Here is a 115,343-nt window from a genome sequence, read left to right as displayed (position 1 = left end):
CCATTTGGCTACACAGCGACGGTGAACGCTGAAGAATGCAGCGCTGTCGCATTCAGGCTGGGGTGAAGCGGAGCAGGGCAGGGCCGTCGGGGGTGGGGTCGAACACGGCCTGCACGGATTGGCCGATGTGGACTGTTTCGGGATCGCAGCCGACGATGTTGGTAACCACCCGGGGGCCTTCGTCGAGTTCGACGTATGCCAGCACGAACGGTGCAGCCTTGCGCCACGAGCCAGGAATGCGCCGGGTCACCGTGCAGCTGTAGACGGTGCCGCGCCCTGACGCCTCGAACCAGGTCACCGAGGTGCTGCCGCACTGATCGCAGCGTTCGCGCGGGTACCACACGACGTGATCGCAGTTGTCGCAACGGGGCAGCTCCAGCCGGTCTTCGGCGGTCGCATCCCAGAACCGCTGCGTCTCGAGATTCGGGTTCGGCGACGGGACAGGCAGCCCCGACGGGCCCAACTCGCTCATGACGATCTCCCCATGACGAGCGTGGCGCTGCCCATGCGCGTGGCGAGGCTGCCGCCCGTGCCGTGTGCGAGTGCCAGCTCGCAGTCGGGCACTTGCACGGCTGCGTGGGCCTCGCCCCGTAGCTGCCGCACGGCTTCGATCACCTTGGTCATGCCGCCGCGGTTGGCCGGGTGGTTGTTGCACAGGCCGCCGCCGTCGGTGTTGAACGGCAGCACGCCGCCGGGCGCCTGCAGACCGCCGTCGGACACGAAGCGCCCGCCGTCGCCCTTTTTGCAGAAACCGAGGTCTTCCAGCGTCATCAGGACTGTGATGGTGAAGCTGTCGTAGATCGACACGTAGTCGATGTCGGCGGGCGTCACGCCGGCTTCGGCAAACGCCAGCGGGCCCGAGCGTGTCGCGCCGGTGTGGGTGAGATCGATGCGCCCGCCCGAGGTGTGCTTGATCGACGTGCCCGTGCCCAGCACCGGAATGCAGTGACGGTCGAGTGACGCCGCGACGGCCTCGCTGACCAGCACCAGCGCTCCCCCGCCGTCGGTGATCACACAGCAGTCCAGCCGGTGCAGCGGGTCCGAGATCATCGGCGAGGACACCACCTCGTCCACCGTGACGACATCTTGGAGAAACGCGTTTGGGTTGTGCTGTGCGTGCGTCGAAGCAGCCACCTTGACTTCGGCGAGTTGCTCCGATGTCGTGCCGAACTCGTGCATATGACGCGCCGCGGCCAGCGCGTAGCCGCCGGGCACCGACATGCCGAACTGGTTCTCGAACGAGGCCTCCGGCGCCGAGCTGAAGCGGGCGCTGCCGCCCGGACCGGCGCCGCCGGTGCGGGGCTTGCCGGCCAAGGTGATCAGCGCCACATTCACCTGGCCGGCGGCGATGGCTGCCGCGGCGTGCTGCACATGCACGAGGTACGCCGAGCCGCCAGTCTCAGTGTCGTCGATGTAGGTGCAATCGAGCCCCAAGTACTCCACCATCGACAGGGCACCGAATCCTGGAGCGTCGCCTGCCGAGTAGTAGGCATCGACGTCGCTGAGCGACAGACCCGCATCGGCCAGCGCTCCCGCGGCTACGTCGGCATGGATCTGCGGCAGCGTGCGGTCGGGCAGCTCGCGGCCCGGATGCTCGTACGCCCCGGCGATGAGTGCCTTGCCTCGAATCGTCACCGGCGGCACGCTAGCCGCCGCCTCGGGGCGGGCGCATTTCCAGCTTCCCTCCCCGCGATCGCGGCCAGAAACGGCAAGTCCGCGCAGCGAATGCTGACGGCGGTTCCGCGCACAGCAGCAGCGAGCAACACCACATGACAACGCGCTGGAGGGCCGAACCGCGCTGGGGGAAACCGAGAGTGCAGGCCAAGCACTGCCGCTGGGAGCGTTAGCTTCGCGGCGATGCTGAAGCCATATCGAGTGCTGGACCTCACCGATCACCGGGGCGCGATGTGCACCTCGATCCTCGGCTCACTGGGCGCCGAGGTGATCCTCGTCGAAGGACCCGACGGGCGGGGCCGAGACCACCGCCAACAGGGGCCCGACGGGACGTCGCTTGGCTGGTGGAACCTGCGGCGCGGCGCACAGAGCTGCGTCATCGGCGACCGGAACGAGCTGCTGGAGCTGGCCGCCGGCGCCGATGCCCTGATCGAATCGCCCGACCCCGGACTCGGCCTCGACTACGACGAATTGCGTGCCGTCAATCCGGGGCTGGTGCACACGACGGTCACCCCATTCGGCAGCACGGGGCCCAAGGCCGACTGGGCAGCATCAGATCTCACCATCGCGGCGGCTGCGTGCAGCGCCGCCATCACCGGCGACGCCGATCGCGCGCCGCTGCGCATCACCGCGCCGCAGAGCTGGCTGCACGCCGGTTCGCACGCTGCGGTCGGCACGGCCCTCGCGCTGCGCCAGCGCGACCGCAGCGGCTATGGCCAGCACGTCGACATCTCGGCGCAGCAGGCGATGATGCAGACGGCATTCCCCGGAATCATCCACGCTCCCAACGAGTACCCGTCGGCCCGGCGAACCTCGGGCGGGATACTCTTTCTCAACTTCCACCTGCAGTTCGTGTATCCGGCATCTGACGGCTATGTCTCCGTCACACTGCTGTTCGGCGACACCATCGGTCGATTCACCAAGCGGCTCATGGACTGGGTGCATGAGAGCGGCTGCTGTGACGACGAGCTCGCGGCACTCGATTGGGTCGACTTCGGAATGCGCCTGTTCACCGATCCTGAAGTTGCACCCGGCCAGCTTGAGCAGACCAAGGCTGCAATCACCCGCTTGACGAGCACGCGGACCCGCGCCGAATTGTTCGCAGAAGCGCAGCGTCGCGAACTGCTGCTCGCACCCGTCTACACCCCAGCTGAGCTGACCGAGGTGGAGCATTTCGCCGAGCGCGGCTATTGGGATGCCGTTGCCGATCCTGCTTGGGGCAGCGTGATCACCCCCGGCGCTTGGTGCAAGCCCAGCAGCACTCCGCTTCGTTCCCTCGGCGCCCCGCCAGTGCTCGGCGCGGACACAGCAGCCGTGAAGGCGAAGCCGCGTTCGGCGCTGCTGGACGCCGCGGAACAGCTGCGAGACGGCGGCGGCGATCCTTCGAGCCCAAGGCCGCTCGAGGGAATCAAGGTGCTCGACACGTCCTGGGTGTACGCCGGGCCGTTCACGACTCGGGTGCTCGCCGACTTCGGCGCGACCGTCATCAAGGTGGAGGGACCGGCACGATTCGACGCCGCGCGCGGCAGCGGAGGCGGCTTGAAGGGCGACATGGGGCCTGACGCATCGATCCAGTACGGCACGCTCAACGCGGGCAAGCTCGGCGTGACCATCGATCTCAACACCGCCGAGGGCCGCGAGGTGCTGTGCGACCTGGCGGAGTGGGCCGATGTCTACGTCGAGTCGTACACCCCTGGCACGCTCGAAGACTGGGGCATCGGCTATGAGACGCTGTCGGCCCGCAACCCGGGCCTCATTGTGTTGAGCACCAGCCTGATGGGTCAGACCGGACCGCTCGCCACCTTTGCCGGCTTCGGCAATCTGGCCGGCGCCATCACCGGCTACTACGAGATGACCGGCTGGCCGGATCGGGCACCGGCGGGACCGTTCCTCGCCTACACCGACTACGTCACACCGCAGTACATGGTGCCGCTGCTGCTGGCCGCGCTCGACGCCCGCGACGCCGATCCGCAGGGCAGGGGCCAGCATCTCGATTTCGCGCAGGCCGAGGCAGCAGTTCACTTCCTTGCGACCGAGGTGCTCGAACACACGGTCAATGGCACAGCGGCCACCCGGATGGGCAATGCGGACCGGTTCATGTGTCCCCATGCGATGTACCCATGCGACCCCGGCGACGCCGACCCGGACAATCCCATTGAGACTCCAGACCCGTGGATCGCAGTGGTGTGCGAGACCGAGCACCAGTGGGAAGCGCTGTGCCGCCTGCTGGAGCACGACGGCCAGCCCGTGCCGTCGGATCTCGCCGGCCTCGACACAGCGGGACGCCTCGCGCGCAGCACAGAAGTCGACGCCGCCGTCGCGGCGTGGGCCGCCGTGCGCACGCCGGCTCAGGCCCAAGCCGCGCTGCAGGCCGCAGGCGTCCCCGCACACGCCAGCCAGAACAGTCTCGGCTGCTTCGCCGATCCGCAGCTGAGCCATCGCGGCCATTGGATCGACGTCGAGCACCCAACCCACGACCGCATGATCGTCGAGGCGCCCCGCATGCAGCTCAGCGCGTCACCTCACGAGGTCACCAGATCGGGGCCAAGCCTGGGCGAACACAACGACCTGATCCTGCGAGACATCCTCGGCTACGACGACGACCGCATCGTCGAGCTCGCCGTCGCCGGCGCGATCGGCTGAGCACGGACAACCCAGCTCAACATCGAAGCGAGCGGCGACGCCAACCCTCAACTCAATCGCGTGGGCCACCAAGCGACATGCTCGGGCTTTCATTTCTCTTATTGAGACAACAAATAACACAAGGTGTATGTTATTTGCCAGATAGCTGACACAGCATCGGACTCGTGATGGCTACATGGTCACCAAGGCAAGACGATTTTCGCAGGGTCTACCGTGAACAGAACCCGTGGCATGCCTCCGGCGGCCTACCCGCCGCCCTTGCCCCGAGGACAGAACGAACACTGGCAACGGTGCTTTGGCGGAAGCTCGTCGGCAACAAATCGCCGCACCAACAGGTCGTACTGGGACCTCGCCGCGTGGGCAAGACCACGGTGCTGTACCAGACAGTTCGGCATCTGCTCGACAGCGGAGTCACCGCGGGGAAGATCTGGTGGCTCCGAATGGACCACCCGTTGCTTCTTCAATCCAGTCTCGGTGACTTGGCGAGCGCCATCGTCGAAGGGTCTCAAGCAACGACCGCGAATCCGCTCTACCTCATGCTCGACGAGATCGTGTACGCCGATAAGTGGGACCTGTGGCTCAAGACGTTCCACGACGATCATTGGCCCATTCGGGTCGCCGCCACGTCGAGCGGCAGCGCTGCGCTGCGAAAGCAGCGACACGAGAGCGGGATCGGCCGGTGGGAAGAGCACCACCTGATGCCCTGCCTGATCGACGAGGCCCACATGCTGCTGTCACGCGCCGGGCCGGCCAGCCTGCCACGAGCGCAAGCAGAAGGAACACTTGCCGACACACTCGCGTCCTGGCCGACCACTCCATCCCTCACCTCGCGGACGGCTGAGATTCGAGAAATTCTGATGATGATCGGTGGCTATCCACAACTCTTGATGCTTCGCGAACTCTCCGAGGAATCCGTACCGCTGCACGATGTCGAGGGCTGGGTACTTGAGTCCCAGCGAGTGCTTCGCGGCGATGCCGTCGAACGAGCGGTCTACAAGGACATCCCTCAGGCGACCGGCATTGACAGCCCTGCGGCTCTCGAGCGCTTGCTGTACATGCTCGCCGCAGCTGTCACCGGGATCATGTCACCCAAGAACCTCAGCCAGGACCTCGGGATCTCGCAGCCGACCCTGGACCGCTACCTGACTCACCTGGAGCAGGCCTATCTGGTCTTCGCCCTGACAAACTACTCGGGCTCTGAACCCGCAATTCAAAGGCGTGGCCGCAAGCTGTATTTCTGGGACGGCGCAATTCGAAACGCCGCGCTGCAACGCGGACTCGCTCCGCTCTCCGATCCGGTCGAGCGGGGCACGCTGCTCGAGAACCTGGTGACCGCGTCGGTCAAGTCGCTGGCGATCCACGCCGGCATACGTCTGCACTACTGGCGGGAGGGCAACAGCGAAGTGGATTTGATCTACGACGACCCCCGCCAACCCTTGGCGTTCGAGGTTGCATCTTCACCCGATCACCATCGTCGGGGACTCGCCGCGCTGGTCGAGCGCCATCCGCGCTTTCACGGCCACAGCTACCTCGTTGCACCGCAAGCCGAATTCATCCACGCCGACCGCGAAGGGTCCGGTCTTGGCACGGTGCCAGTCGATGCGTTCCTGCTCGCAGTCGGAGCTCAAGCCCGCCACGCCATGCTCAACCGCCTCGGCCTCTCGTAGCGGGCTTCCCCGGGACTTTCCGAATTGGATATGCCGGTCAGTGTCAGTCGGGTGTGAAGCCGGTGCCTTCGTCGAAATTGAGTTCGCGCGTGTTCTCGTCGACGTTGCGAATCACGTCTGTATCGAATCCGGCTGGGTTGCGTACTTCGATCTCGACTCGAATGTCAACCGTTGCGTCAGGGTGGCCGAGCACTCGTGTCAGCACGCCGTCACTGAGCCTGGTGAAGGACTGCGTCGGTCGAGAATCGTCCAGCTTGACCGAGCCCCGGAACACCCGAAGCTCGCGCTGTGTGTCTTCACCCCTGCCTCGCGACCCGCCCGATTGATCGTCCTCAGCCGCACCTCCGTCGGAATCGCCGCCACCAATCGGCACCGTCGGCTCGGCATCGGCGTCGTCGGACCCGGCATCGGCCTCCCTCAGGTCACGCTCGTATTGCGCTTCGAGGAGGTCTGCCCGAACCACGAGCGTCGAAGGCGAGATCGCGCTTGCCGGCTCGCCCGGCGTGCTCAGGCCGACATACCGATCTGCCGCATCGTCGTAGGCCACCGCAACGCCGAAGCCCTCGGTGCGCCACATGATGCCCTCTGGCCCGGATGAGACCGTGGCCAGCAGCACGTCTTGGTCCCGCAGCCGCGGCAGATAGACGTATCGCGCCATGTCCTCCCAAAGCACAGACACCGGAACGTGTCCGTCGGCCGAGCGCGACGCCAGCACGCTATCGAGCTGCTGTCGCAGGATTACCGCCGGGAACTGAACGGCCAGCGTGCCGTCGTTCAGCAGCCGTCGGCCTGCCCGCTCGGCAATGCTCGCTGCGGGCGCCGCTGGACTGCCGAAATCGCCCGCCCGAACAGACCCGCTGCCCGCCCCACGATCGGCGCGGTCGGCATCGATCTTCACCGTCTCGAACTCGACGGCGTCCCGCGGTTCTCGCTGCTGCGGCACCAGCACATAGCGGTATGCCTCGACCACGCGCAGATCCGCCGCGTGATCGGCTCGGTCACGCTGCGTCTTAGCCAAGTTCTTCTGCTGTGCGTCGAGATTGAGTACCTCGTCTCGATCGCAGATGCCGTCCCACGCCAAGAACTCGGCCGCCGCTTGCTCCAATCCCTCCACCGCCCGCTGTTCCGCTGCCGCAAACACCAGCATGTTGCGGTACTGCCGCGGACCCGCTCCCCGCAGGTCGAGGATCTCCCGAGCAGACGCCAGCGCGGGAGAGTCCTCCGAGTTCACCGTCAAGGGAGCACTCGGCTCCAAGATCACCAGCCGCGCACGAGGTTCGTCGGCCACGTCTGCGGGACCAGCAGGCGCGATGTGCAGACCTGCGAATGGACTGTTGCGCGCTCCGCGTGCGGCACCGTCGCGCAGTCGGCGGACGATCTCGGCCTGAATCTCGTGTCGTTCGCCGTCCAACAGGTTCTGAATCTCGTCTCGTGCGGTGCGCGTGACGTTCTGCTGCCGATCGAACCAATACCGGTCGCGGTCGACGTAGAGGTACGGCGCCTCCGAGGCAATGCGGCTCAGCGCGTCCGAGAAGGGCCCCGACGGATCGCCCGCGAACGTGGAACCAAGACGTACTCGCCGCACGTCGAGTCCTTGGTTGGCGCTGCCCACCCGAGGCGTCGCTCCTACGAAGATCGTGCGGGCGACCCTGCGGGTGGCATGCAACGCACCGAGGTGAGGCGTGCCGCGGTCAATCTGTGTCGCATGCGAATCGTGCCCGTCGACGTCGGAGGAGATGACGGGGTGCCAGTAGTCGGTCAACCGGCCTGCAAGTTCGTTGACCACACGGTCGTCGCCGAGCGGGATGGAGCACGGAAGAATCAGGGGCGACTTGTCGTCGCTGGCCCAGAGCGAATCGATGGTCGCCGCCATCAGTCGCAGCACACCGCGGGTTCGCTGGAACCGGTCGATTGCCGACCAGTCCTGATACAGCCGATCGAAGACCTCCGGATGAATCGGGTAGGCCGCCTTGATCCGCTCGACATAGGCGATCTCGGAGCACTCCGCGGGAAAGTCACTGCGGCGCGACCGGTACAACTGCCCGAAGGCTTCCGCTGTTGCATCGCGGTGCTCGAGGGCCTCTTCGCTGAGCGGCTCGAACAGCCGGCGTCGCACGATCTCGTAGCTTTCGTCCCCGCTTGCCGGCTGCCATGTCTCCGCAAGCCGGTTCGTGACGTTCGTCAGCCGTCGCAGTGCTTCCCGACCGGCAGTGCCGCCGATCTCCAAGCTGGACACGCCGAAGTTCTCGTCGTCGGCGTCCGCTTCCTCGGAGGCGGGAATGGACACCACCACCAGCACGCCGTCGGTCGCCTTGGCCGCTTCGGAGAGCGTCTGAGCGAAGCTGAACTGCGAGTCGAAGCTGCCGCCGGGCAAGTCGGTGCGCTCGTAGAGCTCGCGGGCATGCGCAACCCACTCGTCGATGAGGACCAGACAGGGAGAGCACACCGTGAGCACATCGCGAATGGCGTCGCCGGGGTTGACCCGGTTGCGGTCGCTGTCGGCAAGCAAGTCGTAGGCCGCCCGGCCGCCGAGCTGCCAGGCAATCTCGCCCCAGATGGTGTTGACCTCGGTGCCATCCGGCTTGCGATGCACTTCGCCGGCACCGAATTGGTTGCCCACCACGACGGCGCGATTCACCTGCGGCATCTCGTCGACGCCTGCCTCGCGGACGAGTTCGGCGAGCTCGGGCGACATCTGGGCAGGATGGATGCCCGACATCAGGTGGTACAAGGCGATGAGGCTGTGCGTCTTGCCGCCGCCGAAGTTGGTCTGACAGCTGATCACCGGCTGCCCGCCCCGACCCGTGACGCGCTTGATCGCCAACGTCAGCAGCTCGCGCAGTCCGACCGTCAGGTACGTGCGCTCGAAGAAGCGGCGTGCGTCGGAATACTCGTCGCTGCCCAGCCCCAGGCGGACCATTTCAAGGTCGGCCGCGAACTCTGCAACGGTGAACTGCCCGGAATGGATGTCGTCGTGCGGGTGGATGACCTCGCGCCACGGCGCCAGACCCCGCGGCGCCGCGTCCACAACGTTGAACACGGCGCTGGGTGCCCGGCCGGGCTCGGAGTCTTGGGCGCGCTCGTACTCGACTCGGTTGAGTTCTTGCAACGATGCCTCCACCGCCGCTGCTTCCTGAGGTGCCACCGCCTCGATGAGGGTCACCATCGCGCTCAGCGTGTACTGCGTGTCGTGCATGCGAAATCGCTTGTTGTGCGCCCAGTCGTTCCGCTTGTCCCGCAGTGCGAACACGATGTTGCGTGCGCTCCGCGGCAACTGTCGCTCGAACGTGCCTCGCCAGCAGTCGGCTATGACCCGCAGCAGAAACGCCGGATCCTCAGTCGAGAACTCCGAGATCGCTGGCCGCGCCGTCGCCGCGAACCGAGCCGCCCAGTCCGCACCGCCGCCTTGCCCTTGCGACATGTGCCGCTCGACGAATGGCCCGAGGCATCGCGCGAGAGTCTCGAACGCCTCCCCCACTCGCGCCCGATTGCTCATCTCTGCCATTCGCGAAGCTCCTTAGTCGAACCGGAAACCAAACAGACCACCGGTATCGATAGCATCGGTCAGGCTGACATCGTTGACGTATGAACCGAAATCAAAACCGCTCGGAAAGTCGGGAATCATATCGCTATTTAGCGTCACAATGTACTGAAATTCATATTCCTCCGCCAATCGCGCACCCAGATGCAGAGAAGCGGCAATTTGACGCTCGTCAACGCCGTCAAAAATGTGGCTGTCGTGTACCAAGAACCCCGGCCCGACTTCACGCTCTCGGAGCAATGTTGCCACAACGAAATCAAAGCAGAGTATCTGCATATTATGGATACCAGCGCTTTCCTTCCCCGCGATCTTGACCTCAAATGTCGGACCATTTGATGTAGCATCAACTACGAGATAGCCGTGTCGTTCTTCATATAGCTCACTCGAAAACGCTTCAAACCGAGTAATCGCTCGATCCAATCGTTCGCGGCGATCGTTATAGTCACCGTTTAGCCGGACCGCTAACTCGGCGCGACGGTTGGCAAGCCGCGCCTTACCTCCTTCAATATTTTGAGCGAGCTCATACCGCTCTTGTAGTTGCTTGACTTGTGCTTGCGCGTTAGAAACTTCGGCCTGAAGCGCGGCATATTCCTCAAGAGCTCCGCCCGAATCAAGAATGCGCATGAGTTCAGACCTACGGTTCTCCAGATCTGCCGTTTCAACTTGCCGAGTCGCAATCCGTTCACGAGCAAGTTCGGTTTCGCGCTGCAAATAGAGCCGGCGGTTCCGCAGCACTGAGTTGTGGAACTCATATACCGATTCGTAAGTCTCGTATACGAGTTTGGGAAGTACCACTTTGACTTGTTTCCAGAGGCGTCCGAGCTGTTCAACATCGGGAGGCTGTTCTTCAAGTAATAGCTCTTCCATTTGGCGAATGAGATCACGGTCGATTGTGTCTTCACCCCGAATATCGCGGAGCCGGGTGGTGAGTTGGTCCGCTTCGGCTACTAGACTCGCATATTCGTCGAGAACTTGGTATTGTGTAACTGCCGCGTGCATGCGCTGAACGCGGTCCCGTGCGACTATAAGTTCAGAACGCAGGTCCGCGGAGCGGCCGAGGACACTTCCGAATTCCGCGCTGCTTGCTGCCCTTTGGAGCGCCTTTAGTTCCTGCTCCTGTTTACGAACTAGCTGTATCTCACGGGAGATTGACCAATCGAGATCCAAGAAATACGATATGCAAACTTGGCGATCCCACGGCTGCTGCATTCTCGAGTGATCAAAAGCTCGCTGAAATCCATCATCATGCTCCCGCCGAATAAGATAAGACAGCAGTGAACGCATTGTTGGCGAATATGTCGGTGCATCGCAGTCGATCCGGAACCATGAACGACTGAGGCGCTGTTTCCATTGCTCGAGACTTAGCTCTTCACAGTCTGATCCCAGGACCGATTTATAGTCATCTCTATCTAACCCTTCGGAGTGAGCAATATCAGGTTCGCTCGGGGACACATACAGCTTGTTTGGTCTCGCGCCTGTGCGAGACACCCAAACTGTATCGTTGTCGACTTCTAGCTCTGCAGAGAACATGCTTGAACGCAACGACTCACGCCGGAACACAGATGTGCCTGGCGCATTGCCACCCAAAATAAAATGTAACAGGCGGATGAGACTCGATTTACCTGATCCGTTGCGCGTTTGATGCTCTGTAGCTTCAAGAGTACGTTCGGCACGTATCACATTAAGGCCGGCCTCAAATTTCAAATGCTTGAAGCGCTCATCGCTGCTCACAACGGAACGAATCATCGAGACCTCCTCGACAAGAAGTTGTAGCTGTCGAGCGTTATCGCGCCGAGCGCATACAGCAAATCAAGCGTCAAGATAAACCAATCAAAGCCGACCTCCCTTGTGCTACCAACAGCTCGTCGTTCTTGGAGATTCGACCACAGGGCCGAAACAGTCATCGGTTCTTGTAGTATGTCGATAATCTCGCTGCCAATCGTGATCATCGCACGGTCAGGATGAATTCCCTTGGTCGGAACTATCAAAGGTCTGTCTCCTCGGGGTTCTCGAAAATGTCGCATTGCTCAAAGAAGAAGGCAATCACGACCATAGCCGCTGCATGTAGCGTAGTTTGATACGTGGAAGGCAGGATCCATGCGACGAATGAGTCGATAATGGCATCGGATTCATAGCCTTCTTCTACAAGTCTTCGGTACTTGGAGGTGAATTGTAGAGCGAGGTTATCTCGGTACGTGGGGCGAGCCTTCTGGCTATCGAAGTAGCGTTGGACCTGATCAGTGCGACGCATTGCATATCGAATCCCGTCCTGAAGCGCGATACTCAGTCCGTTTCGTTCAAGCTTGTTTTCTGCCACCGGTTGTATCTCTCGCACGTCAGACAGGTCCACAGATTCAACTTCACGTAACAGCGGAACGATGTCCTTGACTTCGACTTCCAAGAAATCCTCAAGCTTGAGCGGCGGTCCCAGAAGATGCGTCAAGTCATCGTCTGACAAGTCCATCGTCAAACTAACGAGTTTGCTGAATCCCCATTCCTCACACATGTGCTTCGACAGTTCAGACTGTGTCCTATCGTGCAGGAAATCATGCACATAGGTGGGCAGCCCGTCGCGGACGTTATGGACCAGCGTCCAAGTCGAGAAACGATTGCCCCAGTGACTTACAGCCCCATCGAAGTCACCTGTCAACTTGCGCATAGCGTCGCGCTTGTCGAATCGCGCCGGAGCGTAAATCTGAAACAGGCGGTCTTGTGATGGCAAGAGGCCATCGCACTTCCGGTCGCCTAGAGCGCCCGCAGGAGCTACTTGCGTGTAATCACCTGGAAATGCCAGTTCAAATAGCTGTTGAATGAAGCTTTCGAATGCGGAGCCTCGCTGGCGAACGAACTTAAGTTCGAACTTCTGGCGCCACCAGACCCGCTCCGCGTTCACGGCACCGACCTCGAGAAGACAGGAGTGGTCACCTTAGAGGACACGAGGGCGGTCCATGGGGAGAGCGATTTGGCCGCCGTTGGCATGCCACTTGCCGGCTCGCCAAGGCTCACCCCTCCGAGGTCGACGTTCGTCGAACTCCTTCTCGAGGTTGCGCTTGCGGATGCGCTCCGCAGCGCCCTCACGGGCCGTGCGGGCGCGTGCGATGCGGTCATGCAGGGAAGCCTCGCCACGGCGGGACGCGGGAATGAAAGGTGGTTCGTAGCTCATCGCGGTGGCTCCTTGTGGTGGATCTCGATGGCGTACCGGGCCTCGTGAGCGAGTCCCAGCAGCGTCTGGTGTCCATCGTAGGGGGAGGCTGTTACAGGCTCCGCCGATAGGCGAATCCGTGGCCCGAGCAATCCGTGCGGGGTCAGCGCAGGGCGAGGGTGAGATCGGAAGACTGGGCTTGGCGGGCGAGGTCGGGCCAGGAGGTGACGAGGGCGTTGTAGGCGAGCGCTTCGGACCCGGTGCCGGTGCGCTCGCAGATGTGGAAGAGGCGGTAGGCCAGATCGCGGGGTGCGTCGTCGCTGGCGCCAGCTGCTTGCAGCAGTGCGGCGGCGGCCTGCTCGCCGCCGCTCATCAGGGCACGGCGCAAGTGCAGCGTGGTTTCCCACACGGTTCGGCGTTTGTCGGTCACCGGGTGCCACTGCTCGTCAAGCTCGTCCGCTTCCAGCAGACGGCATTCGTTGCCCTGCTGCCACAAGATGCCTGCCTCCACCAGCCCGCCGATGGACGTGTTCTTGGCTTTGCACAGCGTGTCGGCCTCGCCCGCCGGGCCGATGCTGTGGCCGTGCTGCGCGTACCAGGCGAGCGCCCAGCGAGTGTCGGCGTCGAGGTCGCCCTCGTGTTCTTCGAGCACGGCGTCGAGCGCCCGGTTGATCTCAGCGAGCGCGTCACGCACCGTCATCGAGCTGCCGTCGGGCTCCACCACCCGGCTGTAGCGAGAGAACACCGCCATGCCGGGCCCGATCGACGACTGCGCGAGATCGACGGGGGCAATGTTTCCCGCTTGCAGTTCGCGCAGCGCTTCGGGCAGTTCCCGGCGCAGCGTCATCAGGAAATCACGGCGGCTCACCACTGGCGCATCGGCTGGGCGGCGGCGGCAAACCAAGATGATCGACGAGGCCAGCGCCGCCCGGCCCACTTCGCGCAGGCCATATGACTGTTCGGTGCGGATCGGCCAAGTCCGCACAATCGTGGCACCGCTCTCAAGCAGCCCTTCGAGCATGGTTTCCCAGCCCGTCGACGCGGTGCCCGACGCATCGGTCTCCGACTGCTTGAAGGCGTAGAAGATCGTCCACGGGAAGCGGTCGTCGTGCGCGTCCGCCATCGAGCCGAATGCATCCCGCAGACCGCGTTCGAAGAAAGCCGCTGCTGCGTCCCAACCGTCGTGACGGGCCGGCTCGGCAATCAGTTCAGGTTCCTTGGGCACCTTGAGCGTGCCGAACAGGCCCGGCCAGACATCAGCGAGGCAGCGACGAAGCCAGATGTAGAAGAAGTCGGACAGGTCGGCGTAGGGGATGTTGTCGTAGTACGGCGGATCGGTGCAGACCATTACGGCTGTCTCGTCTGCGACGGCCGTGCGGGCGTCTTGTTGGGTGCCAGTGCCGGCGCGTGAGGCCGGCAACCGGCGCATCACCTCGACCAAGTAGTCGAGCTGGCCCAAGAAGTTGCCCGATGACGTCGAAAAGGGGTTGCCTTCGGCGTAAACCCAGATCATGGGCAACGCGGGCCGCGCGAAAACTTGCTGGATTTTCTGGCCGCCAGGGTCCCAGAAGCACTGCGAGGACGTGCGGTTGGCAAGACGGCCGATGGACAGCGCCAGGTAGTGAGTGACCGCATCGGCGTATGCGACCGCACCAAGGCCGCCCTCGTTCAATCGCCGCGGGTCGTCTCCGAATCCCGCTGCTGCTGCCTCACCCGCCACTTGCTCGCGCACCTGGGGAAGCGCTTCGGTGAAGGCGCACAGCGTGGTCAGCTGGCGTGCCGTGAACAGGTCAGCCCATTCAGTCAGCCCATATTGTTGGATGCGGAACCCGAGCGCCTTGGCCGGAAGGCTGCCCAAGGGCGCATCGTCGGGAACTGGCACCTGCGACGCTTTGACCTGAGCGTCGGTGGCCGCCACGTACGCACGGCCGCGCTCGCCTTCGGCCACCACGCACACGAGCTGTGAGCCGAGCCCGCCTGCCTGAGCCTGGGCTCTCACTTCGCTGAGCGGCACTGTCGTGTCGCAGACCAAGCAGGTCGCCCCGCGGCGGGTCACGGTTCCCTGCTTCGGACAGCCGGCGCCATGACGGACTACGAATCGCACTTGCCCGGTGGCGTTGGTCACCTCTGGCGCCAGCCACGCCTCGCGGTTGCGGCGCCTCGACAGCGCGAACGAGTTGAGCAGCGGCATCGTGGCACCGCAGGCGGGGTTGGGGCACGGCACCGTGCGTGCCCACAGCCAAGCGATGACGGTCGCCGACTCGTCGCCCGGAATGCCCACAGCCGGATACAGGCCGCCGACGCGCTCGTGCGCGATGTCGCGCAGCACCCCGCCGTAGTAGCGCACGTCTGCGGCCAGGCCTGTCGCCCCCGGCCAGTCGCGTTCGAACCCGAGCGTCGGGCGGGTTTGCGCCGCAGACCGGGCTGTTGAATGGGTCGCGGCGGTCGGGCCGGCTTCGGCCAACACGCGGAAGTGCTCAGAAGTCGCCGTGTCGGCTGGGTCGCCATCCGCTCCCCGCTCTGGGCCGACCGGCCCGCGTGGCGTCGGGGCTGCTGCATCGCCCGTCGAATTTGGCGATGACGACACCAGCCGTTCGCTGATCGGGACGCGTCCGGCAAAGACAGGCGGTATCTCCACGAGCGCTTTGTTGATGAGGACCGCGACGGGGTTCAGGTCGCTCGCATGCGCTGTCAAGCCAAGGCGCTGCGCTTCAAGCGGGATGCTGCCTCCGCCGGCGAATGGGTCCATCACTGCGGGCAGTGCTCCGCCGCACGACGCAGCGATCTCTGCCCGGGCCCGGTCCAGCACCGTCTCGTTGTTCGTGTTCTTCCACTGCACGAGGTCGTCGATGATCTTGAACAGTTCCCGACGTCGCTCGTCCTGGGCTTCCGCGGTGGGGTACCGGTCGGGATGCGCGGAGGGGTCATCGACCAGCTGCGCGAACAGCACGGCCCGGCACGCCGCCAACGGTCGCCGGGCCCACCACAGGTGCAGCGTGGAAGGATGACCATGACGGATCGACTTCTCGCGGGCCGAAGCCGTGTTGATCTCGTCGAGCGGCAACGCGACCTCGATGAGCTTCTTGGTCATCTGCATTGATTCATCTCGTTGAGTCATCGGCTGTTCCGCGCAGCGGCGTGGCTCCCGGCGGCACCGGACTTCGCTGCATCCTCGGCCTCGGTGGCGACCTCCGCGGTTTCCCCAGTCCCGGCTGCTGCCTCGCCTGCCTCTGCATCACCCACCACCGGCCGGAATTCGCTTGGCGTCACGCCGCGTGCCCATAGCGAGGCCCAGTTGAAGTTGACGCTGGTGACCTCAAAGAGGTGGTCTTCGGAGCCCACTTCGAGCGGACCCGGCACGTAGCGCACCCGGTCGTTGTCTGCGTTGCCATCTGGCGCCACCTCGACGAGCGCGAGAACCCAGCGGTCGGGTTCGTTGAGACTGGTGAGGATCTCATTGCGGCTGACAGTGACCGTGGCTGCGCCGGCCACCCTGCCCTTCACTTCCAAGTAGCGGAAGCTGGTCACCGTGCCTTCGGCACAGCTCGACCGGATGTCGAAGCCGGGATGGTTGGGACGCTCGTCGTTCATGTCGACGGCTTCCCATCCTGCAGCCTGTTCGGCAGCCAGCACTGCCTCGATGGCTCGGCGTTCGGTCTCTCGTTTCGACAGCACATCGCCGACCGCCTGCGGCGCTGCCACACCCGCCGCAGACAGGAGTTCCGCGAGCAGGCCGGCGGGCACCACGAACGCTCCCCCCGCCACCCGCGGCGGCAACGCGCTGACGGCTCGTTCCTGCTCCAACGCAGCCAGCCGTTCCTTGAGGCGGGCTGCGTACTCATCGGCCCGCCTTCGGGCGGAGTCGGCGTTCATCTTGGGTACCCGGCCGGCATCCACATCAAGCTGCAGCTGCGCGGCCCGGTTGTCCCAATGATTGATCTCCTTCGTCAACCGGCGGTAGACCGCCTCGCGGGTGCGCTGCACTCTGGCGTCTGTTCGAGCGCGCACCGCCGCGAGATGCTCTGGCGCCGAAACGTTGATGGCGTGGTCCATGCCGAGTGTCTCTGCGGCGCGTCCGTCGGCTTGCTGCTGGGCCAACAGATGGCCGACGGCGTCCTTCTCTGCGTCGAGCGCCGGGCGATAGTCGAGGTAGCGGGCGTGCGAGCTCACCGACGGCTCGCCGACGGCGGGCAGTTCCACGAACTCGAAGCGTCGGCTCACCACCGTGTGCGGGGCTGCGGCGCTGGGGCGGGCATCGGCCACTTCGTGCTCGAGCATCACCATCACCCGGGGCTCGGTGCCGAGGTCTGCGTCATCGACGAGCACTGCTCCGCGTCGGATCTGGTCGCGGTGTCGTTCGAGCGTCAGGTCGACCACGGCGTCGAGCAGCGGATGGCCGGGCGCCAGCAGGTCGGCGTCGGGCGCGCCCCGACGCTCAGTCAGGTCCTTGTCGAAGGTGACGCGCGTGTAGCGCTCGAGCACTGCGGGGGCACCGGGAGCGGCCACCGCACGGCTCCTTTGCCGCACAGCCAACGGCACGCGTGCGATCCGGAACCTGCCCGGCTCGACCTCGCGCATCGTGCCGCCCAGGTCGCCCAGCGCGGCTTCGAAGAAGGCTTGGACGTAGTGCGGCTGGATTCGGCGCAACGCCGCCTCGTCCATGTCTTGGCGCATGCGGTCCACCTCGGAATAGCCGATGACGTCCGATGCGAGCACTGGGTCGGAGATGGCTGCGGCCATGCGGGCCGGCACTTCGGCGTCGATCACGTCGTCGAGACGACGGCGGACCTCGGGCCGGTCGCCGTAGCGGATGGCTTCCAGCAGCAGTCCGCGCAGCTCGCGGCCTGAGAGCACTTCGCCCAGCACGTCGTACACCTGACCGTCGAAGGTCTCACGCATCTGCTCGATTTTCTCCAGCAGGCGGACGTACACCTGTGCCTCGCGTGTCTCGTCGGCGACGAGGTTCCACATGTGGCACACCTCGGTCTGGCCGATGCGATGAACGCGTCCGAATCGCTGCTCGATGCGGTTCGGGTTCCACGGCAGGTCGTAGTTGACCACCAGGTGCGCTTGTTGCAGGTTGATTCCCTCGCCGGCCGCATCGGTGGCCACCAGCACCTCGACTGCGGGGTCCTGGGTGAAGCTGTGCTGGATGCGGCGACGCTCGTCGCGCCCGGTGCTCCCCGAGATGAACACCACCGCCTTGTCGGAGCCCAGGAAGGTGCGCAGCCGATCGACGAGATAGTTGAGCGTGTCGCGGTGCTCGGTGAACACGATCAGCTTGCGGCGGTCTCCCGATCGAGTGTGCATCTCCGGGGCGTCGCTGAGCGTGCTGGACAGTTGCGTCCACTTCGTGTCGGTGCCGTCGGCACGCAACGCGAAGGCGAGCTGCTCCAAGCTCGTGAGCGTTTCGATCTCTGACTCGAGCTCGGCGATCGTGGCGGCGGCAGTGGCTGCATCGACCACTTCGGCGTCAATCTCGGACTGCTCGTCTTCGTCGAGTTCGTCGTACGCGTCGTAGTCGACGGCCGTGCTGTCGTCGCCGTCGGCCGCAAGCAATCGTGACAGCCGCATCTGGCGGCCCGACATCCCCAGGCGAGCAGCCCGAGCGGCTTGGCGCTCTTCCGCGACGCGGTTCTGCAACCGAAGGCGCCGCCGTCGCAGCGACTGGTAGATGGCCTCGGGCGAGGATGCCAGCCGCCGCTGGAGCACGGTCAATGCGAAGCCGACCGTGTTGCCGCGGCGACCGTCGCCGTCGTCGCGGATTCTGTCGGCGGCGTTCATCTGCTCGCGCACGTACGAGGTCACCTCGTCGTACAGCGCCATCTCAGAATCGGACAGGTGGTACCGCACCGTCGACGAGCGGCGCTCGGGGAACAACGGGCGCCCCTCGAAGGTGAGCAGCCGCTCCTTGGTCATGCGGCGCATGAAGGCGGACGGGTCTGACGCATGAACGCCGTCGCGGAAGCGGCCCGCGAACTGGTCGCTGTCGAGCAGCGCGCAGAACAGCTGGAAGTCTTCTTCCTTGCCGTTGTGCGGTGTGGCGGTCATCAGCAGCAGGTGCTGGGTGGTCGCGCCCAGCAGTTCGCCGAGCTGGTAGCGCAGCGTCTTGCGGACTTCGTCGCCCCAGAAATGGGCAGCCATGCGGTGCGCTTCGTCGACGACCACCAAGTCCCATTCGGCCCGGCGCAGGTGCGGTTCGAGTTCCTCGCGGCGACGCGCGATCTGATCGACGCGAGCGATCAGCAGCCGCTTGCGCTCGAAGACGTCGACGCTGCCAATGGCGTCGAGATCATCCTTGGTAACGATGTCGAAGTGCAAGTCGAACTTGTCGCGCAGTTCCTCCTGCCACTGTGCCGTCAGGTTGCCGGGCACCACCACCAGCGCTCGCTCAAGCGCCCCGCGCAGCATCAGTTCCTTCATGTAGAGGCCGGCCATGACGGTCTTGCCCGCGCCGGGGTCGTCGGCGAGCAGAAAACGCAGCGGCTGGCGAGGCAGCATGTGGCCGTACACGGCTTCGATCTGATGCGGCAAGGGCCGCACCCGGCTGGCGTCCAACGCTAGGTACGGGTCGAACAGATGCGCCAAGCGAATACGCCGAGCCTCGGCCGCCAGCCGAAACAGCCGACCGTCGCCGTCGAAGGTGAACGAGCCGGCGGCGTCATCGCCCTGGAGACGTAGCCCCGCTTCGTCAGAGCGGAACAGCACCCGCTCGCCCAACGACCCATCCGCCCGCCGATACGTCAGCGTGATCGCCTGGCTGCCATGCCACTGCACCGCCACCGCCGTGACAGCACCGCCCGGCTCCACCCCAAGCACCCGCGCACCCGCGCCAATGTCCTCCAGTTGCACGACCATGGACTCGGATGCGGCATTCCCGTCAACCGACATCGAAGTGCCGCGGTCTACCGATGAATGACCGCTATCCGGGATGAGGCCGCTCATTCAGATAGGGCATCGGCGTCGGCATCGAGCGAGAGCAGCAGCTTCTCCAAACGATTGGCTTCATCACTCTTGTCGAGATACGCGCGGTACTGGTCACGAGCGTTGGCAATGAGTTCTTCGTACAGAACAAACCGCCCGTTAAATGACCTGAACTCGTTCTCAACATAGCTTGAGTCATCTTGGAAGGTGTGACTGTTGACCACTCGCGGCGGCGACCCCAGTACGAATACGACATCGATCTTCTCCTCGTCGCGACGCTGACCGCTAAGGATTGACTTCAGGCCGTTGTAGTACTTCTGGCCCTGCACCTTGAGTTCTTCAACTGTGGGGCTCCGCTTGCTGCGCTTGAGTTCGACAATGACATGAGATGAACCGGAAGACTTCCGGTAATAGATATCCATGCGCCCCTTGATTTCGTTGCCATCAGCGTCGGTTGCCAAGATATCGGGATCGATTCTTCGCAGATCTTTCTCCATATCTGAATCCTCAGTCGCACGTTCCCACGCAGGATCGAGCAGATAGAGATTTTCGAATAGGTGCAGCTCCACAGCTCTCTCGAGTCCATTGCTGTCGATAAGCCGCTCAAGCTGTTGAATCGACTCGATGCGGCCTTTGAGGATGTCCACCCATAGGCTCGCTTCATATTCGCCTTGAGCGCCTAAGAGTCTGAGCAATTCTTCGGCATCAACCGTAGCCAGTTTGTCGAGTTGCTGAATGTTCTCGCGTACGCCGATTCGCGCAAATGCGAGCACACCGTGCCTGTACAGCGAGGCTCGTCGCGTCTGTTCGTGCTCTGCATCCATCGGCAGCGCCGCGACGGTCGAAATGATCTTGTGTGCCGCAGGCCGTTGCCACGGGGGCAACTCATCGTGCCATTCCTTCAGCAAGGGATATTCTTCGAAAGCGTCATGCGCTTTGCGTCTGGGCCTCTCTTCATTCCATTGGCTCGACGCTTTCTTGAACGCCTCTCGCAGGAACTTATGTAGGCCTTGTACACGCGGGTCGTCTTCGATCAAGCGCTGACGATCGCTGGTGGCGATGTCGTCTTCGTCATCGTCGTCGAGAAAGTCAGCCTCGATCTGGCCCGTGACATAGTTGCCGAACACTCGCGAGAAATCGAGTTTGTCGATGATTCCTTCGTGGATCGGGCGCTTGCGGGCGAGCACCATGATGTTCTTGAGCGATCCTCCTTCGCCGTCGTCGGCCAAGTCCGACGGCGTTCGGGCGGTGCCGATCCAGCCGCGCACTTCCCAGTCGTCGCGAGCTCCGACCTTGTATTCGTCAAGAACGTACCTCTTGACTCCAGCTGGCAAGGCCTCGGCGGGCAAACGCTCCTCGCCAAATTCCCACAGAAACTCAAGCCGCCTCAAGTCTTGTCGGTCTTCGAATGTCAGCGGCTCCCCATCGATCTCGATTCTGAAGCCACCTTGTTCCAGCGGTGTCTGGTCGAGGACGTCGAACCGTCGGGCAAGCCGTTTGCGAAGGGCAGCCGCAGTCAGCGACACACGCTTGCTGGTGAGACGATTCAAGATAATCGTTGTGCCCGCGCCAGAATAGTCTTCGGGAACTTCAACCTTGTCTGGGTGGTAGTCTCGACGTGATGCGATTCGCTGCTTTAGGTCGGCAGCTACGATCCTGCAGCCAGTGCTCTCGCCATTCTTGGTCGTATAGATGAATACTTCATCCGCAATAGAGAACACGCTCAGCTTGCCGATGCCCTTGCGGCCCATAAACGGACGCTTCCACCTCTTGGAGTGCGGACCTTCGACAACCCGCTTCTGATAGCCGGTAACTAGGAATCGCTTGTCGAGTTCTTGTTGAGTCATCCCTGTGCCGTTGTCCGACACAACGACGCTGGATTCGTTCACATTCCAACTGATCTGTACGAGCGTCGCGTCAGCGTCATAGGCGTTTGCAACCAATTCGGTCAGAACCGCGGCTGCATTGCTGTACAGCTTGATTCCGAGTGCCTCAAGGGCGCCCATGTCGATGGTCATGGTGAACGGCGATTGTTCTGTCATGGAGCGTCTACTCCGGTCAGTGTGCTGAGCAGGCTGTGGCCGATCGCCTTCCCGAGTGGCGGGGGGACGGCGTTGCCGATGTGTCGGCCTAGTGTCGCCAGGGGCGCGGGATCGCCCTCCGGCGCGAATTGGTAGTCCTCGGGGAATCCTTGAAGAATGGCGGCCTCTCGCAGGGAGATGGTGCGATGCTGTTCGGGGTGACCAAAGCGGCCGGCTCCGAAGTTGTGAAAGTAGGTCGTGATTGTCGGCGACGGCTGGTCCCAGCGCATCCGGGCGTAGACGTTCTTGAACGCGGCCCCGCTGGCACGCTGGTGGCACGGCGCCCGCAGTTCCTTCGGCCAGTCGTGCCACGTGCCACCCGGCTTGGACGCGGCCATTCGCTGCCGGTTGAGTGCCGACAGGCCGCGGCTGCGATGCACCGGGTCGGCTTCATGGGCACCGCCAGCCTCGATTGGCGGCAGCCCCCCGATCGCCTGCCTGACGGTCTTGGGGGGGCAACCGCTCAGGTCCCCCGCTGGGACCGTGGCAGTGCCGAACCGGGAAGCGACGAGCACTAGGCGGCGGCGGTTCTGAGCGAGGCCGTAGTCGGTACACCTGCACACTTCACTGTCCACCGAGTAACCGAGGCGCTCAAGCATTCGCACGAAGTCTGCGAGCACTGCCTTGCCTTCGATGCGAGGGACGTTCTCGGTGGTGACGAAGTCCGGCTGCGTCTCTTCGACCAATCGGCCCAGCTCACGCAAAAGCACCCAGCGGTCGTCGCTCGATGGGCTGACGCCCTTGCGATACGACGAGAACGGCTGGCACGGCGCGCACCCGGCCAAGAGCCTCGTTGCGCCCTCGGGCCACAGGCCGGACAGTTCCTCAGCCGTGACATCGCGAACGTCGCGCTCGATGAACCGAGCACCGATCACGTTGGCCTCATACGGGAATCGACAAGACCCGTCTACATCGATGCCCGCCACGACATCCACGCCCGCCGCAGCCAAGCCATAGGAGAGGCCACCGACGCCGCAGAAGACGTCGACCGCGGAAATGCGACGGTCGGAAGACGCTGCGGCTACCTCGCAGCTTGGCACCATCACCACCGAGCCGGCCCGGTTCGCCTGCCGGTCGATCGCGTTCATCAGGAGCCCCCTCGTGCCGCGGCTCGGCCACCTACGACGTCTTCGCTCGGCACCAAGGATGCCAGCGGCTCGTCCGATTCGAGCCAGGACGGAGGCGGAACCATGATCTGCTCCATCTCCTTGGGCTCGAACTTGGCGAGGCCGCCAGCGTAGGTGCGGCCCCCGGTCAGGCTGGCCCGAGCGCGCAGCACACTCGCGAGCCGGCACAGCGCTGCGGGAGACATCGGCTCGACTGGGTGGAGGCCGTGAACCGCATTGAGGTTGCAGGCCTCGGCCAAGTTGTGCACGAACGTCGGCGGGCGCCGGGCCATGTAGGTGGCCAGGATCGGCGCCGGGTCACGCAGCTTCACCGACCACCACGGGCGGCGGTGCCGCGCGATGTAGCCGTCGGCGACGCCGGCACGTCGAGCGGCTTCCAAGAATCGATTCACGAGCGCTCGGCTCTCGTCGTCGAGAGCGTCGAGGTCGGTCGGCAAGTCGATCACGGCTCGCAGCGCGCTGGGGTCGCTGAGAGCGGCTGAATCCAAGGCAAAGAGCTCCGAGGCCTTCGTCACAGCAGCACGCAACACTGAGGCCGGCAGCAACGGATCGTCTTGGTCGGTCACCCACGTTGCGTTGGCACCGGTGGCAGTTCCGCGGTGGACTCGGCATACCTCCCCCAACGACACGAACTCTCGCGGCACGACAACTCGCGGCTCAAGCAACGAAGACCAGCGCTGCGTCGAACGCAGCACGGCACGGCCGAATGGCGTGCCGCCGCGCAGGCCCCGCAGACCGTCGGCCGAGGCGACCTTGCGCACCCGGACCGGGCGCTCCTGCTGGCCGACTTCGAACGCAGTCACGGTCGCCGTGGTCATTGCATCTGCGAAGGCGGAAGTTCGGGCATCCAAGATGTGCACAGACAGACCGCCCAGCGGGCCAGCCACGAGCTCACGAGCCAGCCGGCCGTAGCCGACGTCGAGCCATTCCGACGACGTGACGAACACGCCGTAGTCGCCGGCACGGGCGAGATGCGCCGTTGCGAGCAAGAAGTACACATGCATTCCTGCAAGCGCCGACGCCTTCAGGTCAAGATCGGCGGCGCGGCGGCGAAGCCAGTCCTTCCATTCCGACGCGATGGCGTGATGTCGCACATACGGCGGGTTGCCGATGAACGCCGTCGGGCCGCGCGCCGACGGCAGCCGCAGCGAGCGGTAATCGCAAACATGCACCTGCGATCGCCTGTCGAGACCGAGAGCCGTCAAGTTCGCGCGGGTGCTCAGCGCAGCGAGCGGATCGAGTTCGACGGCCACCAGCTCCGCCTCGGGCAGCAGCGGGCCGACCGCACACAGAAAGCGTCCGGAGCCAGCACCGGGGTCCACGACGCGCCCCGGTTGCCCGAAGCTCGCCAGCCACTCCGACATCGGCTGCACCAGCGTCGCCGGGGTGTACGTCGCGCCCTGGCTGCGTCGGCGTTCGGCAGAGCGCAGCCGCAAGAGGGCAGTGCCCAGCGGATCACCCCCCGCCCGAATCGCCGTTTCCAAACGCTCCAGCGCTCCCGACGGCAGCGCCTCTGACGATGCACGCACCAGTGACGCTTCGGCTCGGCTCAGTTCGGCAAGCGCGCCACCGCGAACGAACATCCACGCAGCCGCGCACAGCGTCCGCTCATCGTCAACGCCAGCCTCGCCCTCGTTGGCGAACCCAGCCCCGCCCATGGTCCCGGCCATCCCTCCGAATGCTCGCATACCACTCCTCCGACACCGAGACAGGCAAGCGCCCCGTCGATCGCCCTGCATCCTCGCTCAGGGCTGTGACAACGGCCGTTCGCTAGCGTGACGCCCGCCAACCAGCCTCTGGTGCGTATCCCGGACCTCGGCTCGATTCCTCGTCCGCAAGTCCGGCTCTGCTGACCTGATGGCGCGAAGGGCGGTGGCCGCACCTCGCCGCCGTTCAAGGCGCAGCTGAAACGGACTCGAAGATGAGCCGCCGACGGACTCGTCTGTAACGTGATCAGCCGCAGCTCTGGCGGACGTTGCTGCCAGGCCGACGGAAGGGGCTCTATGCGCGTCATCATCTTCGGGGCGACCGGCAAGACTGGGCAGCACGCCGTCCGCAGCGCGCTCGACGGAGGCCATGAAACGACGGCATTCGGGCGTTCGGTGGACAGGCTCGATGCGGCGTCCGGGCTGACGCTGTCACGGGGCGATGTCTTCGACGCCGAGGTCGTCGCCAGCGCTGTCGCAGGTCACGACGCCGCCATCGTGTGCCTCGGCAGCACGAGTCTCAAGGATCGCACGACGCTGCGGCGCGGCACTGAGCACATCGTCGGCGCTGCCGACGGTCAGGGCGTCGACCGCCTCGTCGTGGTGTCCGCAGCCGGCGTCGGCGAGAGCTGGGCTCAGATTCCGATGAGCTCGAAGCTGATGTTCAAGACCATGCTGCGAAACGTCTTCGCCGACCATCAGGCTCAAGAGGCAGTCGTGCGTGCCAGCGCGGCGAACTGGACCGTCGTCCGGCCCGCAGTGCTGTCCGACAAGCTCGAACGCCGTGCCGTCACCGCGTCCAACACCTCCAAGACGAGTCGCATCCATCGTGCTGCGCTGGCCGGATTCCTCGTCGATCAACTCGACGACAGCACGCACAGCCGCCAAGCCATCACGGTGACGTCATGACACCTGACGAGCGTTTGGCAACCATCAGGGCCATTCACGACTCGCCGCTGCGGATCGTGTTGTCGGTGACCGGGGGCGGGATGCTGGCCCTCAGCGACCTGCTGACAGTGCCGGGCGGCTCCCGCACGATCCTCGAGGCCACTGTGCCGTATTCGGTGAAGTCGCTCTACGAGCTGATGGGCTCGGAACTGGAGCCGCACGTCTCCGACGAGGCGGCGTTGGCCATGGCCGACGGCGGTCTGGCCCGAGCGCAGCACCTGGTATCGACGCCCAAGCCGGGCACCGAGCCGTGGCCGCTCGCCGGCATCTCGTGCACGGCTGCGCTGGTGACCGACCCGCCGCGGCGGGGCGAAGACCGCGCGCACATCGCCGCCGTCTCCGATGCGGGCAAACGCATCGCTCGCAAGATCACCTACGAAACCGACGACCGCATCGCACAGGACCGCGAGACCTCCGACGCCCTGCTTGCTCTCATTACCGAGATCGCCACTGACTGAGACCGCGGAATAGCGCGCTCGGCTGATCTTGCCAGCCAATGAGCCCGCCATCGCCGCCTGGCGGACGCCAAGTCGTCCCACGCCGTGATTGTGCACAAGAATCAACCTGTGAATGTGGGCAACAATGGCCCGTTATTCTGTACATGAATTGTGGTGACTCCGCGCTAGCATTTGCTGCATCGCCGACTACATCCCCCGTATCGCCGACGGTGTCCTGCGCCGCCATCTCGCAGCGTGGCCCGCCGAATTCGTCACCGGACCGCGCGCCGTGGGCAAGACGACGACGGCGCTGCGTCACGCCGCTTCCACGCTGCGGCTCGATCAGGCGCCCGACCGCAGGCTGGTCCTCGACGACCCTGATATCGCCTTACGCGAAGGGCCGTTCCCGTTGCTCATCGACGAGTGGCAGCACGCGCCTGACGTTCTGAGCGCCGTCAAGCGCGCAGTGGACACGAGATTCCCCGCGGGAGGGCAGTTCATCCTGACCGGTTCGTCGCGCAATGACCTGCACAGCGGGCAATGGCCCCTCGTCGGTCGCTCGCTCGCCACGCACATGTGGCCGCTGACGGGCCGGGAGCGGTTCGGCGACGCCACTGCCGATTCGCTCTTCGACCGTTGGGACTCCGGTTTGCGCTTCACCGTGCCTGCCGCTCCACCCGACCTGCTCCACTATCTCCACATCGCTCTCGACGGCGGCTTCCCCGGTGCTCTCGCCGCTGCGGCAGCAGGCGCCCGAAATGACTGGATGCGCACCTACGTCGACACCACCGCAGTGCGCGACCTGCCCGAACTTGCTGCAGCCCACGGACGGCGGCGGCACCCCGATGCGCTGAGGCGCTACATGGGCGTCTGCGCACTGCACACCGCGGGCGCGGTTCCCGACACAGCCCTGGCGCACGCTGCGGGGATGGACCGGCGCACGGCGGCGGGCTACCACGACACGCTCAACGTCCTCCGTCTCGTCGACGACGTGCCCGCCTGGCACTCGAACCGGCTCAAGCGCTTGACGTCGATGCCGAAGCGCCTGCTCGCAGATTCCGGACTCGCAGCTTGGCTCATCGGTGCCGATGGCGACGTCATCAGACGGGATCCCGCGGTACGCGGACGGATCATCGAGACGTACGTTGCTGCGCAACTCCGAGTCGAAGTCGAGTCGGCACAGCGTCGCACCACGATGTTCCACCTGCGCACACAAGGAGGGGAACACGAGATCGATCTCGTCGTCGAGTTCGGCACGCGGCTCGCGGCGTTCGAGGTGAAGACATCAAGCAGTCCTTCCGCCGGCGACGCCCGTCACTTGGCATGGCTGCGAGACAACCTGCCACCCGAACAGTTCGCCGGGGGCGTCGTCTTCCACACCGGCGCGCGGCGCTACGGCCTCGGAGACCGAATCGAGGCCGTGCCGATCGCCGGTCTGTGGGGCTGAGCGAATGCGCGAGCTAGCGGAACAGGCCGCCGCCGATCCCTTCGGCGATCTCGTCGGGCGCGTAGCCGGCATCGGCCCAGACGTCGAAGTTGTGCTCCCCCAAGTAGGCGGGGCTTATTGCGACGGTTCGCCGGTGACTGGATCTGCTGCGGCGAGCGTGGCCTCCGCATTGCGCATCTGTTGCTGGCAGCGAGCGAACCTCTCGTCATGCGGGTCGGCACCGTCGTCGAGGAGGCGTCGCAAGGCGACATCGGCGGATGTGACGGCCGCGGCGACGAGAAGCCTGGCGAGTTCTTCGGTCTTTTCCGGCTCTCCAAGCGGAAGAGCGCCCGGGTAGGTGCCCCCGATCCGCCAGCAGGACACGTCGTCGTAGGCTTCGCGGCTCGGACGCAGCGTGTTCGCTTGCAGCGGAGCGAGAGCGTCCTCCAGACGCACCTGCAGCGGCGATGCCTGCTGTACCAGTGCGGCGACGCTGTGAGTGCGCTCAGACGCCACCCCGTTCGCTGCGCACATTGTCTTGAGCGCAGTCTCGATCGTCATCGACGCGTCTGCGCAAAGATCGCGAAGACGCATTTCCCGAACCCAGGAAACGATCCCCGCTTGGCCGTCGACCGTCTGGATCTCGTCGTCGCGCTGTCGGCAAGCGGCATTCATGGACGCGAGCGCTTGCTGAACTCCGGCGAGTCGTTCAAGCGCCTCGTCGAGGTTGCTGTCAGGCATGCCGATCTCCTTGCCCCACCGGACCGCGCCCGGACGAGGCTCACGCTCGAAGAGTGTCTGCTGACCGGCCGCGACCGCTGCCTCATACGACGACGGCACTTGCTCGGTACGGTGCTTCCATTCAGGCCAGTCGGTGACATGCACCTCGACGGGCACACCTGCCGCTGCGCTGCACTTCGCTTCGAGCCGCCACCGGTACAGGTACCGCTCGTCGTAGTCAATGTCGTCGAACACAGCCACAAGGTCGACGTCGCTGCCTTCGCGGGCGGTGCCGCGGGCGACTGAGCCGTGCAGCAGCACCACGGACACGCCCTCCTCAGCGAGCAATTCCGCGGCTGCCTGCGCATGCTCGACGGCCGGGACGAGCAGTGCGTCGTCGCGCAGAGCCATCCCCACAGGCTAGACCCAGCGCTTCGACCCGCATAGCGCCCAGATCATGGCGCACAGCACACAGCGCCAGCATCAGATTCAATTGCCGTGGAGCGCCGTTGTGGCGACGTCACGATAGTCAGCGCTGGAAAGCACCACGAGATGTCCGGCGTGCAAGCGCATCAGCTTGTCCAATGGCTCAGCGCCCACCTACACCGAGCCGCTACCGGAACAGGCCGTCGCCGATGCCTTCGGCGATCTCGTCGGGCGAGTAGCCGGCATCGGCCCAGACGTCGAAGTTGTGCTCCCCCAAATAGGCGGGGCTGAGATGGCGGGGGTGCCAGCGCCGGCCGTTCCACAGGCCCGCGAACGCATCGACCGTGCGTTCGCCGAATACCGCATGGTCGACCGGCTGCCAGAAGCCACGAGCCGCGTGCTGGGGGTCGTCGGCGAACAATTGGTGTGAGCTCTGCACCGGTCCCGCAGGGACGCCTGCAGCCTGCAGCGCCTCGGCTGCTGCCGTAGCCGTGCGAGCGGCGGCCCACTCTCCCAGCACAGCGTCGATCATGGATCTGCGGTCTCGGCGGCCCGCTTCGGTAGCGAGCGTCGGATCATCGAGCCGCGGGTCGCCGAGCAGCCCTAGGAGTCCCAGCCACTGCGCCGGCTCGGTCACCGTCACGGCCACGAAGCCGTCGGCGCACGCATAGACCTCATTGGGCACATGGTCGGCGATGCCGTCGCGGTTGCCCCCGGGGCGCGGCGGCGACACGCCGGCGGATTGGCGGATCACCGCGGCACCGATGGCGTAGGTGCCGACTTCGAGTTGCGCCATGTCGATGCGCTGCCCCTCACCGGTTCGCTCGCGGGCATACAGTGCGCCGACAGTTGAGACCGCCGCCGCGAACCCCGCCAAGTGGTCGTTGAGCGAGAAGCCCGGACCCACGTCGCCGCGGTCGGCGAAGTCGGTCAGGTGGGTGATGCCGCACACCGCGTGCACCGTCGGCGCGTAGGAGATGACGTGGCGCCAAGGTCCGTCGTGACCGCAGCCCGACATCGTCACGTAGACGAGCCGCGGGTTCCACTCGTGCACGGTCTCCCAGTCGAGGCCCCACGAATCGAGCACCCCGGCACTGAAGTTCTCGATGAGCACATCGCACGTCTCGATCAGCCGCCGCGCCGCAGCCAGCGCCTCGGGATGCTTCATGTCGAGCGTGGCGCTGCGCTTGGAGCGGTTCCACACGAAGTAGTAGGGGAAGTCCGGCGAATTGACGAGCGTGGAGCGTTCCTCGCTCTGGATGCGGATCACGTCGGCACCGAGGTCGCCGAGCAGTCGCGTGGCAGAGGGTCCGGCGAGCACCCAGGTGAAGTCCGCCACGCGGATGCCGTCGAGCGGGCGGCGCTCGCCGTCGTTCATGTGTGGCGCTGCGCCGACGGGGCCGGCGACATCGGCATCACCCGCGCCGCGAGCCCTGCTGACACCGGCGCCTGATTCAGTACCGCCAACGGCATTCGTGTCGGTGCCGTCATTGGAGTCGCTGGCAGCGTCGCGGCCGGTGTCGCCATTGCGAGCCTCGGTAGGCGGCGCCGCCCATGATGCGAGCACCTCGTCGAGGCGCGTGTCGACGCCGGCGGGTGGGCTTGGCGGGACCGCCCCTGACCGGCCGGCGTCGCTCCAGCGAACCAGCCGAGCGGGCACGCGCACCGAGCCTTGCGGACCCGACGCTGCGTGGTCGGGCACGCGCGACCCGTTCGCGCCAGCCGCTCCCGGTGCCAGGACGTCGGCAAAGAACCCCCGGTGGCCGAACTGCGGGTTCGCGCCGACCTCGGCGATGTCCAGCACCCCGCCGAAGGCCACATGGCGTTCCTGCGCCTCCCACCACACCTCGCGCGCATCCTGGGGGGCGATCCAGCGCCGGACGGCGTCCATCACCTCGGCCACATCCAGCAGCACATCGGCCGGATCTGCGCCGAGCCACCGCGCCACCTCGTCGGAACCGGTTTCGACCATCCACTCGAACAGCAGGTCGGGCGTCGGCGTCGGCGTGATCATGACGTAGCCGCCCTCGCCGCCCCGACACTCGGCCAGGTCGTACGCGCCCAGCCAGTGCAGTGCGCCCTGCCGCGGCGCCACCTTGGGCAACGGCAGCACGTCGTCGAAGAAGTACTGCATGAACAGGTTCTCGATCGAACCGGTGACGGTCTCGTGGATTGACAGGTCGACGTGCGCTCCCCGGCCGGTCGAGCGCGCCGACAGTGCCGCCGCTACTCCCGACGTCGCCGCCACGAAGCCTGCGTAGTTGTAGGCCTGCCTGCCCCACACGTTGAGCGGGCGATCGGCGAGGCCTGTCAGCGCCATCATCCCGCCCATCGCGGCGGCCACGAGATCCGAGCCGAGCCAGTGCGCCCTCGGGCCCGTGCGCCCGAACGGCGTGATCGACACCTGCACCAGCGCCGGATTCCCAGCGCTCACATCGGCGTAATCGATGCCCAATTCGGCCAGCCGGCCTGGACGCTCGGTCTCCACGATCAGGTCGGCGGCCGCGGCCAGCCGGCGGTAGGCGTCTCGACCCTCACCGGTGCCGAGGTCTACCGAGCAGCGACGCTTCCCGCCGTCGTACCACCAGTCGGCGACGCCGCCGAGTGCAGCTGCTGCGGGGTCTGCCAGCGGCAGCCCCGGCGAGCCGGCGCCTACCCTCACCACATCGGCGCCCAGCTCGCTCAGCAGCTTCGTCGCGAATCGGCCCGCATCACCGGTCAGGTCGACCACGCGCAGGCCCGACAGCGCCCCGTGCACCACCGAGGAGTCCCGGCTCTGAGGGCTAAGGGGCTGGTTCATGACGGCCCGAAGCTAGTGGCGTAACCGTTCTATCTTCCCGGCGCAACCGAAATTGCGAATCTCTCGGCCGATCAGCCACCACACCTGCGACAATCCCAGCTGATTGCGCTGTCGGCTTGGCTGGTCGGCAGCAAACACCGGCTGAAGGCGCGAGAGGTGTCAGGGTGGCGGTTGACGATGGTGAAGCACGCGAAGCGTACGACGACGTTTTCGAGGCGGTGATCCGACGGGCTTGGCTGTCTGTGCCCGAGGCGCTCCAGAACGAAGCAGGCCAGCGAATGCGCGAAGGCCGTCAGGCCCAGCTCTCCCTTGACGAGCCTGCGGAGTGGGCCCTGCACGACACCTTCAGGTACCAGCGCGGCCACGCAGACGTCTTTCGCGAGGTCTACAGGACGTCTCACCACCATCCGCCGAGCAAGGGCGAACGCCTGCGCGTCATCGACATCGGGGCCGGCGCAGCGACGGTCGCCGTCGCCCTTGGCGAAGCCCGCGGGCGAGGGCTCCCCGAGCGCATCGACTACTTGGCATTCGACCCACATCCCGGCATGATCAGCCTTGGCGAGCAGGTCCTCGAACACCTCGCTGCCGATTTCAGATCGGCCAGATATGCGGAATCCCTCGAGGCCGTCGAATTCGGCAACCGTGACCGATTGCTCTTCACGTTCAGCTACGTGTCCCACCAAGAGGCCGTGCGACCAGAAGACGTCGAGCAGTGGGCATCACTGATCGAGCGAGCCGTCGCTCGATCAGATCGCGCAGTTGAGCTGATCTATACGACCGCTGACAACATCCACAGCATCGAGCCGAAAATCCCGATGCTCGGTCGAAGGCTCGAACAAGTCGGGATCGTGCCAAGGGTCGAGAACATCGTTGTTCGTGTTCCGTACCGATGGCCGGGACCAGTCAGCCACGATGGGCGCGTACAGTGGGAGCCAGGTCATGGCCTGTGGAAGGTGCAGGCAGAACGCTGGGTCTTGCGGGCATGAATACGGAGCTATTGCTATTCGCAGACGACGCAGCGGTAACCCCCGACGGTCTCGAGTACCACCAGGGCTTCTTGACCCCAGTGGAGGAAGATGTCCTGCTCGCGCAGATTGACGCCTCAGAGTGGCTCACCGACCTCTCCAGGCGAGTGCTGCACTTCGGCTTCAAGTATGACTACTCAAACCGCAGGCTTGACGAGACGGCTCGTATCGGGCCGCTCCCAGAGTGGCTGACCTGCCTCGCGCGCAAAGTTCGCGAAGCCGCATCTGCAGATATGAAACTGTTTCTGGACCAGCAGCGGCCCTTCGAGCAGGCGATCATCAACGAGTACGAGCCCGGGCAAGGCATCGCGCCTCACATCGACAGAGATTGCTTTGGCCCTGTCGTCGCAACGGTGAGCTTGGGTTCGGGGATCAACATGGACTTCGTCCAGAGCGCGACGGGCGAGAATCACGTCGAGCGGCTGGCGCCCCGCAGCTTGCTCCTTCTCTATGGCGATGCGCGCATCGCTTGGCGCCACGGCATCGCCAAGCGACGCAAGGACAAGTGGCAAGGTCAGACTCTGGAGCGGAAGCGGCGCGTCTCGATCACATTTCGCACGATCACCGATCTGAGATCTGCGCAGGATTGATCCGGCCGACGCCGGCCACTCATCACGCATAGTCCTCGATGTCGCAGTGGCACGCGACAAGCCTCTCGCAGCGTCGAGTTCCCAACGCGAGCAGAGCGTGAGCAACGAATCCGCTCAACGGCATCCGCCGCCGGACTTCACCACGAGTGCCCCTCCCGGATGAGTACGACAGCGTTCGCTGCCAAGTTCGTTAGTCGAACGCGGCCGTCATGAAGTTGCGGTACAGCTGCTCGGCATCGGCAACAAAGCCGTCCATGCAGCGGTCGGCGTCAGCCGCCAGCGCGTCCAGCGAGCCGGGACCGAGGGTGGACTCCAAGGCGTCGCGGTACGCGTCGATGGCACCCCAGTTGCGCACCGTGTCGTCCTCCACTTCGACGTGGTACTGCATCGACCACGCCCGCTGGCCCACCCGCATCGCCTGGACGCGGCATTCGGGCGAGCTTGCGAGCACGACGGCGGCGTCGGGCGGCTGCGCGACCTGCACCGAATGCCACTGCAGCGCGTACTGGCGGTCGCCCATCTGCTCGAAGATTGCGTCGTCCCGGCCGTCGGACGTGAGGTCCACCGACAAGACCCCGATCTCAGGCGGGCGTTGCGGCCCGCAGGTCCCCCCGAGGGCGTCGGCCAGCAACTGGTGCCCCAAGCACAGACCGAGGAAGGGTCGCTGCAGTTCACGCACCCAGTGGCGTATGGCTCGCTTCTCCGGCACCAGCCAGGGGCACTCCTCCACATCCCACACGTCCATCGGGCCGCCCATGACCCACATCGCGTCGAAGTCGTCCAGCGGCGGGATGGACTCGCCCTCGTCGAGCTCCACCGCGGTCCACTCGACGCCGTCGTCCCGCAGGAAGTCGCGCAAGCGGCCGGGATGCTCGCAGTCGATGTGCTGAAGAACAAGGAGTCGCATCGCCCCTGTTGCTACCACGCCCCGAACGACCATCGTGAAGCCAGCCGTATTCCAAATCGGCCAAATTAGCCTACGAATACGTTTGTACCTCGACAACCAAGCAGAATCACATCACCCGATTCGTCGTCGCCAAAGGCGATGCGCAAACGTCCAACTTGCGATTTAGCTACTGGTCAATTTCGGACCTAGGTAGACTACATATAGCGGTGAATCATGTGCGAACGGGGCCGAAAAATGTAGCCTCCACGTCAGCCGTCGAATCTTGCCATGCCAAGAACAAAACAACACGCCACCTGAGTCGTCCGGATTAGCGAACGTTAAACGGCTCGCGAAGCGATTCTTTTCAGATTCCGAGGAGTCTGAGAACAAACTTCCGCTATTGCGAAAATGAAGCGCAATGTGATCAAGCGTTTTCGCATCGGATCGCCCATGCTCATCAATCAGCAATCTCAGTTCATTCAAGATCGAGAGAAGACGAAGAGAAGCCGACATCACCGCCTTGTCGAAGGGCTTGCTGTTCGCTCTCTCTAACCAGTCTGGCGCGAAGCGAAGGTGGCTGAATTGGAGCATGGCTAGCTGTGCGAACTCTTGCCAACTTGTAGGGCTTTTGGTTGCTTCCTTGAGGCTCAGTGCCACCTCATCTGGGTGCCAGAAATTCGGGGTTCGCACCGAATATGATGTGACTCCCTGGTCGTCAAGCAAAGAGACTACTACCGGATCGAAACACCATTTCGATGGACTAGCGCTAATAAGTGAACTCGGTATCGCAACCGAATTGAGGTAAGCCGTTTCGGCAACGCTACTTTCGGTTACGACTTCTTCACGCCCGTCGATGTAGCAGGCGAAGTACGAATTCGGTGAATGGTTCGGCTCGGTGTCCCAATGGGGCCCCTCCCTATCGAGCCAGAGCAATAGCGCTCGTTGCTTATCAGTATCAAATCGTTTAGCCACGTCGCGGAAACCGTGGCTACTCGTCACACGGGCGCTTATCATTCGCCGGTCCACATAGAGCTTTTGACCGTGGTCACACAGGCGTTGTCGGCAACGCATTATCGTACTGAGCGCAGCAATAGCATCCGAAATAGTGGTGAATTGGCCATGTAGTGATAATCCGTTGAAATAGTAGTCCAAGTTAGATGTCCCAGCCGGCAAAGAACTCGAGGTCTCTTTCCAGTTGGTCAAAGAAGCCCACTGGCCAAGCATCGACCATGCCATTTTCATCAACTTCCAGCGTGTCTATCCTTGGTGCTCCGTCCTCCGATATGTTGAGAAAATGGACGATAGTCTCTCCACTATCGATCGTCCGTTCCTTTACAGCCCTCCTAATGCCATTCAATACATGATCGCTATGCGACTCGACTAGGACCTGTACACCACACGCAGCGATGCGGCACAAGAATTCTCCAACCAGCGCCTGGCCCCTAGGGTGTAGATCGTTCTCAGGATTCTCCACGGCAAGGATTTCACCAGGCCGCGAAACCAAGGCGGCAATAACTACAGGCAAGACTTGGGTAAGTCCGTACCCAGTCTGGGCCGGACTATGAAAATTGGTAGCGTCTGACAGCCGAATTCCGAGGGTTACGACGTTACTGTCCGGAAAGTGCACAACCTGCATTCGAAAACCCGGGAACAGGTGCCGCATCCAACCTTCAACCTGTGCAATCAGCCGAGGATTCTTTACGTCAGGGTGCCTCGCGCCCTGTTCGACAGCCTCATCTCGTAACATGTGCAAGAGAGCAACTGCGACGCTTCCATCCCTGCCCACGGATTTCGGAGCCTGCGGTAGCTCCAGTCGATGAATCGCTTGCGGCGTCGGACGTTCAGATGTCAAGTGAGTTACGCTGGCAATAGACTTCATGATGTTGATTCGATTCTCAGTTGCTGCGCTCGTAGGCAGTAGAAAATGGAATTCGCCAACATCTTGGCATCGATCACCACCGATAGCAACCTGAGCCACTTGGGCAGCTAGGTCATGGCGCTCCCCTTCAAAGGTCCACAACAAACGTTCTTCACCGCTGGAGACACCAATCGCAAAATGCGTACCGTCGGTAAGATCGTGGACTACTCTATTGAAACTACCGAGGGTGACTTCCGGACCGTTGAGCATCAGCTGCGAAGCACGCAAATCACTTTGCAGCGTCTGCTTGAGCACAGCGAGAGCTTGAATTAAGGTCGACTTGCCCGCACCGTTCAGGCCAGTCAAGAGTGTTAACCCGCGTAAGGGCAGATCCACCGACTCAAAACATCTGAATGAGTCAAGTCTGAGTGAATCCAGCAATGCTCACCTCCGGGAACAGTTCTGACAGCATCAGATGAGCTGTATCGAAACGGTGTCTGACTTGTTTTGGTGTGTTAGGGCCATATGTTATTGATCGTTCAAATTCAGGGTCACCGAGCAGGTCATAAAAGGTGTCTTGGAAATCTGTTAAGCGCTCCTTGAGAAGCAATTGAGGGACATGCGCAAGACCAGTCGACATCACATCCCAGAGCGATGCATTTAGAACGCTGCGCCGCTCGGCACCGGGCTGATGCTTGCGAAACGCATGAACACCGAAAGCGTGCTGGTTGTTCTTCAGCGATGTGCAAAGTCCCAATTCGAGTTGACTGCAAATGCCAGGATCAGCATTTATGGTTTCCAATGCGCGGGCGAGAAACTCGTCCATGTCCCTGTATTCGTTGTATGATGTTAGACTGAATGCACAATACCGATTCACAAACTCTCGATCAAACATTTTCTTTCTATTGAGACTCTTACCTGTGACGGTCTCGAAGAGGCCGTGTTGGGCCTGCCTCTTGAGGAAATCAGTCGCAGGACCTTGGTATAGCGCATTTCGCATTTGCTGCCTCGTCAGTGGTTCTCCGGAATTCACCCGATCAAATATGTCAAGCCGCGCTTTTTCCGGAACTTGACTGTCGATGACATACAGCGTTAGCTGGCAATCTTCTACCCGATTTCGTAGTTTAGGTGAAAGCTCTTCAAATCTCTTCTTGTCGAGTTCAGGTTGGTCCGGCAATTTCAGTCGAAATTGTTTTTCCGTAACAAAGCGCCGAAACGTAGCAAGCCGCTGTAAACCATCGACTACAATCAAGTTGCCGTCGCGGTCTTCTGCCAGATAGAAGACTGGCAACGGTATCCGCATCAAGACAGACTCGATCAACTTACTTTGCTTCTCATCATTCCACACAAAATCGCGCTGGAATTCGGGATCCATGATCACGGCCCCTTGAATAATACGCCTTAAGATATCGTGGACAGTACGACTCTCAGTGCGTATCAGAAGCGTGTCGATCGGGTAATTTGACCAAGGCTCGTCGGATGGCTGGTTAATTCCGCCTTCGGGCTCGTCGGATTCTTCTTGGCGCTTGTACTGATCGTCTGCCGATTGTTTGGCATCTTTCATTGTCAGTCTCCGTTGACAGATTCAATTCTGGCCCGCTATTGAATCGTCACTCAATGATGCATCATACATAGACTTCGTTGGCTATTGATTGACGTGGCAACGGTCGCTGACGGTGCCGTGGCGAACGCTGGTGGCAGCCATGGGCATCAGGGCGTGGTGCAGAGCCCTGCCATGCTGCTGATTGCTGTGTCGCGGCGAGGCTGGCGGACCTCGTGCTCGTCGTAGCCGTTGGTGGTGTATCCGAGCGACAGACCGGTGGCCGGATCGGCCCAGGCGAGCTGGCCGCCGGCACCGTTGTGACCGAAGGCCATCGGCGACACCGTGCGGCCCAGCCCTCGCATGTTGGACATGCCGTCGTCGCCTGCCAGGAAGAGCCCGATCGAGCGGTTGGCCGGCATGCCCATCGGGTCGGGCATCGTGTTGCGCACCTCGCCGGTGCCGACGGCCAACATCTCGGGGTCCCACAGTTCGTCGGGGTTGCCGAGCAGGCCTTGGTAGAAGAGCGCCAGGTCGACCGCAGTGCCGAACCCTCCGCCACCGGGCACGCCCACCTCGCGCACCGATGGCTCGTTGAAGCGCAGGATCGCCTCGTTGGTGACCTCGGTCATGGGCAGCTCGCGCACGCCGAACGTCGCCTCGAGCTCGTCGGGAGTTGCCGGCTCGCCCACGAGGATTAGCTCCGCGATGCCGTCCTGATCCTCTGGTGCCAAGCCCAGTATGCGCGGCAGTCCCAGCGGCCCGGTGACCCTGTCGTGCACCTCGTCGCGGAAGTCGTTGCCGGTGACCACGTTGATGATCTCGGCGAGCACCCAGTGCGCAGAGGTGGGGTGGTATTCGTACCGGGTGCCGGGTTCCCAATTCAGCCGCCAGTTCGCCATGGCGACCAGCCGCGACTCCGAGGTGTCCCACTCCGGCGGCTTCAGCGGAGCGTGCGGGAAGCCTGACGTGTGCAGCATCACCTGGGAGACCGTGATCTGATCCTTGCCGTTCTCGCCGAATGCCGGCACGTAGCTGGCCGCTGTGGCGCCGAGATCCACCAGGCCTTCGCTGATGAGCTGCCACATCGTCGATGCCACGAATGGCTTGGTGGCCGAGAAGATGCAGTAGCGGGTCTCATCGGTGGCGTCGCCGTAGGTGGCCTGCGCAACGATCTCGCCCTCGAAGCCGACGGCCACCTGGCAGCTCGGCAGCAGCCCCGATTCGACCTCGCGCTTGCAGCGGTCGAGCAGCGCGTCGAGGCGGGATGGTTGGACAGTGGATGGGACGTCAGTTGTAGTGCTCACGGCCTTGGCCTAGCACCCGCGGCTACCGTCTCGCTTCACATCCGGCCCGCAGATGCACATGAGGCTGAGCCGAATGGCGAAGCCGTGGCCCGAACGGCCCGTGAGCGCAATCGCATGAGACAGGGAACATGAGCGGGAAGCAGCAGGGGGACGCAATGAGCGACAGCACACCGGCGGACGGCAACATCGAATTCGGGCTGGCGATACGCCGCAGCGACGACATCGCCGGACAGGCCCGCGAGATCGAAGCACTCGGCTACGACTACGCCACCACCGGTGAGCACGTCTTCTTCCATGTGCCCACCTCGAACGGCTTCATCTCGCTGGCGGTCGCGGCGGGCGCCACCACCACGCTGAAGCTGATGACGTCCATCACGCTGATCCCGCTGTACCCGGCGGCGCTGTGCGCAAAGCTCGCGGCCGCGCTCGACGTGGCATCGGACGGGCGGTTCCACCTCGGCGTCGGTGTCGGCGGCGAGTATCCGTCGGAGTTCGAGGCGTGCGGAGTGCCGGTGCGTGAACGCGGCGCCCGCACGAACGAGGCGCTCGAGATCATGCAGCGCCTGTGGACCGAGGACGACGTCACCTTCGAAGGCCGCTTCAACACGCTGTCGGGCGTCACGCTCGCGCCCAAGCCCGCCTCGCCGCCGCCGATCTGGGTGTCGGGCCGCCAAGACGCCGCGTGGAAGCGAGCAGCTCGTTATGGCGACGGCTGGCTGCCGTACATGTACACGCCTGAACGCCTAGCGCAATCGATCGAGGCCATTGCGGGATACCGCGAAGAAGCTGGCAATCCGACACCTGTCGAGTCCGGCATGTTCGTGTTCTTCTGCTGCCACGAAGACAACGACACCGCCGTCGAATACGCAGCGGAGCGCCTGTCGAAGCAGTACGCCCAGGACTTCTCCCAGCTCGTTCACAAGTTCGCCATTGCGGGTGACCCCGACCGGTGCGTTGCACGCCTGCGCGAGTACATCGACGCCGGGGCCCGCACCGTCGTGCTCAGCGCAGCCTCGCCGATGCACTACATAGAGGAGAGCGAGCGATTCATGGCAGCCGAGGTGCTTCCACGAATCCGCGGCCAATAGGCGGCCTCGCTGGGACGCGGGGGTGAATATCAAGTGACGGCAAAGCGATTCTTCGAGACGACGCTCCAAGCAGAGCGCATCGACGAACTCGGCGGGTCGGGCGCGTGGCCGAACCGGCTGCTCGACGATCAGATCACCAAGTGGTCCGCTGAGCGGTCCAGCGAACCGGTCATCACCGACCGCTTCGGCACGATGACTTGGGGCGAGTTCGGTGCCGAGGTGGACGCAGCCAGCAAGGGTCTGCTGGAGATCGGCGTCCGCCCCGGCGTGATCGTGCAACTCCAACTGCCGAATTGGCGCCACTTTGTCGTGGCTGCGATGGCTTGCGACCGGATCGGTGCCGTGGTCAATCCAGTGGCCCCGATCTTCCGGCACAACGAAGTCACTGTCATGAGCGAGCTCGGCCGGCCGCTGGTCGTCATCACCGCCGACAGCTATCGCGGATTCGGCCTGGCGCAGATGCACGCCGAGCTGCGCGAGCGCTGTGAATGGGTGTCGGAGCTGGTGGTCGTGCCAGGTCCCTCGGTGAATACGACCGACTCACTGGAGGACGAGTCGTGGCTGCCCGCCGATGCGATGACCTGGGAAGACCTGATCGAGGAGGGCCGCTTCTCGTCCTACGACCGCTCCGCTGTCAACCTGTGCCGGCCGGGCCCCAACGACGTCTGCGAGATGATGTTCACCTCGGGTACCACCGGGATGCCCAAGGGTGTCATGCACACGCACAACATCCTGTCGGTGGCCGTCGACGCCTTCGTGAACACCGTCTGCGAGGGACTTGAGCCCCATCCGGGTTCGGGTGCGCCTCAGGCGTATGTCTGCCATATGGCATCCACCCTCGGCCACCAGACCGGGTACCTCTACGGCATGCGATTGCCGCTGCATATCGGCGGTCATGTCGTCTTTCAGGATGTGTGGGACCCGGTCGAGTTCGTGGGCCTCATCGAGAAACACCGGATCCAGCTGTCGATGGGCGCGACGCCGTTCCTCGCCGATGTGCTCAACGTCGGAAACCTGGCCGATCACGACCTGTCGTCGTGGCAGCGATTCCTGTGCGCCGGAGCGGCAATACCGCGCCCGATGCTCGAACGCGCACTCGAGCTGCTGCCGGCTTGCACCGTGCTGCCCGGCTGGGGCATGACCGAATGCGGCCTGCTGACGGTGGGCCGGCCCAGCGATCCGCTCGAGCGTCGGCTCACCGACGGGCGAGCGGTCGACGACAACGAAGTACGCGTCGTCGACGAAGCAGGCGATCCGGTGATCGATGCGGAAGGCGACCTGCAGTGCCGCGGCTCCGCGCTGTTCGCCGGCTACATGGCAGGCCGGGAGTTCACCTCCCAGCATTGGCCCGACGGCTGGTTCGACACCGGCGACCGGGCGATCATGAACGCCGACGGTTACATCGCCATTGCGGGCCGTTCCAAGGACTTGGTCATCCGCGGCGGCGAAAACGTTCCCGTCAAAGAGGTCGAGGACGTGCTGCTGCGGCACCCTGCGGTCGGCGTGGTGGCGATCGTTGCGAAGCCACACGAGCGGCTCGGCGAGATCGGCTGTGCCTTCGTGCAGCCGGCAGGAGACGCCCCCTCGCTTGCCGAACTCACGGATTTCTTGGAGTCACAGAACGTGACCCGTCAGTTCTGGCCCGAAGAGCTCGTGATTGTCGACGAGTTCCCGATGACGCCGAGCGGCAAGATCCAGAAGTACCGGCTGCGTGAGCGCCTCGACTGATCCGCGTCGGCTCGCAGCTGGTCATTCGGTGCGCGTCTCAGCAGATGTGGCCAGCCGCCCTTCGAAGCCTTGCGGCAGCCGACCGAGCCGGGCGCGTCCTGCCAGATGTGACAAGCCCTACTGGTCGTACGAGACGGGAATGCCCTCGACGGTGTAGGTGACTTGAGGGTCCCACAGCAGCCAGTCGCTGATGCCGAGGTCAGCGGCGGCGTCGATCTGGGCGCGCACCTCGGTGGGGCCATAACTCACTCGCATCGAGAAATCCTGCAGCCACGGCACGACGGCCGTGTTGGTGCCCGCAAGCACACGCTGGAACTGGGCCAGCGAAGCCTTGGTGATGTCGTAGGGCTGCGCCTCAGGGTGCACCACTCCGTACTCGCCGCGACCCCAGTGAGACGGGTACACCATGGGCGCCACATAGTCAACGTGGGCGGACATGGCGCCGATGTCCTGCGCCACCCACTCGCCGCGATCTGCCGCGATGCCGAACACCGACACACCATGGAACACCTGCGCCTGGCGCAGCATGGATCCCGCCTCGGCAAGGAAGCTCACGATGACCGGTGACGGGTCGCCGCCGTCCCAGCCGGGAATCTGTATTCCGCTGAGGTCGCCTTCGGGCCGACGCATGTAGTCCCACAAGATGTCGTCGATGCCGGCGGCAGCCGCTTCTGCGGCGATGTCCAAGTTGTACTGCCGCACGGTCGGGTGGTTGAAGTTGGTGAAACCGCCATAGCTGGACAGCGTCCGTCCGTCAGGCGTCTGCAGCACCCAGTCGCGGTCTCCGTTGGCCACGGCGTAGCGGGTCAGCGTCGGGTCCCTGAATGCCACGATGCGGCCGATCACGCGCACGCCGAGGCCGTGCAGCTCGTCGATGGCATCCCGCAAGTCATACAGCTCGCGCGATGCGCCGGCCAGTTGGGCCAGCCGGACATCGGTCCGGTGGCCGATCCGTCCGTCCTCGTCCTTGAGGTCGAGTTGGACGGCGTTGATGCGTCCCTGTTCGATGAGTTCCACCACCGACGAGCGCAGCCCGTCGTGGTCCCATGCTGCCGCGGTGACATGCACGCCGGTGGTGTGTGGGTAGCCGATGGGTACGATGACGTCGAATGCCGTCGTGTTGCCTGCGGCATCGGTGGCGACCACCGGGATCGGCCCGCCGGGCGGGCTCGGCAAGGTAAGGCTGAACGAGCCCGATGCCGTGTCGAGCCGCTGGTCCCCGATCTGCAGGGACACGCCGGCCTCGACTGACCCGGCGAGGACCACCGGCTCGCCGAGCGTCACCGGATCGAAGACCCTCGGCAGATCCACCGTCGGCGGTGTCCCATCGACAGTGAACGCCACTTGTGCAGTTGCCGTGCCGTAGAAACGTCGATTGACGTCAAGGGTGACGGCGTGCGCGCCTTCGGTCAGCTCCGGCACCGGCCACACAATGCGGTTGTCGTAACGCTGCACACCGCTCACCGGAAAGCCGTCGAGCAGCATCTGCGCTGAGGTGGCATCGCCGCCTTCCACGCTGAACTCCAGCACGGTGCCGGCCAGCTGAGCCGGCCGCAGCATCGCACCGTCGGTGATGCCCGAGACGGTGATCTCGGCAACGCGCAGCGCATTCATCGCCACGAAGCCCACACCGAAGGTGGCGGCGACGAGCAGAATTACGACAATCGCCCGGCCGCCGCGGCGGCGTGCGGGCGGCGGCCCCGCAACGCCGACGACGGCACGGTCGGCCACACGGCGCGCTCGCCGGCTCAGGCCGCTCGCATACAGCGGAGTCTCGGCTTTCGGCGGACGCCACGGGAATCCCCAGCCTTCGGCCGGATCTACGGGACCTGCCGTCTCCTGGGCATCGGCAGCACCGGCGAGGTCGTTTCCAACCAGCGACGGCCCCACTTCGTGGCCATGCGGGGTCAGCGACCAGCGCACGCCTCGCAACCCTGGAACCGAGCCCACCGGAGCCACAATTCCTGATCGCTGCAGCGCGTCCAGCGACGTTTGCACGGTCTGGCTGTCCAGGCCGGCAGCCGCGCTGATCTGGCCGATCTCGGCCGTCCCCCCGCGGACGAGCAGCTCGCGCAGTATGCGCCTGTCGGCCGGCGCCAACAATGGCATCAGTTCGAGTGTATTGAGGCCGCCGGACGGCCTTCAGTCACTCGCCGGCGGTATCGACCAGCGACGCCGGGGCGGGATGGCGAGCGGTGACGGTGGTCGTGATGCCGCCCCTGACGAGCCAGCGCGTCTCGACCGTGGCCTGTTTGGGGGCGACGGCAGCGACCAAGTCGTCGAGTATGCGGTTGGTGACGGCCTCGTGGTGGACGGGTTCGTCCCGGTAGCTCCACAGGTAGAGCTTCAGCGATTTCAGCTCCACGATGCGACGGTCGGGGATGTAGGCGATCTCCACGGTGGCGTAGTCAGGCTGCCCAGTTACCGGGCAGACGCAGGTCAGCTCCGGTGTCGTGCAGCGCACCTCGTAGTCACGGTCCGGGTAGGGGTCGTCGAGCGCGATGAGGTCCCGCGTCGGTGCATTTGCCGGTTCGCTTGCCATGGCCGAACTCCTCGGGCGACGGGTACCGAGACCCCTCAGTACGACAGGGTGGCGTGCGGGGTGTTCTCCGCCAACCCGAGGGGGGTGACGGCAACGAATTCGGCGCGTTCGGTGAATTCGGCCAATGTGCGGGCGTTGGTGTAGCTCATGGCGCTGCGCAGGCCGGCCATCAGCTCCCCGATCAGCTTGCCCGCCTCGCCCCGGTAAGGCACGGTGCCTTCCACTCCCTCAGGGGCCCGCTGCTCGAAGTACTCGTCGTCGATTTCCTCGCCGTGGCGCTCGGCGCGCGCCTCGATGGCTTCGAAGCTGGCCATGCCGCGAATGCGCTTGCGCAGCCCGTGCGGGCCTTGCTCGACCTCGCCGGGGCTCTCCTTGGTGCCTGCGAGCATGCTGCCGATCATCACAGTCTCGGCACCCACGGCGAGCGCCTTGGCGATATCGCCCGAGTTCTTGATGCCGCCATCGGCAATGACCGGGACGCCGAAGCCGGCTTCGGCCAGGCCATTCACCACCATGTCGGTCGCCGTCAGCTGTGGAACTCCGACGCCCGCCACAAGTCGCGTCGTGCAGACCCCGCCAGGCCCGACGCCGACCTTGATCGCATCGGCCCCCGCTTGTGCCATGTCGACTGCGCCGTCGATCGTGGCGACGTTGCCGGCGATGACATCAGTGGCGGCGAAGTGGTCCTTCAGGCGACGCACGCCGTCGATGGCGTGATCGGCATGACCGTGCGCGATGTCGAGCACCAGCACATCGGCCCCCGCGGCTACGAGCGCCTTGGCCCGGTCGCCCATGTCGTGATCGGTGCCGACGGCGGCCCCGGCCACCAGTGCGCCGTCGTCGACGTCCTTGACGGCGGCTATCTGTGCAGCCTGCGCGTCGATGGGCATGAACCGGTGGACGATTCCTGCGCCGCCGAGACGAGCCATAGCGATCGCCATTTCGTGCTCGCAGACCGTGTCCATGTTGGCCGCGATCACCGGCAGCTCCAGCGAGATGTTGCGCGAGAGGCGGGTGCGCACCGACACGTCGCTGCGACTGCGGATCGACGAGCGCTGCGGAACGATCAGCACGTCGTCGAACGTCAGTCCGGTTGGCAGGTCGCGCAGTTTCATGAGCGACCCCAAGCTACCGTGACCCGCCATGAGCCCCCGGCGTCGGACCATGTTGACCGTCGGCGTGCTGCTGGTGATCGTGGCCGCTGCGGCGGCGCTGGGCCTGTGGCGGGTCCTTGGCAACGCACCAGGAGAGGTGAGCCTGGCCGAGGCGGTCGAGGACGCCGAGTTGGCCCAAGAAGAATCCGCACCTGCTGCGCCATCCGCTGCGACCGCCCCAGCGGACAGCAGCAGCGATGCCCCCGCGCGCGGGGACGCTGCGGGCGATGCCGAGGGCAGCGTCGGCGCAGGCACGGACGAGAGCGGCGGCACTGCCGGCGCAGGTACAGGCGACACCGAAACCGACGAGAGCGTTGCACCACAAGCTGAGGTGACGTCGACTGCTGAGCTCGACGGCACATGGGCCGTGGATTCCGAAACCGGAGCATTCACGCTGGAGGACGCCACGGGCTCGTTCGCTGGCTTTCGTGTCGACGAGGAACTGGCGAGCGTCGGCGCTTTCACGGCCGTGGGCCGCACCGGCGACGTCAGCGGCACGCTGGAGATCGCCGACGAGCACGTGATCTCCGCGGAGATAGCGGTCAACCTCACGACGCTGCAGACCGACGACCGGCGACGAGACAGCGCAGTGCAGCGAGCCCTGGGAACCTCCCGGCACCCGACAGCGACGTTCGTGCTCACCGAGGAACTGCACATCGAGGGCGCCGCCGAGAGCGGTGTGCCGGTCAGCCACGCGGCGCAGGGCGAGCTGACAGTGAACGGCATCACCCAGCCCGTCGTCGTCGACATCGAAGCGCAACTCGTCGGCAGCGTCATCGCCGTAGTCGGCTCGGTCGAGCTCACGTTTGCGGACTTTGATGTGACCGTTCCGCAGGTGCCAGTCGTCCTCTCAGCAGAAGACCACGGACTCATGGAGTTCCAGTTGCTGTTCGAACGCTCTTGAGCGATCGAATCTTGCGCCACTGCCGACGCCGTTAGGCCTCAGGGCCATCCAACGCAGCAGACGCCGTGAGGCCTCGCAACCGTCAGGCACCGTTGCGGATGGCTCGGGCACTCGTGCAGGGCGTATGCGCGGCGGGCATGATGTGGTGCCGATCCGGCCGAACGAAGGAGCACTCATGGCAACCCACTCTGGCGAACCGCTTTCCAAGTCCTACGCAACCGTCAACGGCAAGCAGATGGCGTACCACGACTCGGGCTCGGGCGATGCGGTCGTGTTCCTGCACGGCAACCCGACGTCGTCGTACCTGTGGCGCAACATCGTGCCCCACGTCCGGCCGCATGCCCGAGTTGTCGTACCCGATCTGATCGGCCAGGGCGATTCGGACAAGCTGGACGACACCGGTCCCGACTCGTACCGGTTCGTGGAGCATCGCGAGTACCTCGACGGCTTGCTCGACCAACTCGACCTCGGCGACAACATCACCTTCGTGATCCACGACTGGGGCTCGGCGCTCGGCTTCGACTGGGCCAACCGGCACCGCGACCGCGTAGGCGGCATCGCCTACATGGAGGCCATTGTTCGGCCGATGTCTTGGGCCGAGTGGCCTGAGGCAGCGGCCGGCATCTTCCAAGGCTTCCGCTCCCCTGCCGGCGAGGAGATGGTGATTACCAAGAATCTCTTCGTCGAGGCTGTGCTGCCCGGCTCGATCATCCGCAAGCTCAGCGACGAGGAGATGAACGAGTACCGGCGCCCGTTCGTCGAGCCCGAGCACCGGCGCCCCACCCTCACGTGGCCGCGCCAGATCCCGATCGACGGCGAACCGGCCGACGTCACCGCGATCGTGACCGACTACGGCGAGTGGCTGTCGAGCTCAGACGTGCCGAAGCTGCTGGTGAACGCCGATCCGGGCGCGATCTTGAACGGCCCGCAGCTCGACTATTGCCGCACCTGGCCGAACCAGACCGAGGTGACTGTCGCAGGCAATCACTTCTGCCAGGAAGACAGCCCCGACGAGATCGGCCAAGCCATCGCCGACTGGCTGGCGAACCGCTGAGCTAGCTGAGCCCGACTGCTTGGCGGGCGCGGGCCTCGCGCTGCTTGCGCTCGATTTCCTCGCGTTTTTCCACCGGGGTCTGGTTGGTGATCACCTGGAACAGGTCGGTGTCGATGTCGTCGAGGAGGACGTCGCCGGCCAGCACCGCTGACTTCCAGTCTTGGTGTTCGGCGTCGCGCTCGTGAAATTCCCCCATGACCTCAGCGGCGAACAGCTCCAGGCTCGAGCAGATGTCCTCGTGGGTGTTCTTGCCGGCCTGGTTCAGCAGGATGAGCTGATCCACGTGAGCGTCCTCGTACATCTCCAGCTTCCGTCGGATGGTCTCGGGTGAGCCCACCAAGCCGACGTTGTTGCTGGCCTTCTGCCCTTTCGGCGACTTCTTCCACTCCTGGTACTCGTCCCACAGGTTGACCGAGCCCGGCTCGACGGGGCCGTGGGAGTTGTAGAAGACCAGCGAGAACTGGAAGAACGTCCAGCCTTCGGCCTTGGCCTGGGCTTCCTCGTCGGTCTCCGCGCACATGAACGGGCTGACGACCGCCACGCCGGGGTTGGTCTGGTAGTCGCACAGCAGGTCGAGGTGGTTGAGGTAGTTGAGGTAGTAGGCGTTCACCCAGGCGCGGGCTGCGTCGGCCGACACGAACGAGAAGCCCAGCGCTCCCATGCCTCGCTGGGCCGCCATGACGATCGTGTCGAGCTGGCTGCATGCCACCCACAAGGGCGGGTGCGGCTTCTGGTACGGCTTGGGCACCACGTTGCGGGCCGGGAACTTGAAGATCTCCCCGTCGTAGGAGTGATTCACCTCCTGGAACATCGGCATGAGGCAGCGCACGGCGTCTTCCCAGACGACGCGCTTGTCGCGGAAGCGGCGATCGAAGGGGTGCAGTTCGGTGACCGACGAGCCTTCGCCGATGCCGAGTTCGACCCGGCCGCCGCTGACGATGTCGAGGGTGGAGACCCGTTCAGCGACGCGGGCTGGATGGTTGGTGGGCAGCTGCACGATGCCGTGCCCGAGGCGGATGCTCTTCGTGCGCTGGCTGGCCGCCGCCAGGAAGACCTCGGGCGCGGAGCTGTGGCTGTATTCCTCGAGAAAATGGTGCTCGACCTCCCACGCGTAGTCGTAGCCGAGCTTGTCGGCCAGTTCGATCTGGTCGAGTGCCTGCTGGAACAGGACGTACTCGGAATCGTCGTTCCACGGCCTCGGCAGCTGCAGCTCGTAGAAAATCCCGAACTTCATGGCACGCCCCCTCGTTGACTGGTCGCCGGTCATCCTAAGCAGCCGCGCGGATACGCGAGCCTTCCGGTTGTTGCAGCAGTGGTGTGCGATTCGGGCGCGCTCGCAGCGCTGTCAGCGGGCTCGATCTGGGTGGACTTGACGACCAGCCGTCCCGAGCTGATCCAGCGCCTGGCTAACGAGGCACCACCAAGTGTGACGGTGGTCGACTTGCCGGTGACCGGTGCCGTGGACGGCGCACGCAACGGAACGCTCGCGCTGTTCGCAGGCGGCGACGCCGAGACCGTCGAACGCGTCCGCCCGCTGCTTAGACGCCTGGGGCGGGTTGCCCCATACGGCGACCTGGAAACCAGCATCGATATATCGGTGGGTAGGCGGGGCGCGTGCCGCGTACGGTGCTGGCGTGAGCGAATCAAGCGAGTCAGACAGGAACAGCGCGCAGGCACCGTCGGCCCGAACGAGGCTGCGGCGCATGGCCGAGCGGGGTCGCTACGGCCGCGATGAGATGGCCGAGATCCTCGACGCCGGGCTGATCGCACACGTCGGTATTGACACGCCTGACGGGCCGCTGGTGCTGCCGATGGCCTATGGCCGCGACGAAGAGAACCTGTACCTGCACGGGGCGCTGGCGAACCACTTGCTGAACTCCGGCGAAGGCACCGAGATCTGCGTGACCGTCACTCACCTCGACGGGCTGGTGATGGCTCGGACGCCGTTCCACAACTCGATGAACTACCGCTGCGTCGTGGTGCGCGGTCGTGCCCGTCGCATCGAGGAAGCGGCGGCCAAGGAACGGGCGCTCAAGCTGGTGACCGATCACATCGTCGCCAACTGGGACACCTCCCGGCCGCCGAGTGCCGAGGATTTTCGAGCCACGCTCGTCCTGGAACTCCCGCTCGCAGAGGCATCGGCCAAGGTCCGCACCGGCGACCCCGTCGACGACGCCGAGGACATGGCCGGCGACTGGTGGGCCGGTGTCGTCCCGCTCACCACCCGCTTCGAACTGCCGACGCCCGCCGCCGACCTCACCGAAGGCATCCCCACGCCGCCAGCGGTAGCGAACCTCGCCCACCGCACCCCCGACACCCGCCTGTCCAGCGAACTCACGAGGGCTGAAGATCCCTGGCAGGACCGCGCAGCCTTCGGGCCAGAAGGTCTGAGTGTGGCGCCAGGCGAGATCGACGACGCCGTCTACGACACGTGAAGCTCGCCCGCAGTTGATCTATTCGTGGCCCCGGGTGGGAATTGTCGAGTCCACAGCGTGGTAGTCGGCGGCATCGTCGACGAAGATGGCCAGTTCGGTGTGCAAGCCCGAGGGGAGGTCGAGGGTGCCGGCGCAGATCGCAGTGGTGTCGATCTGTTGCGGTTCGCCTTCCGCCACCTTCCAGAACAGCGAACCGCCGCACTCCCCGCAGAAGCCGTAGGCCACGTTGGGGTCGTCGGCTGGACGGTGCCACACCAGAGCGGCATCGGTGACCAGCCGCAGGTCGGCGGTCTTGCATCCCGTCGCCGCCATGAAGTGCCCCGTCCAGCGACGGCACCGCCAGCAGTGGCAGTTCCACACCTGGCGGATCGGTCCGTGCACCTCGTAGGCCACACCACCGCACAGGCAGTGCCCCGATGCCGCCGGCGCCGAAGCAGGCTGGGCCGTCTCACTCATGTCAGTTCCTCTGCCAGTGGCGCGAGGCCTTGCATCTCGCTTTGGAGGCGACGCTTCGCCTTGTGATCGGTTCTGACGCGGTGCAGCAGCGAATTGAACAGCGTCGGATCGCCGGCGTCAGCGGCCAAGCGCCGTATCCGAGACAGCAGATCGACAGCGACGCGGTACTGGTTCGCCTTCTTGCGATTGATTACTGCCAGCGCCTGCGATTCGTAGATCGCAATCGAATCACGGGGCGCCGTCGCCTCACGCGCACGTGCGAGCGCCATCCACAGCTGCCAGTTGGTGCCGTGCTGCAATGCCGTCGCCCACGCCTCGTCGGCACGGCCCTCATACAGCAGAATCTCGACGAGGACGGTCGCCGGTGCCGGTGCGATGTCCCCAGCCGTGGCCATGACATCGGTCGGCAGTGTCGGCGGCGATGGCCCCGTCGAGGAACTCGTCTCCAAGCGGCTGCGCAGATGCCGCAAGCAGCGTTCCAGCCAGTCTGGACAGTCTGGTCGGTCGTCTTGGCGCACCAGTGTCCGGCACGCCTCGAGCGATGGGCTGGCAGTGAACGCGTTCCAGTACAGATCGACCGCTGCGCCTGGATTGCCCTGCTCACGCAGCTTCCCAGCCAAGAAATCGCGCAGCTCGCCCGCCTGCCACGCACCGTGGCCGTAGTCGGCAAGCCCTGTGCGCGCCCAGTTCACCGCTTCGTCATCGCGCCCGGCGGCCTCATACGCTCGAGCGATCTCCAGCGTCTCGTTCGGGCGGATGCGCTCACGCCGATGCGCATCAACGAGCGCGTCCGGATCACCGGTGGCGAGCGCCCATCCGATCATCGCTTCCCGGGCGCGGTAGTCCCGAGCACGCTGCTTGCTGTCCGACGGGTCGATCCGCAGCCAGCTTGGCTCACCACTGCTGCTGGTCGTGGCGGCAGCGGTGGCACTGCTGCCCGACGGGTCTATCTGCTGCCAGCTCGGCTCGACAGCCTCGCGGAACGCCGCGAGCCCTGTCGGCCCCAGCACATCCGCATAGAGCGCCGCAGACCGGCAGAACGCTTCCAGTTCGTAGTCGAGCTCCAGCTTTGCCAAGCGCTGCGCGAGTCGCACGGGATCGGGCGATCCTGCCTCGCATGCCTGCAAATGCAGGTCCGCCAGCCGCTCGCCGACCATCATCAGCGTGCCGTCCTCGTCGTAGATCTCGCCCATTGCGAGATCGGTCCTCATGTACGCGTGCTCAGCGAGTTCCGCTGCCGCCTCGCCGTAACCCGCGTCGACGAGCTCGGCGAGGGCGTCGATCACGTCGTTCACCTCGTCTGCCCAGTCAGCGGTGTCGCGGTAGTGCGCATAGCCACGCCGGTCGAGCTCGCCGAAGCTGAACGCGTTGTCGATTGTCTCGCGCCACTGCGCGATGTCGAGTCCCAGGCCCCGTTCGGCTCTGGCTTCCAGCAGCAATTGCTCTCGCAGTCGCCAGTCAGCGGCCGATTGGCTCAGCACAATCTCCGCGAGCCGCTCGCGTTCGAGCCGGCCGACGAAGTCCGCGAGCAGTTCGCCGTCGGTGCTCTGCTCGGCCGCGTTCGTCGGCTGCGTTGCGTCGGTTCCGTCCGACGGCTCGTCACCGTAGGTCAGCACCAGAGCAACCGCAGTGCAGTGCTTGCAGAACGAGCCGTCCTCGGCTGCCGGGCATGAGCATGTCCACCCCAGGCTGTCATCGTCGAACCACATCTCGACGCCATAGGGCACGGTGCCGCGCACCGTCGCTTGCAGCCGACCGTCCCCTTCAGCCAGCGACTCCACTCGGCCGTCTTCCCAGTACCCGACGCCGCGCTCGAACACAGCCGGGCCGGCGAGGTCCCCGACCATGCGAACATCAAGCGTCGCACCCAATTCGTCGGCGATGCTCACGAGACCAAGGCTCAGCGGTAGAAGGCGTCGCGCAATGCGTCGGCTTCCTCGGCGGCAACACGATGCCCTGATGCCCTGATCGGCCCCCCGAAAGTCTCCGGCGCTAACTCAGCCAGTTCTTCGGGCCGCAGCCTCACCTCGAGCGGCTTCCACGCCTGCCAAGCAACCTGAACCCACCACGCCTCCATCGAGGACTCGTCTACCTCGTTGCCGTCCGCGTCGCCTGGATACGGTTCGCACACGGCAAATCCATGGGCGACGATCCCGCCGAAGCCGCCATGGCGATAGACCAGCACCTCGTCTCCGGGCTGCATCTGCCGGAAGTTCGTGCCGAGCGTCCACCCGCTCATGAAGCCACCGGCTGTGACGGTGATCAGCACACGCGCGTAGTACTCCTCGACGGTCAGCTCCCAATCGTCCGGATTCCACGTGAGCAAGTAGGTCGCGGCTTCGCGGAATTCGTCGGGCAGGTCAAAGTTCATCATTCGCCTCTCGCGTCCACTTCCACGCCGCCTTGCGCATAAGCCGCACCAACATAGGCTCGTCAGCCGACACCGATGCGTGATCTCGAATTCGGCAGGGTCTGCCGCGACTGCACCAGCCGACGCGGCCTAAGCAGCGATACGGGAGAGCCGCCGTCATCTCTTGGTGCGACGGCCGGCAGGACATCTGAACGGCGTGGTCCACCCAGATCAGCAGGTGACGTTCCGCTGCTGAGGCAGCGCGTCCGACCTGGCGGGCGACAATCGAGGGTCGGGGGTCGGGACGACAAATGGCCATCTTCAGTGATGCCGTCGGTGAGTGGTCTTCAGCGGCGCAGATCGTCGCGGAGAGCCGTCACCAAAGCAGCAAGGTCGTCGGCCGTTCCATCACGCGCTACTCGCCGGACGGTGTAACCGAGGGCTTCGTCTTCAGCGATGTTTTTCCGGGCGTGGTCTATCGCATCATCCACGCAGAGTCCGCGATCCAGCGGCTTTGGCGGTGAACTGCTTGCTGCCTTCCGGGCGGGATTGGACTTGTGACGCAGTGTCTCTTTCCGCTTCATTGGCGGCTGTTCGATGTTGCCCTTGCTGAGTTCTCGCAGGTTCGGACGCCGCTTGACCAACAGCGTTTGGCCGAAAGCTGTCGTCACCCACTGCCAGCCGAATTCATCACTGGCTGCACGAACGATGTCCGTTCCGATTTCCTGCACGGGGCCGAGGCCCTCGACCACCAAACGGCCATCGCTCTTGGCGAGTGCATCCGCTTGGGCTTTCGGCGCAGTCCACGTCAGCACGTCTGGATAGGCATGAGCCTTGACCGATTCGCCTCGACCAAGCGCAGCTAGACGGCGTGCTTCGCTCCGCAGATACTCGCTGTCGAGAGGCTCTTCCGGCAGCACATCGGCAGAATCGCAGGCACCCAGCAGCGCCCCGGCCATGGTCGCAATCGTGTCGGTATCGGTGCCCACAGCACCAGCGGCTACAACGACCGCTTCGTATGCGTCACGGGCGGCCACTGCCAAGGCCGCTGCAGCGACGGTCGTCAGGATCCCACTACCTCGCTGGCGAGCATCGGTCAGGCTGAGGCGCTCAACGATCCTGCGGTAGGCCACCTCGGCGTGTTCGGCCTTGACGACACAGCCCTCGGCGTCACCGATGGCCTGATGCAGTTCACCAATTGCTGCATCCCACCCTTCTCCGAACGACTTCCCCGCCGTGTCCTGCCAGAGTCTCATCCATGTGGATCCCAGATTCGGATGGGTCTCGATCGGCAGGATCCAAGCCTGAATTCGAGCGGCAATGTGGTGGCATTCGTCGAGGACCGGCACCGAGCCGTGTCTCAGGCAATGGGCGAGCGTCGCCGCATGGAAACAAGCGCCCACGATGGCGCGAGGATGGCCGTGGGTGCAGACGCTGTCGGAGACCACGTCGAGCGCGAAGTCGTCCTCGTGGTCACTCGAAGCCCACACATGCGGCTGAATTCGCATCGCTGCGCCGTTGCCGCCCGCATCGACCCATCCAGGAAACGTGTTGGCGTACCACAGCGTCCGAGGCTTGCCCAAGTTTCTCGCAGCCGCCTTGGACGCCCGGCCGCCGCCCAAGGAATACGACGGCCAGACCGGAAGCTCGATCCGAGCAAACGTCTCGACGTCGAATCCGCGGCCGGTCATAGACCTGCTCACGGCCATTCGAAGCTGCGTGTCGTCGGACCAGCACCCCGGGGGCAGCCCGACCTCGGTTCCCTGCCTGCCGCCAACGCGTCGCCGCCAGGCCATGAGCCGATCCAATGGCTTGCCATGTGTGCGGCGATCTAGGCCCTTGCGGTCCGTCAGCTCGCTTATGAAACCGAGCGCGTCGCCGTAGGCAGCCCACAGCATCGAACTCCGAATCTGCGACTCGGATTCCGCTCCCGCATGTGATCCGGGGACATCCTTGGACTTACGTAGGCTCTCGGCGCGAGACCCGGAAACGTCATCGACATCGCGATCGCGGCCTTCCTCGTCAGCATCCGACTTCGCCGAGCGGGCACGACCGCCGAGAGTCGCGGGATCACCGCTGCCGTCGCTCGGGAAGAGGCCCGATTGCTGATGCACGGCGTGCGCTGCCTCGGTCATCGGAACGCCTCCGGGTTGATCTCAACTCTAGGTTCGTTCGGGAAGTGGCTCAGGGCTGCGATGACCGCCTCGTAGGCATCATCGTTGGCAACAGTGATCTCGTGCAGATGCGTCAGCGGCAGTTCGAACGGGTACAGCACCTCGGCTTGCGGGTCGGTCGTCCGATTCTGCGGTTTGTCATCTCGCTTGGTCAGGCGTCCGTACCGGCCAGCGACGCTCGGCGCAAAGAGCTGCCCGAAGCCGTGGAGGTCGCCACGGCGCTGCGCGGCTGGGTAGATATTGTTCGTCGTGCAGAACACGACGCCGGGATCACCGAGGATCTCAGGACCGAATTTCAGGATCACCCATTCTTCCCTTGGGCGCTTGCGCCGCGAGAAGTTGAACATATGAAGGCTGATGTCTGTCACCGACAAGTTGACGTAGCTGTGCCAGCGCTCGTCGAGGTGCCGATCGACGGCGTTGGGCTCGTAGACATACTGCACTAATTCGTCCGCTGGAAGATCCTGGCGATTCTTCACCGCCTTGCTGTACAGCGTCCCCACCAATCCCTTGACGGTCGTGAAGTGCACGATGCTGGTGATGCCGCGTTCGGTCGCAGCTTCTACAACCTCGGGGCAACGTGAAGCTCCCTGAATCTGCTCTCGCGACTGCGGCACGGCCTCCGGCACCCTCTTGCCAGTGCTCATGCCCTGACGAGCTCATACGTTGCGGGGTCAAGCAACCTGATCAGCGAGGATTCCTCGCCCGGTTTGTATCCGATCATCACAGACTTGCGGGCCCTGCCAACGGCCATGGCAAGCATCCGCCGAAGCCGCTCGAGATCGGCGTCGCCCTCATCCGTGCCGTGCGGAGTCACCCGTTGGCTCAGGCCGGGGAGCAGTACGTGGTCAAACTCGAGACCCTTCGCGGAGTGCATCGTGCACAAGGCGGCGACCTCGGGACCGGTGGGCCACTCGTTCTGCCTTGTCAGTTCGCAATAGGGAATTGCGCGCTGGGCCAGCACCTTGCGGGCCTCGCTGAACCAACCGCCGCCGCGTGGCTGCAGCAGAACGACAGACTCATTCTCAAGATCAGCAGTCAGTTCGAGCCGGTCGATCATAATCCTGAGCTGATCGCTGTACTTGCCCGCCACCACCAGCGGCTTCGCGCCTGAGCGACGACACTTCGCGAAGTCCGGCAGCGTGCCGTCATCCTCGAGCGGGAGCCCGTTGACCAGCGGGTAGGCGAAAGCTGCTATCTCGGCGGTATTGCGATAGTTCGTCTTGAGGGTATGAATGAACTCTGGACGGGCGCTGATGCCGACCTCGCGCCACTTGAAGTACTGCGGATAGATGCGCTGCACCGCGTCGAGCACGAACGTCGTGTTATGCGGGTCCTGTAGGTGTTGCTGAACGGCGCGAATCTGGTTGGCCGAAAAATCCTGCGCCTCGTCAACGATCACGACGTCGTAGGCCTTGTCGGACGCGTCGGCGGCGAGCATCGCGAGATCGCCCCAGTCGATCTTCCCGCGCTGCCGCTTGGAGTCCATGTACGCAGGTATGGCCCCATAGATCAATTTCTCACGCGTCGGACGGGCCACACGCGGAGCCTTGCCTCGGCCGTCCCGATCAACCGTGAGGTAGTCCGACAGGTCGTCGGGATCGAAGTTGACGGGGTCGTATTCGAAACGGCCCATGACGTACTGGATTTCGTCAACGAAGAACTCATGCTGGCGATTCGTAGCGAAGCTGTCGATGTGTGGCCGCAGCATTGCCGAGGTCTCATCACCCCCGACGATGTCAACACGGCCCACGAGCGACCTTGCCCACCGGCTGAAGGTCTTGATCTCTAGATCCAGCGCATCGTCCTTGGGCGTCGAGTTCCGAGCGAGTTCCGTGATGTAGCCCTCAAGGGTCCTGTTGAAGGTCAGGACGAGAACACGTACGGGCGCATCGTGGCCAAGACGCTCGCGTCGGTCCAAGCGAACTCGGATCTGTTCCTTCAGTCTCAAGAGAGCCGTCGTAGTCTTGCCGCTTCCCGCAGCACCCCGGATTATTCGGAACCCCGGCTTGACGTCGGCGAGCACCTTCAACTGCTCGGGTGTCGGCGTGACGGTCGGCAAAACGCGCATCTCGATAGCTCTCTGTTGTCGGCCCCACTGCCTGGGACCACGTGAGCACCAAGGTACCCGTCGAGACTTCGCGCCACTGTGCGATGTCGAGTCCCCGGCCCCGTTCGGCCCTGGCTTCCAGCAGCAATTGCTCTCGCAGTCGCCAGTCACCGGCAGTTTGACTCAGCACGATCTCCGCGAGCCGCTCGCGTTCGAGCCGGCCGACGAAGTCAGCGAGCAGTTCGTCGTCAGTGCTCTGCTCGGCAGCGTTCGCAGGCGGCGTTGCGTCGGTTCCGTCCGACGGCTCGTCGCCATTAAGCAGCGACAGAGCTACCGCAGTGCAGTGCTTGCAGAACGAGCCGCCCTCGGCCGCCGGGCGTGAGCAGATCCACCGCAAGCCGTCGTCTTCGAACCACATCTCGACGCCATAGGGCACGGTGCCTCGCACCGTCGCCTGCAGCCGTCCATCCTCTTCATTCACCGACTGCACTCGGCCGTCTTCCCAGTACCCGACGCCGCGCTCGAACACAGCCTCACCGGCGAGGTCCCCGACCATGCGAACATCGAGCGTCGAACCCAGTTCGTCGGCGATGGTCACGGGCACCGAGCTCAGCGGTAGAAGGCGTCGGCTTCCTCGACGGCGACGCGTTGCCCCGATGCCCTGATTCGATCCCCGAACGTCTCCGGCGCTAACTCAGCCAGTTCTTCGGGCCGCAGCCTCACCTCGAGCGGCTTCCACGCCTGCCAAGCAACCTGAACCCACCACGCCTCCATCGAGGACTCGTCCACCTCGTTGCCGTCCGCGTCGCCTGGATACGGTTCGCACACGGCAAATCCATGGGCGACGATCCCGCCGAAGCCGCCATGGCGATAGACCAGCACCTCGTCTCCGGGCTGCATCTGCCGGAAGTTCGTGCCGAGCGTCCACCCGCTCATGAAGCCACCGGCTGTGACGGTGATCAGCACACGCGCGTAGTACTCCTCGACGGTCAGCTTCCAATCGTCCGCATGAATAACCGTTGGACCCGCGATGGCGGTCACCCCTACGCTGAACGGCGTGAGCGAAACGACCAAGACCCTGACGCCGGAGACTGCGCTCAATGAGCTGAGAGATACCGAGCCCTGCGGTGCAGTCTTGCCTGCGTCGTGCATGGAATTGGTTCGATCCGCTCGCATTGCAGGCGCGTCATGGGATCAGATCGGCGACGTAATGGGCGTGACAGCAGCACAGGCTCGCAGCCGCTTTGTGCAATCCGGTCCCGCGCTGCCAGCCCCGCCCCCTCGGCCGTCTGCGGACCTCGACGACGAGGAACTGATGGCGCTCGTGGTCGCCGAGGTCAAGGCTGTGCGGCGCCTGCGCGCAACGCAGTAACCCTGAGCCTTCGACATAAGGGCTGTGGTGGATGCGAATGTGCTCATATCGGCAGCAATAGGCACGGGTCCACCCAAGCGGTTACTCGATCTATGGCGCGCGTGCCACCCGTTCAGCCAATGTCGGTTCGTTCCTGCGTTGCTCTGGCATGACCGGCGGAGTCTCAGACATCGGAGCATTGCGGACCGTGGGATGACTTCCGGCAGCACGTTCCGCGGCGGTCTGCCTGCTTGCGAGACTGCACTGGGTTCACCCCAATGCGCAGTGCTCGAGATGGACGGCTTCATCGACGCGGCCTCGGCTCTCCCATCCGGCGCTGTCGAGACGCCACACGATCGGATCCGCCATGGCCAGTGCCAGCCAGACAACGTCGATCTCGGGTGGCAACTCCGGCACTTCGCTGGGAAGCAGGCCCTGGCGTTCGCCCACCTGCATGGCGGCATTCGCGGCGAGCACGGCTTGGTCAACCCAGATCAGCAGGTGACGTTCCGCTGCTGAGGCAGCGCGTGCGAGCTTGCAGGCGTTGTCTTGCCGTTCCGACACATGCCGAGCTACTACTGCCGTCGCACTGTTCACATCGCCCCACACTGCGTCTACGATTTGGTCAGTGTGAACCGCGCCGACGGAGTCATCCCCTGACTCGTATGAGCGACACGACAAGACGCCGAGATCGCGGAATTCGCCGACGGTGCCTGCATCGGTGCGCTCATCGTCGCCACCGGCGACTCGCGGCACCTTCAGCTCTGTGATGCCCTTGCGTTCCAGTTGGCCGAGCAACTCGGGAAGCCGTGTGTGCAGATCGTTCACCCATGCGTTGTCCAAGAGGTCGACGAACCATTCGCGTCCGAGTTGATCGAATTTCCATCTGAGATTCTCAAGCGCGCCGCGCTGGTTCTCGCGGGCTTGCGCCATGTCCTGCGTGACCTCCAGGGCGATTACCGAGCCGTCCGGCATGCAGATGTCGAGATCGTGCTTGGACTCGCCTTCGTTTCGATCGTGACGGCGAGCGTTGCCGCCCAGTACCTGCTCAATCGCGCGCCTGCCGCCTCCTCGGGCTTGATGGGCATGGTCTCGGACACCGGAACTCCTCTTGAGTTGAATTGGAGATCGTGCTGTGCCGCACTGCTTCCTTGTCAAGAGTATGGATGCCATGCGACGCGCGGCAGTGTGCGCCAGCATCTTGTCGCAACCACCATCGGAGTTAGCCAACCCGCCACGTCAGCGTGATGGCAAGTCAACCCGATTCGGGCCGGAGCACGAGGATTGGCTGGGACCCGAGAATGCGCCCGAGGTCTATTCCGGGATCGGTCACGAATTCAGATGGTTCGCACACCGGATCAGACCGGAAGTACAGGTTCCAAGCAGCTTGGCGAATTGCCGTCTCAAGCTGTGGGTGTGGGTGTTGCTTCTCAGTGAGCATCCCTGCCCAAAACGGCATGTAGCACAGGTTCGAGCCGGCCGTGAAGGCGTCGGGATCCCAAGGGCTGCCCCAGATGTGGCGAACCGAGAACCCGGACCTCCGCTTGATCGGGCGGCCGGAGTACTTGGTCCAGGCCCGCTGGGCGTACGCATTGTCACCCAGCGTGACGGAGCGGCCCTGCCACAGCGCAGTGTCGCCCCGATTGCAGCCCGGATAGTGCTCTCTGCTCGTGCGGGCCCGCGTTGGGTACCACGGCGTTCGCATGCGAACTTCTGCGGGATGCGCGAAGAATGAGTACTCAAATGCAGCGCGCACAATCGTCGTGCCACCTCGCCGCATGATCTGTTCCAAAGCAGCGATCGGGTCGGGCAGCGGAGAACCCCACGACTCGATCCGCGGCTGCGCCAATGTCAGCCGTTCAGTCGGTGATTCGTGGCCCGAGTTCTGAGTCCGATGTGGAGTGGACGGCGCCGCGCGAACCCGAGCGAGAAACCTGGTACTGGAGAGCCTCAATTCCGCTATCGCACCTCTCAGCCTCCGGCTCAACATGCAACTTCACTCCGGGGCCTCACCCGTCGGCCCGGTAACTCGGATGCTCGAGTCCGAATCCGAACCGGGCGTTCATCGGCTCGAAGTGACGAAGGTTGTTGGTGACAATCGGCAATTCGTGCGCCATGGCGGTCGCCGCGATCCACATGTCACCCTCGTCGAACTGGTCACGAAACTGCGACTTGACTTCGCCGAAGCACCGAGCGATCTCGACAGTGCCCGGGAGAATCGTGTAACGACGCAGGGAAGTCGCCAAGTCTCGAAGCCGCGGCTGGCCCCACCCCGCACGAGCCGCGCCGTAGTACACCTCTCCTACCGTCGCGAACGACAGCGCCAGCAAGCGGCCCTCGAGAATCGGGCGAAACGGCTCGGCCTGGTCTCGCTGGCGCGCCACGAATGAGAACACATCTGTATCCACGAGCAGTGCCTGGACCGCCACGGGTCAAAGCCCAAGCGCTTCCATGAACGCCTCAGTTTCGCTCTCGCTAACATTCTCAATTCCCAACTCCTCGATGTCAGTGACGGGAGCGACGCCCTGCTCATCCGCTAGCTCAGTCACCGACTTCGTTGTCCAGAAGTCCCGCACCTGCTTGCCGAGGACCAGCTGCTGGGCTCGCAGAATCTCGATAACGTCAACGGCGACGACCTCCGAAGTCTGCTGGTGATAGGTGATCTGTCCGCGGAAACGGGTTCTTTCCCTGAGGGCTTCCTTGACTGTCGCAGCTTGGTCATCACCGAACTTCACGGCCACAGCCTCGCCCTGTGCGGTTCGCAAGCGTGCAGCGTTTCTCTCAAAGTCGGCCTCGTACAGAACGCCGACGCGATCACCCGCTTCGTCATCTCGTTGCGCGCTCCGCGTCACCTCGTCAAGGCGGGTGCGGTTGTTCCGGTCGAGGAGTACGGGCGATCGAGCATGCGACGGCACGCTGAGCGTCAAGGAGTCGTTGCGCCCGCCAATGTCCAGCCGATCCGCTAGCTGCGTCCACGCTGTCGCCGTATCGCCGAATCCCGTCGCAGAACCGTCCAGTACAGCGAGCGCTGTGAGCACTGATGCTTCACCGAGCGAGACATCGTCGAGCACCATCTCATCGGATCGGACCAGGTCGTCGGGCAGTTCTAGTTCGACAACGAGACTGCCCTCAGAGACGCCACACAGACGCAGCCGCACAGCGTCGGCGATCTGGCGGGGCAGCCTTCCGCGCTGCCCAGGACGGCGTCCGGCCAGCACGGATGCCGTGCGGCGAACGACCGCGTTGATCCCGACGATGAGACGCGCCAAATCAACCGCGTCGGCCTGTCCGAACTGGGCTCGATCACCGGCGAGACGAAGGCTCAAGCGGGTTCCCACCCGCCTATTGTCGCACGCACCTGAAGCTGCTCAGCCATGCGACGGAAGCGCCGAACTTGCGCTGGCTCGCCGGGGACTTTCTCGAGCAGACCAATCAGCTACGCCTTCGGGGGCGTTCGTTCGGCGGATGTGGGCGTTGGGAGGTCGGTCGCGGGGATGAGTGGGCCTTCGACGATGCGACCGAGGAGGTCGGCGGCTTGTGGGGTGACTTCGACGGTGTGTTCGAGGATCGACAGCAGGAGCAGGAGTTCTTTCGACTGTGTCCAGCGGGCCGGGCGGATGTCGTCAAGTTCGCTGGATTTCTTGCCCTTGCGGTTCTTCATCCGGTAGCCGAGCCATGACGGCAGGACTCGCAGGCCGGAGACTTCGAAGTCCCATACCGCCGGGCTGACCGGGGCGAAGACGCCGTTGCCGACGCGGAGTTCTTCGCTCTCGGGGTCGTAGTCGAAGCCGTCTGGCATGCCACTGACGGGCGCTGCCTCGACGGCTCGGCCTTCGGGCAGCTTGGCGTTCTTGTCGGGGGCGAAACGCTCACCCCAAGTGTGCCACCACAGGAGGTCGCGGCCCAAAGCGACGGCCTCGTCGAACAGCGCTCGGTCGCTGGTCATCGGGATTCGCACCGGGCCGGCAACCTCGGCGAGTTGGTCACCGAACCGCTCGCTGAAGGCCGCAGTGCCGCCGAGACCGTAGACGTAGGCGATCAGGTCTTCCGCTGCGAGCGCCTCGCCGCGCGCCGTAGGCGTCTCGCCATCGGCAGTGGCCGTCTGGTCAGGATCGGGGCGTCGATCATCGCCAGCGCGGCCCGAGCGAGCCAAACTCTGATCGATGGCCGGCGGCGCATCGAGTGCACCGGCGAGTGCCCCGAGCACCCCTGCGGTGACGTTGGATCGCGGCGCGGCGGCGTTGACTGACGATGTGGTGGCATTGGCTGAAGCGGGGTCGCGATACAGCGGCATCACATTCTTGGCCCCGCGACCGGAGAAGTGGTCCAGGTCCGGCACATAGGGCGAAACCGTCAGCACCGGGCCCTGGCCGAGCTTGGTCGAAGTGAGCGTCGTCAAGAACACCTGATGACGACCGCGCACGCGCCAGAGAGCGGGACCGGCGCGGTCGATGACGCGATGATCAGCGATGACCCACTGACGGTCAAGCGTTCGATAGCCGTAGCGCTCGTAGCCTTCCGGTTCGGCACCGATCTTCAGGCGATGAACCGCCCGCAGCTTGCCGCTCGTCGAGAGCAACGGCCTCGACTCGATGTCCGATTTCTTCCCGGACTTGGTATCGACAAATGCGTCGCGTCGTCGCCGCGGAACGCGCTGTATCAATTCGCGCCATCGTCGCTGGAGTACTGCCTTGGATTCGGCGATCGGCCACGTCCTGCCGAGCTTGCAGCCCGAACGTATCCAAGGGAATAACTCGGTGATCTCGGCCCAGTCGTGGTACTCATTTGCACTAACCGCTACGAAGCGCTCCAAGCCTTGGCCAGGCACGCGTTCGGCCCGGATGCTGATCTTCAGGTCTCGGAGCCTGGCGAGCTTGCTGGCTCTGTCGCCCTCGACACGCAGGTACCGGACGATGCACTTGTCATCGGGCGCCGACACCGACTGCGCGGCATCGTCCCCGACTTGCTCCTGGCTCGCGGCATCCACCGGCGCGGGTGCGGGTGCGGCTCCGGTCCGGACGCCGATCGCAATCGCGACCGGCGTCTGAATGTCGAACACGTTCTCTTCCGTGAGAGCGCCTCGTCCCTCGCCGCCAAGATCGACGATCCACAACTCGTCGAACGCTTGGCGCAGCAGGTGCCGAACGCCGCCCATCGAGATGCCATCGAGATACGACGACGCAGTGATGAACGCCACCACCCCTGGCCCCGGCGGCAGTTCTGTGGCCTGCCACACTGCCCAGCGCCAGAAGTAGACGTAGTCGTTGTAGACGTTCTTGAGATGCCCGCCAAGTCGGGCTTCGCGCATTGGCTCCGTGACCGCTTTCAGCAGCGGCGAAGCATCGACGCCGGGAGTGTCGAACCGGACGACGCCGCCCTTTCGCTTGCCGGCATCACCGAGAGCCTTCTGTTCGCGGTCGTAGGGCGGGTTGCCAATCACGACTGTGAAGCGCTTGTGCGCCTTGAGATCCGCAGCAGCGCTGCCTTCGACGGAGATCGGATCGGCCATCGTGCCGAATTGGCCTTGAGTCGTCTGATGCTCGAGAGAATCCGTCAGCAGCACGCTCACGTCCGCTTCAGCAACGCCGTGGGTGTGCAGCTCCAAGGCCACCTTGAGGTGCGCTATCGCATAGGGGCCGAGCATCAGCTCAAAGCCGTGCATCTGCGGCAGCACATGGCGACCCAAGTGCTCGGACCAGTCGCTGTCGCTGCCGCCGCCCGACAGGAACGACTCGCGGGCTTGGCGCAGCCATGCCACCAGGAAGGTGCCGGTGCCCGTAGCCGGATCGATCATCGTCACGAACGGCTGATCTGCGGGCACTCCTTCGGGCACCTCGAAGCCGTTGCGCTCAGCAGTCTCGGCCCATGTGGAGGAATCGGCGATGCCCATGGCGAGTCCGAATCGCTCGCGCAGCACCTCGTCGACTGCGCGCACCATGAAGTCGACCACGGGCTGGGGCGTGTAAAACGCACCGGCGTCGGCACGCAGCTTCCGGTCATACTGCTTCAGGAACTCCTCGTAGAAATGGATGACCGGATCGCCTCCCTTCGCCGTGGAGCCGAATTGGTCGAGGATCGCTTCGACGTTGCTGACCCGCAGGTCGGCGATGAGCTGGTCGAGGCCGCTGCCGACCAGATCGAGCACGCTGGCCTCGTCGTGCACCTGTTCGAAGAACGCCTCCAGGAACGGATTGGACAGCGGCACCGAGGAATAGACGGGGGAAGTGCCGAAATCCTCCGGCGAGGTGACCCGGCTCGACAGCAATCCGTAGACGAGCGTTTGCGCGCACATGTCGGCGAAACGGGCCTCGTCCACATCGGCGATCAGCTGCGAGCGAACCGTGCCGAGCATGGCCGTGAACGGACCCGATCCCGCTTCGGCAGCCAACGCTTCAGCGATCTGATCGCGGAGGTCGCCGGCGCAGGCAGCCATTTGCTCGGCCAGTCGGGAAGCGGTCGAGATGGCGGCGCCGAGCGGAAGCTTGAACGCTTCACGCCACTGCGCGGTCCATGCGTCGGCCATTGCCTGATCGTCGGCAGGCCATGCCAGGCGGGGCAGCAGTTCGCTATGCAGCCGCGCCAGGTGACGGTCGCTGCCTTGGCGAGGCCGCCACGCCAAAGAGCGGATCTCATCCGCGCGCCCCTCGCGGTTCCACAGCGCCAGTAGGTGCAACTGCACCGTCTGGTCACCTCCGGTCGTAACCACGAACAACAGATTCTCGGCGTCCCAGCGAGGCCGGTTGTCACCCGGTGCCCGTTGGCTTCGCCGGCGTGCGAACGCTTGGGCCACCCGCCGGAATTGAGTGACGGGCAGCCGCTCGCGGTCGAATTCGACAAAGAAGATGCCCCACGGCTGGTCGGCGCTCAGTGGTCGCAGCTGGCGCAGCCGTCGCAGGCTCGACATCTGATCTGGATCGATGCCGACTTCATCCGGCAGCCATTCCCACGTCAGGCGTTCTTCGTCCATGTCGACTACATCGAGCGGCCAGCCGAGCTCATCAGCCAGGTACTCGAATAGGTCGGATTGGGTACGGATGCGTCGGAGCACCGAACCGCTCAGCGTCGGCCGTGGATCAGCCATCAGTTCAACTCCATCCAGCAGTCGAGGCGCGGACGTGGCGCGTCGGCTGGGACCTGCGCCACTCGTTCATAGCCATTGGCGATGTGAGCGAGCACCCGATCGCGCACCTTGACCAAGTCGGCAGGGTCGAATCTGGTTCGGCGCGGTGTCTTCGGCGTCGACCGGATGCTCTGGGCGATTTCACCGATGTCGTCGTCTGCTTCGTGAATCACATCGGTGTCGGCGTCGTAGAGGTACCAGCGGGTTGAGCCGGCCTCGAGGGTGAATGTGCTCGTCTCGGTATCCAGGGCCGGCAGCGTGCAGCACAAGAACACGCCGCGAACGCCCTCGTCGGAACCGTCTCGCAGGGGAGCGGAGGTTCCAGGCAGCTTCGGATCGCGTGACTCCCAAGCCGACAACTGTGAGTCGCGCTCACGACCGGTGAACGCCGCGCCCGGCAGCGCTTCAAGGCGATCGGCGAGGCCAGGGTGTTCGCGGAGCAGATCCTGGTATTCCAAGTGCATCTGCTCAATTGATGTGACTTCACCCTCGTAGCCCGCATTGAACTCTTTGAGGGCCTCGTAGTCGTCTTCGGGCGTCAGAAGCTTGCGGCCCTCAATACCGAAGGTTTTCGAGATCAGCAGCGTCTTGCCGCTCACCCGCCCGTAGAGCTTCAAGATCCGGTCGAGGTCATCCGGCGGAAGAAAATTCCAGAACTTGACTTCGCCGCGTTCAGCGCCGACGGCAGGGTTGTCGGATTTGATCTGCTCCTCAATCGCGGGGTTCATGCGGCGATCCACGCGGCCGATGCGCTGCATGAGTCGCACCGGATTCCAATGGATGTCGTAGTTGATCAACAGGGTCGCGTCCTGCAGGTTCAGACCCTCGGACAAGACGTCGGTCGATATCAGGACGGTGATCTCCTCGCCGGGTTCCAAGTCGCTCGGCGAGGCGCCGTTGTAGTACGGAGCGAAGCGGCGTATCGCCGCGGCACGCCGGGCCGACGAGCCGCCATCCAGCTGCGCTAGCCCGGTGATTCCTGCTTCGCGCAGGTGCCTCGCCAAATACCGGGCCGTGTGGGCGAACTCCGTGAACACAAGCACCTTGCGTCCCCGCACCTCATCGCTCTGCAGCAACTCGATGAGCCGGCGCAGCTTGTCGTCGTCGCTGGGCTTGAACTCCTTAGTCTTGGCCAGGAACCCTGCGATGCGATTCAAGTCGTGCCGGACTTCGACCAAGATGGCCGAGACGTCGTACTCATCGCGATTCAGCCGCTCGGCTGCCTCTTCCCACTCCGGCGGAACGATGTCCTCGCTGTCTGCGTCGCCATCGGCTTCATCATCCTCGACGTCGAAGCCAAGCTGCTGTTCGGGGTGGAATCCGATGATGTCCGCATTGTCATAGGTCCATTGGTCGAGTTCGGCGCGTTCACGCGTTGTTTCGACGTTCGCCCGTGCAAAGGCCAGCAGTTTGCGCATGAGCCTGTCGAGCGAGAGGTGGAATGCGAAGACGCTGCTCTCGAAACGCTTGAGGAACATCGACCTGATGAGGCCGACCACCTGTCTCTGGCGATTCTCTTCGAGAGGATTGATGTCGGCTCTGTCGCCGATGTAGTAGTGCAACGGGTAGTAGATCGGCAGCGTGAACAGCGGGTTCTCGCGCTTGAAGGCTTCCTCGAACACGTCGAGCACTTCGCCGTACGACTTACGAATCGAGTAGTCCGCGACCTCGGGCACCTGTCGGCGAGGAAACATCGCTGCACTCGCGCCCTGTGCGATCTGGCTTCGCTTGGCGTACGCGCGGCTGCGCTGCACGACCAGCTCACGAGAGATCGCTCCCGTTCCGATCTTGCCGATGCTCTCGTCAGCAAGTTCGAACAGCGCTGGCTGTCCTCCATCAGCGTCGCTGAGATGTCCTTCGAGCGCACGTTCGACGTTGCGGAAGTGCGTCGTCAGATTGTTGATCCCCAGCGTCTGCGCAAAGTACCTGTCATCGCCTGCGGTGAACAGCTCGATCATGTGGCGAAGGTCGGTGACGCGATTGTTGATCGGCGTCGCTGTCAACATGAACAACTGCTTGTGCCGGTGAGAGGCGCTGCGCTCGCCAGTGCGAGGGTCTGGCGGACCGTGGATGAGATCGAACAGCCGCCAATAGCGCGAGCGAGTGTCATCGCCATCCGGGCCCTCGTACACGCCCTGACGACCACGGTTCCGGAAGTGGTGAGCTTCATCGACCACCACGGCATCGGCCAATCCGGCGATCCGCTCGAACCGTTCGGGGTACTCGCCGCCGCGACTCAGGTCGGTGTGAGCAAGAACCGTGAGGTCGGAAAAATCGGAACCGCCACCCGCACCTCCGATATGGCCAAGCCACTGACTTAAGTGAGGATTCCAAACGCCCTCGACCGCTGCTTTCGGGGCGAACAGCACGACCCGCTTGTTCTCGCGCAACACGAGGCGTTCGATGAGCATGAGGCCGACAAAGGTCTTGCCCAATCCGACGCCATCGCACAGGAAGGCCCCGCCGTGCTGACGGGCGATCTTCATGAGCGACCAGTACGCCTCTCGCTGGTATTGGTCGAGCTGGTCGAACACCTTGGATTCTGTTCGGTCCCACTCGCCACCCGGTAGCTCATGGCCCCGGAAGTACTCGTGCAGCGCTTTGGCGTACACGATGAACGGGGTCAGCTCGGCGGTGTGGCGCCGAATCGTCTTCAACACCTCGTCAGTGACCGGCTCAGCGCGGTCCCAGTGCTCATCGAACCAGTCCTGCAGCTGTGCGACCTCGGCGCCGACCTGCACCTGGATGTTCAGCTCGATATTTCGCGTGAGTCCTGGGCGAGTGAAGTTGCTCGAACCCACCAGCGCCCGAGCACCGACCACATCGAGCTTGGAGTGGGTGATGTAGGCCTTGGCATGAAACTTTGACTTGCGTAGGACACGGCACTCGATCTGGCCGCTCTTCAACGCCTGGACGATCCCGTCGACTCCTGCCAAGAACGGGTTCTGGTCCTTCTCGCCCTCCAAGCTCCCGTCGAGACGGTCCATGCGTTCCGCGAGAGCCGAAGTGAACGCCTGCTTGGTCCGCAGCGACACTTCTTCGCCCATGAGAATGCGGATCTTGTCAAGCTGCTGCCAATGGCCATCCAGGTCCAGCAGCGAGCCGATCTCGAAGAATCCCGTCGCTATGTCGAAGCTGCGCGAGATCTCGCACCACTGCCGCAGGTACTCCAGTCCGGTCCAACCCGATACCGAGTTGTCCACGATGAACAGCTCGCTGCCGTCGGTACCGCTGCTACGACTCCGAGCAAGACCACTCACCGGCTCGACCATACCGACGCCATGTGACGTGAGCAGTACGTGTGGGGGTTGTCGGTGTTGCCGCCGTACCTGCCTCCAAGCACGCACCCGGCCCGAGGCCGTCAGTCGGTCGGGTTGGCGGGCTCGACGTGCAGATCGACGCCTTCGGCTTCGGCAACCTCGGGCCACGAGCGACCTACGTTGCCGTGCGCCACATGCACCGGCGTCCCAAGCACGACGCCTGCCGACAGCAGTTCTGCACCCACGAGGCTCAGCGGATGCAGGGCCATCAGGCGAGCGGCGGTGGCGGTGAGATGGCGCGGGTCGATCACACGCAGCTTGTCCACAGGGGGTGCCACGACAAGACGCAGCACCCGCTCGTCGACCCCGCTGCTCAAGCGTCCCTGCAGGCACATGTCCAGAACGGCCCGCACCAGCCGGAGGTGGAATCCCCACGGAATCCACGGAGCTGCGTCGGGCCAATGTCGAACCTGCCGCCCTGAGAGGACCGACAGCGCGAGATGGTCGTCAACTACCGGCATTGCCGCTGAGATCCGGCGCCGGGCCTAACCGGGCTGAGTCTCGACCGGGTCGATGCCGAGCCGCGGATCTCCGTCGAACAAGCGTTGCGACACCGCGGTGTAGCCGTCGGCGAGTTCCGTCAGGGCTCGGCGGATCTCGGCATCAAGCACGACCGGCCGGGCAGCAGCATCGTCGACGATGCCTCGCAGAACAGCGCTGCGAGTCGTGCCGTCAACGGCGGCGCGAGCATCGAGATACTCGGCCTGTTCCGCCGTCAAGTACACGTTCGTGCGCTGCATACACCACATCATACACCGCCCCGCATGCGCTGCTCACTGAGGCCGACCCGGTCAGCAGGAACTGACCCAGTTCGGCGGCGCGGTCGCAGACATGGCGAACATGGTTCCAGATGGTCGGCGCAAGCTGCCATTCGTCGAGCAGCCGTGGGTGGCTGCCGTCAACATCCCCCCTCACCTGCTCGCAGAGCGCTCGTCGTTTCCGGGAATCTCTTCGCTGTATTTGAGGGTGTAGATAATCTGACTTCGACGCTGTAGAAAATTGGACGCTCAAGCTGCAGTATTTCCGACAGCAGCGAATCGCCTTGTCGCGTCGTGATCCGGTGTCGGCACCCCAAATGGCCTTGTCCCAAGACGACACCGCTTAATGGGTGGCGCAGGCGGCAGACCTCAGGTCTGCGGCAAGAGCATCGGCATCGGCCTCGGCCTGCGAGACAGCGAGCACTTCGCCGTACACCCCGTCGCACTCGAACCACACGCCTATCCGTTGCGGACTGCGGCGGATGCCTGGCAATTCCGAGTGCGGGTTCTCGACGGTGTCGAAGAAGCGACGCGGCTCGCTGCGCTCGAATGCGATCCAGACCTCGACCGCTCCCGCGTCGGCCCGACCTCGGACCGAGAACTCGGCTTCGACCTGAATTGAGTGCTGGACGGCGGCCACGTCGTACCCAGCCTCTCGCACGACCGTCTCGACAACTTCCAGCATCGCCCAGTACTCCGCTGGGCGGGCTGGCGGCGGCACCACGATCGAGTACGCCCAGTGGCGGGACGGCGCATCGGATCCGAAAAAGAACAGGCGCTGGCCGCCAGCACTCCATTGCAGCGTCGGCAACTCGCCCGGCGAAGCCTGCTCGAATCCCTCCAGAGCAATCACATGCTCATCTCCCGGGTACAGCCCCGGCAGGTCACTGACCACAATCTCCGTGCGGCCGCCGTACCCGTGCCGGAACACCGCGACGCGTGAGCCATCGGGGGACCACGCCGCACCCCGCCCCGCTACATCGGCGAGAAGTACCCGCGCCGAGTCCTCTCTTGTCCGCAACGCCATCAGCGTGATTCCCGCGCCGTAAATCAGCAGCTCGCCGTCCGGGGACCACGACGGGGCCGAGTCGGGCGCTACACCGGAACGGAGCGTCTGCTCATCGCCGGTCGCAACGTCCGCGACGACGATGGAATCCTCAAACTCGCCCACAGAGTCGTCGTCGACAGCCCGTACCCGCCGGGTGAAGACCAGCCGCTCGCCGTCGGGCGACCACGCAGGCTCCTGGTCCAAGACCAAACCGTCGGTGATCTGACGCAGGCCCAGAGCATCGGGCTGGACGACGTAGACGTGGCTCGCCCGTTCCCCGTCGACGATCGCTTCCTGAGAGAACGCGATCCGCTCGCCGTCGGGCGACCACGAAGGCGAGCTCAGCCCGTGCTGAGCGGTGAGGAAGGGCATGTCGCTCGTCCCGTCGCCGTCCGCGACCCACAGGGTGCTCCCAACCCGGAAGACGATGCGCCTGCAGTCCGGAGACCACGACAACTGATCGACGCCTTCGGGCTTAGTGCTGGCGAAGCGAAGGGGGAGTTGAATCCGCAATGCGGGGAGCACCCCGCTGCAGACCTCCGCCGGCGGACCGAGTTCGACGGGCCGTACCCGGCGCGGGATGTACGGCTCCACGCCTGAGACCGGGTGCTCTGGCTCGCCGAAAGCCTGCGGCAACTCCGCGCTCTGATCGTCTTCGTCATCGGTCGATTCGTCGCCCGCGGGGTCTGGGTCGGCCTGTTCCGTCGGCGCTGAATCCGCTGGCGGCGCCTCCGTTGCCTCGGTTTGCTCAAGTGGCGAATCGCCCGCGTTCGGGTCTGGCCGATCCTCAGCCACCTCGGCGCTGTCATCGGGAGTCTCTGAGCCAAGTTGAGTGCTGACGAGGACTGCGGCCACGAGCAGAATGACTGCAACAGCTGCTGCGAGCCACCAGCGCTTTGGAGGACCGTCCGTCTCCTGCCGAGATCCGACCCTCGCAGATGCTGCGCGGGACGGCTCCAGCGGCACCAGCACGACGGGGTCATCAGGCTCAGCGGGCATGTGCGAGCGCCTCCCGAACTCCGTCACTGCCCAGCACGCCGAGGCGATTCGGGCACAGCGCCGCCACGGGCCCGACCGTACCGGCGCGCACCGTCGAGCGAGGCCGCGGAGGCGGTTTGAGACCTCCCATCTAGGGTGGCCCGGTGCCCAAGCCGCTGATTGGATTGTCGGGACGGCGCCGCGCCGGCGCCCGCATCCGAGGCTTTCCGCCCGTGTTCGTCGACGTCGAAGTCGATCTGTACATCGCTCACTACGCCCAGGCGGTTCATGCTGCGGGGGCCATCGCGCTCCATGTGCCGCTCGATGCCGACCCGGCCGACGTGGTGCCGCACCTCGACGCTGTGCTGCTCACAGGCGGCGAGGACGTGGCGGCGTGCCTGTACGCCGACCGCCTGCGCGAGCAGGTGTACGAGGGCGTCGACCCGTTCGCCGAGCACGCCGCCGGGTTCGACAACGACACCGACGACACCGGCAGCGTGGCCCCCATGGCCACACTGCACGCTCGCGACGGCGGCCGCGCTGGGCAAGCCGGCGATAACAGCAGCGCAACCAGCACGGTGCCGCTGCGTGATGCGTTCGAGATCGCACTGCTCGACGCCGCTGTCAACAGCGGCTTGCCGGTGCTGGGCATCTGCCGCGGCCCGCAGCTCATCAACATCGCTGCGGGCGGGACACTGCACCAGCACCTGCCCGAACACGCGGCAACCGAAGGACCGCCCGATGCCACACCCCACACCGTCACCACGACCGAAGGCAGCCAGCTGCGCGAGATGTACGGCCCCGAGGTGGCAGTGAACTCATTGCATCACCAAGCGGTCGATCGGCTCGGCGACGGCTACATCGCCACCGCCCACTCCCCCGACGGGATCATCGAAGGCATCGAGCACACCGAGCTGCCGATTCTCGCCGTGCAGTGGCATCCCGAACTGATGACCGAAGCGCTGGCCGACCCCTGCTTTGGCTGGCTCGTCGAGCACGCCGGCCGCTGATCCCAGCGACCGGGTCAGGATGCCCCGAGTGAGCTCACCACTGCGGTCGCGATGCGATCGGCCAGCTCGCTGGGTCGCATGCGCCTGATCGTGTGATCGCAGAGGCGAACGATCCAGTTATCGACATTGGGCAGTTCCAACGTCATCTCTGCCACGCCTGGTGAGCGTGCATCGTCGCGCTGCCACTGGCGGTATCCGTCTGGATCTGGGACCGACCACAAGATGGTGGGGCCGCCGCCGATCTCGCGCCACGCCTTCATCTCTTGGCTGCGGAACCCGGTCCACGCCAGGTAGCGACCATCGCCCACACCGGGGGCCGAGGCCTCGATGCGGAACAGCCACGAGCTGGCGCTGCGGTCGTCGGCGGTCAGGGCCATGAGCTCTTCGGTGGTCAACTCGGCGTCGTACCAGCGCGTGGTGAGCGAACCGATGCCGTCGAGCATGTCGTCGATGGCGTCGGTGACAAGCGACAGCAACAGCCGCTGCGCGTCATTCCAGATGGACACGTACCGCTGCTGCTTGCGTCGCAGTTCTGCGCGGATCTGGTCGAACCCCTGCTGCGCCGCGGCCACACGCTCGAGGTGTCGGAGTGCATCCTCGGTCCGCTGAAGGATCAGTTCAGAGATGGGTTCGAGGTCGCCGCCGAGATCGGACTCGGCCAGCGCGTCGTAATAGCGGAGCCGGTCCTTGCGCCGGATGATGACGCTCGGGAAACCGCCTCGAACGAGCTCGACATTGAGCACGGCACGCGAGGTCCGCCCGTTGCCGTCGCTGAACGGGTGGACATGGGTAAGCCAAGTGTGCAGCACGATGCCGCGCAACAACGCCGAGCCGTCGCTGTTGGCCCCAGACCAGCCATCCCACTGCTCCATCGCTTCCATCACCGCCGCCCAGTTCGACGGCGGTATGTGGGCAGCACCCGAAATGCGCACAGACTGCGAGCGGAACAAGCCGGCGCCGGGGCCGCCTCCCAGGATCAGACTGTGAAGTTCCTTGACGTCGGTGAGGTCTGTCGGGCGGTCTGTGCGGGCCAATGCCTCCACGCGCTCGATCGCTCGCGAGAGGTTGATCGCGTCGGCGCTGTAGGCCGCGTCATGGCCTGCAATGGTGATGCCTCGTTCGATTGCCAACCTCGTCTCTCCGACGTCGAGCGTGCTGCCCTCGATGGCGTTGGACTCGGCCACCTGCTCAAATCGCTTGTCACCGAAGTAGGCCCGAAGCGTCGATTCGGTCAGCCGTCCCTGCGATCGCAGCGCTTCGACGCGCCCGTGGAGCTTGGCAACCTCATCGAGCACCCAGCCGCTCGTCGCGTCCAGGCTGTATGGCGTGCCGGCGAGGCTGATCGAGGTGGCTCGGCGGCCGTTCGCTGCCATCAGAGTCAAGGTACCGGTGACCGGCCGGCGAGGCCGACCGACGAGCGATACACCCCCTGGAAATTTCCTAACGCACGTTCGACTATTGTTGGAATGCAGATCAATCGAACGCGCTCGAGCGGGGCGGCAACGCATTCGCCGAGTCCACGCCGTCCAACTCGGTGACGCGTGCAACGATTGCAGCGGGGGAAATCAAACATGTCAGCAGCAGCGACCAACGGAACCTCGAACGGCAGCGCCGCAGGCGAGCCCGAGTACGAGGTCATCATCATCGGCGCCGGCGTGGCCGGCATCTACCAGATGTACCGGCTGGCCGAGCGCGGCGTCCACGCGACCGTGCTCGAGATGGGCAGCGACCTCGGCGGCACGTGGTTCTGGAACCGCTACCCCGGCTGCCGGTTCGACTCGGAGAGCTACACCTACGGCTACTCGTTCTCCGACGAGCTGCTCGACGAGTGGCACTGGAAGGAACGCTTCTCGGGCCAACCCGAGAACCTGCGCTACCTGAACCACGTCGCCGACAAGTTCGACCTGCGCCAGTACATGCAGTTCAACTGCACTGTCGAGACTGCGCACTTCGACGACGACGCCGGCATCTGGCGCCTGCACCTCGGCGACGGGCGTGACCTGAGCTGCCGGTTCCTGCTCACCGCCCTCGGCCTGCTGTCCGCGCCCACCTATCCCCGCATCGAGGGCGTCAACGCCGACGGCACCGACGTCTTCGAAGGACCGTCGTTCCACACCTACCACTGGCCCGCCGAGCCCGTCGAGATCAAGGGCAAGCGGGTTGCGGTCATCGGCACCGGCGCGACAGGCGTGCAGGCCATTGCCGCCATCGGCGAGCAAGCCGAGCACCTCACGGTATTCCAGCGGCGTCCCAACTGGTGCGCCCCGCTGCACAACAGCGAGATCTCCGACCAGGAGATGGACGGCATCCGCGCCCGCTACGACGAGATCTTCGACAAGTGCGCACGTACTCCAGGCGGGTTCGAGCACGAGCCCGACCGCCGCGGCTTCTGGAACGTGACACCCGAAGAGCGACGGGCGATGTGGGAGAAGCTGTACGGGGAACCGGGCTTCGGCATCTGGATGGCCAACTTCCGCGAGATCTTTTTCGATGAGAAGGCCAACGCAGAGCTGTCGGCCTTCATCGGCGACAAAATCCGCGAGCGCGTCGACGACCCGGTCATCGCGGAGAAGCTCATCCCCAAAGACCACGGCTTCGGCGTGCAGCGGGTCCCGCTCGAGACGCGCTACTACGAGACCTACAACAAGCCCAACGTGAACCTGGTGGATATCAAAGAGACACCGATCACCCGCATTACCCCGACCGGCATCGAGACCACCGAGCAGCACCACGAATTCGATCTCATCGTGTACGCCACCGGCTTCGACGCCATCACCGGCAGCTTCGACCGGATCGACTTCCGGGGCTCGGGCGGCGTGGCACTGCGCGACAAGTGGGGAGACGGGCCGGTCACCTACATCGGCCTGATGGTGAACGGATTCCCGAACCTGATGACCATCGCCGGGCCGCAGAGCGGCTCAGCGTCCACCAACTACCCGCGCGGCATCGAGATCGGTGTCGACTGGGTGACCGGCATGCTCGACTACGTCTGGGAGAACGGCTACACCCGCTTCGAGGCCGACCAAGACGCCGAGCGGGAATGGACCAACCACGTCATCGAGATGTACTCCATGATGCTGATGCGCAAGGCGCAGGGCTGGTTCACGGGCTACAACTCGAACGTCGACGGGCACGAGAAGGGCACGATCCGCTACCTCGTGTACAACGGCGGCGCTCCGAAGTACAAGCGCCGCATCGACGAGATCGCCGATCACGACTACGACGGCGTGTCGTTCGCGACCCAGCGCGCCTCGGTCGGCGTCGGCTGAAGCGCGTCATCGCTGCCGTCGCTCCGCTTTGTAGCACTCGCCCTGATCGCAGAGACGCCACAAGCCGGTTCTGCAACAACCAAATCGCCACGGTGGAAACTGCCTTTCGCTTCAGACGTTCCTGACAGTAAGATCTCAACTGAGGGAACGTCAGGGCAGGATGCGCGCGATGACGACCGCAGCGGAAGCACACGAACAGTTCTTGGAACTCGGGGCTCAACTCAGCGACGAGGAGTTTGCGGACGCGTTCGCATCGGCCATTCGCAACCGCACTGCCGTCCTCACTGACTGGTCGGCGTACATCGTGGCGGCTCTCCAGGCTGCGCGCCCGGCGAACGACGCTGACGTCTTGGACGCAGCCGCGGCCGTCGCAGCGAGCCACCGCTCACTGGCCGACCGTGAGTCATACCTGCGGAGTCTGCTCGCGCTCGTCGCCGCCCAAAGCGACTTCGTGCGTGAGCTCGGCGGCGAGCCTCGGCGGGTGCTCGACGACATCGAGCGGTCGCTCATGCAGCGCATCAGGCTCCAGGGCGAGGCAATCCGCGCCATCTGGCGCCAGCCCATGCTGCAAGCTCGCGACGCCGCCAGCGCGCTCGGAGCAGAACCAACGAATCGTGAGCGAGTTCGACAGCTTCGCCTGCGCTCGGAACTGCTCGGACTGCAGCACGGACGTGGCTACCTGTACCCGGCCTTCCAGTTCGACGCCGAACGACGGTGCATCGACGCGGCGGTGAGCGAAGTAAACCGATGCCTCGACGCCCTCAATGACCCATGGGGAGTTGCGTCATGGTGGTTCAGCGTCAATGACCGTGTCGGCACCCGGCCTTCGGAACTCGTCGGCACCGGCCGGCACGACGATCTCGTCGCCATCGCCGCCGCCGTCATTGAACCGATTGGGTAGAAGGGCTTGGCGCCCGGGCAGGCACCTCCGTCGCGCTTTCGCGGTACACCTCGCTCATTCCGGATTGCCGCCGAAACGCGACTCGTTCGGATTCACAACGCCGAGTTCGGCGTCGCAGAATTCAATCCGCTCATCGCTCGCAGCGACCTGAGAGGCGGCCGCTTCGACGCGACTGCCGAGGATCCGTATCCGTTCCTGTACGCAGCGCTGGATGAACGTGCGGCCGTGTCCGAAGCGCTGCTGCGCGATCTGCCATTCGACGAGCACGGCGTTCGACTGCTGCCACGAGCGCGGCTGGCCGACCTCCGCATTGGCTGGATGCGCACCACCGTCGATCTGCGCTTGGTTGACCTGCGTTCAGGTCGGGCACTGGCGGCGGTGAGCCAGGACACGTGGCTCACCCAGGGACCATCGTCGGGGTACTCGATGACACGCCAATGGGCAGCAGCGATCCGGTCATGGGCGCCGTGGTGTGACGGACTGATTTGGCGGTCCCGGAGGGAGCCCGAAGGCTTCGCCCTAGTGCTCTTCGGTGATCGGACGCCGCACGGCGCGATCCAGTCCACTGATGACCCCACACCGCTGCCAGTTGACGGACAGAGCCTTGCTTCCGGCCCCGGAGCGCGGTACCTCGAGCAGCTTCTCTCCGAATACAGCGTCGCCTTGATGTGATCGGCATCGAATGGAACCTCGGGCGATCAGCCAACGGACATCGGCCGCCGGCTGTCCTTGCCGCGGAGGCACGGCCAGAAGCTCAGCACGAGGGCACCGCTGCTGCCGTTGTCTGACTCGTGCAGATATCAGTGGAGCGTCGAGGCGACGAGTTCGCGTACCTCTGGGTCGACTAGGCCGAAGCGGCCGATCAACACAGCTTCACCGGTCAGCGCTGGTTACCCTCCGGCCGTCGCGACCTGGAGCCTTGGCTCGGTTCCGTTACGTCGCCTGATTGTCAGGCGACGCTGCTATCGGAGGATCTCCCTGCTCATGAGCATGCTCGGCACCCGCGTGGAACGCAAGGAAGACCCCGAACTCCTCACCGTCGGCGGCACCTACGTCGATGACGTCGAATGCGAGGGGGCACTGGTTGCCGTGTTCGTCCGATCGACGATGGCCCACGCAGACATCACGGCCATCCACGTCGACGAGGCGCAAGACATGCCGGGCGTCGTGGGCGTGTTCACAGCGGCCGATCTCGAGCTCAGCGCCGATCCGCCCCGCATGCCCATGCTCAACCAGCAGATGCTGCGCTCGCCGCTGGCGGCAGACCGGGTGCGGTATGTGGGCGATCCCTACGCCGTGGTCGTCGCCGAGTCGCAGACCAAGGCGATCGATGCGGCCGAGCTGGTGTACGCCGACTACGCGCCGCTCGATCCCCTGCTGGACACTGCAGAGTCCGCAAGCAACGACCGGCTGATGTTCCCCGAGGCCGAAACCAACACAGTGTTCGCCATCCCGTCGGGCCCCCAGGACGGGCAGGACCCCTTCGCCGGCTGCGAGGTCACCGTCGAGCTGGCGTTCGGCAACCCCCGGATGACCGCAGCCCCCATCGAGCCTCGCGCTGCGCTTGCCTCCTGGGACCCAGGCACGCAGCGGCTCACCTATTGGGCCTGCACCCAGTTCCCGCACCAGACCCGGGACACCCTGTCCGCATTCTGCGGGCTGGAGCCCAGCCAGGTCCATGTCATCACGCCCGATGTCGGCGGGGGCTTCGGTGCCAAGAACGCCCAATATGTCGAAGACTTCGTGGTGGCGCGCCTCACCTGCCGCCTCGAACGCCCCGTGCGCTGGGCGGAGACTCGCTCCGAATCAATGACCGGATTCACCCATGCCCGGGCGATCTCGTACTCGGCACGGCTCGGGGGCACCCGTGACGGCAACGTGACGGCCTACGAGGTGGACGCACTGCAGGACGCCGGTGCCTACCCGATGATCGGGTCACTGCTGCCCATGTTCGTGCGCACCATGGCAACGGGCGTGTACGACATTCCGAACGTGGCCGTGTCCACCAATTCGGTCACCACGAACACTGCGCCGGTGGGCGCGTACCGGGGAGCAGGCCGACCGGAGGCCGCGTTGGCGATCGAGCGCATGATGGACCTGTTCGCGGCCGAGATCGGGATGGATCCCGGCGAGCTGCGGCGCCGCAACTTCATCCCGCCTGAGGCGTTCCCGTTCAAGACCCCGACCGGCGCCGACATGGACTCCGGCGAGTACGCCAAGGCCCTCGACGCCGTGATGGAAGCTGCGGATTATCGGAACCTGCGGGCAGAGCAGGAGCGACGCCGCTCAGATGGCTCGTCGAAGCTGCTCGGATTGGGCTGGAGCGCTTACGTGGAGATCTCGAACCCGATGGGCGCACCGGAATTCGGGAGCATCGAGGTCCGGAACGACGGATCGGCGCTTGTGCTCACTGGCTCATCGAACCATGGGCAGGGCCATCACACCGCGTACGCCCAGATAGCTGCCGACCTCACCGGCATCGCGTTCGACATGATCGAGGTGCGCCACGGGGACACCGACGAGGTCCCCCGCGGCGGCGGTACCGGCGGCTCCCGCTCGCTTCAGACGGGCGGGGGCGCAGTGTTCGAAGCAGCCGAAGCAGTGGTCGACCAGGCCAAGCAAGCCGCCGCAGCGATGCTCGAGGCCGATCCCGCTGACATCGTGCTGGACGTCGACGTCGGCACGTTCGCTGTGGTGGGTACACCCGCACGGTCGCTCGACTGGGCCCGGGTCGCGGCTCACGTCTCCGAGTCCGATGGTCGTGAGCTGCAGGCCGAGTGTGATTTTCAGCCGCCGGCGGCCACTTTCCCCTTCGGCGTGCAGCTCTCGGTCGTGGAGGTGGACCGCGACACCGGCCAGGTCACGCCGGTGCGCCATGTGACGTGCGACGACGCCGGTGTGATCGTGAACCCGATGATCGTCGAAGGACAGGTGCATGGCGGCGTGGCCTCCGGCATCACCCACGCACTCGGCGAAGTGTTCGTCTACGACGACGACGGCAACCCGCTGACCGGCAACTTCATGGACTACGCCATCGCATCAGCGGCAGAACTGCCGAGCTTCGAACGGATTCCGCTGGAGACCCCGACCGATCGCAACCCGCTGGGCGCCAAGGGCATCGGCGAGTCAGGCACGATCGGCGCCACGCCGGCAGTGCACAACGCGGTGGTTGACGCGCTGTCGCACCTCGGCATCCGTCATGTCGAGCTCCCCTGCACGCCCGAGCGGGTGTGGCAACACCTGCAGCACGCGTAACAGCTCGCAGCCGGAATCGGCCGAGACGGCCGGTTCAGACCGGGCCGTTGGTGTCCAGTCGGCTGGGTCGTAGAGGTCTAGGCGAACGCCGGTTGGCCGATTCCGTCGAGGTGCTGGCTTGTCGGGTTCAGCATCGTCGTGCCGTGTCCGCGAGCAGGCGGCACAGGATCGTGTGGCCAAACAAGCCCGAGCGCGTCGTTGAGGCTGTCGATGATCTCTGAGAGACGAACTGTGAGCTCGGGTGCACCAATCGAAACGGGCACGCGGAAGGAAATCGAAAGCTCCCCAGTGCCGGCCTGCCCCGACACCATTGGATCGACGAGGCGACCGTCGTCATGGAGATGGTCGGCGGCGCTGCTCACGAAATCGACGAACTCGTCGTAGGTGAGAGGTCGAACTCCATCGGCATCGACGCGGCTGAGGGTGCCGGTGATCGTCACTTCGGTACGAGGTCCGCTCGCCTTGCTCCGCACGCTCATCTCCTGCTCTTGCATCGGTTGATCTTCGCTCGCGTGTTCTTGATGCCTCGCCAGTCGGAGGGCGTGGATCCAACTGTAACGACGCACTGACAGTCACATGGGCACAGAAGCAAGAAGTGCTTTCTCATCTTCTTCACCCGCCAACCGCGGCCTTCCGCTTCTCGCAACAGCGACTCGTAGTCTCGATTGTTGTGCCGCGGTCGCGTGGGCATCGGTGTCTACCCGGTCTTCCGTCCGTTCGCTGGGATCGCGTGAAATTAGACACGAGGTCACGCACGCAGCAAAGCGATTTCCCGGGAATGTGCCGGCATCGGCCCCCACGGCCGATTCAGTCCGGGCCGTTGGTGTCCAGCCGGCTGGCCAGAACGGCCACGACAGCGAGACCGCCAACCGCGGCGGAGGCGAGGTACGCCGCCGTCGGGCTGACCGCGAACACCGGAAGCCACACGATCGAACCGATCGCGTGACCGCTGAACCGAAGCGACAGCGTGAATGAGAGCGCGCCCGCCCGATTGTCGGGCGCTGCAATCGAGGCGAGCGACTGAAAGCTGACCACGGTGGCCTGGGTGGCTGCGCCCGCGACGAACCAGACACATGCAAGCAGCCACGTCGACTGTGCCACGGGCAGCAGGGCCACCAGTCCCGAGCATGTGACGATGGCGATCGTGGCTGCCCGCCGCCCTCCCAAGCGGTCCAGCACGATGCCCCACAACGGCGCCGCTGCCATGCCGGCGACACCCCCCGCAAACAGCAGCACCCCCACCTGCGAACCCGTCAGCCCGATCACGTCCCGGCCGCTCAGCGCCACCAAAATCCTGGCGCCGACCGGGCCCAGTGCGGCCAACATCGCAGTCGCGGCGACAAGCAACGTCGAGCGGCGCATCAGCGTGCGCAGCTGAGGCGGCGAAATGGGCGTGCTGGACGTGGCCGGCTCATCGGGAGTCGACGCCTTCGGCAGCAGCAGTGCGATGAGTGCGCCGACGGCGGCCGTCGCGACGTACGCAAGGCGCCAGTTGGTGTCTGCGCCGATCCCGCCCAGCATCGGCGCAGACAGCTGACCGAGGGCCTGGAACGCCGCGTAGCGACCCACGACGCGCCCGACGCGACCCGTGGGCGTTGTTTCGGTCAGCATCGCCAGCAGCAGCGGCGTGATGAATGCGTTCATCGAGCCCTGCCCGACACGGGCCGCGAGAAACCACACGTAGGTCGGCGCGACGGCGCATCCGAGGGTCGCCACTGCATAGAGCGCGACGGCAGGGCGCAATATCCGGGCGCGACCCCAGCGGTCGGCGATCGTGCCCGACACCAGCAAGAGCCCGGCGAACGGCACCAGGTAGCACCAAAGAGCCCAGCCGATCTGGCCGGTGGTGACCGAGAAAGTCGAGCGCAGCTCGGGGATCATCGGCAGCATCACGAACGTGCCGAGCGGTCCCATCATTCCGCCGAAATAAAGCAGCACGCGGCGCCACTCGCCGCCCGTGCCCTGTCTTTCCATAAGCCCGCGCACGCTAGTTCTGCGCCGACGCAAGAGCCGCTACGACCGCCACATCGGCGGCGTTGATCTGGGGCTGCCACCTTGCGGATTTCGCGCTGAGCATCGTTCTCACGGCCTGTCGGCGTCGTCCGCCGACGCACGGGCGGAGAGCGAGTGGCCCCGCGGTGCACAGCACTGCCCGATGGAGCGCGCGCATAGTGTGAGCCACGAGTTCGGGGGATCCTCGCTGCCGACTTGGCGTGGAGGATCATCGGAGTGGCTCTGCGGGGGAAGCTCGCGTACCAACGAGGGGGCAGACATGGCAGCAGAAGTAACCATCGGCTCAGGACGGCTGGCTGGCGGCGACGACCAAGGCGTCCACGCCTACAAGGGCATTCCCTATGCGGCACCGCCGGTGGGCGACTTGCGTTTTCGCCCCCCTGTCGCTCCTGCGGGCTGGGACGGCGTGCGTGACGCGTCGGACTACGGCCCCGTAGCACTGCAGCAGCCCATGCCCGGCATTTTCGGCGAGCTGGGCACTCCGCCCAATCCGGCCGGCGATGACTGCCTGCGGCTGAATGTGTGGACGCCGGACCCGGGCGCGGGCGGCATGCCGGTGCTGGTGTGGATCCACGGCGGCGCCTTCTACGCCGGCAGCGGCATCGACGACGTCTACAACGGCGCAGCGTTCGCCCGCGACGGCGTGGTCTGCGTGACGATCAACTACCGGCTCGGCGTCCAGGGATTCATGAATCTGGGCGGCCACTTCGGCGAGTACGCCCAGTCCGGCAACGTCGGCATGCTGGACCAAGTCGCAGCGCTGCAGTGGGTGCAGGACAACATCGCCGCATTCGGCGGCGATGCGTCCAAGGTCACCATCGCCGGCGAGTCCGCCGGCGGAATGAGCTGCTCCACGCTGATGGCGATGCCTGCAGCCAACGGGATGTTCCGGGCTGCGATTCCCCAGAGCGGTGCTGCGCACAACGGTCTCAGCGCCGACACCGCAGCGTTGATCAGCACCTATGTCATGGAGGCAGTCGGCGTCACACCCGGCGACTCGGCTGCACTCGCCGCCGTCAGCAACGACGACCTGCTGGCAGCGCAGATCGCCATCACCGACGACTTGGGCGCCACACGAGACCCCGAGAAGTACCGCGAGGCAGCGGCGGTGCCGATGGCGTTCCAGCCCACCTACTTCACCGAGGAACTGCCCCAACGACCGATCGACGCGATCGCGGCGGGCTCGGCGAAGGATGTTTCTGTGATGGTCGGAGCGACCAAGGAGGAAGCGCTGATCTTCCTCGTGGACCTCAAGGAGATGTTCAACGAAGAGCTGGTGTCGGCCACCGTGGGGGCGGTTTTCGGCATGGCAGGCAAGGACGGCGATGCTGCGCTGAAGCTGTACACCGACAATCGGCCCGGCGCTGCACCGCACGAGCTCGCCGCCGCGATCGAAACCGACCGGATGTTCACCGTGCCGGCCGTCCGCCTGGCTGATGCGCAGTCTGCGCAGAACTCGGACCTGTGGATGTACCGCTTCGACTGGGAGAACCCAGAGCGCGAGGGCGAATGGGGGGCGCACCACTTCATCGAGGTGCCGTTTGCCTTCGACCAGACCGACAACGACATGGGCCGCGGTTTCGTCGGCGACAACCCGCCGGCCGATCTGATTGCGGCCACGCACGATGCATGGGTCCGGTTCGTCACCGACGGCAATCCCAACCACGGCGGCCTGCCCGATTGGCCGCGCTGGGATGCGAGCAGCCGGCCGACGATGCTCTTCGACAACGAGTGCCGTGTCGCGAACAGTCCCGCCGCAGCAGAAATCAACCTCTGGGACGGCGTCCTCTAGCGCCTCCGGCGGGCAACCGCCCGAGCACCCCCCGCCCACAAACTGTCGGCCAATCAGTCCTCAAACTGTAGGTTGGATACTCCATAAACTGTTGGCTGTTTGGCGGACATTCTGTAGGATCGGATCTCGAGCGGTTGCAGGTTCGGTGTGCGTGGCGCACTGTGCCGCCGCCCGCCAACCGACGAATCGCAGCCATGTCAGACACGCTCGAACCCGACGGCTACCGACCACGCGTGACCGACTCAGCAGTCGCGAGAGCGTTGAGGGCCATGCCCACCGTCGTCATCGAGGGGCCAAGGGGCTGCGGCAAGACCTGGACAGGTCGAAAATTCGCACGCAGCGAGGTGCTGTTCGACCGCGATCTCGACGCCCGCCAATCAGTCTCGGTTGCGCCCGGGCTCATTCTCGAGGGTCCCGAACCGCGCCTGCTCGACGAGTGGCAGCTCGCTCCAGAAATCTGGAACCAAGCCCGGCACGCCAGCGATGAGGGACGCCGAACTGGTCGATTCATCCTGACCGGTTCAGCCGTGCCTGCCGACGACATCACTCGCCACTCCGGTGCCGGACGCATCGCGCGAGTGCTCATGCGCCCGATGTCATTGCAGGAAACGGGCGAGTCCTCCGCGGAGGTGTCGATCGGATCCATGCTCGAGGCGGAACCTGTGAGGGCGCGGCAGCCGGAGGTCGAATTCGCCGACCTCGTTGAAGCCCTCTGCAGGGGCGGCTGGCCTCGATTGCTGGATCGGACCGTGACCGACGCGCAACTGTTCTTGGACAACTACCTCGCAGAGCTGTGTCGAACTGACATCAGTGCAGTCGACGGGGTGGCGCGTGATCCTGGCGGGGTGGCGCGCCTCATCGCTTCGATCGCGCGCAACGTCGCGACCACTGCGTCGTTCTCGAAGCTCGCCGCGGAGACCAGCGGAGACCGACCGCTGAATCGCACGACCGCGACGGAGTATCTGCGCTCGCTCGAACGGCTCTTTGTCGTCGAAGACGCACCGTGCTGGCGCACGCATCTGCGCTCGAGGGCCACGCTGCGCGCTGCTCCCAAGCGACACTTCGTCGACCCCTCGCTCGCGGTAGCAGCCCTCGGTGCGAGCCCCCAACGCCTGCTGTCAGACCTGCGAGCGCTCGGTTTCCTCTTTGAGTCATTGGTGGTGCGGGACCTGCGCATCTACGCCCAGGCCAACGGTGCGGAGGTGTATCACTACCGCGACAGCGACCATCTCGAAGCCGACGCCGTCATCGAAGCACGCGACGGACGCTGGATCGCCGCGGAGGTCAAGCTCGGCGGAAACGACAACATCGAGCAGGCCGCCCGTTCGCTGCTGCGCCTGCGCGACAAGGTGGACACGTCACGCCTCGGCGAACCCGCGAAACTGCTCATCATCACAGCCACTGGCTACGGCTACGACAGACCAGACGGCACGACGGTCGTACCCATCACCGCGCTAGGGCCGTGAACACAGGCGACTCGATGACTGAAATTGCCAGAAGCTTGCGGCGAGCGCTCGGAGCGATGCTCGGCAGACGGCGACGGCGTCAGATCGGCGCGTCCATCGTCGGCCGGAAGTCTGCGCCGCGCTCGGCGCCATGGCGGACTGCTGAGCCGACTGGCCGTTGAGCACAGCTGCGCCCGTAGAGTTCAGCGCTGCCGGGTCCTCATACCCGGCTGCCATTACGACCTCTGGGTGGATTGAAGGCCTGCGCAGCACCCGGAGTCATCGGCTGCACTCACCCGCGGTGAGCCCGCACGCCGATCTCACGCGTTACTCCCGTTCAGCGAGGCTCGCCATGTCTAAAACCGAAAATCTTGTTGCGCGCGCCGATCTGCGCAATGTGGCGATCATCGCCCATGTCGACCACGGCAAGACGACGTTGGTCGACGCCATGCTGTGGCAGTCGGGCGCCTTTCGCTCCAATGAGACGGTCGCGGAACGGGTCATGGACTCCATGGATCTCGAACGCGAGAAGGGCATCACGATCCTGGCCAAGAACACCGCCGTCCGGTATACCGACGACGCTGGGACGGAGACCAAGATCAACATTCTCGACACGCCTGGCCACGCGGATTTCGGCGGCGAGGTCGAGCGCGCCCTCACGATGGTGGACGGGGTCTTGCTGCTGGTCGACTCCAGCGAAGGCCCATTGCCCCAGACGCGCTTCGTCCTGCGCAAGGCATTGGAACTGCAGCTGCCCGTCGTGCTCGTGGTCAACAAGATCGACCGGCCCGACTCCCGCGTCAGCGAAGTGGTCGACGAGGTTTACGAGCTGTTCATGGACCTCGACGCCACCGACGACCAGATCGACTTTCCCATCGTCTACACCGACGCCCGACGCGGCACGGCCTCGTTGCAGCCCGAGGTGCCCGGCACCGATCTGCGTCCGATGTTCGACACGCTGCTCGCCACCGTCCCGGCCCCCCGTCACGATCCCGAGCACCCGCTGCAGGCGTGGGTCACCAATCTCGACTCGAGTCCGTACGTGGGACGCATTGCGCTGTGCCGTGTGATGCACGGCACCATCAAGCGCGGCCAGACCGTGTCGTGGTGTCGAACCGACGGAACCGTCTCGGCCGCCAAGATCAACGAGCTCTACGTGACCGAGAGCCTCGAACCAGTCGACGCCAACGAGGCCAGCGCGGGCGAGATCATCGCGATCTCGGGCATACCGGACATCACGATCGGGGAGACGCTCACCGATCTGGAACGTCCCGCTCCGCTGCCGCTCATCAGGGTCGACGAGCCGAGCCTGTCGATCACGATCGGCATCAACACCTCGCCGATGTCAGGTCGGGAAGGCGACAAGCTCACCGCTCGCCTCATCAAGAATCGTCTCGACGCCGAGCTCATCGGCAATGTCTCGATCCGGGTCCACGAAGCCGACCGTCCCGACACCTGGCAGGTCCAGGGTCGGGGCGAGCTGCAGCTAGCGGTGCTGGTGGAGATCATGCGGCGCGAGGGCTTCGAGCTGACAATCGGCAAACCCGAAGTGATCAGCCGCACCGTCGACGGCCGGCTCTGCGAGCCCACCGAGCGCGTCACGATCGACGTGCCCGAAGAATTCGTCGGCGCTGTCACCCAGATGCTCGGCGAGCGCAAGGCGACCATGCTGAATATGTCGAATCACGGCACCGGCTGGGTTCGGCTCGACTACGTCGTGGCGACACGCGGCCTCATCGGATTCCGCACCGAATTCCTGACCGAGACGCGGGGCAACGGGCTCATGAACAGCGTGTTCGAGGGCTACACGCCGTGGCTGGGCGAGGTGCGCACCCGCAACTCGGGCTCGATCGTCGCAGATCGCTCGGGTGCCGTCACCGGGTACGCGATCGCAGCCCTCCAAGAACGGGCATCGCTGTTCGTCGCTCCGGGCGACGAGGTCTACGAGGGCATGGTGATCGGCGAGAACCCCCGGCCCGAGGACATGGACGTCAACATCTGCCGCAAGAAGAAGCAGACCAACGTGCGGGCTGCTGCATCCGACGACACCGTCCGGCTGACGCCGCCCCGAGTCCTGTCGCTCGAGCAGGCGCTGGAGTTCATCGCTGATGACGAGTGCGTTGAGGTGACCCCGAACGCCGTACGCATCCGCAAGACCGTGTTCGACGCCACCGCCCGCGGCCGAGCCCGCAAGCGCCTCCAGCGCACACCCGCCTGAGCGCAGCTGGCCCACAAGCTGTAGGCCAATCTCACCACAAACTGTCGGCTGGCTGTCACCCGCGGGCGGTCGATTCAGACCCTGGACTTGAGCTGGCTCACACCGCTAGGCGCTGGCAGCAGCTTGCACCCGGGTGGTGACCTCGGGTGTCAAGTCGATGGTGTGGAAGTTCTGGAGCCGCTCGATGGTCTCGGCGTAGCGCTCACGCTTGCGGGCGTCTCGCTCGGGGGCACGCTCGGCGAATTCACCCATTACCTCGGCGGCGAACAGCTCCATCGATTCGCAGATGTCCTCGTGACGGTTGCGACCGGCCTGGCTCACGAAGATCAGCTCGTCAACCCCGGCGTCCTCGTAGGCCCGCACGAACTCTCGGATCTGGTCCGGCGTGCCGATACAGCCGCGCAGCGAGTCGAGCCCCCCGGCCGTCACCAAGTTGTCGGCGCCGTCGGAACCGACCGCTGCTTGCACGGTGGCGGTCAGCTTGGCGAAGCCCATTTCCTCGCGATTCTCCTCGAACTGGCTCCAGATGTCAGTCGCTCCGGGCGTGTGAGTGCCGAACGCGTAGTAGTGCAGCAGTGAATACGCGAAGAAATGGAAGCCGTCGAGGCCGCGGTCAATCGCCGTCTGCTCGTCGGGGTGGCACATGAACCCGGTGGTGACTGCGATGTTCGGATTCGGCACCAAACCCACCGGGTCGGTGCATGCTTCGAACGCGTCGTAGTAGTCCGCCACCCACTGTCGAGCCTCGTCGGGGTCGATGAACGAGAAGCTCAGCGCGCCGAGGCCCCGCTGGCCCGCCATCAAGATGGTGTCGCGCTGGCTGCACGCCACCCACATCGGCGGATGCGGGCGCTGCATCGGCTTGGGCACCACGTTGCGAGCCGGCATCGAGAAGAACTTGCCTGTGTGGCCCTGATACGGAGCCTGCGCCATCATCTTGGCGATCTCGGGCACTGCCTCTTCCCACATGGCGCGCTTGTGCGCCCGCTCGATCTCGAAGCCGCCAAGCTCCATGTCGCTGGAGGTTTCGCCGGTGCCAAATTCCACCCGGCCGTTTGAGATGATGTCCAGCGTGCCGATGCGCTCGGCAACTCGAGCGGGGTGGTTGTACCCCGGCAGTACCGGCACAATGCCGTGTCCGATGCGGATGTTCTCGGTCGTCGCCGCGCACGCCGACAGGAATACCTCGGGCGCAGACGAGTGCGAGTACTCCTCCAAGAAGTGGTGCTCCACCTCCCACACGGTGCTGAAGCCGAGCTTGTCGGCGAGCTGTACCTGCTCGAGCGCCTCGTGCACGACGCGGGCCTCGGCCCCGTCGTCCCACGGGCGCGGCAGTTGGTGCTCATAGAAGATGCTGAATCGCATGGCGAGTCCTTGTGTCGTTCCGGCGCTGGTGCCGTCTTGGGAAACTCAGCCGGCGGCAGCGATGCTGGCGAAGGCGGAGTCCACGATGCGGTTGCCTCGTGGGTCGCCGGTGATGGTGCTCTCCATGCGGTTCATCACATAAGCCACCGACGCCCGGACATCGAAGTCGATGACCGCGACCGAGCCGCCCCAGCCGCCCCAGAACATGTGGTTCGGGTTGGGGCTCGTGACCCATCCGTCGAGGTCGCGGGCAAAGCCCAATCCGTGGCGCATGCGCATGTACAGCACGTCGTCGACGTTGTCGATCTGCTCCTCGAGGGCCCGACGAGCTCCGGCCTCGGACATGATCCGGACGCCGTCCACCTCGCCGCCGCAAGCCAGCATTGAGTGGATCCGCGCAATGGAGCGGGCGTTTCCGATGCCACCAGCAGCTGGGATCTCCGCTGCCCGCCATTCGCGGGTCTGCGGCTCGGAGGCGTCCAGCATGCAGCTCATCAGCGTCTTCGCGCACAGCGAGTCGAGCTCGATGGGGACGCCGTTCATCTCGAGGGCCTCGAGATTCACCTCCGGGGGAATCAGCTCCCCCATGCGGCCGTCCTCGGAGGCCGGAAGACTCATGTGAAAGTCGGCGCCGAGGGGCTCGGCGATCTCGTCGCGGAACCAGTCCGCCATGCGCTTGCCGGTGATGCGGTAGAGGATCTCGCCTTCGAGGTTGCCCTGGGTGACGGCGTGATAGGCCGACTTGGTGCCTGGCTCGAACCACAGCTCCTGGGCTGCAAGCCGCTCGGCGATGGCGTCGAGGTCGTACAGATCTGCGGCCGTCACTGGCGGCTCGTAACCAGGCAGCCCCGCCGTGTGCGACATGACGTGGCTGACCAGTACGCCTTCCTTGCCGTTCTGGGCGAACTCGGGCCAGTACTGGCACACCGGGGCGTTGAAGTCGAGTTCGCCCCGATCGGCCAGGGCCAGCATGCAGGTGGCAGCCATCGTCTTGGTGGTGGAGTACACGTTGACGATCGTGTCGCGGTCCCACGGGGTGCCGTTGGGATCGGAGTCTCCAGCCCAGATATCGACAACGGCCTCGCCGTCGACCGTCACCGCCGCTGCTGCGCCGATTTCCAGCCCTTCGTCGAAGTTCTCCACGAAGGCGTCGCGGACCGCCTCGAAACCTTCCTTGCACGTCCCGTGAACTTCCATTGCGTGTCCCCCCTGTGGTGCCAGCCGACTGCGTCGGCACGTCAAGGGCTCATCTTTGCAGTCTCGGCAGGCAGCCGCCCACATGAGGTCTGTGACCAGCGCCTCGTCTGCGTCGCCGGGCTGCGTCTCGAGGTCGCGGGGCGCCGCCGATCGTGCATGCCTGCGTCGCAGGGGCGTGCCGTCGAGCTGCTGGCCGCCGCCCCTGCGCCCACGCCACCAGCGACCACTGACAGCCGCCGGCGGGGTGACATAGGGTGGGCACCATTCGTCCGGCACTGCTTGGTGCTGTGCCGATGCCCCGAGGGGCATCCGTGTGGGCGGATGGCCGTGCGATCCCGGGGGCACCATGAAACCTGGATCCACCGGTGGGGTGGCGGGTTTGGGTGGTGCGCGTCCACCAGAAAGGCCTCCTGACGTGGCATTTTGCCGTTGACGAATAGTCGGCGTGATGCCATGACGGGAGGCACTTTCTGTGAGCAGCGTAGCTGGGGGTCTGGACCGGATTGAGGCAGTGTTCGACGAGGAGTCTTTGGTCGCCGATGCGGGGTTGTTGTTGGCGGGGTCGCTGGTGGCCCGGCTGGGTCTGGAGTCGTTGATCGATGAGGTGGTGACGCCGCCGGGGTCGGGCCGCGGTTCGGGTGCCAAGGTGCTCACGGCGGTGTGCTCGATGCTGGTGGGCGGTTCGTTCTTTTCGGACGCGGACAGGCTGCGGGCCGCGTCGACAAGGTCGGTGCTGGGGTTCGCGCCTGTGGCGCCGTCGACGTTGGGGACGTTCGCGAGGTCGTTCACGTTCGGTCATGTGCGTCAGCTCGACCGCGCGCAGGAGCTGGCGTTGGGCCGCGCGTGGGACGCAGGCGCCGCCCCTGCGGCCGAGCAGGTCACGATCGATGTCGACTCGACGGTCCGCGAGGTGCACTCCGACGCGAAGCAAGGCGCCGCCTATGGGCATACGCGCACGCTGGGCTATCACCCGTTGGTCGCGGTGCGCGACGACACCGGCGAGATATTGCATTCGCGGATGCGCAAGGGGTCCTCCCAGAAAGGACACCTGCGGTTCGTGTCCGAGACCGTCGCCAGGACGCGGCGGTTGGCGCCACAGGCGGCGCTGACGCTGCGCGCCGACGCAGGGTTCTTCTCCTGGGACCTGACCGAGCGGCTCGACAAGCTCGACGTGAGGTTCCTGATCGCTGTGGGCCGCAACCCCGCTGTCGACAAGGCGATCGCCGCGATCGACGACGACGAATGGACCCCGATCGGCTACACCGACGACGGCGAGGCACACGTCGCCGAGACGACGTTGACCTCGAGCCGGCGCCGCCGCGGCAAGCCCGCTCGCACGGTGCGGCTGGTGGTGCGCCGCACCCGCATCGTCGGCGAGCAAGGCGACCTGTTCCCCGACTGGCGCCACCACGCCGTCGTCACCGACATCGACGCCGAAACGCTCGACACCAAAACAGCCGACGCCGCCTACCGCCGTCACGCACGCGTCGAGCTCGCCATCAAAGACCTCAAAGCCGGCGGCCTCGCCCACAGCCCCTCAGGACGCTTCGCCGCCAACGCCGCATGGCTCGCCTGCGCCGTGCTCGCGCACAACATCGCACGCTGGACAGCGCGCATCGGACACGTCCACGACCCCCGAAAGCTCACCGTCGCCGCCACCATCGCACGCCGCCTGCTCGCCGTCCCCGGCCGGCTCGTCAACCGCAGCGGACGGCCCACCCTGCGGCTCCCCGCCCGATGGCCCTGGGCTCACACGTTCGCCGCCGCGCTCGACAAGATCCGCAGCCTGCCCCAACACTGCTGAACCGCCCCCAGCGCCCAGCCGCCCGGCGCAGCACACCCCCAAAAGCGCAGCACACCCCCAAAAGCGCAGCACACAACCCAACCCCCCCAAGCCGAACCGGGCACCACCACGCCCCAATGACCCCCATTACGTTGCCGGCGGCCCTGGCGCGACGGCGTCAGGGGCTGGCTGCTCGCCCGGGCGGGCAGGGCTGTTTCCCAACCACCCCACCGGTGGATTCAGGATGAAACCACCACTGCTTCGACTGCTGGCGCTGCTCTTTGCGTTAGGTCTCGTCGCCGCCGCTTGCGGCGGTGACTCAGACGACGAAGGCGCCGACGACGCCCGGGTAGCTACAGCGACCGACGACGGCGGCGACATGGCCGACGATCCCGCCGATGACGTGGCCGACGACTCCAGCGACGACATGGCCGATGACGGCGACGACATGACCGGCGATGCTGCCGATGACATGGCCGATGACGGCGACGGCATGGCTGCCATCGACCGGACCGGCGAAGTCATCAGGGTCGGCTACGTCAACAACGAAGGCGCAGCTTTCGCGCTGCCCGAGTTCCGCACCGGCGGCGAGGTGGCTATCGCAACCATCAACGAGTCCGGCGGCATCAACGGTGCCATGATCGAAACCGTCGTATGCCTGTCTGATGGCACGCCCGAGAGCGCCATCAACTGCGCCAACGAGCTGATCGAAGCCGACGTAGTGCTGGCATACATGGGCATCGAGGTTGCCTCCGACGCAGCCATCGGCTTGTGGCTCGACGCAGGCATCCCGTACATCTCGTCGAACTCTTGGGGAAATATCGAGCGGAACAGCCCCGGCGCATTCTTGTTGCACACCGCGTCGGCGGCATATGCCGTGGGACCGGCCAAGACGTTCAGCGACCTCGGGCTCAGCCACATTGCAGTGATCTTGGAGGGGACCCCGTCTGGCATCGCCTTCATCGACAGCATCGTGGCGCCAGTTCTGGCACACAACGAGATCGAGTTCGAGCGCATCATCGTGGATCCCGCAGCGCCTGACTGGACTGCTGCCATCGCTGCGGCTCAAGCTGCGGGAGTGGAAGGCATCTGGGGCCAGCTCACCGAGCCCGGCTGCATCGGAATGGTCGGCGCCGTGGCGGCCAGCGGCTACACGGACCCGGTCTTTGCCGGCTCATGCAGTTTCTACATCGGCATCCTGGGCGAGCTGGCAATCGGCACCTATACCCAGGGTGACGTCTACTTCCCTTCAGTGAAGCAATTCGCGCCACCCGAGATCGCAGATCGACTGACCCAATACGAAGCCGAGATGGCTGCAGCCGGCTACGAGGACCACATCGAAGGCTTCGCCGTCGCGCCGTACTCGGCGTGGCGAGAGTTGGAGTTCATCCTCGAGAAGATCGAGGGCCCGATCACGTCGGCTTCGGTGATCGACGCCTTCAACAACGCCGGCGAGACGCCCGGCTGGTTCGGCGCCGATCTGCGCTGCGGCATGGCGCCGTGGCCCTCGGAGACCTCGCACTGCGGTTCGAGCATCGCCGTGTGGCAGATCGGCATGCGCGATGACGGCTCCATCGGCCGGATCCTGGTCGGCGACGGCTTCTTCGACGCCTTCGAATACAGCGGCTTCTAAAGAAACAACTCCGCACTTCGCGTGATGTCCGCACTCGGGCGGATCGGCAGCAGGTAGCCGGCGATGGAGCAGTATCTCCTGTTCGCTGTCGTCGGTTTGGGCTTCGGCAGCATTTACGCGGCCGTGTCCATGGGCGTCGTCATCACCTACCGCGGCACCGGCGTGATCAACTTCGCCACTGGTGCCATGGCCATGTGGGGTGCCTACGTCTACGACGAACTGGTGCGCAGCGGTGACCTGGTGTTTCCGGTGGCGGTGGTGCCCCACAGTGTGAGTCTGGGCGAGGACGGTTCATTGCCGTTCGCCCTGTCCTTCGTGCTGGCCTTGGCTTCGTGCAGCTTGATCGGCCTGCTGGTGCACTTCGCCGTCTTCCGGCCACTGCGCCGGGCGCCGGTGCTGGCGAGGGTGGTCGCCTCAGTCGGCGTGCTGTTGACAATCCAGGCGCTGATTGTGCTGCAATTCACCAGCACACCCCGCAACGTGCCGCCGATTCTGCCGAACGAACCGGTCAGCATGGCCGGCATCAGCTTCTCGCGAGACAGGCTGTGGCTGACAGCGGTCGTGGTACTGATCGCGGTGGCACTGTGGGCATGGTTCCGATTCACCCGGCTGGGACTTGCCATACGGGCCTCCGCGGAGAATGAGCGAGCGGTCGGCTTGGCCCGCTACTCGCCCCAATTGCTGGCAGGAACCACGTGGGTGCTGTCGAGCACCGTCGTCGGCGCAGTGATCATCTTGAGTTCGCCGACGGTGATCCTGAATCCGTTGACCTACGTGCTCGCCATCGTGCCGGCACTGGCAGCGGCGCTCATCGGGCGACTCTCGTCGATCGGTATCACCGTCAGTGCGGCGCTGGCGCTGGGCGTCATGCAGTCCATCGTGGTGTTCCAAGCCAGCAAGACGTGGTGGCCGGACTGGGCGGTGTCGGGCCTGGGCGATGCGGTGCCATTCGTGGTGATCGTGCTGGCACTGTTCTTCGTCGGCGACGCACTCCCCAGCCGCGGCGCCGTCGAGTCCGATCCGCTGCCAGAAGTGTTCCGGCCCAAGATGCGGCCCCAAGTCGTCGTCGTCATGGTGCTGGCCGCAGGCGCGGCCGTAGTGCTGACCTCGGGCAGCTATCGGTTCGGGATCATCACCAGCATGATCATCACCATCATCACGCTCTCGCTGGTGGTGCTGACCGGCCTGGTGGGCCAGATTTCCCTCGCTCAGGCGGGCATCGCTGGCACGGCTGGTTTCGCCCTGAGCAAGCTGGGCGATGCTGCAGGCATACCGTTTCCCATATCGCCCTTGCTGGCAGCGCTGGTGGCGACGGCGTTCGGCGTCTTGGTGGGCATCCCGGCGCTGCGCATCCGCGGCGCGCAACTGGCCGTAGTGACATTGGCAGGCGCCGTAGCTCTGGAGAAGTTCATTTTCCGGAATCCCAGCTTCACCGAGGTGGCGGGGAATCCGATCTCGGATCCAACGCTGTTCGGCCTCAACATGGGCGTGCGGGAAGGACGCACCATCGCACGCGTCGAGTTCGGGATCCTGGTGCTGATCTTGATGGCGATTTGTGCAGTCCTGGTGGGCAACCTGGCCCGCAGCGCTACCGGACGACGCTTCTTGGCAGTGCGCTCAAACGAGCGGGCAGGTGCATCGATCGGTATCTCGATTGCGAATACGAAGCTGCTGGCATTCGGCATCGCCTCGTTCATGGCAGGACTGGGCGGCTCGTTCATCGGCTACAGCCGTGGTCAGCTTTCCGCCGACAGCTTTACCGTGCTCGTCGGCTTGAGCTTCATGGCATTCGCCTACTTGGGCGGCATCACCAGCGTCTCGGGCGCTGTCATTGGCGGCACATTTGCTCCCTTGGGCATCGGGTTTGTTGTCTTGGACCGGAACCTGGAACTCGGTACCGCGTATGGGCTCCTCGCCGGCATCGGCCTGGTGTTGACTGCGATCTTCAATCCGGAGGGCATCGCGGGCGCGAACCGCAAGAACTTCGAGAAGCTGAAGGCCCGGCTTGCAGCGCGAGCAGCCGCGAAGGCCGCTGACGCGAATGACCACGATGAAGAACGATCAGCGCCGGTGCCGCTGCGCCTCGTGGAACCGTCGGGTTCAGTGTCTGAGCCGCCCCGTCGCGACCGGCCGAGCTTCGACGATGCTCCCGTCGTCCTCGCGGTCGAAGAACTCACCGTCCGCTATGGGGGTCTCAAGGCCGTCGACGAAGCATCGCTGCGCGTCCGCGAGGGCGAGATCGTCGGTCTGATCGGACCGAACGGCGCCGGCAAGACGACCATGATCGACGCCCTGACCGGGTTCGTCCCTTCCGAGGGGCGCATCGTCTTCGACGGTCGGGAACTCACGAGCGAATTGCCCTACCAGCGAGCGCGCATGGGCCTGTCGCGTACGTGGCAGTCGCTGGAGCTCTTCGGCGATCTGTCGGTGCGCGAAAACGCCCAAGTCGCCCAGGAACGAGCCTCGATTCGCTCGGTGCTGGCGGATTTTGTCAAGCCGGCACGACCGGTTGACCTCGAGCGGGTGGATGCCGCACTGGATCTGGTTGGCCTCGCTAGCGACGCCGACGCCCGACCGGGCGATCTGCCGCTGGGACGCCAAAAGCTGGTCGGCGTTGCCCGGGCCTTGGCCAGTTCACCTCGGGTGATGCTGGCCGACGAGCCCGCCGCCGGTCTCGACACCGCCGAGAGCCGCACGCTGGGCCGCGAGATCGTCGACATCGCCGAAGGCGGCGTGTCGATCCTGCTGGTCGACCACGACATGGGCCTCGTGCTCGAAGTCTGCGACTACATCTACGTGCTCGACTTCGGCCAGATCATCGCACAGGGAACCCCGGCCGACATTCGTGCGAATGAGGCCGTCATCGACGCCTACCTTGGTTCCGAGGTCCACACATGAGCCCAACCGCATGAGCCTGATCGCATGAGTCCAATCGAATGAGCACAGCCGAGGCCACAACCCCCGAAGGCACCGCTGTCGCAACGCCTGCGCTGGACGTCCGGAATCTGGTGGCCGGCTGGGGCGGGGTGCCGGCCGTGCGCGACCTGTCTCTGCACGTACATCCGGGCGAGGTGGTGGCACTGCTCGGACCCAACGGCGCGGGCAAGACGACCACGCTGCTGACCATCGCGGGTGTCCTGCGGCCTATCGACGGCGAGATCGATGTGCTCGGCAAGCCGCTCGGCGGCGCCAGCGCGCACCAAGTAGCGCGCAGGGGTGCTGCGCTGCTGCCCGAGGACCGCGGCATCTTCTTTCAGCTCAGCGTTGCAGAGAACCTGCGCCTGCACCGGCACCGCCGCAGCGAGGTCACCGAGGACGACATCATCGGCTGGTTTCCCGCCCTCGCCGAACTCCTGGACCGTCGCACCGGATTGCTCTCGGGCGGCGAGCAGCAGATGCTGGCATTGGGCTGCAAGCTGATCGCCGATCCGAGGCTCCTGATGGTGGACGAGATGAGCCTCGGCTTGGCGCCGATCATCGTCGAGCGCCTGCTGCCAGTAGTGCGCCGCATCGCCGATGACACCGGCGCGGCGGTGCTGCTGGTGGAACAGCACGTGCATGCTGCGCTCGCAATCACCGACCGGGCCTACGTGCTCAATCACGGCGAGCTGGCCCTGTCGGGCACGGCGGAAGAACTGGCGCAGCGGCCCGAAGTGCTCGAGGCCAGTTACCTCGGTGAGCGAACCCTGGACCACGAGTAGCATTCCAAACGACATGGAATGCCTGCCGAAACGAAGGTGGGAAGTTAGGCGCTCGGCCAAGCGCATCTTTCGGCGCGTCGGGCTGACAGTCCTCGCCGCACTCGTCGGACTGGCTGGTGGGTGCGGCGGTTCCGAGACTGTCAGCGACGAAGCGCCAGCCGCAACGCCGGGGAGTAGGGGCGAGATAGACGTTGACGTCAATGTCAACGTGGACGTGGACGTCGCGGCGACTGGCGACGGTGCCCCGGACAGCGCCGCCAGCGATAACACGACCGGCGACGCAGACGCCTCAACTGCCACGGCTGCCATCGATCGCACCGGTGAGATCATCCGGGTCGGCTACGTCAACAACGAGGGCGGCAACATCTCCCTGCCAGAGCTGCGTATCGGCGGCGAAGTCGCCATCGACGTCATCAACCGTGCGGGCGGGATCCACGGAGCGGTGATCGAGCCGGTCGTCTGCCTTTCTGACGGCACGCCCGAGAGCGCCATCAACTGCGCCATCAAGCTGATCGAGGAAGACGTCGTCATGGCCTACATGGGCGTCGAGATGGGCTCAGAAGCGGCACTCGGGCTGTGGGTCGACGCAGGCATTCCCTACGTCTCGTCTCACTCGTGGGGCCCCACCGAGCGCAACAGCCCCGGCGCGTTCCTGCTGCATGTCGCAACCGGCGCCTTTGCCGTCGGCCCGGCCAAGACCTTCAAAGATCTCGGCATCGACCACATCGCCGTGGTCATCCAGGATTCCTCCACCGCCCTGGACTTCATGGACAACATCATCGCCCCGGTGCTCGAGCATCACGGCATCGAAATGACCCGCGTCGTGGTCGATATCGCCGCGCCCGACTGGACAGCAGCCATCGCCGCCGCGCAATCCGCCGGCGTCGAAGGCATGATGGGCCAGCTCGACGAGTTCGGCTGCATCGGCATGGTCGGCTCCGCCGCCGCGAGCGGCTTCGACAAGCCGATCTTCGCCGGCTCGTGCAGCTTGTACATCGGCGTGCTCGGGCCTGCTGCTTTGGGCACATACACCCAAGGCGACCAGTGGGTGCCGTGGGTCGCGGAGTTCGCGCCGCCCGAGATCCAAGAACGCCTCGCGGCCTACGCGCAGGACATGACCGCGGCAGGTCACGAGCAGCTCATCGAAGGATTCGCCGTGGCGCCCTACGGCGCTTGGCGCGAGATCGAGTTCATCCTCGAGAAGATCGAGGGCCCCATCACCTCCAAGTCGATCACCGACGCATTCGCGAACTCAGGCGAGACGCCCGGCTGGTTCGGCCCCGATCTGCGATGCGGGCTGGCGCCGTGGCCGCCGGAGTCCTCGCACTGCATGTCGCACATCATGGTGTGGCAAGTCGTCGAAGCCGACGGCGGCACGCTGCGCAGGATCGTGGTCGGCGACGGACTCTTCGACGCGTACGAACTCAGCGGCCTCTAACCCACCGTCAAACCGCGCAGGTCTCGGTGGCGGCCTGATCCTCGAATGGAGCAGGGCCGATACGCCGCGATGCAATCACACACGTCAGTCGGTGATGGTGGATGTGGCCTTGGCTGCGTCGTTGGCGGCGCCGATCGTGTACAGCACATGGAGTTCGATGGTGCTGCTGACCCCAGCGGTGGGGACGGTCACGGTGGCGTCGATGTCGCCGCCGGCGATGGTGACGATGTCGCCCGCGCCGTAACTGCCGCCGTGGGAGATGAAGTAGTAGACGGTGACAGCACTCGTCGATCGGCAGGTGAGGCTGATGACGAATTCGAGGTCGTCGCCGTGTGCGGCTGTCGCGTCGGCGACGGCGACCGTCGGCTTGCCGGTGCAGGCCGGGACGGCAGGCTCGGGCGGCGGGTCGTCGTCGTCTGCGATGTGAGCGGTCTGCGTCGCTTGCGGGCCGACGGTGTAGCCGCTGCCCGCCCTCAGCGTCGCAGTGATCGACCCGTCGGGCTCATCCGCGCTGTCGTCGGTCGTCGCGACAGTGAGGGTCGCCTGCGTGGCGCCTTTGGGGATCGTCACCGTCCGCGCTCCGACAGTTGCGCCCCAGTCGCCCGTTGAGGAGACGTCGACGGCCACGTCGAGGTCGGCTGTTGTGGGTTTCGACGCGGTGATGGTGAACACAGCGTCGGTTCCCTCGGTGCCGCCGGTCGCGGCGGTGATGTCGACCTGCGGCGGCGGCTCGTCGCTGTCGACGATCACCACCGTGGTCGAACCGTCGGCACGCTCGACGCCGTCGGGACCCCACGAGATCCCCAACGTCACCCCCTCGGTGCTGCCGTTCAGCGACGGCGCCCGAACGCCGGTCCCATAGGACACAGTGATCTCCTGATCGTCCCAATCGCTGTCATCCACAGCCGTCAACACCAACTCAGCACGCTGATCACCGGGCTCCAACACAACACCGTCATCACCCGGCCCGAACGTCACCTCGAACTCATTCGCGAACACCGCATCAGGATCATTCAGATCACGCATCGTCCAATGCGTGCCCTCATCGCCGCCGGTCACGCTCAACGGCACCGTGAGCGTCTCCCAAGACCGCAAAGCGCGCGTCGGGGCGATTCTCAGGTGCGCCTGACTGTCGTCGCCGGTGCCGTTCTCCGCGATCGACCTCGCAAAGAAAATCATGTACACCGTCAACGGATCCACATCATCATCAGACACCGCAACCGTGGCTGCGCCCTGGGTGGCCGACACCGTGTACCCCGCATCCGCACCCGGCGCATCCAACGACACCGACACACTGCCGTCAGCCTCGTCAACGGAGTCGCCGACGGTCGGGACAGTCAGCGTCGCCGACGCCGCGCCCGCAGCGAAGCTCACCGTCTGCGAACCCTCAATCACACCCCACTCGCCCGACGCAGCGACCGACACAGCGACATCGAACGCAGCAGACTTCGGCTCGCTCGCAGTCACCGTGAACACCGCACCGGAACCCTCGGTCACAGCCCCACCAGCAGTGACCGAGACCTCAGGAATCACCGGCGGCGGATCGTCGTCGTCTGTGACCTGCACCGTCCGCGACGCCACCCAACCGACCGTGTAACCAATGCCCGCAACCAACGACACCGTCACACTGCCGTCAGGCTCGTCGACGCTGTCGTCTGCAGTTGCGATGGTCAGCGTCGCCTCGGTGGCGCCCGACAGGACCGTCGCCGTACGCGTACCGACTGTGACACCGAAATCGCCCGCAGCAGTGACCGCCACGGCCACATCCAGATCAGCCGCCGGCGCCGGCGACGCCGTCAAGGTGAACACCGCGCTCGCGCCCTCAGTCCCCCCCGAACTTGCCGTGATGTCCACCTGCGGCAGCGGATCGTCGTCATCGGCCACACCCACCGTCGCCGACTTGTCAGCGCCCAGGTCATAGCCGACGCCATCCACCAGCGTGGCGGTGACCGACCCGTCGGCCTCGTCGTCACTGTCATCCCGGGTCGCAACGGAGTAGACCGCGGCACCGTTGCTCACGACCAAGGTTCGCTGTCCCGACCGATAGGCGAAGTCGCCGCTCTGGGAGATGTCCATGGTGATGGTGATCGGGCTCGCCGGTGCAGGGACCACGGTCACGGTGAACGCCGCGGCGGCACCCTCGGTGATGTCGCCGCCGGCGACGATGCTGACCACCGGCAGGGCGGTGATGATGGTGCCGATGGCCGCCGGCACACGGAAAGCGTTCGCGGCGCCGGGGGCCCACGCGACCTGCAATTTCACCGTGTCGGAGTCTTCGGTGGGCACGCTCACCGTCGCGGACGTGTCGCCGGGCCCGAAAGTGACCCTTTGGGTATTCCCGACGATCTCACCGTCCCGCGCGATGTAGTAGTGCGCCACCACCGAACCAGACGCACGACAACTCAAACTGAACTCGAACACCAACCTCCCACCCCGCGCCGCACTCGCATCAGCCACCGACACCGTCGGGCGGCCATCGCACACCGGCGGCAGGTCGTTGTTGGTGATGGTGACGGTGAGCGCCCCGCCGAGCGTGATTCCGGCGATCACACCGGTGGAGGTGGGGGCGCGGGCGCCGGTGCCGAATGCGAACGTGATCGGCCGGTCGACGGTCGCGTCGTCGTCAACAGCCTCGAAACGCAGCACCGCTGTCCGCCCGCCCGGGCCGAACTCCACAGCGGTGGTCTTGCCTGAGCCCGTGGGGGTAACGCCTGGACCTGTCGGGTCGTCCAGCGTCCAGTCGCTGCCCGGCGTCCCGGTCACCGTGATCGGCACGCTGACCGTCTCGCCGGCCAAGAGCGTCCGGCTCAAAGAGATCTCCACATCAGTCCAGCCGCCGTTCTCCGAAACCGACGCGTCCGCCGACGACAGCGAGACCCTCACCGGAACCGAGCCGCCGTCGTCATCCCTGACTCCGACCGTCGCGGCCGCCGACGGCGCGAGGTTGTAGTCGAGGCCGTCAACCAGGGTGACGGTGATGGTCCCGTCGGGCTCGCTGATCGAGTCGCCAGCCGTTGCGACCGCCAGAACCGCGCGGCCCGAAGCGGGAATCGTGACCGTCTGCGCGCCGGTGACTACGCCAAACGCCCCTTGTTGGGCCACCGTCACGCTCACCGCCAGATCAGCCGATGGCGTCGGGCTAGCGGTGAGGGTGAACTGCGCGGCGGAACCCTCCCCGACAACGGGGCCCGCCGCTATGGAGATCAGCGGGGCGGACTCGTCGTCGTCGATCCTCACCGTGATCGCCGCCGGGTCGGCTATGCCGTTGCCGCCGCGGACAGCGGCGGACACCTCGAAACTCTTTGCCGCCGACCCGGTCAGCTCGTACACATCGTTCTGCGCTGCCGTGAACGTCACCGACCCCGAACTCTCCGTCGAGCCCGCCGGGATCGTCAGCACAGCCGGCGAGCCCAGCCGCCCGTCCGACGCCACTGCCGGCGCTACCGCCGTCGCAGAAAGGTCTGCGGTCACGTCGGTGGACGACACACCGCTGAGCTGCGCGGTGACATCCACCGAGCCGCCCTCGGCCACCGACGCGCTCGCGGCGTGCAACGACATCACCGGCAGCGGATCGTCGTCGGTGATCGTCACCACCACCGGCCCCGATTCGGGACGATACCCCAGCGGCAGACCGCGCAGCCCGACCGCGAACGTCTCGAGGCCCTCGTACACACTGTCCTGGGCGATAGAGATCGTCGCGGTCGCCGACGACGAACCCGCTCGCACCGTCACCGACGCGGGCGCCGAGTAGTCGGCGCCGGCCTCAGCACTCACACCGGCGAACGCCAGCGGCACCACCAGATCGGTGGCCGGGGCGGGGCCGCCCACCGACACCGCCACATCCACACTCCCGCCCTCGGCGACGCTCGCCGCCGCGACCGACAGCGAAACCGGCTCCGTGGGCACGCCCGTGTGCCCCGTCACCACGACGCTCCATGAGCTGAGGATCTCCCTGAAGCTGTCGACGCAGTACAAGTCGTACCAACTCCTCGCCAAGCTGCGCGTGAAGGCGGCAAGACTGGTGCAGTCGGGCAGCGTAGGCATGTGCTGGATTCTCAGCTTCCATGTTCCCCCCGGGTTCTCGCCCAGATGGCGCGATGTCCCGAAATCGAACGAGCCCCGCAACGAGCACGCATGCGCGCGGCACCCGTCAGTCTCCGGTAACAGGAGGGATTCGGTTCCTGTCGGCGACACCAGGGTCCACCGGTAGGCGCGGACGTCAGATATGTCGCCGGCGACGGTGACCTTGACGTGCTCGGTGAAATCGATGGCCGTCTGCACATCAAGGGCCAACTCGATCTCCGCTCCGCGCCCCGGCAGCGACACATCGCCGGTATGCGAAGACGTGGAAGTCTGCATCGGAGGCAGCAGCGCCCAGGCGGCCGCGGCATCGACGGCGGCATCGGCGTCCACCAGACCGAAGCCGTACTTGTAGCTGAACGAGTACGACTGCGGCACCGGCCCCGTCGAGCTGTATTTCTGGGCGCCGCTCATCCAGCCCGAGTCCTGCGGGTCGACCTTGCGCGCGGTGTCTGCCAAGATCACCTTCACGTCCCGCCATGTCAAATCGGCGTTCACGCTGCGCATCAACGCGATCACCCCCGACACCATCGGCGCAGCGAAGCTGGTGCCCTTGAGGCCGTCGCGGTAGTGATTGTCGCCCACGGGCGCCAAGACCCCCGCCTCGCCGTAGTCCCCTGCGAGTCCGCACACCCACGTACTGGGGCCTTCTTCGGAGTAACTTGCCAATGGCCCCGAGGGTGCCACCGCGCACGCCAAAATGATGCCGCGATAATTGTTGGCAGCCTCCAGGCCCGACCAGACACGTCGGGAGTTAGCAACGCGGCTGTTGCCGGCTGACTTCACATGGGGAGTCCCCTTACCGCCGAATCCCTGTTCGAGGCTGGTCTCCAGTGCCCGCTGCCAAATGGAGCCCGCACGATCAAGTCCTCGTTTCTGAGGGGTGCCATAGCTGTGGTTGGCCACCGCCACCGTGCCTATGTTGAAAGTCAGTGCCTCGGTTTTTCGAGCTGCGGAGTAGTTGTCCAGGAGGTTGTAGTTCACCAGCGTGGCCCGGGGGGCGACGCCGCGCCCGCCCACGGTGTTGTCGCGTGCCCCCACAGTCCCGGCAACCATGGTGCCGTGAGGTCCGCCACTCCACCCCTCGACTTCTGAGGTGTAGCCGCCCCAGTTCGTGCTCCGGCCGGTGTCCGCGTTGTCGCGGAGATCCTCGTGGTTCGGATTCCAGGTGTGGTCCACCACCGCCACCGTCACCCCGGCCCCCATCGTCGTGGACCACACATCGCCGAGGTTGATGTCGACCACCGGATCCCGCCGACGGAGATCAGTAGCCTCGTCATACCGGTAGTCGCCGGACGCGTCCAAATGCCACAAGCAGCTCGACAGCTCGTCGGGCCAAAGGCTCGTGTACTTGGTACACCGCCGCCTCGCAGCCGCCGTGTCCGAGGCAACGCCGTCCGCGGCGATCAACTGATCCTGCCCCACCTCGAGCGGCGTGAACGTGTTGGGAACCGCGGTGTCCACACTCGGCTCCGCCGACAGCACGTCCGCCAGACGCAGCGACTCCACATCCGACACCGTCCTCACCAGGAACCCGTTCGGCAACTCGCCCAGCGGCGATATCGCCCCGCTCGCCACCTTGTGGCGCCTCCACACCGCCTCGATTACCGGCCCTCCAACCTCCGGACCGAACAGCACGTTCACACCGCCCACCAACAGATGCGGCTGCCCGGTGTCAGACACGAACCAGGTGTCAGGATTCGCCGCCGCTGCGGCGCCCGACGCCGAAGCCCCCGACGCATTCCCAACCGCCCCCGGCGCGTACGCGGTCGCCGCTGCGGTCGCAACCAACGACCGTTCCTCGCCCAGCGCCGCTATCTCGGCCGCGTCCAACAATCGCAGCGGAGTCTCACGCCCGCCGTCACGCATGACCCACACGCCGTCGGGGCCCACCAGGTCCAAGACACCCAACTCCTGCACTGCCTCGCCCAGCTCCGGGCCTCCGAGCCCGTCCTCAGGCGCCAGACCGTCCTCGACATCGGGCGCCGCGTCCGGCGGCGCAAGAAGTCCGTCTGGCGCTGAGGGCTCATCGACTACTGTTGCGTGGTCCCCGTTCGCCGTCGACTCGGCGGTCTGCCCGAAGGCGCTGATCAACTCGCCCGCAGCGGCAAGCTCCGATTGCGGCTGCGGCACCGGAGGGGACGGCGCGGACGCACCAACCGCAGGCATGCCGACCAGCCCCCCCAGGAGCGCCAGCACCAAGCCGGGAACGGTGATTCGCATAGCCCTGCCCACGCCCCCCATGGCCCCTTCAAACCTAGCTCGCGGCTGCCGGCTCGCAGTTCTACCCGACGCACGGCGCTGCCGGCAGGCCCCTCACGCCGAATCAGTCGGTGATGGTGGATGTGGCTTTGGCTGTGTGGTTGGCCGCGCCGATCGTGTACAGCACATGGAGTTCGATGGTGCTGCTGACCCCGGCGGTGGGCACGGTCACGGTGGCGTCGATGTCGCCGCTGTCGATGGTGACGATGTCGCCTGCGCCGTAGCTGCCGCCGTGGGCAAGTTGACGGTTGCGCCGGTTGCGCCGCTTTCGATGGTGATGGTGTTGATGCCTTAACGTGTGACTCCCGGTGCTAGTCGATGATCGTGCCGTACGCCCAGATTCCAAATGGGTTCGTGACCTCGGTGACCCAGACCAAGTACAGGCCCACATCGCTGGCGCCGATGGTCGGGGCCCGTACCGATGCGGTGGTGTCGCCACTGCTGATCGTCACTGTGCCTCCGTCGGCGTAGGTGAAGCCATGCGCAATGGAGTAGTGCACGACGACATCGGCGCTGTGGCGGCAGTCGAGACTGATGACGAACTCGAGGTTGTCGCCTCGCTGGGCGGTCGCATCGGCTACGGACACGGTCGGCTTGCCGACGCAGGCCGCCACACCCGGTGGTGGGTCGTCGTCGTCTGCGACGCTGACAGTGGCGGTCGTGGCCGCGCCCAGGTCGTAGTCCGCGCCGTCGATGAGTGTCGCGGTGACCGATCCGTCGGGCTCGTCTGTGCTGTCGTTGGCGGTGGCGACGGTGAACGTGGCAGTGCCGCCGACGGGCACCGTGACCGTGCGGGTGCCGGTTTGGGCGCCGTAGTCGCCGGTTTGGGTCACTTTGACCTGCACGGGGAGGTTCGAGGTGGGCGGCGGGTTCGCGGTCAGGGTGTATGAGGCGTTGCCGCCCTCGGTCACGCCGCCTCCCGCTGTGATGCTCACCACCGGGATCACCGGCGGCGCATCGTCATCGTCGGCGACGCTGACAGTGGCGGTCTTGGCCGCGCCCAAGTCGTAGTCCGCGCCGTCGATGAGTGTCGCGGTGACCGATCCGTCGGGCTCGTCTGTGCTGTCGTTGGCGGTGGCGACGGTGAACGTGGCAGTGCCGCCGACGGGCACCGTGACCGTGCGGGTGCCGGTTTGGGCGCCGTAGTCGCCGGTTTGGGTCACTTTGACCTGCACGGGGAGGTTCGAGGTGGGCGGCGGGTTCGCGGTCAGGGTGTATGAGGCGTTGCCGCCCTCGGTCACGCCGCCTCCCGCTGTGATGCTCACCACCGGGATCACCGGCGGCGCATCGTCATCGTCGGCGACGCTGACAGTGGCGGTCTTGGCCGCGCCCAAGTCGTAGTCCGCGCCGTCGATGAGTGTCGCGGTGACCGATCCGTCGGGCTCGTCTGTGCTGTCGTTGGCGGTGGCGACGGTGAACGTGGCAGTGCCGCCGACGGGCACCGTGACCGTGCGGGTGCCGGTTTGGGCGCCGTAGTCGCCGGTTTGGGTCACTTTGACCTGCACGGGGAGGTTCGAGGTGGGCGGCGGGTTCGCGGTCAGGGTGTATGAGGCGTTGCCGCCCTCGGTCACGCCGCCTCCCGCTGTGATGCTCACCACCGGGATCACCGGCGGCGCATCGTCATCGTCGAGCACCTGCACTGTTTGCGACGACAGCGAACCGACGGTGTAACCGCCGCCGCTGTTCAACGTCAGCGTCACCGAACCGTCAGCCTCGTCGACCGAATCATCCGACGTCGACAAAGTCACCGTCTTGGAAGACTGCCCCGCCGCGATCGTCACCGTCTGTGTGCCAGACGACACGCCAAAATCACCCGAAGCCGACACCGACACACCCACCGCCAGATCCACAGCCGGCGACGGAACCGCGGTCACCGTGAACGACACCGAATCACCCTCGGTTCCCCCCGACGCGCTCGTGACGGTCACCGTCGGCACGACCGGAGGAGGCTGCTGAGGCTGAGGGGGCTGCTGCTGTGCCGCGTCGAACGCTGCCTTGGCCTCGATCTCAGCCACCACCTGACCCCACACCGGGCTGCTGTACCTCTCGTCGTTCTGGCGGGCCTCCGCCAAAGTCAGCGCGCCGCCGACGACACCGGCAGAATCCAGCACGCCCATCGCGACCAGCGCCCGCTGCCAGCGATTCACATGCGCAGAACCGTGATGGGCCTGCGACGCCAGATACTCCACCGCGGAGACCACCTGCGGATCCGCAGCATACGACGGCGGCGAGTCGTCGTCGTCAGCGACGCTGACCGTGGCGGTTTTGGTGGTGCCGAGGTCGTAGTCTGCGCCGTCGATGAGCGTGGCGGTGACAGAGCCGTCGGCTTCGTCGGTGTTGTCGTTTGTGGTGGGCACGGTGAACGTGGCTGTGCCGCCGGTGGGGACTGTGACTGTTCGGGTGCCGGTGGCGGCGCCGTAGTCGCCGGTCTGGGTTACTTTGACCTGCACCGAGAGGTTCGAGGTGGGCGGCGGGTTCGCGGTCAGGGTGTATGAGGCGTTGCCGCCCTCGGTCACACCACCGCCGCCGGTTATCGACACCACCGGGATCACCGGCGGCGGGTCGTCGTTGTCGGTGATGTTGACGGTGGCCGCTTTGGCGGTTCCGAGGTCGTAGTCTGCGCCGTCGATGAGCGTGACGGTTACCGAACCGTCAGCCTCGTCGGTGTTGTCGTTTGTGGTGGGCACGGTGAACGTGGCTGTGCCGCCGGTGGGGACTGTGACTGTTCGGGTGCCGGTGGCGGCGCCGTAGTCGCCGGTCTGGGTTACTTTGACCTGCACCGAGAGGTTCGAGGTGGGCGGCGGGCTCGCGGTCACCGTAAACGACGCAGAGCCGCCCTCGGTCACGTCGCTGCCGCCGGTGATCGACACTGCCGGGATGGGGTCATCGTCGTCGGCGACGCTGACGGTGGCGGTTTTGGTGGGGGCGAGGTCGTAGTCTGCGCCGTCGATGAGCGTGACGGTTACCGAACCGTCAGCCTCGTCGGTGTTGTCGTTTGTGGTGGGCACGGTGAACGTGGCTGTGCCGCCGGTGGGGACTGTGACTGTTCGGGTGCCGGTGGCGGCGCCGTAGTCGCCGGTCTGGGTTACTTTGACCTGCACCGAGAGGTTCGAGGTGGGCGGCGGGCTCGCGGTCACCGTAAACGACGCAGAGCCGCCCTCGGTCACGTCGCTGCCGCCGGTGATCGACACCACCGGGACAATGTCGTTGTCGGCGACCGTGACCGTCGCGGTGCTTGCGGTGGCTGAGAGCGTGTAGCCGCTGCCGGCCAGCACCTGCGCCGATACCGAGCCGTCAGCCTCGCTGATGTCGTCATTGACCGTGGGAACCGAGAACGACACCGACCTGAAACCATGAACGCTCGGTGCCATCGTTAGCGTTTTCAAACCTGTCCGCGTCGCGAATTCGCCCGACTGCGCGACCTTCACTTTTACCGTCAGCGGCGCGGCAGGTGCAGGTGATGCCGTCACCGTGAACACCGCGCCGCCGCCCTCGGTAACCGGTGGCCCGGCGGTGACCGACAGCTCCGGCACGTCGTTGTCGGTGACGCTGACCGATGCCGAAGGCGGTGTGCCGACCGTGTAGCCGGCGCCGTCGACCAGCGTCGCGGTGATGGAGCCGTCGGCCTCGTCGGCGTTGTCGTCGACGGTGGCCACGGTGAACGACGTCGACCCGCCGGTGGGGACTGTCACCGTTCGTGTTCCGGTCGCGGCGCCGTAATCGCCTGACTCCGCGACCTTCACCTTCACCGTCAGCGCTGAGGCAGGTGGCGGTGATGCCGTCACCGTGAACACCGCGCCGCCGCCCTCGGTCACCCCCGGCCCAGCCGAAACCGACACCGCCGGGGTATCCGGCGTCGACAAGATGTCGTCGTCGGTGACGCTCACCGACGCCGAAGGCGGCGTGCCGACCGTGTAGCCGGCGCCGTCAACCAGCGTCGCGGTGATGGAGCCGTCGGCCTCGTCGGCGTTGTCGTCGACGGTGGCCACGGTGAACGACGTCGACCCGCCGGTGGGGACTGTCACCGTTCGTGTTCCGGTCGCGGCGCCGTAATCGCCTGACTCCGCGACTTTCACCTTCACCGTCAGCGCTGAGGCAGGTGTAGGTGATGCCGACACCGTGAACACCGCGCCGGTGCCTTCGCTAACCGGTGGCCCGGCGGTGACCGACACCACTGGGATCGGGTCGTCGTTGTCGAAGACTGAGACCGACGCCGAAGACGGCGTGCCGACCGTGTAGCCGTCGTCCGGCATCACCTGGGCCGATACCGAACCGTCAGCCTCGTCGATGCCGTCATCGATCGTGGGAATAATGAACGTCACTTGGTTATGGACGTCAGCGCGCCGCCATATCCTTACCGTCCTCAAACCTGTCCGAGTAGTGAAATCGCCCGACTGCCCCACCTTCACCTGAACCCGCATATATTCCCTCGGCCCAGGCGAAGCCCACAGCGTGAACCACGCGTACGCGCCCTCGGTTGTACCGCCCCTACTCGACAAAGTCACCACCGGCGGCGGGCTGTCGTTGTCGGTGACATTGACCGTCGCAGACTTGTTCGTGTCCAGGTCGTAGCCGGCGCCGTCGACCAGCGTCGCGGTGATCGAGCCGTCGGCTTCGTCGGCCCTGTCGTCGACGGTGGCCACGGTGAACGACGCCGAGCCGCCGGTAGGCACAGTAACCGACCTCGTTCCGGTCGCCGCGCCGAAATCGCCTGACTCCGCGACCTTGATCTGGACGGTCAGCGCCGAGGCGGGTGTAGGCGATGCCGACACGGTGAACACCGCGCCGCCGCCCTCGGTCACCCCCGGCCCGGCGGTGATCGATACCGCGGGCACATCGTTGTCGGCGACTTTCACCGATGCCGTCGACGGTTCGCCGACTCTGTAGCCGCTGCCGGCCAGCACCTGTGCCGAAACCGAGCCGTCGTCTTCGTCGGCGCTGTCGTCAGCGGTGGGCACGGTGAACGACGCCGTGCCGCCAGTAGGCACTGTCACCGTTCGCGTTCCGGTCGTGGCACCGTAATCGCCCGACTCATCAACGTTGAGCTGGACGGTCAGCGCTGAGGCGGGCGTAGGCGATGCCGACACGGTGAACACTGCGTCGGCGCCCTCGGTCACCGGTGGCCCAGCCGTCACAGACACCTTCGGCAGGTCGGGGTCGTCGTCGGCGACGTCTACCGATGCCGTTGACGGTTCGCCGACTCTGTAGCCGCTGCCGGCCAGCACCTGCGCCGTTACCGAGCCGTCGTCTTCGTCGGCGCTGTCGTCAGCGGTGGGCACGGTGAACGACGCCGTGCCGCTTGGGGGGACTGTCACCGTTCGCGTTCCGGTCGTGGCGCCGTAATCGCCTGATGCTGCGACTTTGATCTGGACGGTTAGCGCTGAGGCGGGTGTAGGCGATGCCGTCACCGTGAACACCGCGTCGGCGCCCTCGGTCACCGGTGGCCCAGCCGTCACAGACACCTTCGGCAGGTCGGGGTCGTCGTCGGCGACGCTCACCGACGCTGACGACGACGAGCCCACCGTGTAGCCGCTGCCGGCCAGCACCTGCGCTGATACCGAGCCGTCGTCTTCGTCGGCGCTGTCGTCGACGGTGGGCACGGTGAACCACGTCGAGCCGCTGGTTGGCACAGATACCGTTCGCGTGCCGATCGTCGCCCCGAAGTCGCCCGACTGCGCCACGCTCACCTTCACCGTCACCGCTGCGGCGGGTGTAGGCGATGCCGTCACCGAGAACACCGCTTCGTCGCCCTCGGTCACCCCTAACCCGGCGGTATGAATCGATACCGCGGGTACGTCGTCGTCGGTGACGCTCACCGATGCTGATGACGCCGAGCCCACCGTGTAGCCAATGTCTGCCAGCACTTGCACCGTCACCGAGCCGTCGTGTTCGTCGACGGTGTCGTCGACGGTGGGCAGTTCGAGCAACACCGAGCCGCTGGGGGGGACTGTCACCGTTCGCGTGCCGGTCGCCGCCCCGAAGTCGCCTGACTGCGCCACGCTCACCTTCACCGTCACCGCCGCGGTAGGCGGGGGAGATGCCGACACTGTGAACACCGCGTCGCTGCCCTCGGTCACCGGTGGCCCGGCGGTGACCGACACCTCCGGCGGCGTCACATCGTCATTGGTGATGGTGACGGTTGTGGCGACGCCGAGTGCTTGGTAGCCGTCGGGTGGGGTGCCCAGCCCGACGGTGAAAGTCTCGTCGCCTTCGTCGTCTTGGTCGTCGGTGATGGCAATGAGCCCGATGCCGCTGGTGGACCCGGCTGGGATGGTCACCGTTGGCAGAGCGCTGTAGTCGGCGGCCGCGTCGGTGGGTCCTGAAGCCGAAATCGGCGTCACGCTGACGGGCACTACCAAGTCTTGTGTCAAGGCGCCGTTGTGGCGGGTGGCGGTCACTTGCAGCTTTCCGCCCTCGGGCACTGCTGTTTCGATCGAGTCACCGCCTGCGCTCAGCGTCAGCGACGGCGCCAGCACCGCCGCCTCCGAGGTGTGGCCGTGAACGGTGATGCTCCACGACCTCAACAGGGGAAGCGAATCTGCCGTTGAGTTCTCATCAATCGTGCCGCGGTATACCAGACGAAGCGTCCAAGTACCGGAGGGGTCCTCGCCCAGATGGCGGGCGGTGCCGAAAGTGAAACTCCCGTTTAGCCCGCAACTAGTTTTACAGGTCGGCGCGTAGGTGGTGATCACCGACTCTCGTCCCGTCGGCGAGACCAGCACGACATCGAAGTCGCGGAACTTGTCGGCCCTCATGTCGATCTTGAAGTTCACGTGCTCGACGAAATCGATCGGGCTCTGCACGTCCAGCGTGAACTCGTTGTTCTTGGTGTTGATTGATGAGTTGAGGCTCGGCGACGACACCGTGGTGTTCTTTTCCGCCGGGAGCAGCGGCCAGGAGAATGCCGCGTCCACCGCGGCCTGTGCGTCGACCACGCCGAACCCGTACTTGTGACTGAAGCTGTAGTTCTCGGTGCTGTTCGAGTACTTGGCCGCGCCCGGCAGCCACGAGCTGTCGCCGGCATCATTCTTGAACGCAGTGTCGGCCAGCAGCAGCTTTACGTCGCGCCATGTCAGATAGGGGTTCACACTGCGCACCAGCGCCGCGACCCCGCTGACCTGAGGCGCCGACCCGCTCGTCCCGCCAAAAGTCAAGGTGTACTGGTTGTTGCTCTGCGGGGCGACGAGGCCCAAGCCGGAAGTGCCCTTCGACGGGGCGCACAACCACAGGTTGGAGCCCTCGCTGGAATAGTGCGAACTGGTGCCGTCGGCCCCGACAGCGCAGACCACCATCTGGCCCCGGTGGTTCATCCGCTCCTGGAGCGTGGCCAGCCCGGAATACGGCATACGACTGAGATTCTTGGCGTTGCCCGCCGCTCCTACGAACACCGTGCCCAAGCCCCCGTAGCCGCTGCTCAAAGCGCCATCGACTGCGCTTACCCATGCGCTGTCCACCCGGCTGAGGCCTGGTCTGGCAGATTTGCCGTAACTGTGGTTCGACACTCCGACAACGTCGCTGTGGCGGGTCCAGGCCGCCAAGAAGTTCGCGGAACTCTGACTATCAATGTAATCGAAATTGGTCAGCGTGGCGCGCGGTGCCACGCCCCGCCCGCCCACAAGGTTGTCGCGGGCCCCGACAATCCCCGCCACATTCGTTCCATGCGGGATCGGTCCCGTAATAAGCCAAAGAATCGAACCAATCCGGATCGCGTTTGGCTCGCCGGACCACCGACTCCAGTTCGAATCGAGCGAGGTGTTGACGTTGTCTGCGAGGTCCTCATGGCCACCGTTCCAGTGACGGTCCACGATGGCCACCGTCACGCCTTGGCCCTTGGTCTTGTTCCACGCATCCCCGATATTGATATCGACCTGCGGGTCAGCCAGCGACGATCGGGCGCGATACGACGTATCCGCGTCGAGATGCCACGAGCAGGGCAACAATTCATCAGACAGCGAATCCGACGCATGCGACTTGCACCAATTCACCTCTGCCTGGCTTACGTTTTCGACGATGTCGGGCGAGTGCCAATTGGGCGATGCTGATTCCACCGCCGGGTCGCGGGGCAAAGCCGCGGCCAGCCGCAGCGAGTCAACAGCGGAGGCTGTGATCAAGTACCCGTTGTGAAAGCCGTCAATCGGCGCCGCGTCGGCGGCTGTGATGCCGTGGCGGGCCAGAGCGGCGCTGATCTCGGCCGCAGACGCCCAGGAGCGGAACACGACAACGACGCCGTCGCTCAAATGCAGCGTCTGGCCGGTGTCATCGACGAACTCGCGAGGCAGGTTTGCTTCGGTCAGCGCCGGCGACGAGCCCGCCCCCGCAGACACCCCGTCAGCACCGTCGAAGACTGGGCGAATCTGCACCACGCGATCCCCGTCGACCCAGTGGTACACACCGTCGTCGTCGAACAAGTCCGACACGCTGAACCCGTCGCCGGGCGCCGGCCCGAGCGGTTGTCCTCCCAGGTCGGGGCCCCCGACAAGCCCAGGGCCCTCAACAGGAACGGGCCCTGCGGGCTCTGCGGGAACCGGCGCCACGTGCCCCTCCTCGGCGCTCGGGCGACCGGCAGGATCGCTGTCGATGCCAACACCACCGGCAGGCGCCTCCGGCGCGGCTGGGGGATCCGCTGCCTCCGGGGCGGCGGTCACCGGCGAGGCCACCGACACCACCGCCAGCACCACAGCCACGCCCGCTGCCAATCTTCTGGCGCCCACACGACCGATTCTCATGAACAACCTCTCCACGACGAGACAGACCTCCAGACCTTCCCAGCCCGTTCCAGTGGTCAGCCGGTGATGGTGGCTGCGGCTTGGGTTGAGTAGTTGGCGGCGCCGATGGTGTACACCACGTGGAACGTAACCGATGTGTTGACGCCGGCTGTGGGCACGTTCACGGTCGCTTCGGTGTCGCCGCCGGCGATGCCGATAGTGCGGACGGATGTGATGTCGGCGCCGTAGGCGACGAAGTAGTAGACGGTGACAGCGCCGCTGGAGCGGCAGCTGAGGCTGATCACGAACTCCAGGTCGTCGCCTCGCTGTGCTGCGGCGTCGGCGACGGACACCCGCGGCTTGCCGGTGCATGCCGCGACGGCAGGCTCGGGCGGCGGGTCGTCGTCGTCGAGAATCTGCGCAGTCTGCGTCGGCTGCGCGCCGACGGTGTAGCCGCTGCCCGCAGCGAGCGTCGCGGTGATTGACCCGTCGGGCTCGTCGGTGCTGTCGTCGACGGTGGCGACGGTGAGGGTCGCCTGTGCGGCGCCTTGGGGGATCGTCACCGTCTGTGTGCCTGTCGTCGCGCCCCAGTCGCCAGTTGCGCTGACCGTCACGTCGACGTCAAGAGCTGCCGCGACCGGCGCGGACGCGGTGACCGTGAACGTCGCCGCGGTGCCTTCAGTGCCGCCCGTAGCGGCGGTGATGCTCACTTGCGGCGGCGGTTCGTCGCTGTCGATAATCACCACCGTGGTCGACCCATCCGCGCGCTCAGTGCCGTCAGGGCCCCACGAGATGCCCAGCGTGACGCCGTCGGTGCTGCCGTTCAGCGTCGGCGCCCGGGGGCCGGTCCCATACGACACGGTGATCTCGTGATCGTCCCAGTCGCTGTCATCCACAGCGGTCAACACCAACTCGACACGCTGATCGCCCGGCTCCAAGACAACACCGTCAACACCCGGCCCGAACGTCACCTCGAACTCGTTCGCGAACACCGCATCGGGATCGTTCAGATTCCGCATCGTCCAGTTGGCGCCCTCTTCGCCGCCGGTCACGCTCAACGGCACCGTCAGCGTCTCCCACGACCGCAAAGCACGCGTCGGGGCAATGGCGAACTGCGCCTGGTTGCCATAGCCGGCGCCGTTCTCGTCGATCGAGGTCGAAAAGAAGATCATGTACACCGTCAACGGATCCACATCATCATCAGCCACCCCCACCGACGCAGCGCCCTGAGCGGCAGAGACCGTGTAGCCCGCATCCGCCGCGGGCGCGTCCAACGACACCGACACGCTGCCGTCGGCCTCGTCGACGCCGTCATCGACGGTGGGCACCGTCAGCGTCGCTGTCGCAGCGCCCGCCGCGAACGTCACTGTGCGGGCGCCCCCAGCCGCGCCCCACTCGCCGGACGCGGAGACCGTCACGCTCACATCGAGAGCCGCAGACGGCGCCGGCGCCGCAGAGATCGTGAACACTGCACCTGAGCCCTCGCTCACATCGCCGCCCGCCGCCACGGAGATCTCAGGGACCACCACCGGCACAGCATCGGCCTCGTCCGGCACCGGAGCGTCCTGGGCTGGGGTGTCTTGCGTCGCCTGCGCGGATTCGAGCGCGGTCAGCTCGGCTACTACTTCGTCCCACACCGGGCTGCTGTGCGTATTGGCCATGTGCTGGGCCTGTTCCGCAGTCATCGCGCCGCCGGTAACGCCTGCTGCGTCGAGCGTCCCGAACGCCGCCAGCACCCGCTGCCAACGATTCACATGCGCCGAGCCGTGATGAACCTGCGAAGCCAGGTACTCCACCTTCGCCACCACACCCGCATCGACCGTGTAACCCGGCGGCTCTGGCGTGTCCGCGACGGGCACGACCTCGATCGTGGCCCCGCCCGACCGCTGCCGCACCGGGTCCAGCGGACAGTACGGCTCACCGTCGGCAGTGTCGATCCCCGACTTGTCCCCGCAGTACTTCAGCACCGGGTACTGCGACGACGACCCGAAATCCCACGGATCATCACCCGGCCCGATTTCGTCCCAGTCCGCGTAGATGCCCGTATAACCCGTGGGGGCCTGCAACTGCGCCGTCGTGTAGCCCACCCCCAACCCCGGGCTAGCCGCCTGACCGGATGTCTCCACATCCCAAAGGTTCGAACCCTCACCAGGCGAGATGGGTGAGGACATGATCTGACCGCCCAGCCCGCCGACGAAGACGGCGCCCTGCGGCGCCGAGACCTGCCCGATCGCGTAGCTGGCACGCGGCCAGTCGACCAGAGCGGGTGCCCACATCGACCCGAGCAAGCCGCCGACA

General features: G+C 65.3%; 76 protein-coding genes (1 of these 76 cut by a window edge). 29 read left to right on the top strand and 47 right to left on the bottom strand.

Annotation, left to right across the window (positions count from 1 at the left end; translation table 11 throughout):
* Positions 1-52 precede the first annotated feature (52 nt).
* Together ACOGJB_RS14885 and ACOGJB_RS14880 are read right to left on the bottom strand one after the other, a co-directional pair.
* Positions 53-472, bottom strand: a complete 420-nt coding sequence (locus ACOGJB_RS14885; protein WP_419837873.1) for a Zn-ribbon domain-containing OB-fold protein — start codon at positions 470-472, stop codon at positions 53-55.
* Positions 469-1,635, bottom strand: coding sequence for a thiolase domain-containing protein (locus ACOGJB_RS14880; protein WP_419837872.1), 1,167 nt, complete (start codon positions 1,633-1,635; stop codon positions 469-471). Before ACOGJB_RS14880 ends, ACOGJB_RS14885 begins: the two co-directional genes overlap by 4 nt.
* A 222-nt stretch (positions 1,636-1,857) precedes the next feature.
* On the opposite strand from ACOGJB_RS14880, the gene ACOGJB_RS14875 reads away from it, so the two are divergent.
* Positions 1,858-4,317, top strand: coding sequence for a CoA transferase (locus ACOGJB_RS14875; protein WP_419837871.1), 2,460 nt, complete (start codon positions 1,858-1,860; stop codon positions 4,315-4,317).
* A gap of 290 nt (positions 4,318-4,607) precedes the next feature.
* The gene (locus ACOGJB_RS14870; RefSeq protein WP_419837870.1) at positions 4,608-5,984 is read left to right on the top strand and encodes an ATP-binding protein; all 1,377 of its coding nucleotides are present in this window, start codon (positions 4,608-4,610) and stop codon (positions 5,982-5,984) included.
* Between the two features lie 43 nt (positions 5,985-6,027).
* Here ACOGJB_RS14870 and ACOGJB_RS14865 read toward each other — a convergent pair whose 3' ends face one another.
* The 10 genes from ACOGJB_RS14865 to ACOGJB_RS14820 all read right to left on the bottom strand — a co-directional run bounded on the left by ACOGJB_RS14865 (position 6,028) and on the right by ACOGJB_RS14820 (position 24,469).
* Positions 6,028-9,489, bottom strand: a complete 3,462-nt coding sequence (locus ACOGJB_RS14865) for a DUF499 domain-containing protein (RefSeq protein WP_419837869.1) — start codon at positions 9,487-9,489, stop codon at positions 6,028-6,030.
* Between the two features lie 12 nt (positions 9,490-9,501).
* Positions 9,502-11,271, bottom strand: coding sequence for an ABC-three component system protein (locus ACOGJB_RS14860; RefSeq protein ID WP_419837868.1), 1,770 nt, complete (start codon positions 11,269-11,271; stop codon positions 9,502-9,504).
* Positions 11,268-11,549 (bottom strand): ABC-three component system middle component 6, encoded by a 282-nt coding sequence (locus ACOGJB_RS14855; RefSeq protein ID WP_419837867.1) that lies wholly within the window; start codon positions 11,547-11,549, stop codon positions 11,268-11,270. Before ACOGJB_RS14855 ends, ACOGJB_RS14860 begins: the two co-directional genes overlap by 4 nt.
* Entirely contained in the window at positions 11,510-12,418 is a 909-nt protein-coding gene (locus ACOGJB_RS14850; RefSeq protein ID WP_419837866.1) for an ABC-three component system protein, read from the bottom strand. The genes ACOGJB_RS14855 and ACOGJB_RS14850 overlap by 40 nt, the downstream gene beginning before the upstream one ends.
* Before the next feature lie 33 nt (positions 12,419-12,451).
* Positions 12,452-12,688: a hypothetical protein gene (locus ACOGJB_RS14845; RefSeq protein WP_419837865.1), complete on the bottom strand. Its 237-nt coding sequence runs from the start codon at positions 12,686-12,688 to the stop codon at positions 12,452-12,454.
* A 142-nt stretch (positions 12,689-12,830) separates the two neighbouring features.
* A complete protein-coding gene (locus ACOGJB_RS14840; protein WP_419837864.1) occupies positions 12,831-15,764 on the bottom strand; it encodes a DUF1156 domain-containing protein in 2,934 nt (977 codons plus the stop codon).
* Positions 15,765-15,781: 17 nt separating this feature from the next.
* Complete coding sequence (locus tag ACOGJB_RS14835) at positions 15,782-19,612, bottom strand: helicase-related protein (RefSeq protein WP_419837863.1); 3,831 nt, start codon at positions 19,610-19,612, stop codon at positions 15,782-15,784.
* Positions 19,609-21,633: an ATP-binding protein gene (locus ACOGJB_RS14830; protein WP_419837862.1), complete on the bottom strand. Its 2,025-nt coding sequence runs from the start codon at positions 21,631-21,633 to the stop codon at positions 19,609-19,611. Before ACOGJB_RS14830 ends, ACOGJB_RS14835 begins: the two co-directional genes overlap by 4 nt.
* Entirely contained in the window at positions 21,630-22,760 is a 1,131-nt protein-coding gene (locus ACOGJB_RS14825) for a DNA cytosine methyltransferase (protein ID WP_419837861.1), read from the bottom strand. The genes ACOGJB_RS14830 and ACOGJB_RS14825 overlap by 4 nt, the downstream gene beginning before the upstream one ends.
* A complete protein-coding gene (locus tag ACOGJB_RS14820; protein WP_419837860.1) occupies positions 22,760-24,469 on the bottom strand; it encodes an Eco57I restriction-modification methylase domain-containing protein in 1,710 nt (569 codons plus the stop codon). The genes ACOGJB_RS14825 and ACOGJB_RS14820 overlap by 1 nt, the downstream gene beginning before the upstream one ends.
* Before the next feature lie 333 nt (positions 24,470-24,802).
* Between ACOGJB_RS14820 and ACOGJB_RS14815 the strand changes: the two genes are divergently transcribed.
* The 3 genes from ACOGJB_RS14815 to ACOGJB_RS14805 all read left to right on the top strand — a co-directional run bounded on the left by ACOGJB_RS14815 (position 24,803) and on the right by ACOGJB_RS14805 (position 27,337).
* Positions 24,803-25,414, top strand: coding sequence for an NAD(P)-dependent oxidoreductase (locus ACOGJB_RS14815; RefSeq protein WP_419837859.1), 612 nt, complete (start codon positions 24,803-24,805; stop codon positions 25,412-25,414).
* Positions 25,411-25,911 carry a hypothetical protein gene (locus tag ACOGJB_RS14810; protein ID WP_419837858.1) on the top strand — a complete coding sequence of 167 codons (501 nt, stop codon included), beginning with the start codon at positions 25,411-25,413 and terminating at the stop codon, positions 25,909-25,911. The genes ACOGJB_RS14815 and ACOGJB_RS14810 overlap by 4 nt, the downstream gene beginning before the upstream one ends.
* A gap of 169 nt (positions 25,912-26,080) precedes the next feature.
* Complete coding sequence (locus ACOGJB_RS14805) at positions 26,081-27,337, top strand: ATP-binding protein (protein WP_419840751.1); 1,257 nt, start codon at positions 26,081-26,083, stop codon at positions 27,335-27,337.
* Between the two features lie 114 nt (positions 27,338-27,451).
* Here ACOGJB_RS14805 and ACOGJB_RS14800 read toward each other — a convergent pair whose 3' ends face one another.
* Entirely contained in the window at positions 27,452-28,447 is a 996-nt protein-coding gene (locus ACOGJB_RS14800; protein WP_419837857.1) for a nucleotidyltransferase domain-containing protein, read from the bottom strand.
* Between the two features lie 202 nt (positions 28,448-28,649).
* Entirely contained in the window at positions 28,650-31,262 is a 2,613-nt protein-coding gene (locus ACOGJB_RS14795) for a CoA transferase (protein ID WP_419837856.1), read from the bottom strand.
* Between the two features lie 164 nt (positions 31,263-31,426).
* On the opposite strand from ACOGJB_RS14795, the gene ACOGJB_RS14790 reads away from it, so the two are divergent.
* On the top strand, positions 31,427-32,248 hold the full coding sequence (locus ACOGJB_RS14790) for a hypothetical protein (protein ID WP_419837855.1): 822 nt from the start codon (positions 31,427-31,429) through the stop codon (positions 32,246-32,248).
* A complete protein-coding gene (locus ACOGJB_RS14785; protein WP_419837854.1) occupies positions 32,245-32,877 on the top strand; it encodes an alpha-ketoglutarate-dependent dioxygenase AlkB in 633 nt (210 codons plus the stop codon). Before ACOGJB_RS14790 ends, ACOGJB_RS14785 begins: the two co-directional genes overlap by 4 nt.
* A 190-nt stretch (positions 32,878-33,067) precedes the next feature.
* Here the strand turns inward: ACOGJB_RS14785 and ACOGJB_RS14780 are convergent, their stop codons facing one another.
* The 5 genes from ACOGJB_RS14780 to ACOGJB_RS14760 all read right to left on the bottom strand — a co-directional run bounded on the left by ACOGJB_RS14780 (position 33,068) and on the right by ACOGJB_RS14760 (position 38,468).
* Entirely contained in the window at positions 33,068-33,784 is a 717-nt protein-coding gene (locus tag ACOGJB_RS14780; RefSeq protein WP_419837853.1) for a type 1 glutamine amidotransferase, read from the bottom strand.
* A gap of 162 nt (positions 33,785-33,946) precedes the next feature.
* The gene (locus ACOGJB_RS14775) at positions 33,947-34,915 is read right to left on the bottom strand and encodes a hypothetical protein (protein WP_419837852.1); all 969 of its coding nucleotides are present in this window, start codon (positions 34,913-34,915) and stop codon (positions 33,947-33,949) included.
* Position 34,916: 1 nt separating this feature from the next.
* Positions 34,917-36,062: a DUF3696 domain-containing protein gene (locus ACOGJB_RS14770; protein WP_419837851.1), complete on the bottom strand. Its 1,146-nt coding sequence runs from the start codon at positions 36,060-36,062 to the stop codon at positions 34,917-34,919.
* Complete coding sequence (locus tag ACOGJB_RS14765) at positions 36,040-37,185, bottom strand: DUF262 domain-containing protein (RefSeq protein ID WP_419837850.1); 1,146 nt, start codon at positions 37,183-37,185, stop codon at positions 36,040-36,042. The genes ACOGJB_RS14770 and ACOGJB_RS14765 overlap by 23 nt, the downstream gene beginning before the upstream one ends.
* 146 nt (positions 37,186-37,331) lie before the next feature.
* Positions 37,332-38,468, bottom strand: coding sequence for a serine hydrolase domain-containing protein (locus ACOGJB_RS14760; protein WP_419837849.1), 1,137 nt, complete (start codon positions 38,466-38,468; stop codon positions 37,332-37,334).
* 155 nt (positions 38,469-38,623) lie between these two features.
* Between ACOGJB_RS14760 and ACOGJB_RS14755 the strand changes: the two genes are divergently transcribed.
* Both ACOGJB_RS14755 and ACOGJB_RS14750 read left to right on the top strand, forming a co-directional pair.
* Positions 38,624-39,556 carry an LLM class flavin-dependent oxidoreductase gene (locus ACOGJB_RS14755; RefSeq protein ID WP_419837848.1) on the top strand — a complete coding sequence of 311 codons (933 nt, stop codon included), beginning with the start codon at positions 38,624-38,626 and terminating at the stop codon, positions 39,554-39,556.
* A 33-nt stretch (positions 39,557-39,589) separates the two neighbouring features.
* The gene (locus ACOGJB_RS14750; RefSeq protein ID WP_419837847.1) at positions 39,590-41,284 is read left to right on the top strand and encodes an AMP-binding protein; all 1,695 of its coding nucleotides are present in this window, start codon (positions 39,590-39,592) and stop codon (positions 41,282-41,284) included.
* A gap of 117 nt (positions 41,285-41,401) precedes the next feature.
* On the opposite strand, the gene ACOGJB_RS14745 is transcribed toward ACOGJB_RS14750, so the two are convergent.
* From ACOGJB_RS14745 to guaB, 3 genes are read right to left on the bottom strand one after another with little or no spacing between them, the layout of a single operon-like run.
* On the bottom strand, positions 41,402-43,393 hold the full coding sequence (locus ACOGJB_RS14745) for a putative glycoside hydrolase (RefSeq protein ID WP_419837846.1): 1,992 nt from the start codon (positions 43,391-43,393) through the stop codon (positions 41,402-41,404).
* Between the two features lie 37 nt (positions 43,394-43,430).
* A complete protein-coding gene (queF, locus tag ACOGJB_RS14740) occupies positions 43,431-43,826 on the bottom strand; it encodes a preQ(1) synthase (protein WP_419837845.1) in 396 nt (131 codons plus the stop codon).
* Positions 43,827-43,861: 35 nt separating this feature from the next.
* Positions 43,862-44,941 carry an IMP dehydrogenase gene (gene guaB / locus ACOGJB_RS14735; protein WP_419837844.1) on the bottom strand — a complete coding sequence of 360 codons (1,080 nt, stop codon included), beginning with the start codon at positions 44,939-44,941 and terminating at the stop codon, positions 43,862-43,864.
* A 28-nt stretch (positions 44,942-44,969) separates the two neighbouring features.
* Here guaB and ACOGJB_RS14730 point away from each other — a divergent pair, with 28 nt between their 5' ends.
* On the top strand, positions 44,970-45,884 hold the full coding sequence (locus tag ACOGJB_RS14730) for a YceI family protein (protein ID WP_419837843.1): 915 nt from the start codon (positions 44,970-44,972) through the stop codon (positions 45,882-45,884).
* Between the two features lie 175 nt (positions 45,885-46,059).
* Positions 46,060-46,938: a haloalkane dehalogenase gene (locus ACOGJB_RS14725; protein ID WP_419837842.1), complete on the top strand. Its 879-nt coding sequence runs from the start codon at positions 46,060-46,062 to the stop codon at positions 46,936-46,938.
* Between the two features lies 1 nt (position 46,939).
* Here ACOGJB_RS14725 and ACOGJB_RS14720 read toward each other — a convergent pair whose 3' ends face one another.
* Positions 46,940-48,172 carry an LLM class flavin-dependent oxidoreductase gene (locus tag ACOGJB_RS14720; RefSeq protein WP_419837841.1) on the bottom strand — a complete coding sequence of 411 codons (1,233 nt, stop codon included), beginning with the start codon at positions 48,170-48,172 and terminating at the stop codon, positions 46,940-46,942.
* 81 nt (positions 48,173-48,253) lie between these two features.
* Between ACOGJB_RS14720 and ACOGJB_RS14715 the strand changes: the two genes are divergently transcribed.
* Positions 48,254-48,673, top strand: a complete 420-nt coding sequence (locus ACOGJB_RS14715; protein WP_419837840.1) for an NAD(P)-binding domain-containing protein — start codon at positions 48,254-48,256, stop codon at positions 48,671-48,673.
* Positions 48,642-49,373: a pyridoxamine 5'-phosphate oxidase family protein gene (locus tag ACOGJB_RS14710; protein WP_419837839.1), complete on the top strand. Its 732-nt coding sequence runs from the start codon at positions 48,642-48,644 to the stop codon at positions 49,371-49,373. The genes ACOGJB_RS14715 and ACOGJB_RS14710 overlap by 32 nt, the downstream gene beginning before the upstream one ends.
* 18 nt (positions 49,374-49,391) lie before the next feature.
* Here the strand turns inward: ACOGJB_RS14710 and ACOGJB_RS14705 are convergent, their stop codons facing one another.
* From ACOGJB_RS14705 to ACOGJB_RS14675, 7 genes are all read right to left on the bottom strand, one after another.
* Positions 49,392-49,829, bottom strand: coding sequence for a GFA family protein (locus ACOGJB_RS14705; RefSeq protein WP_419837838.1), 438 nt, complete (start codon positions 49,827-49,829; stop codon positions 49,392-49,394).
* The gene (locus ACOGJB_RS14700) at positions 49,826-51,718 is read right to left on the bottom strand and encodes an SWIM zinc finger family protein (RefSeq protein ID WP_419837837.1); all 1,893 of its coding nucleotides are present in this window, start codon (positions 51,716-51,718) and stop codon (positions 49,826-49,828) included. Before ACOGJB_RS14700 ends, ACOGJB_RS14705 begins: the two co-directional genes overlap by 4 nt.
* 11 nt (positions 51,719-51,729) lie before the next feature.
* Positions 51,730-52,203: an EVE domain-containing protein gene (locus tag ACOGJB_RS14695; protein WP_419837836.1), complete on the bottom strand. Its 474-nt coding sequence runs from the start codon at positions 52,201-52,203 to the stop codon at positions 51,730-51,732.
* Between the two features lie 323 nt (positions 52,204-52,526).
* Positions 52,527-54,314, bottom strand: coding sequence for an ADP-ribosylglycohydrolase family protein (locus tag ACOGJB_RS14690; RefSeq protein ID WP_419837835.1), 1,788 nt, complete (start codon positions 54,312-54,314; stop codon positions 52,527-52,529).
* Entirely contained in the window at positions 54,311-55,000 is a 690-nt protein-coding gene (locus ACOGJB_RS14685) for a DarT ssDNA thymidine ADP-ribosyltransferase family protein (protein ID WP_419837834.1), read from the bottom strand. Before ACOGJB_RS14685 ends, ACOGJB_RS14690 begins: the two co-directional genes overlap by 4 nt.
* Positions 54,997-56,424, bottom strand: coding sequence for a UvrD-helicase domain-containing protein (locus tag ACOGJB_RS14680; protein WP_419837833.1), 1,428 nt, complete (start codon positions 56,422-56,424; stop codon positions 54,997-54,999). Before ACOGJB_RS14680 ends, ACOGJB_RS14685 begins: the two co-directional genes overlap by 4 nt.
* Before the next feature lie 588 nt (positions 56,425-57,012).
* Positions 57,013-57,444 carry an EVE domain-containing protein gene (locus ACOGJB_RS14675; protein ID WP_419837832.1) on the bottom strand — a complete coding sequence of 144 codons (432 nt, stop codon included), beginning with the start codon at positions 57,442-57,444 and terminating at the stop codon, positions 57,013-57,015.
* Between the two features lie 16 nt (positions 57,445-57,460).
* Here ACOGJB_RS14675 and ACOGJB_RS14670 point away from each other — a divergent pair, with 16 nt between their 5' ends.
* The gene (locus tag ACOGJB_RS14670; protein WP_419837831.1) at positions 57,461-57,775 is read left to right on the top strand and encodes a hypothetical protein; all 315 of its coding nucleotides are present in this window, start codon (positions 57,461-57,463) and stop codon (positions 57,773-57,775) included.
* Positions 57,776-58,024: 249 nt separating this feature from the next.
* Here ACOGJB_RS14670 and ACOGJB_RS14665 read toward each other — a convergent pair whose 3' ends face one another.
* The 8 genes from ACOGJB_RS14665 to ACOGJB_RS14630 all read right to left on the bottom strand — a co-directional run bounded on the left by ACOGJB_RS14665 (position 58,025) and on the right by ACOGJB_RS14630 (position 68,934).
* Positions 58,025-58,729 (bottom strand): hypothetical protein, encoded by a 705-nt coding sequence (locus tag ACOGJB_RS14665; RefSeq protein ID WP_419837830.1) that lies wholly within the window; start codon positions 58,727-58,729, stop codon positions 58,025-58,027.
* A gap of 280 nt (positions 58,730-59,009) precedes the next feature.
* Positions 59,010-59,603 (bottom strand): hypothetical protein, encoded by a 594-nt coding sequence (locus ACOGJB_RS14660; RefSeq protein WP_419837829.1) that lies wholly within the window; start codon positions 59,601-59,603, stop codon positions 59,010-59,012.
* Between the two features lie 160 nt (positions 59,604-59,763).
* On the bottom strand, positions 59,764-60,183 hold the full coding sequence (locus tag ACOGJB_RS14655; RefSeq protein ID WP_419837828.1) for a PIN domain-containing protein: 420 nt from the start codon (positions 60,181-60,183) through the stop codon (positions 59,764-59,766).
* Between the two features lie 3 nt (positions 60,184-60,186).
* Positions 60,187-61,092, bottom strand: coding sequence for a hypothetical protein (locus ACOGJB_RS14650; RefSeq protein WP_419837827.1), 906 nt, complete (start codon positions 61,090-61,092; stop codon positions 60,187-60,189).
* A gap of 98 nt (positions 61,093-61,190) precedes the next feature.
* Positions 61,191-64,835, bottom strand: a complete 3,645-nt coding sequence (locus tag ACOGJB_RS14645) for a type ISP restriction/modification enzyme (protein WP_419837826.1) — start codon at positions 64,833-64,835, stop codon at positions 61,191-61,193.
* A complete protein-coding gene (locus tag ACOGJB_RS14640; RefSeq protein ID WP_419837825.1) occupies positions 64,835-68,134 on the bottom strand; it encodes a helicase-related protein in 3,300 nt (1,099 codons plus the stop codon). The genes ACOGJB_RS14645 and ACOGJB_RS14640 overlap by 1 nt, the downstream gene beginning before the upstream one ends.
* A gap of 101 nt (positions 68,135-68,235) precedes the next feature.
* Positions 68,236-68,655: a hypothetical protein gene (locus ACOGJB_RS14635; RefSeq protein ID WP_419837824.1), complete on the bottom strand. Its 420-nt coding sequence runs from the start codon at positions 68,653-68,655 to the stop codon at positions 68,236-68,238.
* 24 nt (positions 68,656-68,679) lie between these two features.
* Complete coding sequence (locus ACOGJB_RS14630) at positions 68,680-68,934, bottom strand: hypothetical protein (RefSeq protein WP_419837823.1); 255 nt, start codon at positions 68,932-68,934, stop codon at positions 68,680-68,682.
* A gap of 91 nt (positions 68,935-69,025) precedes the next feature.
* Between ACOGJB_RS14630 and ACOGJB_RS14625 the strand changes: the two genes are divergently transcribed.
* Positions 69,026-69,166, top strand: a complete 141-nt coding sequence (locus ACOGJB_RS14625) for a hypothetical protein (protein WP_419837822.1) — start codon at positions 69,026-69,028, stop codon at positions 69,164-69,166.
* A gap of 129 nt (positions 69,167-69,295) precedes the next feature.
* Here ACOGJB_RS14625 and ACOGJB_RS14620 read toward each other — a convergent pair whose 3' ends face one another.
* Positions 69,296-70,999 (bottom strand): hypothetical protein, encoded by a 1,704-nt coding sequence (locus tag ACOGJB_RS14620; RefSeq protein WP_419837821.1) that lies wholly within the window; start codon positions 70,997-70,999, stop codon positions 69,296-69,298.
* A gap of 143 nt (positions 71,000-71,142) precedes the next feature.
* On the opposite strand from ACOGJB_RS14620, the gene ACOGJB_RS14615 reads away from it, so the two are divergent.
* On the top strand, positions 71,143-71,988 hold the full coding sequence (locus ACOGJB_RS14615; protein ID WP_419837820.1) for a gamma-glutamyl-gamma-aminobutyrate hydrolase family protein: 846 nt from the start codon (positions 71,143-71,145) through the stop codon (positions 71,986-71,988).
* Positions 71,989-72,002: 14 nt separating this feature from the next.
* On the opposite strand, the gene ACOGJB_RS14610 is transcribed toward ACOGJB_RS14615, so the two are convergent.
* A complete protein-coding gene (locus ACOGJB_RS14610) occupies positions 72,003-73,361 on the bottom strand; it encodes a Fic family protein (protein ID WP_419837819.1) in 1,359 nt (452 codons plus the stop codon).
* 198 nt (positions 73,362-73,559) lie between these two features.
* Between ACOGJB_RS14610 and ACOGJB_RS14605 the strand changes: the two genes are divergently transcribed.
* From ACOGJB_RS14605 to ACOGJB_RS14590, 4 genes are all read left to right on the top strand, one after another.
* Positions 73,560-75,257, top strand: a complete 1,698-nt coding sequence (locus ACOGJB_RS14605) for a flavin-containing monooxygenase (protein WP_419837818.1) — start codon at positions 73,560-73,562, stop codon at positions 75,255-75,257.
* Positions 75,258-75,426: 169 nt separating this feature from the next.
* The gene (locus ACOGJB_RS14600) at positions 75,427-76,158 is read left to right on the top strand and encodes a hypothetical protein (protein WP_419837817.1); all 732 of its coding nucleotides are present in this window, start codon (positions 75,427-75,429) and stop codon (positions 76,156-76,158) included.
* Between the two features lie 6 nt (positions 76,159-76,164).
* Positions 76,165-76,830: an RES family NAD+ phosphorylase gene (locus ACOGJB_RS14595; RefSeq protein ID WP_419837816.1), complete on the top strand. Its 666-nt coding sequence runs from the start codon at positions 76,165-76,167 to the stop codon at positions 76,828-76,830.
* 312 nt (positions 76,831-77,142) lie between these two features.
* Positions 77,143-79,413, top strand: a complete 2,271-nt coding sequence (locus ACOGJB_RS14590) for a xanthine dehydrogenase family protein molybdopterin-binding subunit (protein ID WP_419837815.1) — start codon at positions 77,143-77,145, stop codon at positions 79,411-79,413.
* Between the two features lie 77 nt (positions 79,414-79,490).
* Here ACOGJB_RS14590 and ACOGJB_RS14585 read toward each other — a convergent pair whose 3' ends face one another.
* Positions 79,491-79,892 carry a hypothetical protein gene (locus ACOGJB_RS14585; protein WP_419837814.1) on the bottom strand — a complete coding sequence of 134 codons (402 nt, stop codon included), beginning with the start codon at positions 79,890-79,892 and terminating at the stop codon, positions 79,491-79,493.
* A gap of 328 nt (positions 79,893-80,220) precedes the next feature.
* On the bottom strand, positions 80,221-81,387 hold the full coding sequence (locus tag ACOGJB_RS14580) for an MFS transporter (RefSeq protein ID WP_419837813.1): 1,167 nt from the start codon (positions 81,385-81,387) through the stop codon (positions 80,221-80,223).
* A 298-nt stretch (positions 81,388-81,685) separates the two neighbouring features.
* On the opposite strand from ACOGJB_RS14580, the gene ACOGJB_RS14575 reads away from it, so the two are divergent.
* The 3 genes from ACOGJB_RS14575 (at position 81,686) to typA (ending at position 86,881) form a co-directional block, all read left to right on the top strand.
* Positions 81,686-83,218 carry a carboxylesterase/lipase family protein gene (locus tag ACOGJB_RS14575; RefSeq protein ID WP_419837812.1) on the top strand — a complete coding sequence of 511 codons (1,533 nt, stop codon included), beginning with the start codon at positions 81,686-81,688 and terminating at the stop codon, positions 83,216-83,218.
* 194 nt (positions 83,219-83,412) lie between these two features.
* Positions 83,413-84,684 (top strand): ATP-binding protein, encoded by a 1,272-nt coding sequence (locus ACOGJB_RS14570; RefSeq protein ID WP_419837811.1) that lies wholly within the window; start codon positions 83,413-83,415, stop codon positions 84,682-84,684.
* A gap of 331 nt (positions 84,685-85,015) precedes the next feature.
* Positions 85,016-86,881, top strand: a complete 1,866-nt coding sequence (typA, locus tag ACOGJB_RS14565) for a translational GTPase TypA (RefSeq protein ID WP_419837810.1) — start codon at positions 85,016-85,018, stop codon at positions 86,879-86,881.
* A 105-nt stretch (positions 86,882-86,986) separates the two neighbouring features.
* On the opposite strand, the gene ACOGJB_RS14560 is transcribed toward typA, so the two are convergent.
* Positions 86,987-88,246, bottom strand: coding sequence for an LLM class flavin-dependent oxidoreductase (locus ACOGJB_RS14560; protein ID WP_419837809.1), 1,260 nt, complete (start codon positions 88,244-88,246; stop codon positions 86,987-86,989).
* Between the two features lie 45 nt (positions 88,247-88,291).
* Positions 88,292-89,443 carry a serine hydrolase domain-containing protein gene (locus ACOGJB_RS14555; protein WP_419837808.1) on the bottom strand — a complete coding sequence of 384 codons (1,152 nt, stop codon included), beginning with the start codon at positions 89,441-89,443 and terminating at the stop codon, positions 88,292-88,294.
* A gap of 472 nt (positions 89,444-89,915) precedes the next feature.
* Between ACOGJB_RS14555 and ACOGJB_RS14550 the strand changes: the two genes are divergently transcribed.
* From ACOGJB_RS14550 to ACOGJB_RS14530, 5 genes are all read left to right on the top strand, one after another.
* A complete protein-coding gene (locus tag ACOGJB_RS14550; protein ID WP_419837032.1) occupies positions 89,916-91,247 on the top strand; it encodes an IS1380 family transposase in 1,332 nt (443 codons plus the stop codon).
* Positions 91,248-91,470: 223 nt separating this feature from the next.
* Positions 91,471-92,859, top strand: coding sequence for an ABC transporter substrate-binding protein (locus ACOGJB_RS14545; RefSeq protein ID WP_419837807.1), 1,389 nt, complete (start codon positions 91,471-91,473; stop codon positions 92,857-92,859).
* A gap of 63 nt (positions 92,860-92,922) precedes the next feature.
* Positions 92,923-95,757 carry an ABC transporter permease subunit gene (locus tag ACOGJB_RS14540; RefSeq protein ID WP_419837806.1) on the top strand — a complete coding sequence of 945 codons (2,835 nt, stop codon included), beginning with the start codon at positions 92,923-92,925 and terminating at the stop codon, positions 95,755-95,757.
* A gap of 38 nt (positions 95,758-95,795) precedes the next feature.
* Positions 95,796-96,560, top strand: a complete 765-nt coding sequence (locus tag ACOGJB_RS14535) for an ABC transporter ATP-binding protein (protein ID WP_419837805.1) — start codon at positions 95,796-95,798, stop codon at positions 96,558-96,560.
* A gap of 13 nt (positions 96,561-96,573) precedes the next feature.
* Complete coding sequence (locus tag ACOGJB_RS14530) at positions 96,574-97,998, top strand: ABC transporter substrate-binding protein (protein WP_419837804.1); 1,425 nt, start codon at positions 96,574-96,576, stop codon at positions 97,996-97,998.
* An 84-nt stretch (positions 97,999-98,082) separates the two neighbouring features.
* On the opposite strand, the gene ACOGJB_RS14525 is transcribed toward ACOGJB_RS14530, so the two are convergent.
* Positions 98,083-104,301 carry a S8 family serine peptidase gene (locus tag ACOGJB_RS14525; RefSeq protein WP_419837803.1) on the bottom strand — a complete coding sequence of 2,073 codons (6,219 nt, stop codon included), beginning with the start codon at positions 104,299-104,301 and terminating at the stop codon, positions 98,083-98,085.
* Between the two features lie 113 nt (positions 104,302-104,414).
* On the opposite strand from ACOGJB_RS14525, the gene ACOGJB_RS14520 reads away from it, so the two are divergent.
* The gene (locus ACOGJB_RS14520) at positions 104,415-104,564 is read left to right on the top strand and encodes a hypothetical protein (protein WP_419837802.1); all 150 of its coding nucleotides are present in this window, start codon (positions 104,415-104,417) and stop codon (positions 104,562-104,564) included.
* Positions 104,565-104,651: 87 nt separating this feature from the next.
* Here the strand turns inward: ACOGJB_RS14520 and ACOGJB_RS14515 are convergent, their stop codons facing one another.
* The gene (locus ACOGJB_RS14515) at positions 104,652-113,051 is read right to left on the bottom strand and encodes a S8 family serine peptidase (protein ID WP_419837801.1); all 8,400 of its coding nucleotides are present in this window, start codon (positions 113,049-113,051) and stop codon (positions 104,652-104,654) included.
* A 71-nt stretch (positions 113,052-113,122) separates the two neighbouring features.
* Positions 113,123-115,343: the 3' portion of a GLUG motif-containing protein gene (locus tag ACOGJB_RS14510; protein WP_419837800.1), read on the bottom strand. Its footprint extends 1,136 nt past the window's final position; the window shows 2,221 of its 3,357 coding nt (coding positions 1,137-3,357); its start codon lies off the right edge, out of view — the gene reads right to left on this strand; the stop codon is at positions 113,123-113,125.

Origin of the sequence: Candidatus Poriferisodalis sp. (genome assembly GCF_965208895.1) — a bacterium.
Classification (GTDB): Bacteria; Actinomycetota; Acidimicrobiia; order Acidimicrobiales; family Poriferisodalaceae; genus Poriferisodalis.
The sequence above is the reverse complement of the archived record's forward strand: the minus strand, read 5'-3'. Positions and strand labels throughout refer to the sequence as shown.

What these genes read in the sequence shown, in the direction of transcription:
- ACOGJB_RS14885 (WP_419837873.1), bottom strand. Translation starts at nt 472, where the DNA reads ATGAGCGAGTTGGGCCCGTCGGGGCTGCCTGTCCCGTCGCCGAACCCG.
- ACOGJB_RS14875 (WP_419837871.1), top strand. Translation starts at nt 1,858, where the DNA reads ATGCTGAAGCCATATCGAGTGCTGGACCTCACCGATCACCGGGGCGCG.
- ACOGJB_RS14865 (WP_419837869.1), bottom strand. Translation starts at nt 9,489, where the DNA reads ATGGCAGAGATGAGCAATCGGGCGCGAGTGGGGGAGGCGTTCGAGACT.
- ACOGJB_RS14860 (WP_419837868.1), bottom strand. Translation starts at nt 11,271, where the DNA reads ATGATTCGTTCCGTTGTGAGCAGCGATGAGCGCTTCAAGCATTTGAAA.
- ACOGJB_RS14855 (WP_419837867.1), bottom strand. Translation starts at nt 11,549, where the DNA reads ATGCGACATTTTCGAGAACCCCGAGGAGACAGACCTTTGATAGTTCCG.
- ACOGJB_RS14845 (WP_419837865.1), bottom strand. Translation starts at nt 12,688, where the DNA reads ATGAGCTACGAACCACCTTTCATTCCCGCGTCCCGCCGTGGCGAGGCT.
- ACOGJB_RS14840 (WP_419837864.1), bottom strand. Translation starts at nt 15,764, where the DNA reads ATGCAGATGACCAAGAAGCTCATCGAGGTCGCGTTGCCGCTCGACGAG.
- ACOGJB_RS14835 (WP_419837863.1), bottom strand. Translation starts at nt 19,612, where the DNA reads ATGAGCGGCCTCATCCCGGATAGCGGTCATTCATCGGTAGACCGCGGC.
- ACOGJB_RS14830 (WP_419837862.1), bottom strand. Translation starts at nt 21,633, where the DNA reads ATGACAGAACAATCGCCGTTCACCATGACCATCGACATGGGCGCCCTT.
- ACOGJB_RS14825 (WP_419837861.1), bottom strand. Translation starts at nt 22,760, where the DNA reads ATGAACGCGATCGACCGGCAGGCGAACCGGGCCGGCTCGGTGGTGATG.
- ACOGJB_RS14820 (WP_419837860.1), bottom strand. Translation starts at nt 24,469, where the DNA reads ATGGCCGGGACCATGGGCGGGGCTGGGTTCGCCAACGAGGGCGAGGCT.
- ACOGJB_RS14815 (WP_419837859.1), top strand. Translation starts at nt 24,803, where the DNA reads ATGCGCGTCATCATCTTCGGGGCGACCGGCAAGACTGGGCAGCACGCC.
- ACOGJB_RS14810 (WP_419837858.1), top strand. Translation starts at nt 25,411, where the DNA reads ATGACACCTGACGAGCGTTTGGCAACCATCAGGGCCATTCACGACTCG.
- ACOGJB_RS14800 (WP_419837857.1), bottom strand. Translation starts at nt 28,447, where the DNA reads ATGGCTCTGCGCGACGACGCACTGCTCGTCCCGGCCGTCGAGCATGCG.
- ACOGJB_RS14795 (WP_419837856.1), bottom strand. Translation starts at nt 31,262, where the DNA reads ATGAACCAGCCCCTTAGCCCTCAGAGCCGGGACTCCTCGGTGGTGCAC.
- ACOGJB_RS14785 (WP_419837854.1), top strand. Translation starts at nt 32,245, where the DNA reads ATGAATACGGAGCTATTGCTATTCGCAGACGACGCAGCGGTAACCCCC.
- ACOGJB_RS14780 (WP_419837853.1), bottom strand. Translation starts at nt 33,784, where the DNA reads ATGCGACTCCTTGTTCTTCAGCACATCGACTGCGAGCATCCCGGCCGC.
- ACOGJB_RS14765 (WP_419837850.1), bottom strand. Translation starts at nt 37,185, where the DNA reads ATGAAAGATGCCAAACAATCGGCAGACGATCAGTACAAGCGCCAAGAA.
- ACOGJB_RS14755 (WP_419837848.1), top strand. Translation starts at nt 38,624, where the DNA reads ATGAGCGACAGCACACCGGCGGACGGCAACATCGAATTCGGGCTGGCG.
- ACOGJB_RS14745 (WP_419837846.1), bottom strand. Translation starts at nt 43,393, where the DNA reads ATGCCATTGTTGGCGCCGGCCGACAGGCGCATACTGCGCGAGCTGCTC.
- queF (WP_419837845.1), bottom strand. Translation starts at nt 43,826, where the DNA reads ATGGCAAGCGAACCGGCAAATGCACCGACGCGGGACCTCATCGCGCTC.
- guaB (WP_419837844.1), bottom strand. Translation starts at nt 44,941, where the DNA reads ATGAAACTGCGCGACCTGCCAACCGGACTGACGTTCGACGACGTGCTG.
- ACOGJB_RS14730 (WP_419837843.1), top strand. Translation starts at nt 44,970, where the DNA reads ATGAGCCCCCGGCGTCGGACCATGTTGACCGTCGGCGTGCTGCTGGTG.
- ACOGJB_RS14725 (WP_419837842.1), top strand. Translation starts at nt 46,060, where the DNA reads ATGGCAACCCACTCTGGCGAACCGCTTTCCAAGTCCTACGCAACCGTC.
- ACOGJB_RS14720 (WP_419837841.1), bottom strand. Translation starts at nt 48,172, where the DNA reads ATGAAGTTCGGGATTTTCTACGAGCTGCAGCTGCCGAGGCCGTGGAAC.
- ACOGJB_RS14710 (WP_419837839.1), top strand. Translation starts at nt 48,642, where the DNA reads ATGGCCGAGCGGGGTCGCTACGGCCGCGATGAGATGGCCGAGATCCTC.
- ACOGJB_RS14705 (WP_419837838.1), bottom strand. Translation starts at nt 49,829, where the DNA reads ATGAGTGAGACGGCCCAGCCTGCTTCGGCGCCGGCGGCATCGGGGCAC.
- ACOGJB_RS14695 (WP_419837836.1), bottom strand. Translation starts at nt 52,203, where the DNA reads ATGATGAACTTTGACCTGCCCGACGAATTCCGCGAAGCCGCGACCTAC.
- ACOGJB_RS14690 (WP_419837835.1), bottom strand. Translation starts at nt 54,314, where the DNA reads ATGACCGAGGCAGCGCACGCCGTGCATCAGCAATCGGGCCTCTTCCCG.
- ACOGJB_RS14685 (WP_419837834.1), bottom strand. Translation starts at nt 55,000, where the DNA reads ATGAGCACTGGCAAGAGGGTGCCGGAGGCCGTGCCGCAGTCGCGAGAG.
- ACOGJB_RS14680 (WP_419837833.1), bottom strand. Translation starts at nt 56,424, where the DNA reads ATGCGCGTTTTGCCGACCGTCACGCCGACACCCGAGCAGTTGAAGGTG.
- ACOGJB_RS14665 (WP_419837830.1), bottom strand. Translation starts at nt 58,729, where the DNA reads ATGCCGGACGGCTCGGTAATCGCCCTGGAGGTCACGCAGGACATGGCG.
- ACOGJB_RS14645 (WP_419837826.1), bottom strand. Translation starts at nt 64,835, where the DNA reads ATGGCTGATCCACGGCCGACGCTGAGCGGTTCGGTGCTCCGACGCATC.
- ACOGJB_RS14635 (WP_419837824.1), bottom strand. Translation starts at nt 68,655, where the DNA reads ATGCCGGTAGTTGACGACCATCTCGCGCTGTCGGTCCTCTCAGGGCGG.
- ACOGJB_RS14630 (WP_419837823.1), bottom strand. Translation starts at nt 68,934, where the DNA reads ATGCAGCGCACGAACGTGTACTTGACGGCGGAACAGGCCGAGTATCTC.
- ACOGJB_RS14625 (WP_419837822.1), top strand. Translation starts at nt 69,026, where the DNA reads ATGGCGAACATGGTTCCAGATGGTCGGCGCAAGCTGCCATTCGTCGAG.
- ACOGJB_RS14620 (WP_419837821.1), bottom strand. Translation starts at nt 70,999, where the DNA reads ATGCCCGCTGAGCCTGATGACCCCGTCGTGCTGGTGCCGCTGGAGCCG.
- ACOGJB_RS14610 (WP_419837819.1), bottom strand. Translation starts at nt 73,361, where the DNA reads ATGGCAGCGAACGGCCGCCGAGCCACCTCGATCAGCCTCGCCGGCACG.
- ACOGJB_RS14605 (WP_419837818.1), top strand. Translation starts at nt 73,560, where the DNA reads ATGTCAGCAGCAGCGACCAACGGAACCTCGAACGGCAGCGCCGCAGGC.
- ACOGJB_RS14600 (WP_419837817.1), top strand. Translation starts at nt 75,427, where the DNA reads ATGACGACCGCAGCGGAAGCACACGAACAGTTCTTGGAACTCGGGGCT.
- ACOGJB_RS14590 (WP_419837815.1), top strand. Translation starts at nt 77,143, where the DNA reads ATGAGCATGCTCGGCACCCGCGTGGAACGCAAGGAAGACCCCGAACTC.
- ACOGJB_RS14585 (WP_419837814.1), bottom strand. Translation starts at nt 79,892, where the DNA reads ATGAGCGTGCGGAGCAAGGCGAGCGGACCTCGTACCGAAGTGACGATC.
- ACOGJB_RS14580 (WP_419837813.1), bottom strand. Translation starts at nt 81,387, where the DNA reads ATGGAAAGACAGGGCACGGGCGGCGAGTGGCGCCGCGTGCTGCTTTAT.
- ACOGJB_RS14575 (WP_419837812.1), top strand. Translation starts at nt 81,686, where the DNA reads ATGGCAGCAGAAGTAACCATCGGCTCAGGACGGCTGGCTGGCGGCGAC.
- ACOGJB_RS14570 (WP_419837811.1), top strand. Translation starts at nt 83,413, where the DNA reads ATGTCAGACACGCTCGAACCCGACGGCTACCGACCACGCGTGACCGAC.
- typA (WP_419837810.1), top strand. Translation starts at nt 85,016, where the DNA reads ATGTCTAAAACCGAAAATCTTGTTGCGCGCGCCGATCTGCGCAATGTG.
- ACOGJB_RS14560 (WP_419837809.1), bottom strand. Translation starts at nt 88,246, where the DNA reads ATGCGATTCAGCATCTTCTATGAGCACCAACTGCCGCGCCCGTGGGAC.
- ACOGJB_RS14555 (WP_419837808.1), bottom strand. Translation starts at nt 89,443, where the DNA reads ATGGAAGTTCACGGGACGTGCAAGGAAGGTTTCGAGGCGGTCCGCGAC.
- ACOGJB_RS14545 (WP_419837807.1), top strand. Translation starts at nt 91,471, where the DNA reads ATGAAACCACCACTGCTTCGACTGCTGGCGCTGCTCTTTGCGTTAGGT.
- ACOGJB_RS14540 (WP_419837806.1), top strand. Translation starts at nt 92,923, where the DNA reads ATGGAGCAGTATCTCCTGTTCGCTGTCGTCGGTTTGGGCTTCGGCAGC.
- ACOGJB_RS14535 (WP_419837805.1), top strand. Translation starts at nt 95,796, where the DNA reads ATGAGCACAGCCGAGGCCACAACCCCCGAAGGCACCGCTGTCGCAACG.
- ACOGJB_RS14530 (WP_419837804.1), top strand. Translation starts at nt 96,574, where the DNA reads ATGGAATGCCTGCCGAAACGAAGGTGGGAAGTTAGGCGCTCGGCCAAG.
- ACOGJB_RS14525 (WP_419837803.1), bottom strand. Translation starts at nt 104,301, where the DNA reads ATGCGAATCACCGTTCCCGGCTTGGTGCTGGCGCTCCTGGGGGGGCTG.
- ACOGJB_RS14520 (WP_419837802.1), top strand. Translation starts at nt 104,415, where the DNA reads ATGGTGGATGTGGCTTTGGCTGTGTGGTTGGCCGCGCCGATCGTGTAC.